Below are 115,343 nucleotides of genomic sequence, written 5' to 3'. Positions count from 1 at the left end.
ATGCGCCGCTGCAACGTGGATTAATTGATAAGAAACAACATGTTTTTTGTTTCAATTTTTGTGTTTATATCTTTTTAAGAGCCAAAATTGAAATATTGTTTTTCAGTTTTGGCTTTTTTTATTTTCTTTATTTTCTCTATTTTTTCACTTCAAAACTTACCATCTTTTTTACAGCTTTTCAGCGTGCGCATTTATGTTAAATAATTTTGTTTAATCTTAAATCCGCTTAAAAATGAAAGCAAAAGTAAATTTCTCGTATTTACAAAAGTTAAATACAATTTTAGATTGCCCATGTGGTTGCAGAATGACCATCAAGGATGAGTTATTCTCCATAGAAACATATTTATTGCCATCGCACTTAAAAATGCACTACGATTATATTGTTGGGAAATTCTTCTTTTACCAGTCTAAAGTTTCTAACAAATTATTCAATTTAGAGCAGGCAAATGAAAAATTCAATTCCATTTTTATTATCGCCAACAGCTCAAAAACTGAAGTTGCCAATCCCAAATATTACTTCAAGACGGCTCATACAAAATATGAGTTGAGTAAAATGATTTCTAATATAGAAGATGCAAAAGACTTACATAAACAGGCTTTGAAAATTAATCTAGAAGGATTAAAGAAATACAAAGGTAATCCTTCTTTATTATGGCTTTTATCAGAATTAAAAAAATAATACTCTAATGTACTCATAATTCCTTGAGTACATTTTTAAAACTAAAATAAATAATTATGAATACTGAAGTAAAACAAATTATCGAACACAACCAATCATTTGTAAATGAAATGGTAGAAACTTACAAAGAGTTAAAAAGAGTTTTAAAAACCAAAGAATTAACTCCAGGCAAAGATTTTACATTTTGGACATCGATTAATGATAATGTTCTTAAAGAGCAAGTCATCAAGTTGGGGTTTCATGTAAGTGGATTTATCAAGCATATAAAGAAAAGAAAAACAGTAGAAGTATTGGAAGTTCTAAACCTTGATGCTGGTTTTTGTATGGATGTATCAAAAGCACAGGAATTTTATGCTATGCAAAACGCTTTTAAAACAGAAAATGGTAAAAAGTTGAAAAATGATTTTAATGCACTACTGAAAAACTTTAATAACAATAAAATGGATGAAAAATCTTTTAAAAAATTGCATCTCATCATTGATAGTTTTGAGCAACTTTTTAAAATAGGAAGGCTAAAAATTTATGCTAGTTACTTATTAGGAATGAGCTATAACGAATTAACATTTATTAAAGATAAATGCTTTAAAGAAGCTTATGCTAAACACATCAAAGTTAATATAGAATTTAAGGAAATAGATCTCATTTCAAAACTGAAGGAATTAGAATAACTAAAAAAACAGTACGCTTATACATTCTTGGCGGAAGCAGGCGTACTGTTCATATTGACCCTTTAACGAACGCTATTATAGGCTCGTATGTATGGAAATGTAAAATATCCATAAGGAGATTTTACGTTTTATAAAAGTACAATTTTAATTATATATAAAATTAGTTTTTTATGAAAACACAAAAAAATTACACTTTCAAAAGTATTAGAAATTACTTACTTAATCATAATTATGTAAGAACCTATAGGAAGAGAAATTGTGATGCCTATCATAATTACAAAACCAATGAGTATGTACTAATTCCTTATGAAGATGGGAATTATTCGGGTCAAGAATTACTGGAATTATTTCAAAACAGTAAGGGCACAGAATTACCAGCTGAGTTAGAAATCTGTCGATTTCAATTATTTATTCATCAACAATAAAAAAAACTTTTATGAAAACAGAACTATTGAAAATCATCAACAGCTTTTTTCAGTCTAAAAGCGACTGGAAACTTCGCGCAAACTCAATGTATAACTTAAAAACAAAAAATTATGAAAGCAACCTTAGATAATAAACAGAAAAGTAACAACATAACTATCTTCAGATATAAAATTGAAGATTTAGAAAAGAAGCTAACAGAAGAGCATGAAGCGATTAAATCAACTATTGCGATTCCATTAGCTCAAGACTTAGGGGCTATGAAGCCATCTAAACCAGAAGCTACTTGTGAAAAAGATGTTTACAGTGGTGTTATAGAAGGAGCGTATTCAAAAATGATGATGACTGCTAAGAAGGAACTACAATCTGAAATAGAAAGTTTTCATATTATTTCAGAGAAGCAAGAAGCTGATATTAAACTCAACGAATTATCAACAGAGCTAGAGAAAATAGAAACAGAACATCGTCTAAAAAAGAGAGAATTGGCAGCATGTGATGATTCTTTATTAAAAAAAGCAGATAGGTATAAATGGACACGCTTAACGCTCGTTTTTTTAGTGTTGGTTGATACGCTCCTTTCGGGTACGGCTTTACAGGCTATGGGCTACCCGTTAATTGTTTCTTATGTAATAGGATTGGCAATTGGTTTAGGAATTTTCTTTTTAGCAGAAAATTTAGGCGAAATCATTGCGAAAGGTAAAACTCCTGCACAAAAGAGAATGATTACTATTGGAGCGTTTATTTTCCTTTTTATCATCTTCTATATTTTAGGGATTTTTAGGACTACAACTTTTAATAGTAGTAACAATTTTGGGACAGGTGTGCATCCTCTTTATTTTGCTTGTTTAAACTTATTCTTTTCAATTATTGCTTTCTTGGTGGTAGAGTTTAGAGGTTTAAATAGTAAAGAGAAAAAGCTTTTAGATCGCTACAATATTACCAAAGAAGCTGTTGAAGTATTAGTCAAAAAGATTCAAGAACTTAAGGACAAAATTATTTCTGTACGTCAAGTTCAAGCCGATGCAGAAGTTGCAAGAAGGCAAATACAAATCTATGCACAAGACATACAAGAATTGATTCAACGTTTTTTCGAAGACAGTCAAAAAACATTTTATTCAACAAACTGTATTCATCGTTCTGACGGAGAGGTTCCAAAATTCTTTGGAGATACCATTCCAACACTTCCGTCATTTCATAAAGCAATAAAATTATAAATGATGAAAAAGTATATCTACATAATGGTGATTGGGTTGATGATATCAGCCTGCACCGATTCAGAAAATTCCAATACCGTTATTGCGGTATTGGAAGACATAACGGAGACTGATTTTATTGCCACACCAGATGCTAAAAATATTATGATTCAGTTTGGTTTTGAATCAGATTTATGGCGTTCCGCTACCTTCAGGTACGGAAGAATGAATAGTTTGATACATAACAGTCGTGATTTGGTTTCATTAGCTCAAGAAAAAGCACTTTTAGGTAATGAGCTGGAAAGGAGAAGATTGGTTACTAACTTTAATAAAGGTGTTGAGGATATATTAAACAAACCTAAGGATAGTAGTATTTACAACCATTCTTCTATTTGGTTGCCAATTGTTGAGGAGTTAAGGGTTCTACAGAAAGATTCTATTAGTAAAAGTAGACTATATGTCTTTTCAGATTTACAAGAAAATACACGTTGGTTTTCAGTTTTTAGAGTTAAAGATATTCACTTATTAGAAGCCCAAACAGATGATTTGGTGGAAATATTTTTGAGTAAAGCTGAAGGGATTACACCTTCTAATTTAATAGAAGTCATCGTTGTGTACCAGCCAAAGACAATAGCTGAAGACGAACTGTTTCAGAAGCTAAAACAATTGTATATGCAATTGTTTTCAAGATTGGGAATCTCTATCAAATTTACCGCAAACTTAAATAGTAAGATCTGATGAAGGTTCTTGGAATATTACTCAAGTTTTTTTGGAAGATACTGCTGATTTGCGCCTACATGATCACCAAGGCAGGAGAATTATTATTAACCACATTCAATAACGCATTCAAACAACTTTTAGACAAATGAATATTCAAGATACACTTTCACATATTTCAGAAAAAGGTGAAGAGTTTTTAGATGGAATTCTTCAAAATCTATTAGGAGGTAAACATAATTTATCGGCAAAATTTGGTCAAGAGAGTAAACTAATTTCTGCACGATACGATGGACTTTCTATTACAGGAACAAAGTTTTTAACATCAAAAAAATCAAAGGAACATTTATTATGCTTTGCACCTAGTGGTGTTGGTAAATCGACTGTTTTTTTAATTCCAAGTGCACTCAATATTGCAACAGCTAAAAAGCCAGCCAGTATGATTATAAATAATCCGTCTGGGGAACTTTCAAAAATGACGAATTACTTCATCAATCAAGGATATGAAGTGTATAGTTTTGACCCTGATAATAAAGAGCAATCTATTTATTACAATCCTTTGCATCGTATAAAGAACCCTTCGGATGTAACAAAAGTAGCCACAATGTTGGTGCAGAAAAACGGAAAAAAGGTATCTGACTTTTGGGATTTAAAATCTATAGAACTTATCAGTTTACTCATTGAATTCTTATTAGAAAACACTTCAAAAATCTATCAGAACATCGCAAATATTTATTATCTGCTTGAGAACTTAGCAGGGAATGAAGTTGCTGTTAATGGACTTTTTGCAGACAAAGCTACAGAAAACCAATGGCGAGCATATAAAAGTGTTATTGCTAATAGTGAGAAGACAAAATCTAATATTATTAGTTCAGCAATTTCTCATTTATCTTTTATTGGAAAAGACCCATCACTTTGCGATGTAACGAGTTTAGATTCCTTCGATTTCTCTCGCATGAAAACGGAAAAAATTGTTTTGTTTTTAAACTGTAATATTTCTAATATGAATTATTATAGTCCAATTTTCGGTTTGTTTTTTGAGCAATTATTTACAGAAATCTTCCGCTCCATTCCTAAAGATTCGGATAATGATTTGTATTTACTCATTGATGAGTTGAGTTCTATTCCACTTCCAAGCCTTTCAAACGTAATAGCAAATGCGAGAAAATACATGTCTATACTGGGGGTATTGCAGGGGGAGAGCCAATTGTATGAGAATTATGGACAGTATAATGCTAAAAGCATCCTTAATAACGCCTGTAAGGTCTATATGACAGGTTTAAACGATGAATGTGACCGAATATCCAAAGCTTTAGGAGACTATCAGTATTACGAGGACAAGGAAAAGAAAATGCTACGCACCAGACCTCTTATGACAGGTTCAGAAATTAGAACGATGCCAGTAGATAAGGTTATTGTAATTCCTAATGGCGGTATGAAAGCTTTGTATTGTTCAGTGAAGCCATATTACAAAATCAGAAAATTTATAGAGGCAATGAAGATTGATTTACCTGAAGAATATGAGCAAAGGCAATCACTCAACTTCACAACACAATACTTGTCCTTGGATAAGTATCTTACTGAGGAAGAAAATGATGATAAAAATAAAGAAACGAATACAAACTCTAAAATTGAATAGCTATGAAATTGATGACAAAAGAATTAGAAAAAAGGTTTAAAGAAGTGGGCGACCAATCTGAAAAAGAAAACCCGTTGGTGATTGCCAAGTTCTTTTCACCAGTAGGAGGAGCTACTTGGTTTGCTTCAGAGTATGACCCACAAACCAACATCTGTTATGGATATGTTAAAGATTTAGTGCCTAGTCCTAATGGAATATATGACGAGTTTGGATATTTCTCGATAACAGAATTAGAATCTGTGACCCTGCCATTTGGTTTGAAAATCGAAAGAGATATTCACTTTGATGAAATTACTTTTGATGAATTAATAAAACCTAAAATTCATAAAAGGGAGTCAGAACTTAAGGATATAAAAGAGAATAAGGATCAAAAACAAGATTTAGAACGATAATGGAATCCTTTGAATATACATCTGTGCATCAGTATTTGGATTGTGTTTTACAAAACAATCCAAATGCTTCGCTTAATCAAATAAAGGAAGCTAAAAAAGCTTACAGGAAGTTGTACTATTCGTATTACCGCAAACAAAAAAGGAAAAATAGAAAAGAATTTACACTTGGTTTCTACAACCAACAGCTAGATGAAATTGATGAAAAAAGAGGAAAACTTAGTGTTTCCAAATTCTTATATCACGTAATTAATAAGGAGTTGGTTTCTGAAACTCAACCAATATATATGGTTGAGGAAATTGCAGAAATTCATTTAGAATTAATGCACCTCATTGCTATGGTTGAAGAATTTTTAGATGAGACGGAATCAGACGAAATCACTTCAATACTGGAGAGGTTAGAAAAATTTGAAATATCATTTTCACAAATCCTAAAATCTTAAATTATGATTATTAAAAGCAAATCAATAAAATCCAAAAAGGCACTTGAGAATACCATCAGATATATTCTAACGAAAGAGAACCAGAAAGAATTGGGTTTTATTATGAATAAATTTATCAAAGGAGATAGAAATTTTGATAAACAGATGCAAGAGGCAAAAACAGATTTAGTAAAACAAGAGCAAATTTTGGAAAAGAGAATTCAAAATATGGTTAAACAATTTGAATCTAATGAATTGAAAAGAAAGGTTCAGAGAAGTAATGCAAACCGTGCTTATCATGAAATAGTAAGTTTCCATAAATCTGATACTGATAAGTTGCCAAAAAAAGTACTTTTAAAGATTGCGAGGAAATACGCAAAAGAACGTTCCCCAAATTCTATGGTAATTTCAACAATGCATTCTGATAAAGACCACTTGCATATTCATAATGTGATTTCTGCCTTAGAATTCGCTACAGGAAAACCAGTTCGCCTTTCAAGAAAAGAATTTAAGGATGTAAAAATTCGTATGGAGCAATTCCAAGAAAAGGAATTAGGACTGGAGCATAGTAAAGTAAATCATTCTAAAAAAAAAAGAACAGATGTTACAGCTTGATATTGATAGAGAATTAAACTTGAGAGGGAAGAGAAGTGAACGTCAAGAAATTCAATCCAAATTAATACAAGTATTTTCAAAAGCTAGAACAGAAAAAGTCTACTTCAAAGAATTAGAGAAAGCGGGTATAGAATTATATTCAAGAGGTGGCAAAATTGTGGGAGTTCAAGGATTTAATAAACGATATAGATTAAAGACTTTAGGTTTTGACCCAACACGAATTTCATTAGAAAAAGTAAGGGAGAATAGTCGATTGAAAGATTTACAGAAACTAAAATTTAATAAGAATAAAGACCAAGAGTTAGAACGATAATTTAATAACACATTTCAAAAATACAAGACAGGACGAAGTAATTCTCCTGTCTTCTTTTTTTGGGTAAATTGGATTCCAAAGGTGTCCTTTGGCAAGACTGCTTTTGAAAAAGTTCCGCTGAACTGTTCAAAAGCAATCTTGCCTAGCGATGTCTCAAAAGAATTTTCGACTTGAGTTATCGCTAGTTATCTGTTCAAAAAGTTCGCAGACGACTTTGGACAGGTTGAAAAATATCCACAAAGAGATTTAACAAGTAAAAATAGATGTGAACATTTTTTATTAAGTGATTTTTATCCTGATTAATTATTACTTTTGGAATTTTAGGTTATACTTTACTAAGTATAAGAGTTATTCACTGTAGTATTTTAAAATTATGATTGATTTTAGTAATGTAGAAAATGGAAGCCAATTTGTCAGAGCCGACCTTCATATACACTCATTTAGTTTTGATAATGGTTCTTTCGATGTATCCGATGTAACAATGACACCACAGAATATAGTAGACACAGCTTTAGAGAAGGGTTTGAAGGTTATTAGTATTACTGACCATAATGAAATTGGAAATTCAAAAATAGCAATAGATTACGCTAAAGACAAAAATATTTTAGTAATACCAGGTATTGAAATAAGTACTACACAAGGTCATTTATTAGTTTATTTTGATACATATGATAATTTGAGTAGTTTTAAGGGGAAACTGCATATAGCTCCTAATAAGGAAACATGTAATGAGGGGATAATAAATTGTTTGGATTTAGCGCGAGAACATAATGGTATTGGAGTACTTGCCCATATTGAATTAAGTTCTGGTTTTGAAAGAACAATAGGTCGATTTGGACCACAAATGGAAAATATATTTAAACACCCAAACCTTTTAGGTTTAGAAATAACATCTAAAGATAGTGTTGATTTCTATACAGATAATGATACAGAATCTAACCGTAAGAACCTTATAAATATTCGTAGAAAGGAATTAGATTTACAAGGTGACTATGACCTTGCAAAACTAATGTCTTCTGATTCTCATAAATTAGGTAAGCTTGGTGTTAACGCTTGTGGTGATGGCAGACTTACAAGAATTAAAATGGACGATTTATCCTTTCATGCTTTCAAAGTAGCCTTAATGACTCCAATTGCACGAATTCGTCTTGAGGATTTTATCCCAGAAAAAACACCTCATTTTGTAGGAATACAATTTGATGGAGGTTTACTAAAAGAGCAAATTGTTCATTTTAGTAATAATCTAACTTGCATAATTGGAGGTCGTGGAACAGGAAAATCTACAATGTTAGAATCAATTTGTGAAACTTCAGGTAATAGTAGAAATGCTAGAGTTGTTGATAGTGATGTTTGGTCAGACAAAATTAGTCTTGTTTTTGAAGATGAAACTGGTAAAAAAACATTGCTTACTAGGGAGAAAAATGGAGAAGTTATTAATATGACTGATGGCAATGAAGATGCAATGACTAAAGTTCCTATCGAGATTTATGGACAGGGAGAAACAGCCGAAACGTTACAACATAGCGATAATAATCCAAATGTCCTGTTAGAATTTCTTGATTCTTTTATTGATATTGAATCTTTAAGAACAGAGGATGAGGATTTAAGAAATAAACTTATCGAAAATAAAAGTGATATAGATAAGTTACGTCTTGAAGTAAAAAATATACCAGAAACTTTAAAATTAAAGAAAGATAGAGAAGGTAAAATTAAACGACTTGAAAAAGAAAAAGTTGGAGATCTAGTCAGGCACCACTCAGCACTTTTACAAGAGCGTGCATTAAGAAGTGATTTAATTGAAGAACTTAAGGATTTAATTGAAAAATATAAGAACATTTTTAGTGATAAATCTGTCTTTGAAATGGTAAATGATTTGGATGGAAAAAATATAATAATTGGAAAGGATAATTTTGAAGAGGTTAAAAAAATTGTTGCTGAGTTTTCTGAAGTAGTTAATAAGACTTCAGATAAATTAGATACTGAACTTACATCAAAGATTTCAAGACTTAGGAGTCAACTTACAAGTTGGAAGTCTAAAGAAGCTGATATTCAAAAGGAAATGGATAAGAAAAAACAGGATCTAAAAAAGCAAGGAATTCCTTTTGATATTGGTCAGATAAATCAAATATCTAAAGATCTGGTATTCTATCAAAAGCGATTAAAAAAACTTCTGAATGATAAAAAAATACTCGATGAAAAGCTCAAAGAACGTAAGGAATTATTAAAACACCGCAAGGGAACTAAAGATAGAATTTTTTATTTAAGAAGTGCATTGGCTAAAGAGTTAAATAAAAATCTTAAAAATACTATTGAAGGTTTTTATATTACAATTAAATATTCTCAGGGAACATACTCTCAACAATTCGAAAACCATTTAAAAGGAGTACTTGATTACCGTACTAGTGGAGTAAAAAAAGCTCATCATATTTCAAGGAACACAAATCCTATAGACTTCTCTAAGAATTTATTTAGGAAAGATTTAGATTACCTAAAACTGATTATTGATGAAGGAGTACAAGTATTTAGTGATTCTGAGATTAATCGTATTATTTCAAAATATGATGATGTAGACCAGCGAGAAGATTTAGAGTCATTGGAATTTGAAGACTTGCCATCAATATTAGTAACTAAGAATTATAAAGATGAGGTTACAGGAAAGATTAAACACATTACAAAGCCATTAGCGAATCTTTCTCTGGGACAACAGCAATCTATATTATTGGCAATTTTACTTCACTCAAGAAGTAAAAATCCTTTATTAATAGATCAACCTGAAGATAATTTAGATAGTGAATTTGTATATAAAACCATTGTTTCTAACTTGAGAAAAATTAAGGAGCAACGACAAGTAATCATTGTAACTCATAATCCTAATATTGCTGTATTGGGAGACGCAGAATTAATAATTCCATTAAAAAGCACTAGTACTAGATCGGTAGTTTTTGATAGAGGTTCAGTTGATAATCAGAAATCAAGAAAAATTAGTTGCGCTATTTTAGAGGGGGGAGAAAGAGCTTTCAGGAGAAGAAAAGAAATATATGGTATAAACTAGCTACTCATTCGTTAAAAAATAAGTTTAAAGCATTAGTTTGTTTGACCTATGTTTGACCTATGTTTGACCTAATTAAAAAACCGAAGTGTAAAACTTCGGTTTTTGTTAGTGTACTCAAGGTGGGAATCGAACCCACACTCCCGAAAGAACTGGATTTTGAATCCAGCGCGTCTACCAATTCCGCCACTTGAGCAGTACAATTAATAAGAATGCAAAGCTACTAAATATTTTTAGTTTTTAAAGTCAAAAATTTAATTTCAAACTCAATAAATAATATCTACTTTTGTGTACTTACAACAACACAACAAAAAAACAACTAAATGCCTACAAATCAATTAGCACCAAAACTTTTTGCTTGCTCGCAAAGTACTGTTTTAGCAGAAAAAATAGCTAAAGAATACAACACTACATTAGGAAAAGTAATAACAACTCATTTTAGCGATGGTGAATTTCAGCCAGCTTTCGAAGAATCAGTCAGAGGAAGAAGAGTCTTTTTAATAGGATCAACCTTTCCTACAGCAGACAACTTAATGGAAATGTTACTAATGTTAGACGCCGCTAAAAGAGCATCAGCAAGACATATTACAGCAGTTATGCCTTATTTTGGTTGGGCAAGACAAGATAGAAAAGATAAGCCAAGAGTTGCTATAGGGGCAAAACTAGTAGCCAACTTATTGCAAACAGCAGGAGCAACAAGAATTATGACAATGGATTTGCACGCAGATCAAATTCAAGGTTTCTTTGAAAAACCAGTAGATCATTTATATGCTTCTACTATTTTTATGCCTTATATAAAAAGTTTAAAGTTAGATAATCTTACAATTGCGTCTCCAGATATGGGAGGTTCAAAACGAGCTTATGCATATTCTAAACATCTGCATTCGGATGTTGTAATTTGTTATAAACAAAGAAAAAAAGCCAATGTAATTGGTCATATGGAATTGATAGGTGATGTAGAAGGAAAAAATGTAATTCTGGTAGATGATATGATAGATACTGGAGGAACATTAGCACACGCTGCAGATTTAATGATGGAAAGAGGAGCTTTAAGTGTACGTGCAATTTGTACACATCCAATACTTTCTGGTGGAGCTTATGAAAAAATAGAAAACTCTGGTTTAACGGAGTTAATAGTTTCTGATACAATTCCATTAAAAAAGACTACATCTAAAATAAAAGTGGTATCTTGCGCGCCATTATTTGCGGATGTTATGCACAAAGTGCAAGACAATACTTCAATTAGTGGACAATTTTTAATGTAAATAAATTAATAAAAAAAAGTAATGAAATCAATTACAATTAAAGGATCAAAAAGAGAAAGCGTAGGTAAAGTAGCTACTAAAGCCTTACGTAATGCTGGTATGGTTCCTTGCGTTATATACGGAGGAGATAAGCCAGTGCATTTTTCAGCAGAAGAAAAAGCATTTAAAAAGTTGGTATACACTCCAAACGTTTATACTGCAAGTCTTGATGTTGATGGACAAAAAATATCTGCAATTTTGCAAGACATTCAATTTCACCCAGTATCAGATAAAATCTTACACGTAGATTTTTATCAGTTATTTGATGATAAAGAAGTTACAATGAACATTCCTGTAAAATTAACTGGAACTTCTCCAGGAGTTTTAAATGGTGGTTCTTTACGTTTTACAAACCGTAAATTAAAAATTAAAGCATTACCAGCAAATTTACCAGATTATGTAACTGCTGATATTTCTAAATTAAAAATTGGAAATAAATTAACTATAACATCATTATTTAATGACGATTATAGCTTTATGCACCCAGACAACACTGTTGTTGTTCAAGTTAGAACTTCTCGTAATGCAACTAATGTTGATGACGAAGATGAAGACGAAACTACAGAAGAAGCTACACCAGAAGCAGCAGCTGAATAGTTTAGTTCAAACAAATAAATTTTTAAAAGCGCTACATTTTTGTAGCGCTTTTTTCTTGTCCTAGATTTTATTAGGAGTCATAACTATATCAATCATTATTTATTTCTTCTTATTTTTGAAGAATGAATGTGATATCATTTTTTAAAAACATTTTCGGTTTAAAGCACGAAACTAAAGAAGAATTAATGAAGAAATTTTTAATTGTAGGTTTAGGAAACATTGGTGAAAAGTACACAAATACGCGCCATAATATTGGTTTTAAAATTGTAGATGAAGTTGCTGATGAACACAATGCAACTTTCGAAACAGAAAAGTTAGGAGATGTTGCTAATTTCCGTTTTAAAGGAAGAACCTTTGTTTTATTAAAGCCAAGTACATTTATGAATTTAAGTGGAAAAGCTGTAAAATATTGGATGCAACAAGAAAAAATTTCGACAGAAAATGTTTTAATAATTACAGATGATGTAAATATCGATTTTGGTACAATTCGCGTAAAAGCAAAAGGTTCTGCAGGAGGCCATAATGGACTTAAAGATATTCAAGAGAAATTAAATACCCAACAATATGCTCGTTTTCGCTTTGGAGTTGGGGGTAATTACAGTAAAGGTAGGCAAGTAAACTTTGTTTTAGGAGAATGGACTAAAGAAGAAACCAGCCAATTAATAGAGCGTTTACCAACTTCAGCAAAAGTAGTTACAACTTTTGGTACTGCTGGTTTGGCAAATACCATGAATACTTTTAACGGAAAATAATATTTCTAGTTTTCACTAGCATACCACTCTGCAAAACTAGTATCGGTTTCTTGTAATTTAATGGAATGTAATTTGATTTTTTCTGGCAATCTTTTCTTAATTTTTTCAGCAAAATCAATTACCATCATTTCACTTGTTGGTTGGTAATCTACCAACAAAACATCATGTCCTCTGTCCATTAATTCTTTGGCTAATTCTACGTGAGGTGTATTTTTATTAAAAACTGTGGCATGGTCAAAAACATCTACAATTTCTTCATTTACAATCTTTTTTAAGTCGCCAAAATCAATCACCATTCCAAACTTTACATTGGTGTTGTCTTTAATTGGTTTTCCAGAAACTGTTACAGAAAGTTTATAAGAATGTCCGTGAACATTTTTACATTTTCCATCATAACCATATAAAGCATGACCGGTTTCAAAATTGAATTGCTTTGTTATTCTAATTGTACTCATTAACGACGCTTGTTTCTATATTTGTTGTAAAAATACACAATAACTAAGGCTATTGCTAATACTAAAAATAAATAATCTCCCATTTTTTTAAATAATTATTCTTCCACTAAAAAATCTTGTAAAACATCTGCAATCTTTCTGTTATCAGACAATTGCGGAATTTTATTCTGTCCACCAAATTTACCAATAGATTTCATATATTCATGAAAACCACCTTTTTTAACTTTTCTGATGACAAGTTTACGTAATATTTTTCCCTCAATTAAATCGAAATAATAAATATTTTGCTCTTGCATAGAAGTATCTACTTTTTCTGCAAACTCCTCTAAATTTTCTGGTTCATTTTCAAACTCAATAAACCATTCGTGATAAGGCAAACCACTTGCAGGGTTTACTTGTGGTGCCACAGTAAACTCACTAATATTTATATTGGTTCCTTTTATGGAATCGTTTAATGCTTTTTCTACCTCTTTTCCAATTACATGTTCGCCAAAGGCGGAAATAAAGTGTTTTATTCTTCCTGTTACTTTAATTCTATAAGGTTTTGTTGAAGTAAATTCTACAGTATCGCCAATATTATAACCCCAAAGACCTGCAGTTGTATTTAGAATAATCACATAATTCACACCAATTTTTACATCTTTTATAGAAATTCTGGTCGGATTTTCATCAAAAAATTCAGTCGCAGGAATAAATTCATAAAAAATTCCTGAATCTAATTGCAACAACATTCCTTTTTCGGTTTGAGTATCTTGGTATGCAATAAAACCTTCGGAAGCAGGATATAATTCTATATAATCGATTTTTTTACCAATTAAACTTTCGAATTTGTTCTTATAAGGTTCAAAATTTACGCCTCCATAAATAAAGAAATTAAAATTTGGGAATAACTCAGAAACCTTTTTTCCTGTTTTTTCAATCAGTTTTTCGAAATACATTTGCACCCAAGAAGGAATTCCGCTAATAACAGTCATGTCTTCATTTACGGTTTCTTCAACAACTGCATTTACTTTAGTATCCCAATCTTCAATACAATTGGTTTCCCAGCTTGGTAAACGATTTTTTAGTAAATATTGAGGAACATAATGTGCCACAATTCCACTTAATCTTCCTAATTTAACACCATTTTTATTTTCCAAAACTGGGCTTCCTTGTAAGAAAATCATTTTTCCATCTACGAAACTAGCATCGTTTTTTTCAACAATATAAAATAACAAAGCATTTCTAGCCGCTTTTATATGTGTTGGCATAGATTCTTTGGTAATAGGAATGTATTTTGCACCAGAAGTTGTACCAGATGTTTTGGCATAATACAATGGTTTTCCTTTCCAGAGAACATCAGATTCACCAGCAACCATTCTATCTACATAAGGTCTTAAACCTTCGTAATCTGTAACTTTTACTTGTTTTTTAAAATCTTCGTAAGTTGCTATTTTATCAAAATTATGATCTTTTCCAAAAGCTGTTTTTCTTCCTTCAGAAATTAAATTTTTGAATACTTTTTCTTGTGTTTCAAATGGTTTTTTAGCCCATTTTTGGACTTTTTTAGTAGCAATTTTAGCAAACGGAATTGCAAAAAAGGATTTAATGCTCATTATTTAAAATCGATAAAATTAGTAGGATTTACAGCATAACCACCGCTCCAAAGCTCGAAATGTAAATGTGGTCCAGTAGTTAATTCTCCAGTTGAACCAACAGTGGCAATAACCTCGCCAGATTTTACAAAATCGCCTTGTTGTTTTAGTAGGTTTCCATTGTGTTTGTAAACCGAAATATAATCGTTTGCGTGTTTTAAAATTAAAACATAACCAGTTTCTGTGTTCCATGCAGAAAAAATAACGGTTCCATCTGCAACAGCTTTAATTGGCGTGCCTGTTTTAGCAACAATATCTACTGCAAAGTGTTTAGAATTTACATCAAAATTTTGCGAAATAGTTCCAGTGAGTGGTGCAAAAAAGACAATTTTTACATTACTACTTCCATTTTGTTGAATTGCAAATCTGTTTTCACTTTCAATTTTTTCTCTAAATAAAGAATCTTCTCTAGAAGCATTTAGTAAGCTTTCATCTATTTCTCGCTGTCTTGCTTCTACTTGTAAAGAATCTATACTTTCAGCTTCTATTTCTCCTGTTAATACAGGTTTTAAAGCTAATGTGTAGTTTTCTAAAACAGCTAATTTTGTTTTTAAAGAATCTGCTTTTAGTGTAGCTTTTAAAGCATCTGCTTTTAATTTGGACGAAGAATAGCCTGGTATGTATTCTTTTATTGGTGTAAAGGCAATTAATAAAATAGTGGATGCTATTAGTAAGATTGAGAAAAAACCACCTAAAACAAATACATTTAAACGAGATAATTTTAAAGAAAAACGCTCTTCAAACGTGTCTTCATTTAAAACAACCAGTCTATATTTGTCTGTTAGTTTTTGTTTAAACTTACCCTTTTTTTTAGCCACAAATTAAATTTTGAATTGTTATAAATATACAACGTAAAAATAGTAAATCTATTTTTTGTAGAAATTCATTTCATCAATATATTGCCAAACTTCTTTGGTTAACATTGGTACTATATTTTTTTCAGCCTTTATTCCGTTTCGAATCATTGTAGATGAAATTTGCACAATTGGCGCATTAACTTTATGAATTTTTGGATGATTATCGAATTGAGTTGCTACTTTTCCATCAGAAATTCTTGGATAAACATAAATATGATGATGTTCTAAAATAGTCTCAAAATTTTTCCATTTATGAAAACTTTTTAAGTTGTCTTCACCCATAATTAAGCAAAATTCTTTGTCTTTATAGGTGTCAGATATATGTGCTAATGTAAAAACAGTATAGTTTGGTTGTGGTAATTTAAACTCTATATCAGAAGGTTTTATCTTCGGATAATTTTCTGTTGCTCTGTAAACTAGCTCAAATCTATGATGATTTTCTAGTAAAGAACTTTTCTTTTTAAACGGATTATGGGGCGTAACAACCATCCAAATTTCATCTAAATCTGAATTTTCTACCATGTAATTGGCAATAATTAAATGCCCCACATGAATTGGATTGAAAGTGCCAAAATATAAACCGATTTTACTCATTTTTTAAAAGATATTAGAAAAATGAATAAAGAAAAGAGACTTCTTACTCATCTCTATTCTTGACTCTATTTTCTTGTTTCTCTACTCTTTATTTTCTTTTAATTCCAAAAAATCACTCACTAAATCTTCTGCTTCTTTTAGAGCAACATCTAAATCGTAATTTTTAATAATTTTATCGAATTGAGGTGCAGTTGCTAATTCTACAGAAGCTTTTGCAATTCGCATATTTATCTTTGCTTCGCTTTCTGTCTTACGTTTCTTCAAACGAATTTTTAACTCGTCTACACTTGGTGGCTTTACAAAAACAGACAGTGTTCTTTCAGGATATTTTTTCTTAATTCTTAAACCGCCAACAACATCTATATCAAAAATAACGTGTTTTTTTTGTGCCCAAATTCTTTCAATTTCACTTTTTAAAGTTCCGTAGAAATTATCTCTGTAAACTTCTTCCCATTCTAGAAATTCATCTGCTTTAATTTTATCTTTAAAATCTCTTAAAGAAATAAAATAATAATCTTCACCATCTTTTTCGAAACCTCTTGGTTCTCTTGATGTTGCAGAAATAGAAAATTCTAAATTGAATCTTTCTTGTTGTAATAAATGACGAACAATTGTTGTTTTACCAGAACCAGAAGGTGCTGAAAAGACGAATAATTTTCCTTTAAAATCTGACATAAATTCTTAATTTTTGTCTTGCTGAACTCTCTTCAACATCTTAATATTTAAAAACTGAAATTCATCAGCTTACTTACTTGTATTAAAGTACATTCAAAATCTGTTCCTTAATTTGCTCTAATTCATTTTTCATTTGAATAACCGCTTTTTGCATCGGTGCAAAATTTGCTTTAGAACCAGTTGTGTTTATTTCTCTTCCCATTTCTTGAACAATAAAACCTAATTTTTTACCATTAGAATCTTCAGAAGCCAAGGTTTGTAAGAAATAATCTAAATGATTTGCCAAACGAACTTTCTCTTCATTAATATCTAATTTCTCTAAATAATAAATCAGTTCTTGCTCGAAACGATTTTCATCAGTATCAACTTTTAAATCGTCAATTGCCTTTTTTAAACGTGTTTTTACATTTTCAACTCTATCTCCATCCAACGCTTTTACTTCTTCTAAATACGTTCTAATATTTGTAATTCTTTCTTTAAAATCTATCTCTAAAGAAGCAGCTTCATCAATTCTATATTGTACAATTTCTTTAATGGCAATATCAATATTTTGGTTGATGATATTCCACTCATTTTCATCTAATTCTTCACGATCTGTTTTTAATGCATCTGGCATTCTTACTGCCATTTTTAACAATTCTACATCATCTGAAGTTCCTGTTTGAACCACATTTCTTAATTGTTGCATGTATTGTTTTACAACTCCGTGATTTATACTTGCCGAAGTTTCATCTGCAGTCATTTCTACAAAAATTGAAAAATCTACTTTTCCACGAACTAAAGAACTCGCTAATTTTTTACGTACTGCTAATTCCTTTTCTTTATAATAAGATGGAATTCGAACATTTAGATCTAAATTTTTACTGTTTAAAGATTTAATTTCTATAGTTACTTTTTTGGTTGGCAATTGTAAAACTGCTTTTCCATAGCCAGTCATAGATTGAATCATAAAATAGTCATTTTAAATGAGTTGCAAATATAGTTTTATTTAGTAGAATTTTTAACTTGTTTGGTTACTAAATAAACGCCTAAAAAGATGAGTAAAGTAGCACTAATTTTTACCAAATTTAAAGAATCGCTACCAACAATTAATGCATAAATAGAAGCAATTACAGGTTGCAAATAAATAAACACACTTACTGTTGTTGGTTTTAATTTAGACAAACCATATAAATTGAAAAGATAAGTTACACAAGAAGTAAACACTACTACAAAGCCAATACTCCAATAAATATTACTTGGAATTTCTTGCCAAACGATCTCTGTAAACTCAGTGTAACCAATAGGAATTACAAAAATTAAACCAAATAGATACAGCCATTTTACAAAAACAATAGGATGATATTTTTCAATTAAATTTTTAGCCAAAACCAAATACAAACCATAAGAAGCAGCATTTACAAAAACCAAAAAGTTACCAAGGTTGTTGTTTGTAGAACTTCCATTTGAAGAATTGCCATAAGTAATCAATAAAATAGTACCAATTAAACCAATAAATACACCTAAAATTCTTTGTTTTCCAATAGACTTTTTAATGATAATGCTCGAAAAAATTAACACCAATATTGGAGAGGTTACCATCATTACAGAAGCACTTATTGGTGTAGTTAAACTTAAACCTTTAAAGAAAGCTAACATATTTAAAGAAATACCAAAAAATGATGCTACAAATATTTTTTTATAATCAGATTTCTCTATTTTTTGAGGTTTTACAAATAAACCTAACAACCAAAAAATAGCTGTTGCACCAATAACTCTAATTAAAATAAAAGCATAAGGTTTTACGTAAAAAGGCATTACATCTTTTGCAATGGTATAATTTACACCATAAATTAATGTTGCAATAGAAACTGCAATTAATGCGAGTATTCTTTTATTCATCATAAACGCTCTAAATATTAAGCAACAAAGTTGATGATATTTTTAAAAATGAACATAAAAAAAGAGCCTCAAAATTACTTTTGAAACTCTTTTACTTTGGTTGATTAACTTTTGGTTAGTCCACTAAAGGTGGAATTCTTAAAACCTGACCAGGATAAATTTTATCTGGATGAGATAACATTGGTTTGTTTGCTTCAAAAATAACAGGATATTTCATTGCATTTCCATAATATTCTTTTGCTATTTTACCTAAAGTATCCCCACTTTCTACAGTATGAAATTGTGCCATTGCAGCTTCTTCTATAACTTCTACTTCAGCAACAGTTATATTATCGTCTACAGAAGCAACACCATTTGTATTTCCTACAACTAAAACTACCTTTTCTTTGGTAGCTAAATCAGCAGCTTCTCCCCAAAGTTTTACAGCATCATCATCAACTGAAATCGATAAGTCTTTAACTTCTAATTCTAATTTAGCAATAGCATCTCTTAATTGATCTGCTTTTTCTGCATTTTCTTCTTCTGTAGTTTTTCCGATCCCAAAAACTTTAGCACCGGCATTTTTAATGAATGAAAAAAGTCCCATTTTCTAATTTTTTAATTAATAATTTAATTTTTTGTTTGGCACCAATATACAAATTTTATGTAATTGCATTACATTTGTTACTATATATTATTAAAATGAACATACATTATATAGGAGAAAATAACTCAATTTTAAACAAATTTGTATCTGAAATAAGAGATGTGAAAATTCAAAAAGATTCGCTTCGTTTTAGACGAAATATTGAAAGAATTGGTGAGATTTTGGGATATGAATTAAGTAAAAACCTTTCTTATTCTGGAGTTTATGTAGAAACACCTTTAGGTAAAAAGAAACTTCAATTATCTTATAATGATGTTGTTTTGTGTTCTATTTTACGTGCGGGTTTGCCTTTGCATCAAGGATTGTTAAATTATTTCGATGATGCAGAAAATGCATTTATTTCAGCCTATAGACACCATCCTAATAAAGATAAAGAATTTGAAATTATAGTAGAATACTTTGCAGCGCCTTCAATTGAAAATAAGACTTTGTTATTAGCAGACCCAATGTTAGCAACTGGACAAAGTTTAGCTGCTGTTTACCAAGCAATAAAAAAGCACGGTACGCCAAAAGAGATTCATATTGTGGCAGTAATCGGTTCTACAGAAGGAGTTGAGTTTGTTAAAAACAATTTTCCAGAAAACACACATTTGTGGATAGCTGCTATTGATGATGTTTTAAATGATAAAGGCTACATTGTTCCTGGTTTAGGAGACGCAGGAGATTTGGCTTTTGGTAGTAAATTATAACAAAAACTGATGTGTAATTACACCAATTAATATCAAAATAAAAATTACATTTTTAGCCAAACTGCTCTTAATTTCTTCTAATCCGTTTGCAATAATTACACTTGTTGGAAATAGTAGGTAAACAATTTCTGATGCGTTTTTATCTTCAATTATCAATACAAAAAGCAAGGATATTATTAAGTTTATAATTAGTAGAATCCAATTTTTCTTAAAGGAATTATTTACTGATAATGCTTTTGGAGATTTTATAAATAATGATAGTAATGTTGTTAAAAGTATAAAACCTACAAACCAAATACTATCGTTTTCAGAATAAATTAAAAAGGTTTTTACGTCATAAAAGTAAAAAAGTTGCTGAAACTCTTCAATATTATCAAACCAAAAACAATATGTAAAGTAAATAATTAGTGGTGTTATAAAACCAATAATTGGGCTTATAATTGTGTGAATTGTTATTTTTTGATGTAAATATATTCCGGCATATATAAGTACAAAAAACACTATGGATAAAGGTTCTATAAAAAAGCAAATTCCAAGCCAAAAACCAGCGTCAAATATTTTTTTTATTAGTTGTTTTATAGATTTTAAGCTATAGATTTTTCTTAAAAACAGAAGATGTAAAAGTATTAAAATCAGTATTTTATATTCTAATATGCTGGGTAGTGTAAAGGATAGGAAGAGGGTAAATGAGAAAAATGCATACGAGTTATCAAACGTTAGATTATTTTTAGAAATAATAAAATTATAAAAGAAAAATATTCCTAAAAAGAGAAGAAAAAAGATCCCGATTTTTAAGAGTTCATCTATATTAAAACTGTCAACAAAAAAGGTGTTAAAAACAGCTAATAAAAAGAAGCAGAAAAAGAAAGCTAATAAAACTATAAAATTGATTGGTTTAGATTTGCTTAAAAAATTGGCTAGCATTGTTTCTTTTGTTATTTTTGCAGTGTAAAGATAATTAAGTTATGATAGCAAGCAATATTTTTAGATGGATTGGTAGTTTATTTACAGATCTTTTATTCATCCCTTTTAATTGGTTACGCACAAGTGTAGCACATGCAGATTTAGGATGGTGGATTTCTAACGCTGTAAATTGGTTTTTTCTAGCAGTTTTATTAGTTCTATTTGCATATTGGATGAAAGAATCTAAACGATTTGTAAAAGAAGGAACAGAAGACAGAGCTTAATTTTACACTTTGGGAAGCAAAAACAAACTAAAACGTTTCAAAGAAAATGAAACGTTCAAAAATGTCATTCAGCCAACAAGAGAAGAAGTTGTAACTAACTTTTCTCATAAAGGTAAATGGCATTCTTTTTTTGGAAACGAGAACCCGATTATTGTTGAATTGGGTTGTGGTAAAGGCGAATATACTATTGCTTTAGCCAGAAAAAATCCGAATAAAAATTATATTGGAATTGATATAAAAGGCGCTCGTTTTTGGCGAGGTGCAAAAACTGCATTAGAAGAAAATTTACCAAATGTTGCATTTGTAAGAACTCAAATTGAGTTGGTAGATTTTATTTTTGCAGAAAACGAAGTTTCTGAAATTTGGATTACTTTCCCAGATCCGCAGATAAAATACCAACGTACAAAACATAGAATGACAAACTCTACTTTTCTAAAAAAATACAATGTTATTTTAAAAGAAAACGGAATTATGAATCTAAAAACCGACAGCGAATTTATGCATGGTTACACTTTAGGTTTATTGCATGGAGAAGGTCACGAAATTTTGAATGCAAACCACAATGTCTATAAAAACGAAGGTTCTCCAAAGGAAGTTACAGAAACTCAAACTTTTTACGAAAATCAATATTTAGCTGTAGACAAACCAATTACATACATTCAATTTAGATTGAAGTATTAGTTTTTTAGAGCAGATAAACTTCAAAAAGGATTAAAGCCTTTAAATGCTTAATAAATTTACTTAATAATTCCTATCTTTCAAGAGTGAAAGAACCCGATAATTTTTTTGATAAAGTTTACAAAGTTGTGCGTTTAATTCCTCACGGAAAAGTAACAAGTTATGGTGCAATTGCAACATATTTGGGTGCAGCAAAATCTGCAAGAATGGTAGGTTGGGCAATGAACAAAGCACATAATTTAGAAGACGTACCAGCTCATAGAGTTGTAAATAAGAAAGGATTATTAACTGGAAAACATCATTTCGATGGTACAAATCTAATGCAACAATTATTAGAAAGCGAAGGAATTGTAGTTATTGAAAATCAAATTCAAAATTTAGAAACCGTTTTCTGGAATCCAAAAGAGGAATTACCTAATTACTTTTTAAATAAGTAAATGACAATAAAATAAATTAAAAAACCATCAAATTTTTGATGGTTTTTTAATGCAATAATCTTTTAAGTTGTAATTTATTTTACTTTTTTAAAACTACCTTTTCTTTTTTTATTATTTAAAAGTGAAGAATAAAAATATTCATCTCCCTTAATTTTTACAATCTCAGCTGTAAGTATACTACCAACTTTTAATGGAGCTCCTCTTTTTTTAATAGCAACAATAGTAAGTTTATATTTAAATTTTGTTAACCAATCGATTCTAGCTTTAATGAATTCTTTTTTAGGATGGTATTCATAATAGAAGCCATCTTTAATTTCTATTAAAATCTTTTTTTCTTTAAAATCGTAAGTGTATTTCCCATCTTCTAAAGTAGCTGCTTCTAAAACTATATTATTAGACGCAGCATAAGATCTAGACGATAGTTTAGTAACGGTGTTAAGCGCTACAATGTCTTGAGAAAAAGTTGTTTGGTAATTAAAAGTAATTAACAATAGGAAAGTTACACACGTTAGGGCGTTTGTGTTTTTCATAATCTTTAGGAGTTAAATTATTTTATAAATATAATAAAAATTATTTTAAAATATCATAAAGTGTTGTTTTTAAACTTTTAAGCATTTTTTAATAGTAGTTATTACCCCTTTATTTCCTTAAAAGTATTTTTAAAAGTATCTTTGCTATTTAGAATTAATCCTAATTAAAATCTCGAAATGAGTTTTAACAAACAAAATATAAAACAAGCATTAGAAACCATTACTGCTCCTGGAGAAGGAAAGAGTTTGGTGGAAAATAACAACTTAAAAAACATCGTAATTTTTGGTAACGAAGTAATTGTAGAAATTACAATTAGCAATCCAACATTACAGGCAAAAAAGAAAGTTGAATCAGAAATTACAAAAGCAATTAAAAGCAATGTTTCTGAAGATATAGACGTAAAAGTGAATGTAACTGTAGAAAAACCAGTTGCAAAAGAAAATTCAAATCCGAATCAAATTCGTGGTAAGGAAATTCCGAATATTAAAAACATTATTGCAATTGCATCTGGAAAAGGTGGTGTTGGTAAATCTACAATTACAGCAAACACAGCTATTTCTTTAGCAAAAATGGGCTTTAATGTTGGTGTTTTAGATGCAGATGTTTATGGACCATCGCAACATATTATGTTCGATGTAGAAAAAGCAAAACCACTTTCTGTAAAAGTAGATGGACGATCTAAAATGAAACCAATCGAAAATTACGGAGTAAAATTATTGTCTTTAGGTTTCTTTACAGACCCAAATCAAGCAGTAATTTGGAGAGGACCAATGGCTTCTAAAGCGTTAAATCAACTTATTTTCGATGGAGCTTGGGGTGAGTTAGACTTTCTTTTAATCGATTTACCACCAGGAACAGGAGATGTACATTTATCAATCGTACAAGCTTTACCAATAAATGGAGCAGTTGTAGTAAGTACACCACAAAACATTGCGTTGGCAGATGCTAAAAAAGGAGTTGCCATGTTCCAACAAGAAAATATTAACGTTCCCGTTTTAGGAATCGTAGAAAATATGGCATATTTTACACCAGAAGAATTGCCAGATAATAAATATTATATCTTTGGAAAAGATGGTGCAAAAAACTTGGCAGAAGATATTAAAACCCAGTTTTTAGGCGAAATCCCTTTAGTACAAAGTATTCGTGAATCTGGCGATGTTGGGCATCCAGTAGCGTTACAAAACGGAACCGTTTTAGAAGAAGCCTTCAATAATATTACCAAAGAAATGGTTGCTCAATTATTAAAAAGAAACGAGAATTTACCACCAACAGAAGTGGTAAGAATTACAACAATGAGTGGTTGTAGTTCAGTAAAAAAATAAATTATGACAGCAGAAGAAACATTAAGTAATGTAGAAAAAGCGTTAGATGAAATTCGTCCGTTTTTAATGAGCGATGGTGGAAACATCAAATTACTTTCAATCGAAGATTCTATTGTAAAAGTACAATTAGAAGGCGCTTGCACAGGTTGTTCAGTAAATCAAATGACGCTAAAAAACGGAGTAGAAGCAACCATTAAAAAGTACGCTCCACAAATAGAAGAAGTTATAAACGTTGCCTAAACTGATAAAAATCAGTTTTTAGATAAGTTTAATATTTTAATTTTGGGCGTTCCCTAAAAAGGTCGGGCTTTCACTACTCGCTTTTTTTAAGAAAAATAAAAAAGAGCTCAAACAAGCCGTTCAATCCCTAACGCGCTCATCAACATAAAAAAACCTCATAAGAATAAAATCTTGTGAGGTTTTAAAAAATAAAAGAAATGATTACAACAGATATCTTAATTATTGGTGCAGGACCCACAGGATTATTTACCGTTTTTGAAGCAGGATTGTTAAAACTGCGTTGTCATTTAATAGATGCTTTACCACAAGCTGGTGGGCAATGTTCAGAGATTTATCCTAAAAAACCAATTTATGATATTCCTGCATATCCAGAAATTTTAGCAGGCGATTTAACCGATAAATTAATGGAACAAATTAAACAATTTGAACCAGGTTTTACATTGGGTGAACGTGCAGATACCATCGAAAAACAAGAAGATGGAACTTTTGTTGTAACCACAAATAAAGGAACAAAACACCAGGCAAAAGTTGTTGCAATTGCTGGTGGATTAGGTTCTTTCGAGCCAAGAAAACCACCAATTCCTAACATTGCAGATTTTGAGGATAAAGGAGTAGAATACATTATTCGTGATCCAGAATTTTACAGAGACAAAAAAGTAGTAATTTCTGGAGGTGGAGATTCAGCATTAGATTGGTCTATTTTTTTAACAGATGTTGCTTCTTCAGTTACATTAATTCACAGAAGAAACGAATTTAGAGGCGCTTTAGATTCTGTAGATAAAGTGCAAGAATTAAAAGATGCTGGTAAAATTAACATGATTACACCTGCAGAAGTAAAAGGAATTATAGGAACAGACAAAGTAGAAGGTGTTTCTGTGATACAAAATGGTGGAGAAGAATTTACAATTGAAACCGATCATTTTATTCCTCTTTTTGGTTTGTCGCCAAAATTAGGGCCAATAGCCAATTGGGGATTAGAAATTGAGAAAAACGCCATTAAAGTAAACAACGCTTTAGATTATCAAACAAATATTCCAGGAATCTACGCAATTGGAGATGTAAACACATATCCAGGAAAATTAAAATTGATTCTTTGTGGTTTTCATGAAGCAACATTAATGTGTCAGAGTGCGTTTCAAAGAATTTTTCCTGATAAAAAATACGTAATGAAATACACAACAGTTGGTGGTGTAGATGGTTTTGACGGAACACGTAAAGAAGCCCCAAAAGCAGTTGTTAAAAAGATTGAGTAAGCATTTTTGTCTTTTCGAACGAAGAATGAGGAGAAATCTCATCATCAAAATAAATTTTGTATTTTAGGTAAAAATTAGAATTATGTTTGCACACAATCTTATTCCATTTCCTTTTTTTAGGCAACTAAATGCATATGATTTACTAATGTTCGCTTTAGGTTCAATGGTAATAATCTCAATTCTAAATTTTTACTACAACAGAATTCCTAAAAGTAATACTTTAGAAAGTGAATTGAAAAACCCAATTTACGATTCGAAAGATGTTTTATTACAATCTAATAATTTAAATACAAACTTTATAATTGAAGAAAAATCAACATCAATATTTGTAAAAATGTTTGTTTATATTTTAATAGCTTTGGTTGTAATAACTCCTTTGTATCAACTTTTAGGAGTTGAACATTTTTTATAGTAGATTTTTCTCCTATCATTTTCGTATATTTGAGCAACAAACGAAATCGATTGAGATGTATTCAGATTTATTAACATACTTAAAATTCCTAATAAAGCGCAATCCTGAATGAGCGTTTAATGTATTCAGTTTTTCAATGTAAAAATGTAGCAATATTATGCTAACGCACAATTGTTACATTATTTTATTAACTCATTAATACATTAGCAAAATGCCTTTTTATCATAAATTAGGAGAAATTCCACCTAAAAGACACACACAATTCCGTAAAAAAGACGGTAGTTTATATTACGAACAATTGTTTGGTACTATTGGTTTCGACGGAATGTCTACCAACAGTTATCACGAACACAGGCCAACAATGGTCAAACATATTGGTAAACAATATTCAGTAAAACCAAAAATTGCCAAAGCAAATAATATTCAATCTTATCGATTTCGCGGATTTCAAGTCCCACCAGAAAACGATTATTTAGAAAGCAGAAAAATCGTTTTAACAAATTCCGATTGTAATATTATTTTATCAGCACCAAAAAAATCTACCACAGATTATTTCTACAAAAATACAGATGCAGATGAAGTAATTTTCATCCATAAAGGAACCGGAAAATTAAGAACGCATTTGGGAAATCTCGATTTTAAATATGGAGATTATTTGGTAATTCCACGTGGAATTATCTACAAATTAGATTTCGACGACGAAAATAATCGACTTTTTATCGTAGAATCTTACAGTCCAGTGTATACGCCAAAACGTTACAGAAACTGGTTTGGTCAGTTGTTAGAACATTCACCATTTTGTGAACGAGATTTAAGAAGACCTTACGAATTAGAAACAAATAATGAACTTGGCGATTTCTTAATCAAAGTAAAAAAACAAGGCGAAATTATAGAAATGACCTACGCTTCTCATCCTTTTGATGTAGTTGGTTACGATGGTTATAATTTCCCTTACGCATTTTCTATTCACGATTTTGAGCCAATTACTGGACGAATTCATCAACCACCACCAGTTCATCAAACTTTTGAGACTAACGCATTTGTAATTTGCAGTTTTGTGCCACGTTTGTACGATTATCATCCAAACTCAATTCCTGCGCCTTACAATCATAGTAATATCGATTCAGACGAGGTTTTGTATTATGTAGATGGCGATTTTATGAGTAGAAACGACATAGATCAAGGTCATATTTCCTTGCATCCAGCAGGAATTCCTCATGGTCCACATCCAGGAACAACAGAAAAAAGTATAGGTAAAACCAAAACCGAAGAATTGGCAGTTATGGTAGATACTTTTAAACCTTTACAGGTTACAGAAGAAGCCATGAAAATTGCGGATGAAGATTATTATAAATCTTGGTTGGAAAGCCCATCTTAATCTTCCCAAAGGGAAGGAGCTAGCAACATACTTGAAAAACTATGTTTTCTAAATTGCTATGTGGTAAAATAAAAGTTCATAAAAATAAATAGTATTAGAAGCTATTTCCAGCTTTCGCTACTCGCTTTTTTTATTCAAAAAAGAATAAAAAAGAGCTCAAACAGACCGCTCAATCTGGGCTAAACTTGTTTGGAAACGAATTGCTTTAATAAATGAAATGGCTACTTTATCGGTAACAAAGACCTCACAGATTTTAAAAACCTGTGAGATCTAAAAAAAAATATAAACAACAAAATAACACTCAATTCCCAGCAGAGTGTTTCTTCCCTTTGGGAAGATTAAGATGGGCTTATTTATGTCAAAAAAAATAGAATCAGTTAATTACGGGTTAGAAAAAATATTTGAAGGAGCACAAGATTTCCTTCCACTTTTAGGAACAGATTATGTAGAGTTTTACGTTGGTAACGCAAAACAATCTGCACATTTCTATAAAACAGCATTTGGGTTTCAATCTTACGCTTATCGTGGATTAGAAACTGGCGCAAAAGATTCTGTAAGTTATGTGTTAACGCAAGATAAAATCAAAATTATCTTAACAACACCTTTAAACAGTAAATCACCAATAAACGACCATATTGTAAAACATGGAGATGGCGTTAAAATAGTAGCGCTTTGGGTAGAAGATGCCAGAAAATCTTACGAAGAAACCACATCAAGAGGCGCAAAATCTTATATGGAACCAACTGTAGAAAAAGATGAGTTTGGTGAAGTTGTTAGAGCGGGAATTTACACTTATGGAGAAACTGTACACATGTTTGTAGAGCGTAAAAACTACAAAGGAGCATTTTTACCAGGTTTTCAAAAATGGGAATCAGATTACAATCCACCAACATCTGGGTTAAAATACATAGATCATATGGTAGGTAATGTTGGATGGAACCAAATGAATAAATGGGTAAAATTCTATGAAGATGTAATGGGGTTTGTCAACTTTTTATCTTTTGATGATAAGCAGATTCATACAGAATATTCAGCATTAATGAGTAAAGTAATGTCGAATGGAAATGGAAGAATCAAATTTCCAATAAACGAACCAGCAGAAGGAAAAAAACGTTCTCAAATTGAAGAATATTTAGATTTTTATGAAGGTGCAGGAGTGCAACATATTGCCATGGCAACAGACGATATTATTAAAACAGTTTCTCAATTAAAAGCAAACGGAATCGAGTTTTTATCAACTCCGCCAGAAGAATATTACAGAGCAGTTCCTGGAAGATTAGAAGAACATAGCCACGAATTAAGAGAAGATATCGAAAAACTAAAAGGTTTAGGAATCATGATTGATGCTGATGAAGAAGGCTATTTATTACAAATTTTTACAAAACCAGTAGAAGACAGACCAACGTTGTTTTTTGAAATCATTCAAAGAATGGGAGCCAGAGGTTTTGGAGCAGGAAACTTTAAAGCATTGTTCGAATCTATAGAAAGAGAACAAGCAAAAAGAGGAACGCTTTAGAAATTAAATAGATTAAAGAAAAGAGAAAATAGAACCAAGAGACAAGACTTAAACCTTTTGAATCTTGGTTTTTTATTTTTATTTTATTCAATAAATAAAATTTTCTTAATTCAGCAAATAAATTAGATTTTCAAAATAAAGTCTTGTTTCTTTGTTCTCATATCTTGATTTTTAAAAAAATGAACAGAGACGAAATTTTAAAAGCAATAGAAGAAAAGTACGATAAATTAGGTGTACCAGTAGATGCCATGTTAGAAGGTTTATTGCACAGCACACCAATTACGTATTGGGATTATATTCAGACAGACGCACTTTTAGGTTTGCAAACGCCAAGAACTACGCAGCCAGATGAAATGGTTTTTATAATGTATCATCAAGTAAACGAATTGTTGTTTAAAATGATACTTTGGGAAATAGACCAAGTTGCAAAAACGGTAGAAGTTAGAGCAGATAAATTTTCGATGCATTTGGGCAGAATTAGTAGATATTTTGATATGCTTTGTAGTTCATTTTCTGTAATGGCAGATGGAATGGAACGTGAACAATATCTAAAATTTAGAAATACATTAACGCCTGCAAGTGGTTTTCAATCAGCACAATATAGAAAAATTGAATTTGCATCTACTGAACTAATCAACTTAATTGATGCGCGTTTTAGAGATGATATTGATAGAAGTTCTTCATTTAAACACGCATATAACCATTTGTATTGGCAAGCTGCAGGTAAAAATTATACAACCGGACAAAAATCGACCTTATTAAACCTTTTTGAAAAAAAATATATTGGTGAGTTTATCGATTTTATGGAAGATTATAACGATATCAACTTATCTCTAAAATTTAAACAACTTCCAAAAGAAGTTCAAGAAAACGAAGACTTAATAAAAGCAATGCGTCATTACGATTATACAGTAAACGTAAAGTGGGTAATGGCTCATTACAACGCTGCTGGAAAATATATTGGTGGTAATGATTCAGAATTAAAAGCAACTGGAGGTAGTAATTGGAGAAAATACATGCATCCAAAATACCAAAGAAGAATATTTTTCCCTTATTTATGGAGTGAAGAAGAATTAAAAAATTGGGGAACTTTTTAAAATAAAACGTTAAAAAGTTGCATGCAAACCAATTATAAAGGACATTTTTCTTTTTGGAACGGTAATTGTCATTACTTTTTTATAAGTTTGAGAACTATGAAAAAACATATTATTTTATTTTTAGTAATCACAATAGCATTTTCTGTTACAAGTCAAGAGAAAAAAACTGCTTTTAAAAGTGGAGAATGGCTTCGTTATAAAATGAGTTATAGTGGTTTTTTAAGAGCTGGAACTGCTGTTTTAGAGGTTGATGAAACTGATTTTAATGGTAAGAAAGTTTTTCATACAAAAGGAAGTGGATGGACTTCTGGAATGATAAAATGGTTTTTTAAAGTTGATGATTTATATGAATCTTATTTTGATATGGATACTGTAAAACCTTATCTATTTAAAAGAAAAATAGACGAAGGTGGTTATAAAAAACATAGGCAAACGTCATTTAATTATAATTCTAATAAAGCTTATGTTCAAGATTTTACCAAACAAAAAGATACTTCTGTAGCATTTACAAATGTACAAGATATGTTATCTTCTTTTTACTATTTAAGAAACAGAGATGTTAAAAATATGAAAAAAGGAGATGAAATAGCTATAGATATGTTTATGGACTCTCAAATATATCCTTTTAAGCTACGTTTTTTAGGGAAAGAGGTTCTAAATACAAAATTTGGAAAGGTTAATACTTTAATATTTAGACCTTTAGTTCAGTCTGGAAGAGTATTTAAAGCTCAAGAAAGCGTAACTATTTGGATTACTGATGACGCCAATAAAATACCAATTAAAATGAAAGCAGATTTATCTGTAGGTTCTTTAAGAGCAGAATTAGAGCAATATAAAGGTTTGGCAAATGAATTTGGTAAAAAATAAATAATCAATTATTTTCTTTTAACTAGCAAACCTTTTTTCTTCCATTTTTTTACCTCTCTTTTAGACATTTCAACTTCAATTGTAGAATCATCATAAAAAGAAGTATACATTTCGTTTTTTTCTAATTTAATAATTTTATTAGAGTTTACATAGAAAAGAGGGTTTACATAAGAATAAATATGAATTTGATTAGAAATTGTTCGTTTTTTAGCATAAAAATCATACTCTTTAACTCTTTCGTTTAAATAATAAACAGATAGTCTTAATTGGCTATTTTCAGGCTTATCATATGAACCTGCAATTGCTATTGGTGCAGTTGGGTAAACAATATCCCCAACCTTTACCATTAAACTTTTATGTTTTAAAACACTATATCTAGCCAGAGTTCCATCTTCGTGTTCAATAATTATAGCATTAGATTTATTTTTGTAACCGTAAGTTTTACTATTATCGCTTTTAAATTCATCAATAACTTTTACTACAATTCCTTTTCTAATAGCAAAAACGGTATCATTTGGTGAAGTTAAAAACTGAAAGGACTTCCAGTTTTCTGGTTCCTTGTCTCCAAATTTTTTCCCTAAATAATTAAGGTTTCTAACTTTTATCGTTTTATTTTTTTTGAATGGTAAAATGTATTTAAAGTCATGATTAGGTTTTTTATCAAGATTTCCATAAAATGTTTTGTAAGAATATGAAAACCCAATTCCAGAATCATCATTAATTGGGTTTAGTGTTGTAATTACATCGCTGTAACCTTTCACGGTTTTTTTTACTTGATCTCCAAAAGTATTTGTTAATCTTTTAAATTTAAGAATAATAAAAACACTACTTGGCATTGTAGAATAATATGAAAAAGTAACAGATTTATCTTTATTCCGTTTATATTTTACACCACTATTTTTCTTTTGTGCCAAAAAAAGTTGTGAAAGAAACAAGAAGATTATAAGAAGTGATAATTTATTTTTTTTCATATTTATCTCATTTTCATAAATAAGCTCTTCAAAGATAACAGTTTTAGTATAATTTTAACGAAACCGTTTTAGGAACTTCCTTAATTAGATTTAGAATACATCAATTTTATTTGTACTTTTGAAAACCATACTTAATAGTGTAATTTTCTTGAAAAAAATAATCCTCCTTTTAGCTGTAATTCTCTGTTTTTCATCTTGTAAAAAAGAAGAAAAACCTCCAGCAACTGTAAAAAAAATTGTTCCAGTTCCAAAATTTAGATACGGTTATAACATAGACGATTTTGTTGTAATTCAAGACACCATAAAAAGCGGAGAGAGTTTTGGAGAAATTTTAGATAGACATCATGTTCTATATCCTAAAATAAATGAAATTGCAGGCAGTATTAAAGAAATTTTTGATGTTAGAAGAGTAAGAGCAGGTAAGCCTTATACAATTTTAGCAAGCAGAGATTCTTTGCAAGAAGCCCAAGTTTTTATTTATAAAAATGATAAAATAAGAGCAACTGTTGTAGATTTCAAAGACTCAATTATTAAGGCTCACACTTATTTACAACCCATTAAGACAGTTCAGAAAATAGTAGAAGGTAAAATTTACTCAAGTTTATCTAATTCTATGGACAGTTTGCATTTATCACCAAACTTAACAAATACCGTTGCAGATATTTATGCTTGGACGTTAGATTTTTATAAGCTTCAAAAAGGAGATTCTTTTAAAATAATTTTTGAAGAAAAGTATATAAAAGACGATCTTTTTGCTGGTTATGGAGAAGTAAAAGCAGCAGTTTTCAATCATAGAGGAGAAGATTTTTATGCTTATAGGTATTTGGCAGATTCTATTAAAGGAATCACAGAATATTACGATACGGATGGTAATATGTTACGAAGCCAGTTTTTAAAGTCACCAATTAAATTTCAATACAGAATTTCTTCAAGATATAATTTAAAGAGAAGAATTGCTTATTATGGTAATAGAATTAGACCTCACAGAGGTACAGATTTTGCTGCAAATATTGGAACTCCAATTTTAGCAACTGCAAGTGGTACTGTTGTAGAATCTACAAGAAGAGGTGGAAATGGAAAATTTGTTAAGATAAAACATAACAGCACTTACTCTACGCAATACTTACACATGAAAAACCGTAATGTTAAAAAAGGACAATACGTAAAACAAGGAGCAGTTATTGGTTGGGTAGGTATGACAGGTAATACTGGAGGCCCACATGTTTGTTATCGTTTCTGGAAAAACGGGAAAGAAGTAGATCCTTTCAAACAAAAATTACCAGCAGCAGAACCATTAAAGAAAAGTTTAAAACCTAAATACTTAGAGTTTATAAAACCTTTAAAATATCAACTAGACAATAACCAACTTTCTGTTCCAGAACCAGAGGTAATAGAAAGTGTAGCACAAAACTAAAAAAATGGCTTTAAAAAACATTAATCCAACCAAAACACAAGCTTGGGAAAAACTTACAAATCATTTTAATGAAAATAAAAATATTAACATTAAAGACTTATGTAAAGATTCTTCAAGAAAAGAGGATTTTTCTTTAGAATTAAATGATTTACTTGTAGATTTTTCGAAAAATAGAATAACAGAAGAAACTATTTCTTTGTTAGTAGATTTGGCTAAAGAGGTAGATTTAAAAGATGCTATTGAAAAACAGTTTTCGGGAGAAATTATTAATGTTACAGAAGGAAGAGAAGTATTACACACTGCTTTAAGAAGTAATTCTGATGAACCTGTTTTAGTTGATGGGAAAAATGTGAAGCCACAAATTCAGTCAGCTTTAAGAAAAATTAGAAGCTTTAGTAACAAAGTTATTTCTGGAAAATGGAAAGGTTACACAGGTAAATCTATTACAGATATTGTAAATATTGGTATTGGAGGTAGTGATTTAGGGCCAGACATGATAGTTGAGTCTTTACAATATTATAAAAATCAACTAACAACACATTTTGTTTCTAATGTAGACGGAGACCATGTTTCGGAAATAATGAAGAAATTAGATCCAGAAACAACTCTTTTTGTAATTGTATCTAAAACATTTACAACTCAAGAAACCATTACAAATGCAGAAACACTAAAAAATTGGTTTCTAAAATCGGCAACTATTTTTGACATTCCAAAACACTTTGTGGCAGTTTCTACAAATTTAGAAGCAGTAGATAATTTCGGAATTGACAAAGCAAACGTATTCCCTATGTGGAATTGGGTTGGAGGTCGTTTCTCGTTATGGTCAGCTGTTGGTTTATCTATTAGTTTATCTATTGGTTTCGATAATTACCGAGCTTTATTAGACGGAGCAGAAGAAATGGATTTACATTATAGAAACACAGATTTCGATAAAAATATTCCAGTAATTTTAGCTTTATTAAGTATTTGGTATAATAATTTTTATGGAGCAGAAACCGAAGCAGTTTTACCTTACACACAATATTTAAAGAAGTTACCAGACTATTTACAACAAGCTATAATGGAAAGTAATGGAAAAGGTGTAGATAGAAATGGAGATAAAATAGATTACCAAACAGGAACAATTGTTTGGGGAAGTACAGGAACAAATATGCAACATGCTTTTATGCAATTGGTGCACCAAGGAACCAAGTTAATTCCTGCAGATTTTATTGGTTATAAAGAATCTTTGTATGGTTTAACAGATCATCACAAGAAATTAATGGCTAATTATTATGGTCAAATGGAAGCTTTAGCTTTTGGTAAAAGTAAAGAAGAAGTTCATTTAGAGTTAAAATTTTCTGGAAACACAGATAAAATATCTCAACTTTTACCTTTTAAAGTTTTTGAAGGAAATAGACCAAGTAATGCTATTCTTTTTGATAAACTAACGCCTCACTCTTTAGGTAAATTAGTCGCTTTATATGAGCATAAGATTTACACCCAAGGTATTCTATGGAATATTTATAGTTATGATCAATTTGGTGTAGAATTAGGGAAAGAACTTGCTAAAAAGTTATTAAATGCATGATAAAAGAATGTTTTAAAAGTTAAAAGTTAAAAAAATTAACTTATAAATGCATTCTTGTTAACAAAGTTGTTAATATGTAAGTTACTCATTTATAAAGAATAAGGTTTAAATTTGTTAAATTTCGTTGTCTTAATTTTCTGTTAAAACTTAACATTAAATTAACATTAAAACTCTGTAAAAGCAAGAGTTTTGCAAAATATTTAATAACATAAATTTAAACAATGAAAAATTTTAAAAACTTATTATTTGTAGCATTACTTTTTGTGTCTGCTACTGTTTTAGGACAAACTAAAATTACTGGTACGGTTGTAGACGAAACAAACCAACCTTTACCAGGAGCAAGTATTGTTGTAAGAGGTACAACTAATGGTACTTCTACAGATTTTGATGGTAAATTTACTTTAAACGCAACATCTAATGCGGGTACTGTTGTAATTTCATTTATTGGTTACAATACAAAAAGAGTTACTTTTTCTTCTTCAAAAGCAAATTTAGGATCTATTCAACTTACAGAAGATGCAGATTCTTTAGATGAAGTTGTAATTGTAGGTAAAGGTGTAATTGATTTAGCAGGTGGAAGACAAACTCCTGTTGCAGTTTCTACAATTAAAGCTGCAGAAATTCAGAAGAAAATTGGTACACAAGATGTAACAATGGCTTTAGTTAACACTCCATCTATTTATGTTGCCGGACAATCTGGTGGTTTTGGAGATTCTAGAATTTCAGTTCGTGGTTTTGATCAAACAAACACAGCGTTTTTATTAAACGGACAACCAATTAATGGTATGGAAGATGGTAAAATGTACTGGTCTAACTGGTCTGGTGTTAATGATATTGCAAGTGCAGTTCAAATTCAAAGAGGTTTAGGAGCTTCTAAATTAGCAATTTCTTCTGTTGGTGGTACAATGAACTTTGTTACAAAAACTACAGATAAGACTGAAGGTGGTTATGTTTCTGCTGGTACTGCAAATGATAGTTACTTAAAAACTACTGTATCTTATAATACAGGTATAAACGAAAATGGTTTTGGAGCAAGTGTTATGTTATCTCACTGGCAAGGTGATGGGTACAATGATGGTACTAAAGGACAAGGTCAAACTTACTTTATTTCTTTTGGTTATAAGCCAAATGACAATCATAACTTTAACTTCTTAATTACTGGTGCTCCACAATGGCACGACCAAAACTTTTCTAAAAGTATAGCTACTTATTTAGACAAAGGATTAAAATATAATAATAACTGGGGTACTTACAATGGTGAGTATATGACAGAAAGAAGAAACTTCTATCATAAACCAGTATTAAACTTAAACTGGGATTATACTATCTCTGATGCTTCTAGCTTATCTACTGTAGTTTACGCTTCATTTGGAGCAGGTGGTGGAACAGGAAACAGAGGTCGTAGAGTAAGAACTGCTGATGGTCTTATAGATTATGATGCAATTTATGCAAACAACGCAGCAGCTGTAGACGGTAACTTCGGAAACAGTGCTTATATAACAAGATCTTCTATGAATAATCACAGATGGTTTGGTGTTGTATCTAATTTTGAACACAAAATTAATGACAACCTTACTTGGAATGTTGGTGCAGATTTAAGAACTTATTATGGAACTCACTTTAGACAAGTAGAGAACTTTCACGGATTATCTTCTTGGACAGAAGATAGAACTTTAAAAGATGATACTCATAACAGAGTTGGACCAACTGTAGATGTTGTTGCAACTAATAGTTTCGATGCAAATCCTTGGGCAACAATGTTCAATTCTGCAAGTGAAGACCAAAGAATTGATTATGATAGTAGTGAAAGAATATCTTATGCAGGTTTGTTTACACAATTAGAGTATTCTAACGATGGTTTATCTGGGTTTTTCCAAGGTTCTTTATCTTCTCAAAATCACCAAAGATTTGATAGATATGATTATTTACCAGAATTTCAAGATTCTGAAAAAGTAAATAACATTGGTTATAATGTAAAGATTGGTGGAGCTTATAGATTTGATGACAATAACTCTGTTTATATGAATACAGGTTATTATTCTCGTCAACCTTACCATGATAATATCTTTAATAGTTTTGATAACTCAATTAACCCTTCTTCTCAAAATGAAAAAATATTTGGATTAGAATTTGGTTATAGCTATTCTTCAGAAAATTTAAAAGCAAATGTTAACTTATACAGCACAAGCTGGAAAGATAGAGTAGATGGTAGTTCAAGAGTGTCTAATAACATTGTTACAATTACAGAAACTACAGGTCAAAGTCAATACCATAAAGGAGTTGAGGTAGATTTTATCGCAAATATTACTTCAGATATTAAATTAAAAGGTTTCTTATCTGCAGGTGAGTGGGAGTATGTTGGTACTGTAACTTCTAGAACATTAGATGAAGACAGAAATGTAACTGCTCCACCATCTTTAGTTGATGTAGATGGAGGTAAAGTAGGAGATGCTGCACAATTCTCTACAGGATTAGGTATCGATTATAATATTTTTAAAGGATTAAGTATTGATTCTGACTATAGATTCTATGACAATTTATATGCAAATGTAGGTGCCGTTAAAGAAAATTTAAAATTACCTTCTTATGGTTTATTAGATTTTGGAGTATCTTACAAATTTGATTTAGGATCAGATAATGACAAATCTATAAGCTTAAGAGCAAACGTTAATAACGTTTTAGATACTGAATATTTGTCTGAATTAAGAACTAATATTTATAATGATAGTGATGCTAATGGAGTATTTTACAAAGGTGTAGATACTGCAAACGAAGGTTATTTTGGTTACGGAAGAACTTGGAACGTAAGTGTTAGATATAATTTCTAATTCTAAACAGTACATATTTTATAAAAACCACCTCATTTGAGGTGGTTTTTTTATTTTTAAAATTAGTAACTTTACCCATATTAAAAACAATTATTAATTATGAAAGAAATACACTCATACTGGGCATATTTAGTAGTGCTAATTTTAATTTTTACAGTAGTAAATGCAATTATAGGATTAACACAAAAGAAAGAATTTAAAGACAAAGATTTACGTCTAGGATTGTTTACACTAATAGTATCCCATATTCAACTATTAATAGGTTTAGGTTGGTATTTTATGTCACCTTGGTATAAAGCTTTAAAAGCCGACTCTGCAGCTGTTATGGGAGAGAAAGCAACAAGATTATTAGCTGTAGAACACCCAATAATGATGATTTTAGCAATCGTATTAATTACAATTGGTTGGTCTAAACATAAAAAGAAAACAACAGATCCTGCAAGATTTAAAACATTTGTAATTTTTTACGGAATAGCCTTATTATTAATACTTTCAAGAATTCCTTGGAATAATTGGTTATAGAATGAAAATAATAAGCTACATATTATCACCAATTTTTATACTGGTGTTTTATTTACTCTTAATTATATTTCATCCATTACAATGGTTGAGTTTTAATTTATTTGGGCTGAAAGCACACGCCAAAATGGTTTCAATACTCAACTTTTTTTTAGTAAAATCTATGTTGATAATTGGAGTCCCAATAAGATTAATCAACAAACATAAAGTACCAGAAGATACTTCTGTAATATTTGTTTCAAATCATCAATCTACGTTTGATATTCCACCAATAGGATGGTTTTTTAGAAAACAATACCCAAAATTTGTGGCAAAAATTGAACTCGGAAAAGGTATACCAAGTGTTTCTTTCAATTTAAGAAATGGAGGCGCAGCACTAATTAATAGAAAAGATCCAAAACAAGCAATTAGCGAATTGGTACGTTTTTCTAAAAAGATTAACGAAGAAAAATGGGGCGCAATTATTTTCCCAGAAGGAACAAGAAGTAGAAATGGAGAGCCAAAAAAATTCGCAACAAACGGATTAAAAGTAATCACAAAATATAATAAAGACGGTTATATAGTACCTTTAACTATAAATAATTCATGGAAAGTTTTTAAATATGGAAAATTTCCATTAGGTTTAGGTAGCCCAATAACAATTACCTCACACGAACCTATAAAAATCAGCTCTTTACCTTTCGAAGAATTATTAGAAAAAACAGAAAAAGTAATTAAAGAACACATAAAATAAAAAAATGTCTACAATTAAAAATATTAGAAAAGAAGTAATGTTGCAGCTTGAAAAAAGCATGGATGTTTTCATGGAAAGATATTTAATTCCCGCTGAAAAAATCTGGCAACCAACAGACTTTTTACCAAACTCACAAAAAGATTCATTTATTTCTGAAGTAGAAGAAATTAGAGAATTGTCTAAAGAATTACATGACGATTTTTGGGTAGTTCTTGTTGGAGATACCATTACAGAAGAAGCTCTACCAACCTACGAATCTTGGTTGTTAGATTTAGATGGAGTTAGCCAAGACCCAGATAATAGTTGGGCAAAGTGGGTAAGAACTTGGACGGCTGAAGAAAACAGACATGGAGACACTTTAAACAAATATTTATATTTATCTGGTCGTGTAAACATGCGTGAAGTAGAAATTTCTACACAACATTTAATTGCAGATGGTTTCGATATTGGTACATCTACAGACCCATATAAAAACTTTGTGTACACTACATTTCAGGAGTTAGCGACTTACGTTTCTCATAATAATGTAGCAAAAATTGCACGTAAAAAAGGGCATAAAGCATTAGCTAAAATGTCTAAAATTATTGCAGGAGATGAGATGCGTCATCACCAAGCATATGCACATTTTGTTAAGGAAATTTTCAAAATTGACCCAAGTGAAATGATGTTGGCTTTTCAACACATGATGAAGTACAAAATCGTTATGCCAGCAATGCATTTAAGAGAATCTTTTGGTGCAAAAGGTAGTTTGTTCGACGATTTCTCTGCAGTAGCACAAAGAGTTGGTGTTTACACAGGTTTCGATTATGTGGATATTCTAAAGAAATTAAATACAATGTGGGAGATTGATAAGATTACAAATCTTACTCCAGAAGCAGAAAAAGCAAGAGATTATTTAATGAAATTACCAGACAGAATGTACAGAATTACAGAGAGAATTGTAATTCCAGATACTAAGTTTAATTTCAAATGGATGGTTCCAGCTTAAAGAAATACTGTTTAATCGTGTAATTGTTTATTTGTGAAAACAATTACACGATTAAACTATATTAAAAGAATCTTTATCATTCAAAAACCCTAATTTTTCTCTTACCTTTTCTTGTTTGTCTTTAAGAATAGTTGCAGGTACAATCCCAACTTCATTTTCAGCTAAAGAACAAATCTCTTCACCCAAATAATCAATAATTAAAGAATTTCCAGAATATTCGTAATTATTGGCATCTTTTCCAGTTCTATTTACTCCAATTACATAACACATATTTTCAATTGCACGCGCTTTTAAAAGTGTATCCCAAGCTTTTATTCTTGTAACAGGCCAATTAGCCATAAATAAAAGTAAATCGTAATTTTCGGTGTTTCTTACCCAAACAGGAAAACGCAAATCGTAACAAATAAGTGGACAAATTTTCCATCCATTGTATTCGATAATTAGTTTTTCAGAACCAGAAGTATAGACTTTATCTTCACCAGCTAAAGTAAAAGAGTGTCTTTTATTATAAGTTTCAATTTCACCAGAAGGACAAACAAAAACAAAACGATTGTAGAATTTATTATCCTCTATAATTACCAAACTTCCACAAATAGCAATTTGTTTTTCTGAAGCTGTTTTTTGCATCCAAGAAACAGAAAAACCATCTATTTTTTCTGCAACATTTTCAGGATTCATAGTAAAGCCAGAAGTAAACATTTCGGGTAAAACAACTAAATCTATATCAGAATTTAAGGCATTTATTTTTTCAGTAAAAAAAGCAATGTTTTTAGCGGGATTTTCCCAAACCAAATCTGCTTGAATTCCAACAATTTTTAATTCGTTTTTCATCAAAATTAAAATTAAAGATTTAATAGCTATAAAAGTAAGATTTTGTAATTTAGAAAAACCAATTGAACTCAAAAAATTCTATGCAATCCTTTATTTCAGATACTTTAGATTCTATTTTAAAAACCACAAAATCCTTTGAAGATGTGGTTTTTATATTGCCATCACAAAGAGCAAAAGTGTTTTTAAAACAAACTCTAAAAGATAAAATATCTGTCGGGTTTTTACCAGAAACATTAAATATAGAGCAATTTGTGCAACAAGTTTCTGGAATTCAAAAAGCAGATAGTATTCAATTGTTGTTTCACTTTTATACCATTTATAAAAGTTTAGAAAAAGACCCAGATTCTTTTGATACTTTTTCTTCTTGGGCATTTACAGTTTTACAAGATTTTAATGAAATTGATCAACATTTAGTTGACACAAAAGAGATTTTTGTCTATTTAAGAGATATTCAAAGGTTAAAAAAATGGTCTGTTTCTGGTACTTTTAAAGAAACGGAATTAATGAAAGACCATTATTCTTTTTTAGAAAAACTGAATAATTTTTATCCTCCTTTATACCAATTTTTGTTAGAAAGAAAAATAGGATATCAAGGTTTAATGTATAGAGAAGCATGCAATAATATTGATGTTTATCTTCAGGAAAAAAGCAACAAAAAGTTTTTTTTTATAGGTTTTAACGCCTTAAATAAAGCAGAAGAGTTCTTATTCCAAAAAGTATTGGAAACTGAAAATTCTGATATTTATTGGGATTTAGATGAAACGTTTTTTAATTCAAATCATCAAGCAGGAACTTTTATCAGAAAGTATAAAAAAGAGTGGAAATATTACGAAAAGAACTCTTTAAAAACATTAAGTTCTTCTTTTTCTTCACAAAAAAATATACAAGTAATTGGAGCTTCTAAAAATACAACGCAAATAAAATATGCTGGTGAAATTTTAGAGAAATTTTCAGATTTTAAAAATACGGCGCTCATTTTAGCAGACGAAACATTGTTGCCAATTACATTAAATTCTTTACCTAAAAACATCAACGCAATTAACATTACTATGGGATATCCTTTAAAAGATATTCCAACTACAAGTTTATTGTTTTCAATTTTTCAATTATTTGTTTCGCAAGAAAAATTACAAAAAACGGTTGTAAATGAATTTTATCATAAAGATGTTGTTCGATTTTTAAAACATCAATCTATTTATAAATTATTGTCTAACAATGAGAATTCATTAGTAGATAATTTTACCGAAGAAATTGGGAAAGAAAATCACATTTTTATAACACAACAACAATTAGAATCTTTATTAAAAAATTCTGACGAAGAAATAAAAAAAGTTGTTGCTGCAATATTTAGTTCTTATACTACAATTAATGAGTTCTTAGATAGAATTTTAAACTTAATAAACATATTAAAAGTAGATGTAGCAGATTTAGAAAAAGAATATTTATTCCGTTTTTATACTGCTTTTACACAGTTAAAAACATTGCAAACAGAATACGAATATTTTACAGATTTAAAAACATTAGGATTATTTTTTAAACAATTAATTGCTTCAGAAACCCTGTCTTTTCAAGGAGAACCATTAAAAGGATTACAATTAATGGGAATGTTAGAAACGCGAGTTTTAGATTTTGAAAACATTATTCTAACATCTACAAATGAAGGTGTTTTGCCAGCAAGTTCGCAACAAAATTCTTTTATTCCTTTTGATGTAAAATTGGCTTTTGGTTTGCCAACATACAGAGAAAAAGATGCTATTTTTTCTTATCATTTTTTTAGATTATTACAAAGAGCTAAAAACGTATTTATTTTATACAACACAGAACATGATGTTTTTGGAAGTGGAGAAAAAAGCCGATTTGTAACTCAATTAGAAATGATGAGAACAGATATTGTTCAGAAAATAGTTACACCAAATGTAATTTCTGACAAGTCTGAATTAAAAGAAATTGCGAAAACAGAGAGTACTTTAGAACGATTAAAAGAAATAGCAGGAAAAGGAATTTCACCTTCTGCTCTAACTAATTATTTACACAATCCTGTTTCGTTTTACAAACAGAAAATTCTTAAAATTAAAGAATTTGATGATGTTGAAGAGACTGTTGCGTTTAATACATTAGGAACCGTTGTTCATGAAACTTTAGACGAATTATATAGACCTTTTGTAAATGAATTTTTATCAGTAGAAATTATTACTAAAATGGAAGTTGACTCTAAAGATTTGGTCATAAAACATTTTAGACTTCATTTTAAAAACGGAAACCTAAACACTGGAAAAAACAGATTAATTTTTGAAGTTGCAAAAAGATTTGTGTCCAACTTTTTAGCTAAAGAAAAAGAGTTGCTTAAAAATTGTAAAAACAAACTAAAAATTATTGCAACAGAAGAAAATTTATCTGCAGAAATAAATATCGAAGGAATCGATTTTCCAATAAAATTACACGGACAAGTAGATAGGGTAGATGAATTGAACGGCGTTTTAAGAATTATCGATTATAAAACAGGTATGGTTACTGGCGCAAATTTAAGAGTGCCAGAATTTGAAAATTTGCGAGATGAAAAACACTTGAAAGCAATTCAGGTTTTATTGTATGCTTATTTATTTACAAAAAGTAAAAATTACAACTTTAAGCAGCCTTTAGAAGCAGGTATTTATTCATTTAAAAATCTGAATAGTGGGTTTTTAGCTATTGATTTTGCTTTGCCAAGAAAAAAAGCAGAAAATTCAATTACACAAGAAAAATTAGAAGATTTTATAACTGAAATTAAGTTGTACATTAAAGAAATATACAACTTAAAAGAAGGTTTTATTGAGCCTGCAGATTTAAGGTATTAATTATTTCCCTTTCAAAATTAACAAAGGAACTGTTGTAGAAAATTCTTCTTTTAAGATGGTACTTTTTTCCCATAGTTTCTTAAAAAAACCTCTCTTACGTCTAAATACACACAATAAATCTGGGTTGTGTGTTTTACTGTGTTCTAAAACAGCTTGAAAAGTAGTAGCGTTTTCAGTAACAGTTAATGTAGATTGTAAGTTTTTTAAACCTTCATTTAAAACTAAATCTTCTTCAGTATAATTAGGTGTTTTTACCAACAATAAATTCACAGAAGAAGTAAATTTATTTGCAATAAATTGTAGTGGTTTTAGTGCATTTTTTCTTTTAATAATTCCAGATTTAAAAGCAACTAAAATATTTGTTACAGGTTTAAAAGTATAAGCTTCAGGAATCACTAAAACAGATAAATCTGACATTTTAGCTAATTTTCCAGCAGTATTTCCTAAAAATAACTCTTCTTTAATAGAATTGCTTTTAGTACCTACTATAATTAAATCTACACCAATTTCATTATGTACAGCTTCTACACTATCAATTAAACTTCCTTGAGAAGCAATTAATTTAATGTCTACATTTTTCACGTTTACAGAAGAAACTAACGTACGTAAATACAAGTTGGTTTCACGACCAATAATAGAATTTACATTAACCATTGTTCCTGCTTTTGTTTTTGCATTGTATGCTCTAAAAACAAATACTTTTGCGTCAATTTCAGAGGCAAAATCAATAGCATATTGTAATGTATTTTGTGCGCTTACTGTAGATCCAATTGGGACTAAAATGTGTTTCATAATGATAAATTTTAACGTTGCAAAGTTAGTTAATTTTCAGAGAATCTCTTCTTTTTACATTTTTTAGATATGTACATTTGCAAAAAGCCTTTTTTTGAAGACAAATATCAGTTTTAAGAATATTAATAAATTGGCAATTCCTGCTTTAATTGCTGGTATTGCAGAACCTCTTTTATCAATTACAGATACTGCAATTATTGGTAATATAGATACAAATGCAACCGAAAGTTTAGCTGCTGTTGGTATTGTTGGCGCTTTTATTTCTATGTTAGTTTGGGTTTTCGGACAAATAAGAAGTGCAATTTCATCTATAGTTTCTCAATATGTAGGTGCAAACAAAATAGAAGAAGTTAAAAGTTTACCAGCACAAGCAATTGCAATTATTGTTTTAGGAAGTTTATTGATTTTAGGAATTTCGTATCCGTTTTCAAGAGAAATTTTTGCGTTTTATAATGCTTCAGGAGAAATTTTAGAATATTGTATTACCTATTTTAATATTAGAATTTTTGGTTTTCCTTTTTCCCTTTTTGTATTTGCAGTTTTCGGCATATTTAGAGGATTACAAAATACTTTTTACCCGATGATAATTGCCTTAATTGGAGCAGGTTTAAATATCGTTTTAGATATTGTTTTAGTATATGGAATTGAAGGTTATATTCCTGCAATGAACATAGAAGGAGCAGCTTATGCAAGTGTAATTGCACAAATTTCTATGGCAGTTATTTCTTTGTTTTTGTTGATGAAAAAAACAACCATTTCTTTAAAATTAAGTTTGCCATTTCATGTTGAAATTCCTCGTTTGTTAGGAATGATTGGCAATCTTTTTATAAGAACTATTGCCTTAAATACAGCTTTGTATTTTGCAACATCTTACGCAACATCTTATGGAAAAGAATACATTGCAGCCTATACAATTGGGCTAAATTTATGGCTTTTAGGTGCTTTTAGTATCGATGGTTATTCGAGTGCAGGAAATATTTTATCAGGTAAATTATTAGGTGCAAAAGATTATAAAACGTTATTGAAGTTAAGTAATAAATTAATTATTTACGGTTTTGGAACTGGTGTTGTTATGGCTTTTTTCGGATTTCTTTTTTATGAACCAATTGGTCACATTTTTACCAAAGACCCATTAGTTTTAGATCAGTTTTATATGACTTTCTGGCTAATTTTAGCCATGCAACCAATTTGCGGAATTACTTATATTTTAGACGGAATGTTTAAAGGAATGGGAGAAATGAAGTTTTTAAGAAACCTACTAATAGTTTCTACAGGGCTTGTTTTTATTCCTTCTTTACTGTTTTTTGATTCTTTAGATTTAAAATTATATGCCATTTGGATTACTTTCGTTTTATGGATGGTTATTAGAGGACTTCCTATATTTCTTAAATTTAGAAGTAAGTTTATTCCATTGGCAAATGGTTCAGAAAGTTAGAATACCAATTCATTTAAAAAGGCACTTTTAGAATTGAAAATTCTCTAATTAAGCCCTATTTTTACTAAAATTAGAAATTATGACTACAGATAGAAAAAACGGAAGTTTGTACACAAATATTCAGAATAAAATAGCAACCATAGAATTTGGGCATCCTGCAAGCAATTCTTTTCCAGGTGAATTGTTAGATCGATTAACCAAAGAGTTAATTTCTGTTGGAAATAATGGAGATGTTTCTGTAATTATTTTAAAATCTGAAGGAGAAAAAGCCTTTTGTGCAGGTGCTTCTTTTGATGAATTAGTGGCAATTTCTAATTTAGAAGATGGAAAACAATTTTTCTCTGGTTTTGCAAATGTGATAAACGCCATGAGAACTTGTGGCAAATTAATTATCGGAAGAATTCAAGGAAAAACAGTTGGTGGTGGCGTTGGTTTGGCTTCAGCTTGCGATTATGTGTTGGCAACAGAAAATGCAGCAATTAAATTATCTGAATTTACCATAGGAATTGGACCTTTTGTAATAGAACCAGCAGTTACAAGAAAAATTGGAGTTTCTGGAACTGCAGAATTGACTTTAGACGCAAGTAATTGGAAAAATGCCTATTGGGCAAAAGAAAAAGGTTTGTACGCAAAAGTTTTTGAGAGTATTAAAGAATTAGATGAAGAAGTCGAAATTTTATCAGAAAAATTAGCTTCATACAATCCTACAGCTTTAGCTGAAATGAAAAAAACATTGTGGAAAGGAACAGAAAATTGGAACAATTTATTAGAAGAAAGAGCTGCAGTTTCTGGTGAATTGGTGTTATCTGATTTTACAAAGAAAGCGTTAGAAAAATTTAAAAAGTAGTCTTTTGAAAATAGTTTCAACAAATATTGGTGAACGCAGAGAAATTGAATGGAAAGGAGAATCTGTAACAACAGGAATTTTTAAATTCTCTGTTATAAAACCAATCTTTTTAGATACAGAAGATGTTAAAGGTGATGAGATTTCCGATAGAGAAAATCATGGAGGTATTTTACAAGCTATTTATGGATATTCTCTAAAACATTATGATTTTTTTAAACCACTTCATCCAAATTTAGATTGGCAATTAGGAATGTTTGGAGAAAACTTAACTATTGACGATTTAGAGGAAACCAAAATTCATCAAGGTGATACTTTTAAAGTTGGTGAAGCTATTTTAGAAGCAACTGTGCAAAGAAATCCTTGTTATAAATTAGGTATTCGTTTTAATGACATGAAAATTCTAAAACAGTTCTGGAATACAACAATGTGTGGCGTTTATTTTAAAGTGATACAAACTGGTTTTGTAAAAGTTGGAGATGAATTTCAACAAATAAAAAGTTGCCCAGAAAACCCAACAATTGCAGATTTGTATGTTGCTCAAAGAGCTGAAAAAGGAGTATAGTTTTATTTGTTATTAATGTAAAAACAGGAATCTATACTTCGTATTTTACAACTATAAGTTTTTTGAAAAGTAAGTTTTTTTCCTCTCCAAAAATTCCTTTTCCAAATTGTTAGACACTTTTTTTAAAGCAATATCAATAAATTTTAAAGCTTCTTTTTTATTGTTTGTTTTAGCAAAATAATCTGCTTATGCGCCATAAAATAAATACGAACGTTGTGCTAAATCATCAGGGTTTATTTGTTCGAAATAATAATTGGCTTTTACATAGTTTTCACTTTGCAAACAGACAACAGCCATTGTTAATAGGTAGGAAGTGGAAGGTTGTAGTTTGTGTAAACACTTGTAATAATTCAAAATTTTATTCCAATCTGTTTGTTCGAAATTAGGCGCTTTTATATGTTCTACAACAATTGCAGCTTCATAATGGTATCTTGAGAATTGTGATGTTTCAACAGCTTTATTCATCATCATATTTCCTAATTGAATCATAGGAAAAGACCATTTATTTCTATCTTGATTTTTTAAATCTAACAACTCATTTTCAGTATTAATTTTTGCATCTAATCTTGCAGAATGAAAACACATGAGCGCAAACAAAGCATAACTTTCAGGAATTTGAGTGTGTTTATTTTTTAGTAACATTTTACACAAACGAATGGCTTCTCCACACAATTCTTTTTGTACTAAAATCTCTTTTTTATTGGAGTGAAAACCTTCATTAAAAATAAGATAAATAACATTTAAAACGCTATCAATCCTTTCAGGAAGTTCTTTTCCTTGTGGAATCTTGAAGGCTAAATTTGTAGTTTTAATCGTTTTTTTGGCTCTTAATAAACGCTTTTTAATGGTTTCCTCTTTAGTTAATAAAGCAGATGCAATTTCTTTGGTACTAAAACCAGCAATGGTTTTTAGGGCAAATACAATTTGGTCTTTAGCGTCTAATTTTGGGTGACAAGCAGTAAAAATCATTCGAAGTTGAGCGTCTTCTATTTCTGCATCTAAAAAAAGTTCCTCTGTTGCAATAGAATCAAAACCTGCTTTAATTTCTGGAATGAGTTTTTGTTCCGATTTTAGTTTTCTAAAAATATCTAAAACTCTATTTTTTGCAGCTTTTGTTAGCCAAGCTTCAGGATTTTCTGGCTGTTCTTTTCGCCAAGAAATACTTGCTTTTAGAAAAGTATCTTGCACAGCATCTTCGATAATTTCCAGATTTGAGAGTCCAAAAATTCGAGTTAAAACAGAAACCATCTTTCCACTATGATATCGAAAAAGATGGTCTATGAGTTTCGTTTCCATTAATGATCAAATACCATAACTTCTCTAATTTCTACATAAGAGCCTAAATCGTAATCTGGAAAATCTTTGGCAATTTCTTCAACTGCATCAAAATCTTTGGCAGAAACTGTGTAATAACCACCAACAATTTCTTTCAATTCTGTAGATGCAATGTCTTTAGCTGTTCTTTCAACACCAGAAATACGTCTTATTTTGGAAGTTAAGGCTTCACCTTCATGTTTAATTCCTGCAGCATCCATTTTCTGGCTCCAAGCAAACCATTTTCCCATTCTGTTTTGCATTTCTTCTGGAGAAAGCCCTAAATCAGCATAATCTTCGCCGATAAAAATCATCATAAATTGTTTCATAATCTAAAGTTTTTAAGTTTATACTATTAAGACGTTTGTCAAAATTAAAAAGGGGACACTTTTTAAAATTAATTTTATAAGATAGTTAAACTGTTTCTTCTTTTTTATGAAGAAACCTCGTTAATTTCATTGATAAATCTAACAAAATAATTTTTGCATTTCCATTTCTTTCAATGTGATACATGGCATCATTTAGTTCTTTTTCTATCTCCAAAATATTTCCAGCATGTACAAAAGGTGCAAATTTAGACAAATCGAAACCTGTTTTTGTTTCCATAAAAACCAACTGATCAGACTTGTAGTTTAATAATAAAGCTTGTCTAAAAAATTGTAAACAATATTCTAAAAAACGTTTTTGAGTTTCACGTCCGGTTTTTGCAATCGTGTCCGACCAAGAAATTAATTGTTGTACCACAGAAGCATTTCCTTTGGCTCTAAAAGCAGTTCTAATCCAAGCAATAAACCATTCTTCGAAAACCAAATCAGAAGAATCGTTGTGTAATAAATGGATGGCTTTGTTGTAATTTCCTTCAGCTTGATGCGCAATTGTAGCAGCTTCACTTTCCGAGCAATTTTCTCTTTCTACCAAAGCTTTTGCAATATCTTGTTCTGCTAAAACAGGGAAATGTAACGCTTGACAACGTGATTTTATGGTATTTATAATCTGCTCTTCATTTTCTGTTATTAAAATGAAAACAGTTTTGTTTGGCGGTTCTTCAATCAGTTTTAATAATTTGTTGGCAGCAGCAATGTTCATTTTTTCTGCCATCCAAATAATCATCACTTTAAAACCACCTTCGTAAGATTTTAGTTTTAGCTTTTTTACAACATCTTCAGCTTCATCAACTCCAATATTTCCTTGTTTATTTTCTACGCCAATATGTTGCAACCAATTAAATAAACTAGCATAAGGTTGTACGCTTAAGAAATCTCTCCATTCTTCTAAATACAAATTACTTATAGGATGTTTTTTTACGCTATCGCTTGTGGTTACAGGAAACGCAAAATGCAAATCTGGATGTTGCAATTTATTACACTTGATGTTACAAGCTTCAGCATTATCAGAAAAATTACATAATAAAAACTGTGCATAGGCAATTGCCATTGGCAAAGTTCCACTTCCTTCTTTTCCTACAAACAATTGCGCATGCGGAATTCTACCATTTTCCGCAGAAACTTGCAAGTGGTTTTTAATATGTTCTTGACCTATAATTTGGTTGAAAAGCATTTACAAATATAAAATTTGTTATGCAGAATTTCATCAATTTTAGAGAGCAATCTTTTAAATTATGAATTCATGGTAGAAATAAATCAATACTACGCAAACGTTAACTTAACTTTTTATATTTCAACTTTCTAAAAACTAAAGAAAAAGGTATTTTTGTGAAAATACTAAAGACTAAAAATGAAAACACTAAAAGATTTTAATTTCGAAAATAAAAAAGCGATTATTCGTGTAGATTTTAACGTGCCTTTAAATGATAAATTTGAAGTAACAGATACTACTAGAATTCAAGCTGCAAAATCTACTATTATAGATATTTTAGAACAAGGAGGAAGCTGTGTATTAATGTCTCATTTAGGTCGTCCAAAAGGTTTTCAAGAAGAATTTTCTTTAAAGCACATTGTAAAATCGGTCGTAGATATTATTGGTTGCAACGTAAAATTTGTGGAAGATTGTGTTGGAGATAAAGTTGAAGAAGCAGTTGCTAATTTAGAAGCTGGAGAGATTTTATTATTAGAAAACTTACGTTATTATCCTGAAGAAACAAAAGGTGATGTTGCGTTTGCAGAGAAATTATCGAAATTCGGAGATATTTATGTAAATGATGCTTTTGGAACCGCTCACAGAGCACATGCATCTACAACAATTATTGCACAATTTTTTGAAGGTAATAAATGTTTCGGAAACTTATTAGCAAGAGAAATAGAAAGTATCGATAAGGTTTTAAACAATTCAGAAAAACCAGTATTGGCAATTTTAGGAGGAGCAAAAGTATCGTCTAAAATTACAGTAATCGAAAACATATTAGACAAAGTAGATCATTTAATTATTGGAGGTGGAATGAGTTTCACTTTTATAAAAGCACAAGGTGGAAAAATAGGAAATTCTATTTGTGAAGATGATAAACAAGAGTTGGCTTTAGATATTTTAAAGCAAGCAAAAGCAAAAGGAGTAGAAGTTCATATTCCTGTAGACGTTGTTGCTGCAGACGATTTTTCTAACGATGCAAATACACAGATTTTAGACATTAATCAGATTCCTGATGGTTGGGAAGGAGTTGATGCTGGACCAAAATCAAGAGAGATTTTTGATGATGTTGTAAACAAGTGTAAAACGATTTTATGGAATGGACCTTTAGGTGTTTTTGAAATGGAATCTTTTGCTGCAGGTACAATTGCTTTAGGACATTCAATAGACAAAGCGACTAAAAATGGTGCATTTTCTTTAGTTGGTGGTGGAGATTCTGTTGCAGCAGTTAAACAATTTGGTTTTGCAGATAAAGTAAGCTACGTTTCTACTGGTGGAGGAGCTATGTTAGAAATGTTAGAGGGAAAAAGTTTACCTGGAATTGAGGCAATTTTAAAATAAAGAAAAGTTTTAATCTTCCAAAAAGGAAGAAACACTCAAGTGAAATAGTATATTTTTCTTGAATATAATTTATTCTTATAAGCGTATAATTTTTAAAATTATACGCTTATTGTTTTTAATAGACATAAGTTTTAATTTAGCAATCAGTTTAAAAAACAGTTACACAATTAAACAAATAAACGATTACACAACAAAATGAAATACACAAAACTCCCAAATACAGATATAAAAGTTAGTAAAATATGTTTAGGAACCATGACTTGGGGAAACCAAAATACCCAAGAAGAAGGTTTCGAACAAATGGATTTTGCTTTAGAACAAGGTGTTAATTTCTTTGATACTGCAGAATTATATTCTGTTCCTGCTTCTCCAGAAACGTATGGAGCAACAGAAAAAATTATCGGAAATTGGTTTAAAAAATCCGGAAATAGAGATAAAGTAGTTTTGGCAAGTAAAATTGCTGGTGTTGGAGATTACACAAAACACATTAGAGAAGGTGGTTTGAATAAGAAAAACATTAAAGAAGCAATTGAAGGAAGTCTAAAGCGTTTACAGACTGATTATATAGACTTATACCAATTGCATTGGCCAAATAGAGGTGTAAATGTTTTCGGTACAAGAGATTTTCCAACTGATGCTGCAAAAGATGAAACTGAAAATTATTTAGAAATTATTCAAACTTTAAATGATTTGATCCAAGAAGGAAAAATTAGACAATATGGTTTGTCTAACGAAACTCCTTGGGGAACTCTAAAATACCTACAAACTGCAGAAGTAAATAAATTGGCAAGACCAGTAACTGTCCAAAATTCATATTCTATGATTCATAGAGGTTATGAAGTTGGAATGAGTGAAGTTTCTTTAAGAGAGGATATTGGTTTATTAGCTTATTCTCCTTTGGCACAAGGTGTTTTGTCTGGAAAATATTTAGATGGTAACAAACCAGAAGGCGCAAGAGGAACTTTATTTCCACGTTTTGTTGCACGTTATATGGGTGATGGTTCTTTAGAAGCTGTAAAAAGATACGAAGCAATTGCAAAAAAAGCTGGAATTACATTATCGGAAATGTCTTTGGCGTTTGTAAATCAATTACCATTTTTAACAAGTAACATTATTGGAGCTACAAAAATTAGTCAATTAAAAGAAAATATTGGTAGCATTAACATCGATTTATTTGAAGAAACTTTAAAAGAAATTGAAGAAGTTCATAAAGATATTCCTAATCCTGCGCCATAAAATACAAGTATGAAATTCTTTAAAAAACTATTTTCTAATAAAGTAGATGAAAAACCAATTGAATCTTATCAAGATTTTTGGGATTGGTTTTTACAATATGAAGAAGAATTTTATAGTGTTATTAAAAAAGGAGGAAGTAATCGAATAGCAACTGATTTTTTTGATAAAATTGCTCCAAAATTAGATCAGTTAAAAGAAGGAATTTGGTACTTAACAGGTATGTTAGATGATAATACTGCAGATTTGATTCTAACTGCTGATGGAGAAATTAAGAATTTTTACATTATTGAAGAACTTATTGAAGTTGCTCCAGAAATTAAAGGATGGAAATTTAGAGCCTTAAAACCAAAACATAAGATAGAAAATGTTGGAATTGAAATGGCAGGTTTTTCGTTTTCAAGTGATAATCTATCTTTTTATTCAAATGATTTAAAGGACTATCCAGATGAAATAGATCTTACAATTATTCATGATAATTATTCTGAAGAAAATAAACAAGATATTATAAATGGAACGTATATTTTTATTGATAATTACTTAGGAGAATTAGATTCAATTTCTATTATTGACAATATTGTTTTTAAGAAGAAAGAAGATGCTGAAAAAGAATTAATTCCGATTGAAAAATTAGAAAGTTTTATCAATTGGCGTCAAAAAGAATTTGTAGAAAAATACGAGGGAGTTAGAAGAAATACAGGTGATGATTCTTATGCAAGTTTAGAAGGAACATTAGCAAACGGATATAAATTAGTAGCAACTGTAAATACAGATCTTTTAAATTGGGATACTAAAGCTTCTCATCCTTGGATTTTAAGATTAGAACTAAAATATAATGGAGAAGAAAATAATGGTTTCCCTAATGAAGAAATGTATCAGCTTTTAGATAAAATTGAAGAAGAAATAAATCTCGAATTAAAAGATGCTGATGGTTATTTGAATATTGGTAGAGAAACAGGAAACAACTTAAGAGAGGTTTATTTTGCTTGTAGAGAATTTAGAAAACCTTGTAAAAAAGTTGATAAAATTATCAAGAAATATGCTGATAAAATTGAAGCAGATTACGAAATTTATAAAGACAAATATTGGCGTTCTTTTGAGCGATTTCAAAATTAAATTTAAATATAACACTCTAAAAAGCACTAATTTCTAAATTGATTTTAGTGTTTTTTTGTATGTTAGAAAAATGATTAAAATATATTATTTGTTGATTAAATTCAGCTTCTAATAACCAATAAGAACCTTTAAAATAAGAGTTTGTTATTGTTGCAAAATTTTCTGATTTCTCTACTATTTTAATTTGATGTGGATACAATAAAACAGTTTTTTCATTGATTGTTATTTCATTTACATCATCAAATAAAGCTGCTATGTATTTCTTTTTTGGATTGTTGTAAATTTCCTTTGGAGAATCGTTTGCTATTATTTTTTGATGCTGAATAACAATTAATTTATCAGCAAAGGAAAGAGCGTCGTTTTTATCATGCGTTGCAACAATACAAGCTATTTTTTTCTCTTTTAAATAAGAAAATAAACGTCTTCTTAAAGAGTTTTTTTTGAAGTTATCTATTTGTCCAAAAGGTTCATCTAAAAGTAATAATTCGGGTTCTTTTGCTAAAGCTCTAGCAATTGCAACACGTTGTTTTTGTCCGCCACTTAAATTTTTAACTTTCGTGTTTTCGAAAGCTTTCATTTCAATTACTTCCAATAATTCTTGAGTTCGTTTTTCGCTTTCTTCCGGATAAAAACGAGATAAATGTTTTTTGATATTTTCTGAAACAGAAATATATGGCATTAAATCGAAATCTTGTGCTACATATTTAAAGAAATCCATTCCTGGAACTAAATATTCTTTTGGACCTAAAACCTGATTTTCGCTCCAAAAAATTGTGCCTTTTTGTACATCTAACAAACCGTAAATTACTTTTAAAAGTGTCGATTTTCCACAGCCACTTTCGCCCATAATACACAAATGTTCTCCTTCTTTTAGATTGAAGTTGAAGTTTTCTAAAACGATTTTGTTTTTAGAATAACCGAATGAGATATTTTGGATTTTTAGCATGTTGCAAAAATAAGACTTCTATTTGATTTGATGTGGTAAAAAATGGCAAGTATGCTTGCGTTAGCGATTGAAACGGCATCCTTTTTGTTTTTACAAAAAGATACAGTGGAAAGCGCGACCCTTTTGGGGAACGCCCAAAGAAAAAACCGATACTTTCGCATCGGTTTTTAATTTTTATGAATATAATTCTTATAAAAAATTATTCCAAAAGATATTGCCTGTTTACCAGATTCTTACTCTTTCTTCTGGTTTTAAGTACATTTTATCTCCTTCTTTTACATTGAAAGCATCATAAAATGCATCTACATTTTTAAGAGGCATGTATGCTCTGTACATTCCAGGAGAATGTGTGTTTGTCATGATTAAGTTTTTAAGAGCTTCATCACGCATTTTGGTTCTCCAAATTGTTCCCCAAGAAAGGAAAAAACGTTGTTCAGCAGTATAACCATCTATTTTCTCTGGTCTTCCATTTTTATTTAAAAAGATTTGTAAACCTTCGTAAGCAGCTTGAACACCGCCTAAATCTCCAATATTTTCTCCTAAAGTATATTCGCCATTTAAGTGCATAGAATCAATAGCAATAATGTCGCTGTATTGTTTTACTAATTGCTTACCAATTTTAGCAAATTTTTCTGAATCTTCTTCTGTCCACCAGTTTTTAAGGTTTCCATCACCATCGAAACGAGCTCCAGAATCATCGAAACTATGAGAAATTTCATGACCAATAACAGCACCAATTCCACCATAATTTACAGCTTCATCTGCTTTGTAATTATAGAAAGGTGGTTGTAAAATTGCTGCTGGAAATACGATTTCATTATTTACAGGATTAAAGTAAGCGTTTACTGTTTGTGGAGACATTCCCCATTCAGTTCTATCTACTTCTTTACCTAATTTTGCCATGTTTTTGTTGTAGTTCCATTTGGTAACATTAATAGCGTTTTCGAAGTAAGAACCTCCATTTTCTAGACCTTTAACTTGTAATTCAGAATAGTCTTTCCACTTATCTGGGTATGCAATTTTAACGGTTAATTTATGTAATTTCTCTAAAGCTTTTTCTTTAGTAACTTCACTCATCCAAGGTAATTGTGCAATTCTAGCTTCGAAACCTAACATTACATTGTCAATCATTTCTTTTGCTTTTTCTTTTGCTTCTGGTGGAAACATTTTTGCTACATATAATTTACCTAAAGCTTCACCAATTGCACCATTTAAGTTTCCTAAAGCACGCTCATCTCTTGCACGTTGCTTTTTTGCACCACGCATTTCTTTTGCATAGAATTCCCAATTTGCAGTTTCTAAATCTGTAGAAAGTAAACCTAAAGAAGTATTAATAGTGTTCCAACGTAATAATAGTTTAATATCATCTACAGAACGATTTGTAAAAACATCGCTCATAGCTTTAAAATATCCAGGATCTGTAACAATAACAGTTTCTATATCTTTTACACCAATTCCTTCTAAATGTGCTTTCCAATCTATTGCAGGTGCTAATTTTTGCAATTCTGCAACTGTCATAGGATTGTAAATTTTTCTAATGTCTCTACCTTCTTCTTTAGACATCATTGGTTCTGCTAAACTAGTTTCGAAAGCAATAATTGTAGCTGCATTTTTTTTAGCAGTGGCTTCATCATCTCCAAATTCTTGCAACATTTTTGCTACAAATTCTTCATATTTATCTAGTTTGTCTTTTACTTTAGCATCTACATAATAATCTCTAGATAAACCAAGTGAACCACCACTCATGTAACCTGCATATTGGCTACTGTTTTTTAAGTCGTTAAAAACACCAAAACCATAAAAACCACCACCACCATAAGGTGCCATGTTTGTTAAATATGTTTCAACATCTTTTTTTGTTTTAATCTCGTCAACTTTTGCTAAATAAGGCATAACTGGAGCTTTACCTTGTGTGTTTCTAGCAACAGTATCCATAATAGTTTCGTAGTAATTTACTGCCTTTTCTTGATCAGAATCTATTTCATTTCCTTGAGCGTCTTTTACTTTTGGAAAATCTCTTTCTTCAATTGCTTGGTTTAAAATAACCAAAACGTCTGCATCTGTTTTTTTACGAAGTTGATTAAAACCACCCCAAGAAGTTTGATCGTCTGGAATTTCAGTTTTATCTATCCAAGTTCCATTAACATGTCTAAAAAAATCGTCTGTAGGTTTTACAGTTTTATCCATATTTTCTAAAGCAATACCAGGAACTTTTTCCTCTGGTTTTTCTTGCTTACAAGCAACAAGTCCTAAAGAGGCAATTGCTGATACAAAAAGTACTTTTTTTATTGTTTTCATTAGTATTTGTGTTAAATGATTTGATTGATTAGTATCTATATTTAATTAATGTTACAGTTTATCATAAATAATTTATGATTTTATTTTTTCTTTTGGAGGATTTGGTAATTGGTCAAAGCCCATATTAAATAATGTAAATCCAAAAATATCTGAATACTGTTCTATAGTTTTTGCAACAGGAGTTCCTGCTCCATGACCAGCATTGGTTTCAATTCTAATTAAGACTGGGTTTTCTCCTGCTTGTTTTTCTTGTAATTCTGCCGCAAATTTAAAACTATGTGCTGGCACAACTCTATCATCATGATCTCCAGTAGTTACCATTGTAGCTGGATATTTTGTTCCTTTTTTAACATTGTGTACTGGCGAATATCCTTTTAAATAATCGAACATTTCTTTACTATCATCTGCAGTTCCATAATCATACGCCCAACCTGCACCAGCAGTAAACGTATGATAACGCAACATATCTAAAACACCAACTGCTGGTAAAGCAACCTTCATTAAATCTGGTCTTTGCGTCATTGTTGCACCAACTAATAAACCTCCGTTAGAACCACCTCTTATTGCTAAATAATTTGAAGAAGTATATTTTTCTGCGATTAAATATTCTGCTGCAGCAATAAAATCATCAAAAACATTTTGCTTTTTTAGTTGAGTTCCTGCATCGTGCCATTTTTTTCCATATTCTCCACCACCACGTAAATTTGGCACTGCGTAAATACCACCTTGTTCCATCCAAACTGCGTTTGCAATACTAAAACTTGGTGTTAAGCTAATGTTGAAACCTCCATAGCCATATAAAATAGTTGGGTTTTTACCATTTAATTCAACTCCTTTTTTATGTGTAATAATCATTGGAATTTTTGTTCCGTCTTTAGAAGTGTAAAAAACTTGCTTGCTTGTGTAATCATCAGAATTAAAAGCAATAGAAGGTTTCCAATAAGATTCATACGTTCCATCTTTAGGGTTAAACTTGTAAGATGAACCAGGAGTGCTATAATTTGTAAAAGAGAAATACAATTCTTTAGCATCTGTTTTTCCACCAAAACCACTAGAAGAACCAACACCAGGTAATTTTACTTCTCTAATTAATTTTCCGTCGAAATCGTACTGTAAAACTTTAGAAACAGCATCTACCATATATTCTGCAAAGAAATAACCAGCACCAGAATTTAAACTCAACACATTTTCTGTCTCTGGAATAAAATCTTTCCAATTTTCTTTTGTAGGACTTTTAGCATCTACAGTAACCACTTTTTTATTAGGAGCATTTAAATTGGTAACTAAATACAATTTACTTCCACGGTTTTCTGTAACATAAGTATCACTTTCTACAGTGTCTATAATTGTAACTAATTTACTATTAGGTTGTGTTAAATCTTTTAAAAACAACTTGTTTCCTGATGTAGAAACAGAAGCAGAAATTATTAAATAATTGTTGTCTTCCGTTAAATAACCACCAACATATCTGTGTTTTTCCGAAGCTTTTTCACCAAAAATAACTGGATCGTTTTTTTGTGAAGTTCCTAATTTGTGATAATATAATTTGTGTTGGTCTGTTTTCGCAGACAACTCGCTACCTTTTGGTTTATCATAAGAAGAGTAATAAAAACCTTCGTTTTTGTACCAAGAAATTCCAGAGAATTTTACATCTACCAATGTGTCTTCTTTAATTTCTTTAGATTCTGCGTCCATTATAATTATTTTTCTCCAATCAGATCCACCTTCAGAAATTGCGTATGCTACAGTTTTTCCGTCTTTAGAAAAACTTAAAGAACCTAAAGAAGTAGTTGCATCGTCTGAAAAAGTATTAGGGTCTAGAAAAACTTCAGGTTCTGCATCTCCTTTTTTACGATACACAACATATTGGTTCTGCAATCCATTATTCTTGTAAAAATAAGTATAATCTCCTTCTATAAAAGGTGTTCCTACTTTTTCGTAATTCCATAATTCAGACAAACGTTTTTTTAGTTGTTCTCTATAAGGTATTTTACTTAAGTAATCGAAAGTAACAGCATTTTCTGCTTTTACCCAATCTTCAGTTTCTTTACTTCTATCATCTTCTAACCACCTATAATTGTCTACAACTGCTGTATTAAAAATGGTATCTGTAACTGGTTTTTTAGTTGTTTCTGGGTAATTCACTTCAATGTTTCTTTGTTTGATTTCTTCTTTACAGGAAGCAAAAATTGCAATAGCAAATAAGAAAGGAATGATTAATCTTTTACTCATGACGTTAATGGTTTGATGTTGAGTTTCAAAGTTACTATAAAAAAGGACTGTTAGTTAACTTATATATAATGTTTTAACAGTTTTTAACGTTTGAATTACATTTTAAATTGTGGGGTGTAATTTTTGAATAAAAAAAACGACTAATTTTGCACAAATAAAGATAGTATTATGACAGAAAATTTAACAAAAGAAACATTTTTAAAGAAAGTTTTTAATTTTGAAGAAAACAAAGAGTGGAAATTTGAAGGGAAAAGACCAGCATTAATAGATTTTTATGCAGATTGGTGTGGGCCATGTAAAATGATTGCACCAATTTTAGAGCAATTATCAGAAGAATATGAAGGCAAAATAGATATTTATAAAATTGATACAGAAGCTGAGCAAGAATTATCTGCTGCATTTGGTATTAGAAGTATTCCATCGATGTTGTTTTGTCCTGCAGAAGGAGAACCACAAATGGCAAATGGCGCTCTACCAAAAGCAGATTTAGAGAGAATTATTGCAGAAGTTTTAAAAGTAGAGAAGTAATAGCCCATCCTAACCTTCCCAAAGGGAAGGAACTCATATTCTTTATCATTATGTTTAAATTGTTGGGTTGAAGTAAAAAATATCCTGAAAAATTATTTTCAGGAAATTTTTTTATCAAAATTTAATACATAAGAATTTGATGCATTAGAAAATTATGTATATTTGTAGTTAAGAATTCGTCATTGCAAGGTACGAACCAATCTGTTAATTTAAAGTTACGATTGCTTTGGCAAAAAAGCCTAGCTTTAACTATTACACATCAAAAAATGGGAAATCAGAAATTATACAAAGGTTCTTTACAAACCATTATTTTAAAGTTACTAGAAACTAACAATAAAATGTATGGTTATGAAATTACACAACACGTAAAAGAATTAACCAAAGGGGAATTAAATATTACTGAAGGCGCATTATACCCTGCATTACACAAATTAGAAGCAGATGGTTTGTTAGATGTAGAGGTTGCTAAAGTTGGTAATAGATTACGTAAATATTACAAACTTACAGAAAGTGGAACAAAAGAAACTGCTAACAAATTAGAAGAAATGCAAGAGTTTTTAAAAACGATGCAACATTTGGTAAACCCTAAATTTAATTTGGAATAAAATGGAATTATCAGAAGCACAAATACAGCGTATAGAACATTACTTGAATGTTAAAAATATTACATACATAGATGTTCGTTTAGAGGTTTTAGATCATATAATTTCTGATGTGGAAAAAAATATCAAAGAAAAAGAAGTTGATTTTGAAGCCGCTTTTTATATAGTTACAGATAAATGGAATAGTATTTTAAAAGAAACTTCTAGTTTCTATTTTGGTATTGTACACTCTGCACCAAAAATTGTAATGGAGAAAGCGAAAAATCATTTTAAAGTCCACTTTTGGATTATGATAATTTTATCACTTTCTATATCTTTTGGAGATAAATTAGTCAAGTATAGTTTTTCTAATAACATGCAATCTTATTTTAATTATGGATTTAAATTTTTAGGTTTAATTTGTCTTATTTATTCTTCGATACTTCTTTACAGAAAGAAAAAAGATAAACTAAAAACATCATATAGTTTTATTCTAAAAACGCAAAGTTTAGGAATACTTTTTGCCTTTTTTCATTTACCTTTATCTACTTATTTTACTGAAACAGGTACTTTAAACACACTTTCTTTTATTTTTTTAATAGGGCAATTACAAATAATGTATGTGTTTTTTATTTTCTATAAGAAACATAAAGAAGCTGTTAAGAGATATAAAATTTCATAAATAATGGAATTGACAACAAGTCAACTTATACAAATAGACAATTATGTTTCTTCTTGTGGCATAAAATATTATGATGTACGAACCGAAATTGTAGATCATTTTGCTAATATTTTAGAAGAAAAATTAGTTAAAAATCCAGATTTGGATTTTAAAAAAGAAATAATTACAATTCACAGAAATTTTAGCGATAAAGGTTTTAGCAGTCTTCTAGAAGAAAAAAGAAAATCTGTAGAAAAAAAGTTTTATAAATTATCATTAAAACATTTATTGTCCTTTTTTAAATTACCTAGAATTATTATTTCTGGTGCTTTGTTTTATATTTTATTACAAGTAATGAGTTTGTTTAAAAATAAAGAAAACTTCTTCTTTCTAGTTTATTTTTTTGCTATTTTATTAGTTGTAAGAATTTTCTATCAAAATTGGAGGTACAAAAGAAAAAATAGAACCTCTTTTTTAGTATTAAATAAAACGGAGAATTTTTTACAAATTATAAATTTTGTATTCATTTTATTTAACTCTATGACCAATTTTAGAAGTGAGCAAAGTTTTGTAAACACTACACACAATTATATTCAGTTAGGTTTTTTTGTGATTTTACTATTGTTTTATTGGTCAGGAGAATATGTTTTTTATCAGAATAAAATGGAAATTCAAAAACAATACCCTAATGTAATTTTGTAAGTAATGAAATTAACAGACATCCACATAAAAGAACTCTACAAATTCACAAGAAAACATTACGTAGAACATTATGATGTTCAAACAGAATTGGTAGATCATTTAGCAAATGATATTGAAGAAATTTGCAATGAAAAACCAAGTTTATCATTTAAAGAAGCTAGAGATTTGTCTTTTAAGAAGTTTGGTGTTTTTGGTTTTATGGAAGTTGTAGAACAAAAACAAAAAGCCATGAATAAGAGATATTGGAAAATCTTATGGAGATTTTTTAAAGAATGGTTTACAGTGCCTAAATTATTAATTACTGCAACTATTTATATGATTTTTTGCGTACTTCTTCAAATAAAATATTCAGAATATATACTTCTTGGTTGTGTTTTTATTTTAGCAATTGTCGATTTAATTCTAATTTCAATCAATCATAAAAAGAGGAAAGAAAAAGAAAGAAAAAAAGAGAATATTTTCCTTTTAGAATCTATGATTGGAACCACAAGACATAGTTATGCTAGTTTAATTCTAGTTAATCTTTTTAATCTAATAAACCTCTCTGATATTAATTTTAGTTCATTAGCAATTCATTGGATTTTTGTGTCAGCTTTTATAGCAACATTACTTTGTATACTGTTTTACGTTGTTAATTATGTAATTCCCCAAAAAGCAGAAGAATTACTTCAAGAAACGTATCCTGAATATAAAATTGTTAAAAATTTGTAACATTTTTTAATTCTAAACTACTTATTAGCAATCAAACTAATTACTACAATATGATTTCACACTTTTTAAAACTAGAATGGAAACAATATTTTAGATCTTCTCATTGGCAAAAAGGTATTGCGCTAAAAATAATAATGGGCTTTTTTGTCCTTTATTTTTTAGTTACTTTTTTAGCAATTGGTATTGGAGGTTATTTTATTTTAAAGAAAGAATTCCCAGACCAAGACCCACTACAAATTGTGAATTCTTATTTGCTTTTTGCAATTTTAGCCGATTTAATTTTTAGGTATTTAATGCAGAAACTACCTATTATGAATATAAAACCTATGCTTATTCTACCAATTAAAAAAGGTAAATTGGTGCATTACGTGTTGGGTAAATCTGCTTTTTCGGCATTTAATATTTTAGGATTGTTTTTTTATATTCCTTTTTCAATCGTTTTAATTAAGGAAGGTTACAATACAGCAGGTGTTTTAGGATGGTTGTTTACAATGATTTTAATTATTCAATCTTCTAATTTTCTTAATTTTTTAATCAACAAAAATAACAAAGCACTAATAGCAATTGTAGCAATTTTATTAGCATTAATTGGTTTGCAAAATTTTGGATATTTAGATGTTGTTGGTTTTGGAGGTGAAATATTCAACTTTATTTATGATAACCCAATATATTCTTTAGTAGGAGTTATTGTTTTAGCTTTTTTATATAAATTGAACTTTTCTCAATTAAAAACACATGTTTATTTAGATGAAGCTGTAAAAACCAAAGTAGAAGAAGCAAAATCTGCAGATTTATCATGGGCTAACAAACTAGGTGATGTAGCACCTTTTATAAAAAATGATATCCGTTTAATTTGGAGAAACAAGAGAACAAAAACAGTTTTCTTAATGTCTTTTTTGTTTTTATTCTATGGATTAATTTTCTTCACAAGTGATAAATACAGCGAAATGCCAGCAATGTTAATGTTTGCATCCTTATTTATTACAGGAGGTTTTACATTAAATTACGGACAATTTATTCCTGCTTGGGATAGCGCACATTATAAATTGTTAATGAGTCAGAGTTTTAGATACCGTAAATTTTTAGAATCTAAATGGCTTTTAATGGTAATAATGACAGCTGTTTTATATGTTTTAAGTTTTCCTTATTTGTATTTCGGAATCGATATTTTTCTAATGATAACTGCAGGAGCAATTTTTAATATTGGTTTTAATTCACTCTTTTTATTATTTGCAGGATCTTTCAACAGAAAAAGAATAGATCTAACAAAAGGCGGTTTTGGAAACACACAAGGTACAAGTGCAACACAGTTTCTAATTATTATTCCATTAATGGTTTTACCAATGTTATTATTTTGGGTTTTCAACAAGTTTGTTGGGCATAATTCAGGATTTATTGTGGTTGCAGCAATAGGAATTATTAGTTTATTATTAAGAAATTATGCGATGGATTTTATCGAAAAAAGATATATCAAAGAAAAGTATATAATGATAAATGCATTTGGAAAAGAAGCATAAACCAATCAACTTTAAAGAAAAAATTACAATGATACAAACTACTCAATTATCAAAAAAATACGGAAAAGCAGAAGTATTAAACATAGATTCATTAGAAATACCTACAGGACAAAGTTTTGGTTTAGTTGGTAATAATGGCGCAGGTAAAACAACTTATTTTAATATACTTTTAGACTTAATTAGACCAACAACTGGTGCAATTACAAACCACAATATAGAGGTGAATAAAAGTGAAGAATGGAAAAATTTTACAGGTTCTTTTATAGATGAATCTTTTTTAATTGGTTACTTAACACCAGAAGAATATTTCGAGTTTATTGGAGATTTAAGAGGAATGAATAAGGCAGATGTTACAACTTTCATTAGCCAGTTTGATGAGTTTTTTAACGGAGAAATTATTGGGAAGAAAAAATATTTAAGAGATTTAAGTAAAGGGAATCAGAAAAAAGCAGGAATTGTTGCAGCAATGATGGGAAACCCACAAGTTGTAATTTTAGATGAACCTTTTGCTAATTTAGATCCAACAACCCAGATTAGACTAAAGAAAATCATTAAAACGTTAACAGAAAACAGAGAAATTACAGTGTTGGTTTCTAGTCATGATTTAACACACGTAACAGAAGTTTGCGAGCGAATTGTTGTTTTAGACAAAGGAATTGTGGTAAAAGATATCGTAACATCATCAGAAACTTTAAAAGAATTAGAAAGCTATTTTGCTGTATAAGTAGTCTATTCTTAATTTATTACTATTTTTACACTCTTATTTATACTATTTCCTAAAGAAATCAGTTTTAAATAAGAGTTTTTTAATTTTATGAAATATATCAAAAAAATAATCTTAATAATTGCTGTTTTTACAGTCTTATATGCTTGTAGCACAAAAAAAGACACTGTAATTAATAGAAATTTTCATGCACTTACTACAAAGTTTAATGTGCTTTTTAATGGTAAAGAAGCTTTTAAAGCTGGGTTAGAAGGAATAAATAATGGTTATGTAGACGATTATTTTAGGCAATTGCCAATAGAACCAATAGAATTTGAAGAAGATAAAATAATAATTCCTACTTATTCTAGAAGTGAAATGGGAGCTGGTTTTGGTGATGAGAGCCAAGAAGAAGAAAAAAAGGCAGCAACACCTTTTGAAAAAGCCGAAGAAAAAGCAGTAAAAGCCATACAAAGGCATGGTATGAATATTAACGGAATAGAACGCAATAGCCAAATAGATGATGCTTATTTGTTGTTAGGAAAGGCACGTTATTATTCGCAACGTTTTATTCCTGCAATAGAAGCGTTTAATTATGTAATTGCTAATTACCCAAATGCCAATTTAATTGCAGAAACTAAAATCTGGAGAGCAAAAACAAATATTAGATTAGATAACGAAGAATTTGCTATAGAATCTATGAAGTTGCTTTTACAAGTAAAAGATACACTAGAAGCAGACTTGCCAGATGAAATTAAAGAACAAGGTCATACAGCATTGGCAATGGCTTATGTAAAAGCAGATAGTGTTCAAAAAGTTAAAAAACACTTGCATTTAGCAACTAAAACCTTGTTAAATAAAGAGCAAGGAGCTAGAAATTTATTTATTTTAGGTCAGATTTATGCTTCAGAAAATAAAAAGGATTCTGCAATAATGGTTTTTAAAAGATTAGAAAACTTTAAAAAAGCACCCTACAAGTTTAAAATTCATGCCAATATAGAAATTGCAAAAAATTCAACCAAAGATTCTTCTACTGTAGCTTTAATTGAAAAAATGCAAAAACTAATTAAGAATAGAGATAATAGACCTTATTTAGACGAATTGTACTTTCAAGTTGGTTTCTTACATGAAAAAAATGATAGTATAAAAATAGCTATAGAAAACTACAATAATTCTTTACAAGCTAAAAACGGAAGTAATAAACAAAAAACATTTACCTATGAAAGACTGGGTAATTTGTATTTTAAAAATGATGATTATCAACTAGCTAGTGCTTATTACGATAGTGTTATAAATGTCGCTTCAGATAGTTTAAACTTGCGTATTAGACGTGTAAAAAGAAAGCATAAAAATTTAGCGTCTTTAATTAAATTTGAAAACGTTGTTGCAGAAAATGATAGCATTCTTAAAATAGCATCTTTATCTAAAGAAGAACAAGAATTATTTTTTCAAAAACACATAGATAAATTAAAAAAAGAAGATGAAGAAGCTGCGCAATTAAAATTGAATCAAATTGCTTTTGGGTCTACTTTTGGAGGAAATCCATTACAATCTGGTAAACAAGGAAAATGGTATTTTTACAATAACCAATCTTTAGGTTTTGGTAAAACAGAGTTTCTAAAAGTTTGGGGAAATAGAAAGCTAGAAGACGATTGGCGTTGGTCATCAAAAATTGATTTTAACAATGCAGATGAAGATTCTATACAAGTAAATACTAAAGATTTGCGTTATGATCTAGCTAGTTATTTAGAAACAATTCCTACAAATGAGAAAGTTATAGATACTCTTAAAATGGATAGAAACCAGGCTTTATACGAGCTTGGTATTATTTATAAAGAACAATTTAAAAACCCTGCTTTTGCAATTAATAGGTTAGAAAGAGTAAAAAATTTAAACCCAAAAGAAGAATTAATTTTACCAATTAATTGGCATTTATACCAAGTTTATAAAGAGATTGAAGAAGAATCTAAATCTGATTTTTATAAAAACGTTATTCTTACAAAATACTCAAATACGGTGTTTGCAAAAATAATTAAAAATCCGAATGAGATAATTACAGAAGAAGTTGCAGTAAATGAGGTAGAAGATAAATACAAGGAATTTTATTATTTATACAAAGAGCATAAATATCAAGAAACTGTTAAAGTAATTGTAGATTATTTACCAACAATACAGAATTCTAAATTAATTCCTAAATTTGAACTATTAAGAGCTTATGCAATAGGGAAATACACAGACGAAAAAGCATACAAATTTGCATTAGAATCTGTGGCAATAAAATATGCAAATACAGAAGAAGGGAAAAAAGCAAGAGAAATTGTAAAACAATTAAACAAGTAAAAGAATGTTTAGTAGTAAAGATAAAAACCCAAAAAAACCAAGAGCTATGGAAAGAAATGTTGTTGCAAAAAACACAACTATTGTAGGTGATATAAATTCTGATGGAGATTTTAGAATAGATGGAACTTTAGAGGGAACTTTAAAAACAAACGGACGTGTAATTATTGGTGTAGATGGTTTAATAAAAGGAAATGTAGAAGCAACTAATGCAGATATAGAAGGTAAGTTTTCTGGACAATTACAGGTTTCTAACACATTAACTATAAAAGCAACAGCTAATATCTCTGGAGATGTTGTTATTGGTAAATTGTCAATAGAACCAGGAGCAAGTTTTAATGCTACTTGTGCAATGAAAGGAGCTTTAAAAGAATTGAACCAAAACAATGGACAACAAAAAAACAAAGAAAAAACCGCTTAACAAAGCCATTGCTCTTTCTGGTGCAGGTTTGCAAATGGGTTTAACAATCTATTTAGGTTTTTTGCTTGGTAAATGGTTAGATAAAAAATTTGAACTTGAATTTTTAACAGAAACAATTACCTTACTTGCCATTTTTTTAGCAATGTATTCATTAATAAAACAGGCTAATAAAATTAATGAATAAAGATATTTTTAATTACATAGTGGTATTTACTGCATTATTCTTAATCGGTTTTTACTCACACAATTTTATTATAATTTCAAATAAAATTACATTATCCTTTTCTTTAGAAAAAACATATCACTTTCACGCGTTCTTTTCTGCACTTGTTTGTGTTAACTTAAGATTTTTTTCTAAAAATGAAAAAGTAAAACCACAATTAGGTTTTATCTATTTAGGGAGCTTAATTTTAAAACTTGTATTGTTTAGTGTTGTCTTTTACAACCCTTTGTTTACGATAGATAGTTTTAAAAATTCAGAAAAAATTTCTTTACTAATTCCGGTTTTAATCTTTTTGTTTTTTGAAGTTATTTTTACTGTAAAAATCTTAAATAGAAAATAATAAGAAATAATTCATAAAAAAGACTTTGTATTTTTGAATTATTGCGTACTTTTGCGCCGAATTTAGAAAGCGTATTTTAACAATGAAGATTGCACAAAAAACAATCAAGTTTCTTACAATAGTAGCAATAACCCTTTTTACAACGGTTAGTTTTGCTTCAGGATCTGATAAAAAACAAGACAACCAAAATGATGGTGGTCGTGTTAATACCAAGACAGAGGTAGAGGAGTATATACTTCATCACATTAAAGATTCTCACGATTTTTCGTTGTTTTCTTATACTTCAGATACTGGAGAGAGAAAACATGTAGGTTTTCCATTACCAATAATTTTATGGACAAGTGAAGGTTTGGTTACTTTTATGTCATCAGAATTTCACCATAATGACGATGGTCATGTAATTGTTGAAAAGAAAGGATTAAAATTTGCTAAAGTTCATAGTAAAATTTTAGAATTAGATAAAGGAGCTTCAACTGTTTCTTTTGATGAAACACACCATGCTACAAACGCACATAAAGTATTAGATTTTTCTATTACCAAAAGTGCAGTAGGAATTCTATTAATTGGTTTCTTATTGTTATTCTGGTTTTCTAGATTGGCAAAACAATATAAAACGAAACAAGTGCCAACAGGTTTTGCTAGAGTTTTAGAACCTTTAGTTTTATATGTTAGAGATGAAATTGCAAGACCAAATATTGGTGATAAGCATTACAGGAGATTTACAGGGTATTTATTAACTGTATTCTTCTTTATTTGGGTTTTAAATTTAGCAGGTTTAACACCATTAGGTTTTAACGTTACAGGGCAATTAGCAGTAACAGCATGTTTAGCAATTTTTACATTAGTAATTTATACAGTTAGTGGAAACAAAGACTATTGGATGCACATGTTGTGGATGCCAGGAGTTCCTGTTTTAATTAGACCAGTTTTAGCAATTATAGAATTAGCTGGAGCTTTAATAATTAAGCCGTTTTCATTATTAGTACGTTTGTTCGCAAACATATCAGCAGGTCATATTGTGGTAATGAGTCTAATTGCAATTATGTTCACCTTAAAAGAATCTCTAGGGGTTGTAGGTGCAACAGGATTGTCATTTGTGTTATCATTTTTTATATTATTAATTGAGGTTTTAGTAGCTTTTTTACAAGCGTATATCTTTACAATGCTTTCAGCATTATTTATTGGTATGGCAGTAGCAGAGCCTGAGCATCATTAGTGAAAGTTTGTTTAATTTAATAAAAATACATTTATTATGTACAATTTAATTGGAGCAGGATTAATCGTAATCGGAGCAGGAATTGGTTTAGGTCAAATTGGTGGAAAAGCAATGGAAGGTATTGCTAGACAACCAGAAGCAACTGGAAAAATTCAAACAGCAATGATTATTATCGCTGCATTATTAGAAGGTTTAGCATTTGGTGCATTATTCTTAGGAAAATAATCCAAACAAAAACAAAAAATAGCGTTCTGTAACGGTTGGTTACAGAACCTATTTTTAATTAAACAAAAAGAATAAAAAAATAAATTAGTTAATAGAATGGAAACTTTATTAAACGATTTTTCACCAGGGTTATTTGCAGTATCAACAATTTTATTATTAGCTTTAATTGCTTTAATGGTAAAGTTTGCTTGGAAACCAATCTTAACATCTTTAGAGGAAAGAGAATCAGGTATTGAAAATGCTTTAGCAGCTGCAGAAAATGCACGTAAAGAAATGCAAAACTTACAAGCAGACAATGCAAAACTTATAAAAGAAGCAAGAGCAGAAAGAGATGCAATGATGAAAGATGCAAGAGATATTAGTAATAATATTATTGCAGAAGCTAAAGAAGATGCTAAAGAAGTAACAGCTTCTTTAATAGAAAAAGCACAAGCTTCTATTCAGCAAGAAAAGCAAGCAGCTTTAGCAGAAATTAAAAAAAATGTTGCAGAATTATCTATAGGTATAGCAGAATCTGTAATTAAAAAAGAATTATCTAATAAGAAAGATCAACTAGATTTAGTTGAAGGAATCTTAAAAGATGTTACTTTAAATTAAGTAGAGCATGAAAGACTCAAGAGCAGCACTACGTTACGCAAAAGCAATTTTAAATCTTGCTAAAGATTCTAAATCAGAAACTGTAGTAAATGACGATATGTTATTTATAGCAAATACAATTGCTGAAAATGATGAATTTGAAGTAATGTTAAGAAGCCCTATTGTAAAGTCTTCAGATAAAATGAAAGTTTTAACTGCTTTATTTGATGGGAAAGTAGATAATATTACACTTGGTTTATTTCAATTATTACAAGATAATAAAAGAATTTCTATGTTAGATTCTATTGCAAAAAAATATGCAATAATCTACGATTTTGATAAGCACATGCAAGTAGCTAAAGTTACTACAGCTGTTCCATTATCAACAGAAATAGAAAAACAAGTTTTAGATAAAATTGTAGCTTTAACCGGCGAAAAAGCAAATTTAGAGAACGTAATTAATCCAGCTATTTTAGGAGGATTTATTTTACGTGTTGGAGATGTGCAATATGATGCAAGTATTTCTAACTATTTAAACGAATTGAAAAAGGAATTTGACAACAGTCATTTTATTCCAAAAATTTAATTATACATCAAATTATAAAAGATGGCAAGTATTAAACCAGCTGAAGTATCAGCAATTTTAAAGCAACAGTTAACAAATTTTGAAGCAAAAGCAACTTTAAATGAAGTAGGAACTGTTTTACAAGTAGGAGATGGTATTGCACGTGTGTATGGTCTTTCTAATGTACAATATGGTGAATTGGTAGAATTCGAAAACGGATTGGAAGGTATCGTATTAAACTTAGAAGAAGATAATGCAGGTGTTGTATTATTAGGAGCTTCAACTTCAATTAGAGAAGGTTCTACGGTAAAACGTACAGAACGTATTGCTTCTTTAAGAGCAGGTGAAGGAATTGTTGGAAGAGTTGTAGATACTTTAGGTAGCCCAATAGATGGGAAAGGACCTATACAAGGTACCACTTACGAAATGCCTTTAGAGCGTAGAGCTCCTGGAGTTATTTATCGTGAGCCAGTAACAGAACCGTTACAAACTGGTATTAAATCTATTGATGCAATGATTCCTGTAGGTAGAGGTCAACGTGAGTTGATTATTGGAGACCGTCAAACAGGTAAATCTACAGTAGCTTTAGATACTATTTTAAATCAAAAAGAATTTTACGATGCTGGTGAGCCAGTATATTGTATATATGTTGCTATCGGTCAGAAAGCTTCTACAGTTGCAGCAATTGCAAATATGTTAGAAGAAAAAGGAGCGTTAGCTTATACTACAATCGTAGCAGCAAATGCATCAGATCCTGCAGCAATGCAAGTATATGCACCATTTGCAGGAGCTGCAATTGGAGAATATTTTAGAGATTCTGGAAGACCAGCTTTAATTATTTTTGATGATTTATCAAAACAAGCTGTTGCATACCGTGAAATTTCTTTATTATTAAGAAGACCACCAGGACGTGAGGCATATCCAGGAGATGTATTTTACTTACACTCTAGATTATTAGAAAGAGCTGCAAAAGTTATTAATGATGATAAAATTGCAAGTGAAATGAACGATTTACCAGATTCTATCAAAGGAATTGTAAAAGGTGGAGGTTCTTTAACTGCATTACCAATTATTGAGACTCAAGCAGGAGATGTATCAGCATATATTCCAACAAACGTAATTTCGATTACAGATGGACAAATTTTCTTAGATGGAGATTTATTTAACTCAGGTGTAAGACCAGCAATTAACGTAGGTATTTCTGTATCTCGTGTTGGAGGTAATGCACAGATTAAATCTATGAAAAAAGTATCTGGTACTTTAAAATTAGATCAAGCAGCATACCGTGAATTAGAAGCGTTTGCAAAGTTTGGTTCAGATTTAGATGCAGCTACAATGAGTGTAATTTCTAAAGGACAACGTAATGTTGAAATTTTAAAACAAGCTCAAAATGATCCTTATCCAGTAGAAGACCAAATTGCAATTATTTATGCAGGTTCTAAAAACTTACTAAAAGATGTACCTGTAGAAAAAGTAAAAAAGTTCGAAAGAGATTATATCGATTATTTAAATGCAAAGCATAGAGATACTTTAGATACTTTAAAATCTGGTAAATTAACAGATGAAGTAATTGCTACTTTAACAGCAGCAGCTAAAGAAGTTTCATCTCATTTTGCAAAATAATCTAAATTATAGATTAAAAACTATAATTACCAAATACTAAAGTAGATGGCAAACTTAAAAGAAATACGTAATAGAATTACCTCAATTGGGTCTACAATGCAGATTACATCTGCCATGAAAATGGTATCTGCTGCAAAGTTAAAAAAAGCCCAAGATGCAATTACTGCAATGAGACCTTATTCATCTAAACTAACTGAATTGTTGCAAAATTTAAGTGCAACTTTAGATAGTGATGCTGGAGGAACGTATTCTACACAAAGAGAAGTTTCTAAAGTTTTAATTGTTGTTATTAGCTCTAATAGAGGTTTGTGTGGTGGTTTTAACTCTTCTATTACTAAAGAAGTTGTAAAAACAATTGCAGCAAAATATGCCGATAAACAAGTAGAGATATTTGGAATTGGTAAAAAAGCAGCAGATGTTTTATCTAAACAATACAAAGTTATTGATAATAGAAATGACATATTCGACAATTTAACTTTTAATAACGTTGCTGAAATTGCAGAAAAGTTAATGGACTTATATGTAGATGGTAGCTATGATAAAATTGAAATTGTTTACAATCAATTTAAAAACGCAGCAACTCAAATTCCACAAGTAGAGCAGTTTTTACCAATAAAACCAATTGAAGGAGGAGATGCAAATGCAGTTAATTCTGATTATATTTTTGAGCCATCTAAAGAAGAAATAGTATTAGCATTAATACCAAAATCTTTAAAAACTCAATTATACAAATCAATCAGAGACAGTTTTGCATCTGAGCATGGTGCACGTATGACTGCAATGCATAAGGCAACTGATAATGCTACTGATTTAAGAGACGATTTATTGTTAACTTATAACAAAGCAAGACAAGCAGCAATTACTAACGAAATTTTAGAAATTGTTGGTGGTGCAGAAGCGTTAAATAACTAATTAATATCTTTTATTTTTCTTCTAAACTTTAGAAGATTAAATTCTATAATAGAGAGCTTATCAATTAATGATAAGCTCTTTTTTTATATCTTGGCATAGCATTTGAAACTTATTTAAGAAACAGTATAAAAATGAAAACAATGAAAATTTTATCGATAGTAGCCATTTTATTTGGGTTTTCTCAATGTGGATCTACAAAGATTGTAAAGACTCCGCCTTTTAAAATTGAATCTGCAGTATACAATCACTGGACAGGAGGTTTGCCTGGAGTTAGTGGAACTAGAGTTGAAATTCGATTATCAGAAAAATCATCAATTGCTTTCGATTCTTTATTTTTTCTAAATAAAGCAACAAAAGTAGAAATTAGAGAAGAAAAAGGAAATACTTTTTTAACTGCTCATTTTAGTACATCAAAAAAAAGAAATCAAAATAGAGATGTAATTTTACATTCAGATTCTAAAATGGAAATCAATAACAAAGTTCCTGTAAACGATAAATTCCCTTTCGAATTGAAAGAAAATGAAGCAATTATTAGTTATAAAATTGACGAAAAAACAAAATACTACAAAATTGAAAACGTAGAACAAACCAAACCAGATTTTTATCCAAGTGTTAAAAAACAGTAATAAAGTACTGATAATCAATATAAACCCATTCAAATTTGAATGGGTTTTATTTTTGGCACGTATTTTGAAATTACATAAGCATAACCATAAATTACAAGCTTATGAAATCATTAAAATTACTTTTCGCAATTATACTTACAGGAGCATTATTTAGCTCATGTACTACAGTTTTTCAAGACTCTTTCGAAGATGATTTTCAAAATCAGATTTCATTAGAACGAGTAGTTTCCGACTACGATTTATGGTATGTAGATTATCATAGAACCACTGGAACTGGAGACATACCTTATGTGTCTAAAGCATTTACATTATCGTTTTTAAACGGAATATTATATGCAAACAATAATATTGTAGACATTGGTAGAACAGGAAATGGTTTAGGAATTGACGTGGGAACTTACGATACTTTTTCTGGGGTTTTAGAAACAAATCACGATTTAGATGGGGCAAACGATTTTGATGTAACCATTATTTCTAATAATGAAATTAGATTATACAACTACAGACAAAATGTAAGTTATTACCTAATTGGGTACCAAACAAACACATTCGATTATGATAAATTGTTTTATGAAAACATAGAATATTTCTTACAAGAATATGTTGCTTGGGAAAAAACAACTACAAATGGAGGTGTACAAAATGCTTTTGATGATGAAAATTATTTAGCATTTACTCCAGAAAATATAACAACTTTTTATAGTTCTCAAGATAACTTTGGCACACATGTTGATTCTATAGATTGGAGTTACGTTGGAGGATATGAAGTGTATGATGTAACGGGTTATCAAGACCTAAAAATATTAACACTTAATTATGATGGTGGAGATATAGAAGAGTTCGAATTGAGCGTTATAAATGATGGAAAGATTCGTCTTTATAATTTAGATTCAGAGACAACGTACGATTTTTCAGGAAGAGGATTTGTACAATATTTAAAAGGTGAAAAAACTAAAAAAGAAGCGAAAGATATTGTAAGGAATAACAATAGAAAACGTACTAAAGTAGAAAGAAAGACAAAGAATAGAAGAAATTTAAAATAAAGTTTGGTTAGTTGATTTTTGGTTGGCTATTTCAATAGTCAATTGAAAGGAAAACCGCTCTGAAGAGAGCGGTTTTTTCTTTGTTTATAATTTGATGAAAATTTGAGAGTAAAAAAATCGTTTCCCAAAATCCATTTATTTACTTTTAAACATAATTAATTTACAAAGTTAAAATGAAACCAACAGCCTTTATAACAGGTGCAACTTCTGGAATAGGTAAAGCTACTGCAGAAATTTTTGCAAAAAATAACATCCGTTTAATTCTTTGCGGCAGAAGAGTAGAACGTTTACAAGAACTTAAAACAGCATTAAGCAAATTTACAGAAGTTACCACTTTGCAATTCGATGTTTCAAAAAGAAATGAAGTTGAAAAAGCTGTAAAATCGCTTCCAAAAGATTTTCAACAAATAGATATTTTAATAAATAATGCAGGAAACGCACATGGTTTATCTACCATACAAGATGGAGATATTGATGATTGGGATGCAATGTTAGATATTAATGTAAAAGGATTGTTATACGTTTCAAAAGCTATCATTCCTCAAATGACAGAGAGAAACAATGGTTATATAGTAAATATTGGTTCTATTGCAGCAAAAGAAGTATACCCGAATGGAAATGTATACTGTGCTTCTAAACATGCTGTAGATGCCTTAAATAAGGGAATGAGAATAGATTTAAATAAACACAACATACGTGTTTCTGCAATTCATCCTGGAGCAGTAGAAACAGAATTTTCTGAAGTTCGTTTTAAAGGCGATACTGAAAAAGCAAAATCGGTTTATGCAGGTTATAAAGCTTTACAAGCAGAAGATATTGCAGATATTATTCACTTTGTAGTAACAAGACCTTATCATGTTAATATCGAAGATTTAGTTGTGTATCCAACAGCACAAGCAAGTGCAACAATTATGAATAAAAAGTAGCATGAAACCAACTTCACAAATAATAATAGGTTGTATGTCTTGGGGAATTTGGGGTAAAAAATTCTCTACTAAAGAACAAGTTGAAATGATTCGTTTTTGTACAGAAAACAGAAACTCAATTTTCGACCATGCAGATATTTATGGCAATTACACAACAGAAGCCGAATTTGGAAAAGCTTTTGCAGCAAGTGGACTTCAAAGAGAAGATATTCAGTTAATTTCTAAATGTGGAATTCAGCTAGAAAATGAACAGAGAAAAACTCATATTAAACATTATAATTATTCTAAAGAATACATTGTTTGGTCTGCAGAACAATCTCTTAAAAATTTAAAAACAGATTATTTAGACACTTTTTTATTGCACAGACCAAGTCCATTAATGCAACCAAATGAAATTGCAGAAGCCGTTTTAGAATTGCAAGAAAGCGGAAAAATAATCAATTTTGGCGTGTCTAATTTTACACCTTCTCAAGTGGATTTAATAGCAGATAAAATTCCTGTTTCTGTAAATCAGGTTGAGTTTTCGCTTACACAAAATAGTGCCATGCAAAATGGTGTTTTAGACCAAATGTTACAAAAGGAAATGCAGGCTATGAGTTGGAGTCCTTTAGGAAGTGTTTTTAGACAAGAAAATGCGCAAACAAAACGAATAAAAAAGGTTTTAAAAGTATTATCAGAAAAATACAATTCTACTATAGACGTACTTTTATTAGCGTGGATCTTAAAACACCCAGCAAAAGTTTCGCCAGTAATTGGCACAACAAATAAACAACGTATTTTAGATGCAAATAAAGCATTAGAAATTGATTTAGAACTACAAGATTGGTTCCAGTTGTTAGTTGCTAGTAAAGGTGAAGAAATGGACTAATATATGAACATACAAGAGTTAAATAAAAATTGGTTAGAATTAGGTAAAAGAAATTGCAAAGATTTGTCTTTATTAAATACTGTTGGAAAAAAAATAAAGAAACGTTATTCAGAAAGAAATAGGCATTATCATAATTTAGATCATATTGAAGCTATGCTAAATCTAGCTAAAGAAAATGAAGCTTTTATAAACGATTTAGACGAAGTGCTTTTTGCAATTTGGTTTCATGATATTATTTACAAATCTAGATCTAAAAGAAACGAAAAAAGAAGTGCAAAATATGCTTTAAAAAAGTTGAAGAAATTTAATTTTAAAGAATTGAAAAAAGACAAGATTTCTAACCTAATTTTATCTACCCAAAAGCATAAAATTATTGTTGATGAAGATTTAGACAATGCTTTTTTATTAGATTTCGATTTGGCTATTTTAGGTCAAAATTGGGATCTTTATGAAGATTACACTCAAAAGATAAGAAAGGAATATAGAATGTTTCCTAATTTTTTATACATACCAGCAAGGAAAAAGGTTCTACAAGGATTTTTAAATCGCGAGAAATTATTTTTTACAGAAAAATATCAAGATTTATTTGAACAACAAGCCAGAGAAAACCTTCTAAAAGAATTAAATAGTTATAATTAAAATGATTAACAAAAGACTTTTAATCAAAAATTTACTTTCTCATAATGATGAGAATAGTTTTTATGATAAAAAGCAAAAATTATCTTTAAGTTCTAAAGACGGAAAAGCAAAATTCTTAAAACACATCTGCGCACTTTCTAATTCCAACCCAGAAAACAATTCTTATGTTGTAATTGGTATTGAAGATGAAGAAAATAAAATTATTGGAGTCGATTTTTTCGATGATTCTAAAATTCAGAATTTGGTTAATGCGTATTTAAAAAATCCACCAAAAATTGAATATGAAAATGTTCCTTTTCCTACTTTACCACGTCATAAAGTAATAGGTTTGGTTACTATTTACCCAAATAATAAAATTACATCACTTTTAAAAAATGCTTGGAAATATAGAAAAGACACCATTTTTTATAGAAGAGGCAGCAATTCTATGCCTTTTTTAGGACATAATTTTGAGTTAAGAAACACAAACAAAGAAATTGTTGATGCAATTGAAATAAATGCAAGCAATAATTTAGAACAAACGTTAAATGGCGTTTTCGACTTTATAAATAAACACAAGCCAGAACATAAACCACAATATAAAGTTTTTAATGAGCAATTTGTGTTGTGTTGGGCAGGAGAAAGAAAGATTATTAATGCAGAAGAATATTTTTCTAGAGTAGATATTGAGTTGATAAATGAGCAAGTTCAAATCTTTTTTTCTGCATTAGATGATGTACAAATTAGTTATAATAAAAATACATTCATTGTTACAGAATTTATTTTTTTAGGTCTAGAAAAACAAGAAAAATACTATCCTTTAGAAAAAACAATTATCAATTTTAAAGAAAATGGCAAACACGCAATTGTAAAAGAATTTTTGTTTGAACCACCTGTTTTTAATGATGAAATTATGATTCATATTTTTAATAATTGCAATTTAATTATCAATAAAATTCAAGGAAATAAATCACTTTCTACAATAGAAAAAGAAGATGTTTTAAGATTACCAACAAACTATTTAATTTGTTATTTGCACGGTTTTTTAGAAGTGGAAGAACAATTGAAGAAAGCTAAAAATTATATTAAAAATTTAGATGATAAAACTGCTTACATAAAGTATAAGGAAACTTTACGCATTATTAGAAAAGTGAAGTATAATTAGTAATGAATTTGTTTTATAAGATTTGTAGTAGAATAATTAAAAAGCAATAGCGGTTTAGGTGTTATCCAAAACCGCTATTGCTTTTATAAATTTTTAGAAGTACTTTCTAATAATTATTCTTTAGAATGTAGACCAATAATATTTCCATCAATATCCATCAATATAGATACAAAGCCAAACTCTCCAATAGACATTTTAGGTTTAATAATTTTACCTCCAGCTTTTTCTACTCTATTAGATTCTGTTGTACAGTCTTTAGATTCAAAGTAAATAATGGTATTGTTACTACTTGCAACAAAATTTTCTTTTTCTACTAATGCGCCAGTAATATTTATTCCTTTTGGATCAAAAGGGAAACCAGATTGTTTGCCAAATTGAATAGGAAAATCTACAAGTTTAATGTTAAAAACAGTTTCATAGAATTCTTTTGCATTTTTTAAGTTAGATACATTGATATCGAACCAGTTTACAGGATTTACATTTTTCATTTTACGTTCTTTTATATTTTGTTGCTTTATTGCAATGCAAATATGCTAAGAGATTAAAATATAAAATTGTAAAAATGGGACAAGACTACTTTTTACTGTCAAAAATTAAAGACATCTTTAATTGTTCACCGTAAAATTCTTTTGGTGTTAACCCTGTAAATTCTTTAAAATCTTTTATAAAATGCGCTTGATCAAAATATTCATTTTCATAAGCTAATTCGGTAAGGCTTGTAACCTCTTTTGTTAATAATGTTTTTAACGTATTTTGAATTCTAACAGTTTTAGAAAGCTGTTTTGGGCTTAAACCAATTGTTGAAGAAAATTTACGAGTTAATTGTCTACGATTAATATTGTTCTGTTTAGAAAGTTCATTTACAGAAAGTTGTTCGTTGGCATTTAAAATTGTATCTACTGTAGACTTAACAATATTGTCTATAGTATTTTTGTCAGTCAATTTTTTTAACAAAAATGTTTCAATTAATTTTATTCTTTCGGAAGTAGAGTTGGCGTTTAAAATTTGGTTTCCTATTTCTTCTCCATCTTTTCCAAAGACTTTATCTATTGGTACAGCTGTGTTTTGGATTTCTTTAATACTTATGTTGGCAAAAGGTAGAAATCCGTTTGGCTGAAATCTAACAACAAAAGAACCAGTAACACCAAGAGGTTCTACAATGTAAGGGCGTGTTAGTTGGCCTATTAAAAAACATTTTGGCAGAATTATACTTTCTTTTTCGTTTGGATAATGTTTATAAGTATCTCCATAATGAAAAATAAGTTTCATTGTTCCATCTGGAATAATGGTATTCTTTAGTGGCGTATTTTCAAAAGCACTTTCTAATGTCCAATAACATTTTACCCATTCTGCTAAATTATTTTGTGGTTCAAATATTTTATGATTCATTAGTTAATTTACTTTTGTAATAATGTGTTTTAATAAATAGTATTTAGATGTAATAGTTTGATTTTAAGTGTATTATGATAGATGTAAAACGAAGTTAACGTTTTTTAAAAAAGTTTAATTTATAATTTTAATAAACTTCCACAGAAAAAGAAGAATGAAATTCCTTTTTAGGCTTTAAAATCTGTATTCCTTCTTTTAGTGTAAATTCTTTATTATGATGAATATTATCTGCAACTCCATACCAAGGCTCAATGGCAATAAATGGTGTTTTTGGATCTTTTTGAGACCAAATTCCTACATAAGGGAAATCTTTAAAATGAATGGTAAAAAACTCTTCTTTTGTAGGTTTATGAACTAAAGTTGCTTTCGAAAACGGATTTGGATTAAAAACCAAAGCACCTTCAATAAAAGTACTGTCTTTAATTTGTAAAATCCCTGGTTTTTCGAAGAATTGTGTGTAGGTATCTACAAATAATCCACTTTCTTTATCTCTTGAAGTTGGTGTAGAATCATTATCAAAAACAAGCTGATATTCATCTCTTTGTTGTCCATTTTTTAAAGGAATATTAAAAGCTGGGTGTCCACCAATTGAAAAATATAAATCTTCATTTTCAGCAGGGTTTTCAACAAAATAATTCACATCTAAAATATTGCCATTAATAACATATTCTATTTGTAATTTGAATTCAAAAGGATATTGTTTTCTAGAATTTTCTGAAGGAAGTAACTCAAAAGTTAGACTTTTTTGCGTTTTTTTAATCAAATTGAATTCACTTTTCCACGCAAAACCATGAAAATTCATTTTATAGTTCTTGTTTTTAAAATTATAATCATGATCTACCAATCTACCAACAATAGGAAATAAAATAGGCGATTGATGTTTCCAAAATTCAGGATTTCCTTGCCAAAGATATTCTTTTGAGGCTTTTTTTATACTTGTTAATTCTGCACCAAAAGACTTTACAGAAACTGTAATTGAATCGTTAGAAATAGTGTAGATTTCTTTTTTTTCAATTTTAGAAACAATAATTTCTTTGGTTTTCTCTGAATTTTTACAACTCGAAAAAACAATAAAGCATAAGAATACTAGTGCGTACTTTTTCATAAACATCAAATAATAAGAATGCTAAAGTAGCAAAATTTGATGTTATGAACTTTAAACGTTCTTGTATTAAACTAAATCTAATTTAGAAAATTGTTTATTTAAAATGGCTGTATCATCTACTTGTAACCACTTATCTAAAATAGTAGCATAAATCTCTCTAAAATCAATTTCATGTTTTAAATTTCCATTGGCATCTAAATCACTTAAATTAGGTAAGTTGTTATACATACCTTGTTTCTTTAAATTTTTACCAATTACAAAAACATTGTTTGCAGTACCATGGTCAGTTCCTTGAGATTCGTTTTGTTTTACACGTCTTCCAAATTCAGAAAAAGTAAGAATTAAAACATCGTCAAAATTGTTGTTTTTTTGCAAATCTTCCACAAAAACCTCCATACTTTCTGCATAAGTTTTTAATAATCTTTCTTGCGAATTTTGTTGGTTTGCATGCGTATCAAAACCACTTAAACCTGCATAAAAAACTTGAGTATCTAAGCCAGAATTTATAAATTGAGAAATGGTTTTTAACTGTTTTCCAAATACGTTTTTAGGGTAGTCGTTAGAAGCAGATTTTACTTTTGTTTTCTCGAAAATATATTTTGCAGACGATTTTGCATCAATCATTGTATTGTACAAATAACCTAAATTGTGCTCACTTAAATGTGCATTGCTTTGCGACTCAATTACGTTTTTATAAAAAGGTTCTCTTAAAGAGTTGTAGAGTGTTTTAGAATCTGTAACAGCCAAGCCATTTTGCGTTTTTCCCTTCAATAATAAAGATAAAGATTCGTCTACTTCAATAGCTTTTGTTGGGTTTGCTTTGGTGTAATCTAAATAACGACCAACCCAACCATTTTGTAAATATTCGTTACTATCACTTGCTGTTTGCCAAATATCTGTAGATCTAAAATGCGATAAATTAGGGTTTGGATACCCAACATTATTTATAATACTTACAAAACCTTTGTCGTATAAATTCTGTAAAGATTTTAGACTTTTATGAAACCCAAATTCATCGGAAACTTTTAGAAGTTCGTTTTCTTTTAAAGCAATATTTTTTCTTTGTTGATAATAAATATCGTTTCTAAAAGGTACAATAGTGTTTAAACCATCATTACCACCTTTTAACTGAATAATTACCACTTTTTTATTGCCAAAAGTTTTAGTTGGTATTTGCTCGAAAGCTTTTAAAAACTGCGGAACAAAAAACATTCCTGAAGCAAAAGTTGTCTGTTTTAAAAAATCTCTACGTTTCATAATGTTTATTGGTTAACAAAGTTGATATTCAGGAGTTGACATTAATTGAATACAGAAGTCTTTCTTTGGAATGTCTATGTTTTCTAATAATATTTTTTCTGTTCCAGGATTTATTTTCGATTGTAAAACATGTGTAATCAGACTTTTATTGTCAATTTTTTTATAATTTTCTTCAAAAGAATTCCAATCTACTTTTGTTTTAATAATAGCTTTACGTTTTAATCTTTTAGACTTTAAATCTGTTATCATGGTTTCCTCATCTCCAGTATCTGAATAAGTAATTTCAGCATTATTTAAAAGAATAGAAGGTAATCTTAAACGTCTTACCAAAGTGTTGCTATCTATCCAATTTCTACCAGTTTGCCAGCCAGCAACATTTGGGGGTTTCATTAAAACTTGGCCTAGTAAGCGTTGCACTAATAATACTTGTTTTTCTTTTTCGAAATTATACGGAATAATAGTATTTATTCCTGCAAGAAATTCCATTGGAGATTTAATTTTAGTGCCAATATTTTCTGAATTATAAAACCAATCAGATAATAAAACGAAACGCATTAGTTTTTCAATATTATAATCTTTGTAGAATAGATTTGTCATTTCTTCTACATGATTTTTATTGATGTTTTCATTTACAAAATAAGAGTATATTTTTTCTGAAATATACCTAGCGCATTGTTTTTCTTCTAGAATTATATCTATAATATCATCGCCATTAAAGTTGCCAGTTTTACCAAAAAATGTTTTATTATTTTCATCATGATGCTTTTTTTTCATCACAAACTCTGCATAATAATTATGATTGTAACCTGTAAAAGCTCTTGCAGATTCTTTAATATCTGTTTCTGTATAATTTCCTTGACCTAATGTAAAAAGCTCCATTAATTCGCGAGCAAAATTTTCATTAGGGCTTTTCTTTTTATTCTGTTTGTTGTTTAAATAACCCAGCATTGCTGCCTCTTTAGAAACTGTTTTTGTAAAATTTCTAAAATTACCTAATGCATTTTCGCGTAATTTATTGTTATAGTTCTGTATAAAAAGGATATTTTTATTTTGGCACACAAAATGATTTGCCCAAAAAAGCGTCATTTTTTCACGTAAAATTTCTTTAGGATTAAAAATTCTGTCCATCCAAGCAATCGAAAAATCGTTTACCTTTTTCCTACCTATCTTTTGAATTTCTTGCCTTTTTTCTCGATCTTTTAAATCACCAGGTTTTAAATCTTTTAAAAATGAAAGATCTACTTCTACTGGAGTTGTGTTTTTAGAATTGCTAAAAATTTCATCAACAATTTCATGCTTGCTTTTTTTAGATAAGCGTTTCAATTCTTTTGGAGTTATTCCAAAACCAATTCTATTAAACAAATGTTGTATGTGTGTTGATTTCATGATGTTTAGACTTCGAAAAAGAAAGATAGTTTAATTTTATAAATAAAAAAAACCAACTCAATTAAGTTGGCTTTGTTAATTTTAATAAAATTTGTGATCTATAAATCGAACTTAATTCCTTGCGCTAAAGGCAATTCATCAGAATAATTTACGGTATTTGTTTGTCTTCTCATGTATACTTTCCACGCATCAGAACCAGATTCTCTTCCACCACCAGTTTCTTTTTCACCACCAAAAGCGCCACCAATTTCAGCACCAGAAGTTCCGATATTTACGTTTGCAATTCCACAATCAGAACCTGCATAAGACAAGAATTTCTCTGCCTCTTTCATTTCATTCGTCATAATTGCAGACGATAAACCTTGTGCAACTCCATTTTGTTTTTCGATGGCATTTTCTACTTCACCAGAATACTTCATTAAATATAAAATAGGTGCAAAAGTTTCATGTTGCACAATTTCATAATGATTTTCAGCTTCAATTATTGCTGGTTTTACGTAACAACCAGATTCATATCCTTTTCCTTCTAAAACTCCACCTTCAACCAATACGTTTCCACCTTCAGCTTTTGCTTTTTCGATAGCAGATAAATAGGTGTTTACTGCATCTTTATCAATTAATGGACCAACATGATTGTTTTCATCTAGAGGATTCCCTATTTTAATTTGTTTGTAAGCACCAACTATAGCATCTCTTACTTTATCATAAACAGATTCGTGAATAATTAATCTTCTAGTAGATGTACAACGTTGGCCACAAGTTCCAACAGCGCCAAAAACAGCACCAGGAACAACAACTTTTAAGTCTGCAGTTGGTGTGATAATAATGGCATTATTTCCACCTAATTCTAATAAAGATTTTCCAAAACGTTGGGCAACAGTTGCACCAACAATTCTTCCCATTCTTGTAGATCCAGTTGCAGAAACTAAAGGAATTCTAACATCGTTTGTCATCATTTCTCCCACTTTATAATCTCCATTGATGATACAAGAAATTCCTTCTGGTAAATTATTGTCTTTTAAAATTTCGGCAATTATATTCTGACAAGCAATGGTACACAAAGGCGCTTTTTCTGAGCCTTTCCACACACAAACGTCTCCACAAATCCACGCTAAAGCTGTATTCCAAGCCCAAACAGCCACAGGAAAATTAAATGCAGAAATAATACCAACAACACCAATTGGATGCCATTGTTCTCTCATTACATGCCCTGGCCTTTCAGACGGAATGGTTTGTCCATTTAATTGACGCGATAAACCAACTGCAAAATCGCAGATATCTATCATTTCTTGTACTTCTCCTAAACCTTCTTGGTAAGATTTTCCCATTTCATAAGAAACCAATTTACCAAGTGCTTCTTTTCTATCTCTTAATTTATTACCAAACTGACGCACAATTTCGCCTCTTTGTGGCGCAGGAATATCTCTAAAAGATTTGAAAGCTTTTGTTGCAGCTTCCATCACTTTTTCATAATCTTCTTTTGTAGTTGTTTTTACTTTTCCTATTAATTTTCCATCAACAGGAGAATAAGATTCTATAATTTCTCCATTTGAAAAATTATTTGAACCAGTAGAAGTTCCGTTATTTATATCTTTTACACCTAATTCTTGCAAGGCTTCTTTAATTCCGAAATCTGTCATTTTACAGTTTGTTTTTGTTTCTTAAATTGAAGTTCGAATTTACGAATAATTTTACAAATATATAATTTAAACAAAAACATTATATTTTGTTTAAATTTAAACAAAGTATAATGTTTAAAAAAATACCAAACCTTAAATTTAAGATTTGGTTTTTAGATTTATAAAGGTGTTTTAACTTAATTCTTGATAATTTTTTTAGTGAAGTATTGCTTACCCTCAACAAATGCTTTTAACAGATAAACACCATTTGGTAAGTTTTTTATATCAATTTGTTCTACATCTCCAATTGTTTTTTTAACCAATTTTCCATTGATGTCAAATAAGTAAGCCTTCGTAACCACTAAAGGACCAGAAATTTTTATATAATCTTCAGTCGGATTTGGGTATACAGAAATTGCAGCTAATTCTTCTTCAATTTCTATACTTAATGTTGTTCCAGTAACTTCGCTAGACCAATCATCTAAAAATATCTCTCCATTATCCTTACCTAATTGCAACCTTACCTCTATAGATTCTGTAGGTTTGGTAGTAATTTGTGCAGTAGCAAAAGTGTGAGAATACTCTGTGTAAGAACTGCTTGTTGTAAAAGGATCTGCCAGAAAAGTATTATTAGTTCCATCTGCATAATTTACTTTTAATTGATAACGAATATTGTTGTTGTTATTAGATTTAGCAAACACATTTAGTGTAATGTCTCCTCCTACTAAATCGTCATAAAAAGGAGTGTTTGTAATTCTAACTTTACCATAACCACCACCAGAAACTACATTAATTTTTAGTGCTACATCTCCTGTTCTAACATCTGCAGCATCTGCTCGTTCAAGACTAGCATCAGAGTTTGAATTTACATTTATTGGCCAATCTAAATCGTACCAACACTCAAACCCTTCATTATAAATAATACTCGTTGCAGAGCTTGGTTCTGCACAACCAAAACTTGCTTGAATATTAGAGCCTGTTTTGGAATTCATATTTTCATATAAATAAATGTTTTCAGCAATTTGACCAGAATTTGATACTCTATGATTTATGCCGGCTTTACTTCTGTAATTAAATAAAGCAGTTTTTAATTGCTTTACAATTTCTGGATTAGAAGCACTTAAATCTGTAGATTCAGTTGGGTCGTTTACAACATCATAAAGCTCAAAAACATTGTTGTATTTGTATTCTAATAATTTATAATTTCCTTGTCTTGCAGCAGCCATACTAACATTTGCTGTTCCTTTACTTGCAAAATTAAAATCCCAAATAATAGTGTTTGTTCTCGAATAATTAGCATTTCCACCATTTGCAGAAGTTAATAGTAAATCTTCGAAACTTTCTCCATCTAAATGTTGATTAGGTAATAATGGTGCATTTGCCATTTTTAACATTGTTGGGAAAAAATCTGTTCCAACAACTGGTTCGTCTTCTACTACTCCATTTCTATATTTTGGTCCAAAAACTATTAATGGTAATCTTACACCACCTTCAAATAACCAAGTTTTACCACCTCTAAAAGGTCTGTTAGAAGTAGATAATTCTCTGTTTCCACCAACCTCTGTTGTAGATAAACCTCCATTGTCTGATGTTACTATAATTATGGTATTATCTGCAATTCCTTTTTCAGTTAATTTAGCACGAATTTCACCTAAACTTTCGTCTATACTTCTAATCATTGCAGCATATGTTGCATTGTCTTGACGTAATTTGGTTTTAGCCGTTAAATCATTTTCAAATTCTGGTATATTGTATGTTTTAGCATCAATTTTATTTTGAAAATAAGTAATATCGTCATGAACACCATCAGAATCGCCTGCAGGAGCTGGTCTTGCTTCAAGAGGTGTATGAACTCCATAATGCGAAACCATTGCTAAAAATGGTTGTGTGGGAGAATTTGTTACTTGTGTATCAATAAAGTTGTTAGTTAATTCTGTAATTCTATCTGTTAAATAATCACCAGTATTTCCTCCATTACTAATTCCTGGCATTTCATTAGCATAAGGGTGGTAATACGTTTCTGGAGCACCAATTTCTCCACCACCTAAATTAATATCAAAACCAAAACTATCTGGATAATGGTTGGTATCATGACCTAAATGCCACTTACCAATAAAAAATGTTTTATAACCTCTATCTTTTAATGCTTGGGCAAATGTTATTTCTGCATATCCATCTGCATTATTGTCTGAAGCTAAATACATACCTGAAGAAACTGATGGTCTAGATTCAAATTTCCCTGTCATTATAGATGTTCTAGATGCAGCACATCTTGGTGCAGCTTCATAACCATGTGTAAATAAAACTCCATCTGCTGCTAATGCATCAATATTTGGGGTTTCATAAATATCTTGACTATCTGCAAGTAAGTCGTTGTAAACGGACAAATCATAGTACCCTAAATCGTCCACAACAAAGAATACAATATTGGGCTCATTTGTAGTTGTTGCTTGTGAGAAAGTTGTAAAAGCCTTTAGTAACAAGCTAACTGTTAAGATGTTTTTAAATAATTTCATTTGTAAACTATTATTAATGAGTAAGCAATTTAAAGCAAAATAGTTGAAAACTAAAGTCAAGTAAGTAATTAAGACGTAAAGTGATATAATTTTGACTAATTTTGGAATAGTACAATCTATTAGTTGCAATAAAGTTTAAAATTTGTAATTTTAATTCCACCTTAAAAAACATAAAATGAAATTCCTTATAAACCTTTTCTTCGTCTTTTTACTAATTTCTTTTGGATGTAAAAAAGATTCTAAAGTTACTTCAAAAGAAAAAAATACTAATACAAAGCAAAGTGATTTTGCAATTATAATTCATGGTGGAGCAGGTACTATTTTGAAAAAAAATATGTCTGATGAAAAAGAAGCGGAATACAAAGCAAAATTAGAAGAAGCCATAAAAGTTGGGCATTCCATATTAAAAAATGGAGGAACAAGCCAAGAAGCTGTAATGAAAACGATTCAAGTTATGGAAGAATCTCCATTGTTTAATGCAGGAAAAGGTGCTGTTTTTACACATGAAGAAACCAATGAATTAGACGCTTCTTTTATGGATGGTAAAACCCTAAATGCTGGTGCAGTTGCTGGAGTTAAAAACGTAAAAAGCCCAATTGAATTGGCAATTAAAATAATGACAGATTCAGATCATGTTATGTTATCTGGCGAAGGAGCATCTATATTTGCAAAAGAAAAAGGGTTGGAAATAGTAGACCCAAGTTATTTTTATACTGAAAAACGTTTTAAATCATTGCAAAGAATTAAAAACAGAGCAAAAACGGAATTAGATCATGATGATAAAAAAGCAGCTTTTTATGATGCTGATATTAAAAATGCAAAGTTTGGAACTGTTGGTTGTGTAGCTTTAGATAAAAATGGAAATATTGCTGCAGGAACTTCTACAGGTGGAATGACAAATAAACGCTGGGGAAGAATTGGAGATGCACCAATTATTGGTTCTGGAACGTATGCAAATAATAAAACCTGCGGAGTTTCATCTACAGGTTGGGGCGAATATTTTATAAGAAGTCAAGTTGCGTATGATATTTCTGCACAAATGGAATATCAACAGAAAACACTTAAAGAAGCAACCAAAGATGTAATTCAAAATAAATTAACAAAACTTGGCGGAACAGGTGGTGTTGTGGCTTTAGATAAAAAAGGAAATATGTCTTTTGAGTTTAATACTGCAGGAATGTACAGAGCTTCTATGAACGATAAAGACGAATTAATTGTAAAGATTTACAAAGAATAAGACAACCATTTTTCTGGAATTGTTTCTAATTCTAAATGTCTTACTTCAGATTTAAGTTTCATACTTAAGCCTAAACGAGAAATTTTTGGTACAGATAAATTGATGTTATTCTTTTTGTTTATAAGCTCTAAAACTTCACTCATAGATCTTTTTGTGCATAAAACTAAACTATTCATCATTGCATTAGCTTCTTTTTCTAAATCGTAAAAATCTACAAAAAATTTAGGTTCGTTATCTTGATAAACAATCCATTGAGTTTCTTTCTTTTTAGGGATTTCTAAAATTTCTTTAGTTCCGCTAAATGTTCTATATGTAGTTGCTATAAATGTCATTTTTTTATTTTTTTCCATAATTTTTGAACTTCAAACTTATTCCAATTTCTAACTTCAATATCAAAAACAAGACCAAATTACTATTTTTGATTATTTTTTAATTTTGTTTTTCGATTAAACAACGCAGAGAGTCGTTAAAACGTATATTTAATTCCTGTATAAACACCAATATTAAAAGGTGAAAAACCATTAGAATTATTACTAAATGTATTTAATTGTGCTTTAAACATAGGATTTACATTTAAAGACCAATTTTCATTGAAGAGATAATTAACATCGAAACCTAAATTTCCACTAAAATTAATGCTGTTTAAATTGTTTGCTTTACCTGTTTTAGAAAAGGAATTCGTATTTAAATTGATGTTGTTCTTATTTAAAAACAAAGAACTAAACCCCGCTACCAATTGTGTTTCTAATTTTTTGTTATTAGAAAAATTATATTTTATTTCTACAGGAATTTCTATATATCCATAATTTTGAGTTAAGCTACCATTAGAACTAACTGTATTAGTTAATGAACTTGTGGCAAAATCAAAACTTTCTGCAGTATTTCCTTTAAAAGAAAATGATTCTCCGTTATTAAAAGCTGCAGAAGATGTACTACTTGGATTTGAGCTAACTACTGCAATTTTATTGTTTGCATAACTCATTTCTTGTAAATGAACTCCAGATTGTATTGTCCATTTGTTATTAATTTTATAAGCAACTTGTACGCCATAAGAATAGGTGTTTTTTCCTTCAGTTGAGTTTGCTAAATTTTCATCAATAGGAGATGTATTTGAAAAAGAATTAGAATTAAGAACTGCAAAAACCGGCGCAACAGTCCATTGTTTTTTAATTAATTGTTTAATATTTATGCTATCTTTTTTGTTGATAAACTCATTAAAATCTGTTTTGTCTGTTTCATTTTTTTCTGTTAAAAATTCATCGCTTTTTTGAATGAAATTTAATTCCTCTTTAGACTCTTTATTAAGAGTTTCAGATTTATTTTCTTTAGAATTAATGGTTTCATTTGTAGAATTATCAGCTAAAAAAATCTTTTTCATAGCGTTTTTTGTGCTAACTAATTCCTTCTTGTCTTCAGTTTTATTTGTGTTATTTTTTACAACTTTTAAACTGTCATCAGATTTAATTTTTATTTTCTTCTTGGGTTTTATATCTACGTTTTCTTCTGCAACTAATACGTCTTTTTTATTTAAAAGAAGTGTATCAATAGTATTTGTAATGCTTTTGTCAATTTCTGTTTTATTCTTTGGTGTTTCTGTAATTATTATGTTGTTATTTTCAATTGAATTGTCTTTATTAGAAAAAGGAAAAAGAAATAAACCAAGAATTAAAAGTGCAGCAACTCCGCTAGAAAACCACCAAAAAGGTATTACTCTGCGTTTTTTCTTTGCGAGTTTAGACTCGATATTATTCCACACTTTTTTATCTGGAGTGGCCTCCAAATTTTTAAGTTGTTCCTGGAACAATCTATCTATGTTTTTGTTTTCCATCAGTTATGCTTTTTGTTCTTTTTGTTGATGAATTTCTAATTGATTTTTCAAAATTTTTCTAGCTCTAGATAAGTTAGATTTAGAGGTTCCTTCAGAAATTTCTAAAAGATTTGCAATCTCTTTATGAGAATAATTGTCTAATACATGTAAATTAAAAACCAACCTATATCTGTCTGGCAATTTTTGAATGAAACCTAGTAAAACATCAACATTAAAAACGGTGTTTTCTGTATTAAACTCTTCAACTTCATCAACATCAGAAACATCTTTTACTATTTGTAAAGGAGATTTTTGTCTATATTTTTGTAAGGCAGTATTTATGGTAATTCGCTTTAACCAACCTTCAAAAGAACCTGTGTTTTTATATTGTTTAATTTTATCGAAAATGACTAAAAAACTGTCTTGTAAAGTATCTTCTGCATCTTGTTTATTTCTAGAATATTTTAAACAAAGTGCAAAGAGTTTATCAGAAAAAAGCTGATAAACCTCTGTTTGTGCTGCCAATTTTTGTTGGCAGCACTGTTTTATGAGTTTTTCTAAATTGATTATTTTTAGTTTACAGGAATTACAACTTCTTCAAAAATACTTTTCCCATCATTATCTCTTCCTTTATAAAATTTAAAAAGATAATCTTCTCTTTGGTTGGCAGTTATTGGAAGCTTGTATTCTTCTTGTCTAATATCTTCTGTGCAATTTCCATCTAAATTTACAAAAGCAATAACGGCAACTGTTCTAGTTGTATCTTGGTAATCGTAATATATTCTATCAAAAGAATAACAACTACTTGGTAATGAGTATTTTAATGTAATTGTGTCTTTTTCTCCAAAAGTAAAACTTGTTGGTGTTTCTGCTTCGTCTATAGCTATATATTCGAAAGTGTAATTAGACGTGTTATCATTATTTAAACAAGATGATAAGATAACTACTGCAAGTAATAAAAGTGATATTTTTTTCATGATTAAAGGTTATTTATTTAATATTTAAGGGATGGATATCCGTTTTTACATTCAATAGATTTAGGTTCATTTGGTGACGAGCAATCTGAAACTATGCCCCATTTTACGTTATAATCTTTTTCTGCTTGTGTGTATGTTGCTATTTTTTGAAGAAAAGATGGTACATCAATTTCATTTGAATATGCAATATAACCTTGTGGACCACCACATGCTTTTGCACCATAAGCTGTAAAATTCCAATTGTTAGAATTTGTACAAGAAATACTGTAGGATAGGGTAGAAATTTCATCAAATAAGACCATTAATTTTCTATGTTCTTTTTCCTGTTCCGTCAATTCTCTTTTAACAACCAATTCTGTTTCTGTTAGAGAAACAATTCTCCAAGCATAGTTGCTAGGGTAATTATTTGTATAAATTTTAATAAGTGTATCTTCTAACTCAAAATTTCCGTCGATATTAAAATACGTTAAAGGTGGTGTACCACACCAACCAGAAGTTCTTTCTGTAAAATTCCCACTTATTTTAAACGAAATTCCATAAGCTTCACTTGGTAAAGAATTACCTCTTTTAAAAGTTGTTTCTTCTCCATTGTATATGGGTTCTATCCAGTTTCCAAGCAATAAATTATCTGAATCAATAGCAATTTCTTGGTTTGTTTCACAAGAAAAAAAAGTGAATACACTTAACAAGAAAACACTAAATATTTTAAAACTAAACTTCATAAATGTTGTTCTTTTCTTACAAGATGAAAAAAGATGTTAAAGGTTGCGTCTATAAATCTTATTTTTGCAAAAATATATGGAAAACAAGATTTTTAACATACAAAACACCAAAGAATTTAAAGAAGTTACTTTAGCCGTTTTTAAGCATCAGTTTAAGAACAATAAAGTGTACAGGTCTTTTTGTGATTTGTTATATGTGCATCCTTCAAGTGTTTCTAAAGTTGAAGAAATTCCGTTTTTACCAATACAGTTTTTTAAAAGTAGAAAAGTAATTGCTTCTTTAGATGAAGTTGAAGAGGTTTTTACAAGTTCTGGAACAACAGGAAGCATTACAAGTAAACATTTTGTAACAGATATTAAAGTTTATAAAGAAAGTTACTTAAAAGGTTTTGCTCATTTTTATGGAAACATAGAAGATTATGCAGTTTTAGCTTTGTTGCCAAATTATCTAGAAAGAAAAGGTTCTTCTTTGGTTTTTATGGTAGATGATTTAATTAGAAAATCTAAAAACGAAGAAAGTGGTTTTTATCTCAATAATATTGATGAATTAGCTGAAAAATTATCGGAATTAGATAAAAAAGGACAAAAAACGTTACTTATTGGTGTTTCTTTTGCTTTGTTAGATTTAATAGAAAAACAACAATTCAACCTAAAAAACACCATAATTATGGAAACAGGTGGAATGAAAGGTAGAAGAAAAGAGTTGATTAGAGAAGAATTACATAGTATTTTAAAAAACGGATTTGGAGTTGAAGAAATTCATTCAGAATATGGAATGACAGAATTATTAAGTCAAGGTTATTCTAAAGGAAATGGAGTTTTTGAAACGCCACCTTGGATGAAAATTCTTACAAGAGATACAGAAGATGCACTTACAATAAATTCTGCAGGAAAAAATGGTGGAATTAACGTAATAGATTTGGCCAATTACAATTCATGCTCATTTATTGCTACCCAAGATTTAGGAAAAGTTCATGAAAATGGAACTTTTGAAATTATTGGACGTTTTGATAATTCTGATATTCGTGGTTGTAATTTAATGGTTTTATAGTTTCAGAAAAGAGCAAAAAGATTAAAGAGAAAAAAATTAAGAGAATAGAATAAAGAAAAAAAGATGATGAAATTTAAGTTATTTAAAGAGTTTAAAGAATTTGCAGTAAAAGGAAATATGATAGACATCGCTATTGGTGTTATCATTGGTACAGCATTTAATAAAGTGGTAAATGTATTGGTAAAAGAGGTTTTAATGCCACCTTTATCTTTTATGACAGATGGTGCAAATTGGGAAAACAGAAAAATAGTTTTGCGAGAAGCTATTATGGTTGATGGAAAAGCAAATCCAGAGGAAATTGCCATTGGTTACGGAAAATTATTGGAAGCTGGAGTAGATTTTTTAGTAATTGCTTTTACCGTTTTTATAGTTGTTAAAGTGATGAATTCTTTGAAAAAAGAAGCAGACGACCCAAAAAACACCAAAGTTGTTACGCCTAAAAATATCGAGTTAATGAATAAAACCAATGAACTTTTAGAAAAACAAAATGCTTATTTAATGAAGGTTTTGGGAGAGAAAAAATAAATTTTTTTTGGCATTTATTTTTGGTGCTACAAAGTGAATATTTTTATTTAAATTAAAAAAAAATCAATTTAATGAGTGCTAATAAAATAATAAATGGATAATTTAATAACGTTTTCAATAACTGTTTTTACTGCTTTTTTTGCAATAACCAACCCAATTTCTAACATGACAGTTTTTGTGTCTTTAACTCAAGGTGCAGATAAGAAAACAAAAAATGACATTAATAAAAGAGCTAATTTAATAGCATTTATTATTGTTACTGTTTTTATTCTTTTAGGTAAATATATTTTCGAATTATTTAATATCAGTATTCCAGCCTTTAAAATTACAGGTGGAATTTTAATATTTTTTATAGGTTTTGAAATGCTACAATCTAAACAGTCTAATGTAAAAAGCCTTAAAAATGTAAATATCGATGAAAATATTGCTGTTTCTCCATTAGCAATTCCAATTTTAGCAGGTCCAGGAACCATTGTTACTGCAATGAACTTTGTTTCTAATGCAGCGCCTTTACAACTATTTTTAGTAATTGCAATTTTTGGGTCAATGAGTTTATTAACTTACTTTACTTTTAAGTTAAGTGATCTTATTGTTAAGTTAGTTGGTAATAATGTAATTTCTGTTATTGGTAAAATAATGGGATTAATTATTGCAATAATTGGTACAGGTATGATAATAGAAGGAATTAAAATTTCTTTTAATTTTATAGCTAAATAATTATATAAACATAGGAATTAAATACAACTAATTTATCTGTAATTAATTAAAGTTTTCATCGACCAAATTAAAAACAAACACGATGAAAAATATTTTTGCATTTTTATTATTAATTACTTCAACTACTTTTTTTGGTCAAGATTACAACTTAAAGAAAGGCTATGTTGCAGAAGGTTATGATGTTGTTTCTTATTTTGATAACAAACCAAAAGAAGGTAATAAAGATTTTATTTCAGAATACGATGGTGTAAAATTCAAGTTCTCATCAAAAGAAAATTTAGAGAAATTTAAAAAATCCCCAAAAAAATATATCCCTCAATATGGTGGATATTGTGCTTATGCAATAGGTAAAAATGGTGAAAAAGTTGATGTTAATCCCAAAACATTTGAAATTAGAGACGGAAAACTATATCTTTTTTATGATGCTTGGTTTAATAATACTCTAAAAAATTGGAAAGAAGAAGGTGCAGAAAAATTAAAGAAACAAGCAGATATTAATTGGACGAAAATTCAGAAAAAAGAAATGTAAACTTTCTTTTTTTTGATAATAATTAAGAAAGCCTTGAATTTATTTAGGGCTTTTTTCTTCCAATTCAGTTTTCATCAATCGGTCCCAAAACGTAAAATATAACCCATAATTAAAGTTGAATTTTGTGTGATGAGAATCGTGATGTGTAGCTCCAATAATCCATTTTCTAAACCAATTCCCTAGTTTTCCTGAAGGATATACTTCAATTCCTGCATGGTTTATGGTTGCAGAAAGCGTCATAATTAACAAAACAGCAAACAAAGCATATAAGTGTAAGGGTAAGAAAATTACAATTACAGGCAAGAAAATCGCTTGCAAAATAGTTTCATAAGGATGAAAAGAAAACGCTGTAAAAACAGTGGTATTCACACTTTTATGATGAATTTTATGAAAGAATTTATAGATTTTAGGTATGTGCATCCATCTATGAATCCAGTAATAATAGGTGTCTTGAATAAACAAAAAAGCGAAAATACTTAAAGGGATGTACCACAAAGCATAGGTATCGAAATCCAAGTAAATTGCAGTGTAATTAATGGACCACAAATAGTAAATGAAAACTGCAATTGCGCCAAAAATAAAACCACTAACTAAAGACCAGTAGATTTCTTTACGAACCTGTTTCTTTTTTAGTGGTTTTTTATTTAAAATTCTATGTTTTAGTTTTTCTCTAAATTTATTCAAGAATACCCAATGATAAACACCAGAAAATGCTAAATATCTAACGAATATAATTGCCGAAAAAACTAAAATTAAAGGTATAATTACAAAAATATTACTAAAATCGATTTCTGTAATTTTATCATTCATAAACTAATAATTATGCTACAACTAATAAATAATAGGTTTTTTTACCACGTTGTAAAAGCACATATTTATTCGCAATTAAATCTTCTTTTGTAATTGTAAAATCTTCTTTTACTTTTTCTTTATTTACAGAAATAGCGTTTTCTTTTAACGCTCTTCTTGCTTCGCCATTAGAACCTAAAAAGTTAGTTTTGGCAGATAAAGCACCAATCATATCTAAACCTTCTTCAATATCTGTTGTAGAAACTGTTGCTTGAGGAACGCCATCAAAAACATCTAAAAACGTTTGTTCATCTAAAGATTTTAAATCGGACGCTGTAGATTTTCCAAATAAAATATTAGATGCTTTTAACGCATTTTCATACGCTTCTTTTCCATGCGTCATTGTTGTTACTTCCTCTCCTAATTTTTTTTGAAGTGAACGTAAATGCGGGTTCTCTTTATGTTCTGCGATTAAATTCTCAATTGTTTCTTTGTCTAAAAATGTAAATTTCTTAATAAAGTTTTCTGCATCTTCATCCGAAGAATTTAGCCAATATTGGTAAAATTTATAAGGCGAAGTTCTGTCTGCATTCAACCAAACGTTTCCACCTTCGGTTTTTCCGAATTTTGTTCCATCTGCCTTTGTAACCAATGGAACTGTAATTGCATATGCTTTTCCTTGTGCTTTTCTACGAATTAATTCAGTTCCAGTAGTAATATTTCCCCATTGATCTGAACCACCCATTTGCAACATGCAATTTTTCTCTTTGTATAAATGGTAGAAATCGTATCCTTGAAATAATTGGTAGGTAAATTCCGTAAAACTCATTCCCACAGAAGATTCCGAACTTAAACGTTTTTTTACAGAATCTTTTGCCATCATGTAATTTACAGTGATGTGTTTTCCAGTATCTCTTACAAAATCGATTAATGAAATATCTTTCATCCAATCGTAATTGTTTACCAATTCAGCTTTGTTATCAGCAGAAGCATCAAAATCTAAAAAGCGCTCTAAATTTTCACGAACACCAGCAATATTTTTCGCTAAAGTTGCTTCATCTAACAAATTTCTTTCAGCAGATTTTCCAGAAGGATCTCCAACCATACCAGTTGCACCACCAATTAAAGCAATTGGGTTGTGTCCAGCATTTTGGAAATGTTTCAAAATAAAAATCTGAACCAAACTACCAATATGAAGTGAGTCTGCAGTTGGATCGAAACCAATATAACCAGCAGTTTTATTTTTTAATAAATACTCTTCTGTATCTGGCATTATATCGTGCAATAAACCTCTCCAGCGTAATTCTTCTACAAAATTTGTCATTTTAATCGTCTCTTTTTATGGTTGCAAAGATAAACTTATCAATCAAAAAACCATAAATTAGCAGTATGATTTTAGTAACTGGAGGAACAGGTTTAGTAGGCGCACATTTATTGTATCATTTGGTAAAAAGTGATGAAAAAATTCGTGCTATTTATCGTTCTGAAGAAAAAATAGAAGCCGTAAAAAAAGTGTTTTCTTATTATTCTGAAGATGAAACCCTAATTTCTAAAATTGAGTGGTATAAAGCAGATATTACTGATGTTCCTGCGATGATTCCTGCTTTTGTTGGTATTAAAAAAGTGTATCATTGTGCCGCTTTTATTTCTTTTAATCCGAAAGATTATAGAGAAATGCGAAAAGTAAATATACATGGAACAGCAATTATTGTAAATCTTTCTATTGATGCAAAAATTGATAAACTTTGTTTTGTAGGCTCAATTGCTTCTGTTGGCGATTCTTTAAAAGGGAATTTAATTACAGAAGAAAATGAATGGAATAAAGAAGCAGACAATAGTGGTTATTCAATTACTAAATTTGGTGCAGAAATGGAAGTTTGGCGAGCAAGCCAAGAAGGAATAGAAGTTGCAATTGTAAACCCTGGAGTAATTTTAGGAAGTGGATTTTGGAATGCTGGTTCTGGAAAATTATTTAGTCAAGTTTATAATGATTTTAAATATTATACAGAAGGAATTACTGGTTTTGTTGGAGTAAAAGATGTTGTAAAAGCCATGATTCTATTAATGAATTCTGATGTTAAAAACGAACGTTTCATTTTAGTTTCAGAAAATAAATCTTTTAAAGAAATCTTATTTTTAATTGCAGATGCTTTCAATAAAAAGCGACCGTTTAAAAAAATTAGTAAGTGGCAAACTGCAATATTTTGGAGAATTTCCTCGCTCATTTCAAAAATTACAGGTAAAGAACCTTTATTAAGTAAATATTCTGCAAGATCGGCTCATAATATTTCTAAATACTCTTCAGAAAAAATAGAAAAAACTTTAAATTTTGATTTTGAAAAAATTGAAACCGTTATAAACAGAGCTTGTAAAAGATATTCTAACAATTAATTAGATAAAGAATCTACTTCTTTGTCTAATTTTTTTAAAGGTGATTTCGCTTTTTTAATTGAATCTCTCCTAAGTGAATCTTGAGTTCCCTTTAATTTAGTAACCTGTTCTTTTCTTTTTTCAAGATTATTCTTAGCGTCTGTTAAAATATCCTCATAAGCATCTACTTTAGAGATATAATAAGTGTTACTTGCATCAAATCTTAAACTATCTATTTTAAAATTATCATAGACAAAAGGCATGTAATTAACATTCTTTTCTAGACTTTTATTTTTAATAAATTTTGCAGAAGAAGCAATCATTAATTCTTGAATAATAAGACTCATAGTGTCTTTTGGAATTAAATCTTTAGGTTTTTCAAAAATGGTATTACTTGTGCAAGAAAGCAAAAATATAAAAACAAATATGTAATGTAAATTCTTCATACTACCTATTAAAAGTTAGTCTTTTTCCTTTTGTAACATCATCAAAAACGCCGTTATTATAAACTAAATTACCGTTTACAAATGTATGTGTAATGGTGGATGAAAAAGTTGTTCCTTCGAACGGAGACCAACCACATTTATATAAAATATTATCTTTGGAAACAGTTTGAGGTTCGTTAGAATTTATCAATACTAAATCTGCATAAAAACCTTCTTTTATAAACCCTCTTTTTTCTATTTGAAACAATTTTGCTGGATTATGGCTCATTTTCTCCACTGCTTTTTCAATAGAAATTACACCTTCTTTTACTTTTTCTAAAATAGCCATAACTGCATGTTGTACTAATGGGCCTCCACTTGGGGCTTTGGTGTAGATATTGTCTTTTTCCTCTAAAGTATGTGGTGCATGGTCTGTTGCCAAAACATCAATTCTGTCATCTAATAAAGCTTTCCATAAACCTTGTCTGTCCTTTTCCGTTTTTACGGCAGGGTTCCATTTAATATGCGTTCCTTTTTCCCCATAATCTTTATCAGAAAACCATAAATGATGAATACAAACTTCGGCTGTAATTTGCTTTTCTTCAATAGGAATATCATTTCTAAATAAATGGGTTTCTTTTTCTGTAGACAAGTGGAAAATATGCAATCTTGCACCTGTTTTTTTAGCTAGTTCAATTGCTTTGGATGAAGATAAATAACAAGCTTCTTCACTTCTAATTATTGGGTGATATTTAACAGGAATATCTTCTCCATATTTTTCAATAAACTCTTCTGTGTTTTTTCTGATTGTCGCTTCATCTTCACAATGCACAGAGATAATCATTTTTGTTGATGAGAATATTTTCTCTAAAACCGCTTCATTATCAACCAACATATTTCCTGTAGAGGAACCTAAAAACAATTTAATTCCAGCTACTTTTTTTGGGTCAGTTTTAAGTAATTCTTCTAAATTATCATTTGTACCACCAAACATGAAAGAATAATTTGCGTAGGAATCTTTAGCAGCAATTTTAAATTTATCTTCCAATAAATCTTGTGTAGTTGCTTGTGGTACTGTGTTTGGCATTTCAATAAAAGTGGTAATTCCACCAGCAACTGCAGCTCTACTTTCTGTAGCAATATTTGCTTTATGTGTTAAACCAGGTTCTCTAAAGTGCACTTGATCGTCTATAAAACCAGGAATTAAATAGCTACCTTTTGCATCAATAATTTCTGTGTTTTTGGGTGCAGTAATTTCCGAAGAAATTTCTTTTATAATTTCGTTTTCAATGAGAACATCACCTTTAAAAGAGTTGTTTTCATTTACTATAATTGCGTTTTTTATTAAAGTTGATTTTGTCATTTTCTAAATTAAATTTCCATTCTCATGTTAATCATACTTTTATTAAAACCAAAACGTTCATAAGATTTTATGGCAGAAGGATTGTTGTGATAGACATCTAACCTTAATTCGTTTAAATCTTTGCTTTTTGCCCAAGATTTTAATGATTCTAATATTGTAATACTTATTCTTTTTCCTCTAAATACTGGTTTTACATATATAAAACCCACATAACCGTTTTTTTGGTTTTTATGATATTGTTTAGAATTTTCAACTCTAACATAGCCAGAACCAACAACTTCATCATTAAACATGGCTACAATTAAATGGGTATTATCGGCAGCTATTAATTCTTTAATGTTATAGTAAAAAATTTGTGATTTTTTTAAAAAAGGATCTAGTGGTTTTTCTGCTTCTATAACCCCTTGTTCAAATTCTAACAAGATTTCTAGATCATCAATTTTTGCTGGTCTTGTAGAAACTGTTTCCATAAATTATTTTGGTAATCCATTTATTTTCATCTTTATCACACCAAATAAAGCTTCAGATACAATATTGCCACTCATTTTAGATTCCCCTAAAGTTCTGTCTGTAAAAACAACAGAAACTTCTTTTATATTAAAGTTGTGTTTCCATGCTTTAAACTTCATTTCAATTTGAAAGGCATAACCAATAAATTTAATTTTATCTAAATTAATGGTTTCTAGAACTTCTCGTTTCCAGCAAACAAAACCAGCAGTGGTATCAAAAACCGGAATTCTAGTAATAAAACGTACATATTTTGAAGCAAAATAAGATAAAAGGACTCTTTTCATTGGCCAATTAACAACATTAACACCTTGCGAATATCTAGAACCAATAGATACATCTGCTCCTTTTTTAGAACAAGCATTGTATAGGCGAACTAAATCTTTTGGATTGTGAGAAAAATCTGCATCCATTTCTGTAATATAGTCGTATTTTCTAGCTAATGCCCATTTAAAACCATGAATATAAGCTGTGCCTAATCCGTTTTTTCCCAATCTTTTTTCTAAAAAAAGTTGATTAGGAAACTCATTCATAAGGTCAGTTACAATTTCTGAAGTTCCATCTGGAGAGTTATCATCAACAATTAAAATATGAAATGCTTTTTTCTGGCTAAAAGTAGCTCTAATAATAGCTTCTATATTTTCTTTTTCGTTATAAGTTGGGATGATAACTAAGGCGTCTGACATAAATAAATTTTCATGTAGTAAGAAAGCAAATATACATTATTTAATTACTAATTTTGTGTTAATCTTACCAAAACATAAAAAGTGCAGGCATTAGAGAAAATATTTATAAATACAGATTGGATTACCATTTTATTGGTATTGCTATTAGGTACTATTTTTTTTCTAAAAGGATTAGATGCTGTAAAATTAAAAGGATATGTTTTTGCTCTGTTTAATAAAGGTTTTGTTGAAAATGAAGTTGAAGAAAACAGTACTTTTCCTAAAGCATTTCAAATATTAATGTTTTTATTCTCAATTACAGTTTTATCATTAGTTTGTTATTATTGTTTAATCTATTTTTCTGAAACAAAAATAGATGGGTTTTATCTTTTTGGGATTACTTTTTTAACAGTTTTTTTCTATTTCCTAATAAAAAGGAGTTTAGAATACTTATTGTCTTTACTTTTTTTAATAAGAAAAGAGGTTCGTTTTTTTCTAGTTTCTAAATCTAGTTATCTTTATAATATCTCCTTTTACTTGTTTGTTTCCTTGGTTTTACTGCAATACACAAAACTAAATATCACTTTTTTAACAACCTTTACAACACTGTTGTTTTTAATGCGATTTATTTTTCACATTATAAATAACAAAAACCTGATTTTTAATAAGTTGTTTTATTTTATTTTGTACATTTGCGCCTTCGAAATAGCACCGCTATTTATACTGTTTAAATTGATGTTTTAAATACAAAACGAAAGCTTATGAAAGTGAAAACGATTTTAGTATCTCAACCAGCACCAAAGACAGAAACTTCTCCTTATTTCGATTTATCTGATAAACAAAAAGTAAAGATCGATTTTAGATCATTTATTCATGTAGAAGGTATCTCTGTAAAAGAAGTTAGAGCTGAAAAAATTGACTTAAAAAATTTTACTGCTATTATTTTAACAAGTAGAAATGCTGTAGATCATTTTTTTAGAATTGCTGAAGAAATGCGCTTTAAAGTGCCAGATGCGATGAAATATTTTTGTCAGTCAGAAGCAGTAGCTTACTACTTGCAAAAATATGTTGTTTACAGAAAAAGAAAAATTTATGTAGGTAACAGAACTTTTCCAGAATTAACAAAACTAATTAAGAAACATAAAACTGAAAAATTTTTATTACCATCTTCAGATAAATTAAAACCTTTAATCCCAGAAGAATTAGATAAATTAGGGGTAACTTGGACAAGAGTAGATTTATATAGAACTGTAATAAGTGATTTATCTGATTTAGAGAATGTCTTTTATGATGTTTTAGTGTTTTTTAGCCCATCAGGAATTGAATCGTTATTCAAAAATTTTCCAAACTTTAAGCAAAACGATACAAGAATTGCGGCTTTTGGAAACTCAACTGTTAATGCAGTTACAGAAGCAGGTTTAAAGTGCGATATACAAGCACCAAGCCCAGAGACACCTTCTATGACAATGGCTTTAGACAAGTACATTAAACAAGCAAATAAAAAATAAGAGTTTTTTCAATATAGATTGAAACAATTTTAAAATAAAAAAAGTGGTAATTAAAAATTACCACTTTTTTTATGCTCAATATTTTATATAAAATTCTTGATTTTTGTTAAAAATAAAAAAGTCTTACCAAATGGTAAGACTTTTTTGCTCCTCTTCAAGGACTCGAACCTTGGACCCTCTGATTAACAGTCAGATGCTCTAACCAACTGAGCTAAAGAGGAGTTTGCATCACATTTGTGATTAGCGAGTGCAAATATAATTCTTTTTAATACATCTCCAAATATATTTCAAAAAAAAATTATTTTTTTTTCACTTTATTATAACTGAAATTAATTCCTCTTTTATTTCAAATATTGTATTTTTGTTTTAAGAATTAGCTTATATACAAAGCACAAACTATTATATGGACAAATTTTCGTTCTTAAACGCAGCACATACAGGCTTTATAGCCGATTTATACGATCAATATTTAGTCAACCCAGATTCTGTTGAACCAAGTTGGAGAAGCTTTTTTCAAGGATATGATTTGGCAAATGAAGATTATTCCTTTAAAGATGAAGTTACTTCATTAGAAATTCCACAAGAAGTAAAGAAGGAATTTTTGGTGGTAGACTTGATTAACGGTTATCGAACACGTGGACATTTGTTCACAAAAACAAATCCGGTTAGAGATAGGAGGCAATATCAACCAACTTTAGAAATCGAAAATTTCGGTTTAACCGAAAACGATTTAGATAAAGAATTTTCTGCAGGAGATGTTTTAGGTTTAGGAAGAGTAAAACTTTCTGAAATAATTAGTCACTTAAAAACTATTTATTGCGATTCTATTGGAGTGGAGTACATGTATATGCGCAACCCAATAAAATTAAAATGGTGGCAGGATCGATTAAATACCAACGATAACCATCCTAATTATTCTATTGAATCTAAAAAATATATTTTAGGAAAATTAAACCAAGCAGTTACTTTTGAAAGCTTTTTGCAAACAAAATATGTAGGGCAAAAGCGTTTTTCTTTAGAAGGAGGTGAATCTTTAATTCCAGGAATGGCAGTTGTTTTAAGAGAAGCAGCAGAAACTTTTGGAGTGAAAGAATGTGTTTTAGGAATGGCACACAGAGGTCGTTTAAATACTTTAGTAAATATCTTTAAAAAGCCAGTTAGAGATTTATTTAGCGAGTTCGAAGGAAAAGATTTCGAAGATGAAGATATTGATGGGGATGTAAAATACCATTTAGGTTTAACGTTAAGTAAAACTTATAGAGATGGTAATGAAATAAAAATGAATTTGGTTCCAAATCCATCTCACTTGGAAACTGTTGCAGCAGTTGCTGAAGGAATTACAAGAGCAAAAATCGATAGAAAATACGATGGAGATTCAAGTAAGATTCTTCCAATAATTATTCATGGAGATGCTGCAATTGCAGGTCAAGGAATTGCCTATGAAGTTGTTCAAATGGCAAAATTGAATGGTTATAAAACAGGAGGAACTATACATATTGTTGTAAATAACCAAATCGGTTTTACCACAAACTATTTAGATGCACGTTCAAGTACCTATTGTACAGATGTTGCAAAAGTAACTTTATCGCCAGTTTTACACGTAAATGCAGATGATACAGAAGCAGTTTGTCACGCAATGCAAATGGCTTTAGAGTTTAGAATGAAATTTAAAACCGATATTTTTATAGATCTTTTAGGTTACAGAAAATACGGACATAATGAAGGTGATGAACCTCGTTTTACACAGCCAAAATTATACAAAGCAATCTCTAAACATGAAAATGTAAAAGAGATTTATGCTGAAAAATTATTACAAGAAGGAAGTATAGATAAAAATTATTTAGCTGAAATTACTACAGAATTCAAGAGTATGTTGGAGACTGAATTCGATGAATCTAAAAAAGTAGAAACATCGAAAGTAAAAGAATTCATGCAATCTACTTGGGAAGGCTTCGATCGTGAGGAATTACCTGCGATGTTGCAACCTGTTGATACAAAATATACAGCTGATGGTTTAAGAAATATTGCAAAAGTAGTTTCCACAGTTCCTGAAGGTGTGAAATTTGTTAGAAAAGCAGAACGTATTTTACAAGGAAGGGCAAAAATGGCTTTCGAAACCAATCAATTAGATTGGGGAATGGCAGAAAATTTAGCTTATGGTTCTTTAATGGAAGAAGGTTTTAATGTACGTATTTCTGGGCAAGATGTAGAAAGAGGAACTTTTTCTCATAGGCACGCTATATTACGTGACGAACTTTCAGAAGAGAGAATTAACTTATTAAATAGAAATCCAAAGAGTAAAGGACAAATGACGATTTACAACTCGTTATTATCTGAATATGGAGTTCTTGGGTTCGATTATGGGTATGCAATGGGTAACCCAAACACATTAACAATTTGGGAAGCACAGTTTGGAGATTTCTCTAACGGAGCACAAATAATGTTCGATCAATACATTTCTGCAGCAGAAGATAAGTGGAAATTACAAAACGGAATCGTGGTTCTATTACCTCATGGTTATGAAGGGCAAGGTTCTGAACATTCATCTGCAAGAATAGAACGTTATTTACAATTGTGTGCAACTGATAATATGACACTTGCAAATTGTACAACACCTGCGAATTTCTATCATTTATTGCGTCGTCAAATGAAACGTGATTATAGAAAACCGTTAATTGTATTTACTCCGAAAAGTCTATTAAGACATACAAAAGTAATTTCTTCAATTGAAGATTTAGCAACCGGTGAATTTCAAGAAGTAATTGATGATACAATAAATCCAGAAAAAGTAACAAAGTTAGTTTTCTGTATGGGTAAATTCTATTATGATTTATTAGAAGAAAGAGAAAATTTAGAAAGAGAAGATGTAGCTTTGGTTAGAATTGAACAATTATTTCCTCTGCATTTAGAGAAATTACAAAAGGTAATAGATAGATATCCGAATGTGAAAGATTACGTTTGGGCACAAGAAGAACCAAGAAATATGGGAGCTTGGAGTTTTATGTTAGAACGTTTCGATTTAGTAAAATTAAATGTTCGTTCTCGTAAATACTATGCAGTTCCTGCAGCAGGTTCAAGCACAAGATTCAAAAAACGTCATAAAGGTGTTATTGATAGTGTTTTTAGTAATGAGTAAGCGCGTTAAGGATTGAAACGGCATCCTTTTTTTGATTTTTCTTCAAAAAAAGATATAGTGGAAAGCCTGTTAAAACGCCCAAAAAATAAAAGTTAAAATAATTAAATGCTGAAATAATTTCGGCGCAAGTAAAATAAGAAACCATGAGTGTTTTAGAAATGAAAGTTCCTTCTCCAGGAGAATCGATTACAGAAGTAGAAATTGCAACTTGGTTAGTTGAAGATGGAGATTATGTTGAAAAAGATCAACCAATTGCAGAAGTAGATTCTGATAAAGCAACTTTAGAATTGCCAGCGGAAGAAAGTGGAATTATCACTTTAAAAGCGGAAGAAGGAGATGCTGTAGAGGTTGGAGCAGTTGTGTGTTTAATAGACACAAGTGCAGCAAAACCTGAAGGAGATGCTTCAGAAAAGCAATCAACAAAAGAAGCGCCAACAAAAGAAGAAAAAGTTGCGCCAAGTGTTGAGAAAAAAGAAACATACGCTTCTGGAGTTGCATCACCAGCTGCTAAAAAAGTTTTAGCAGAAAAAGGGATGGATGGTTCTTCTATAAAAGGAACAGGAAAAGATGGTAGAATTACCAAAGACGATGCTGTAAAAGCAGTACCTTCTATGGGAACACAACCAGCTAACGGATCTCGTGGAACAGAGCGTAAGAAAATGTCTATGTTGCGTAGAAAAGTTGCAGAACGTTTGGTAGCTGTAAAAAGCGAAACAGCAATGTTAACAACGTTTAACGAGGTGAATATGCAGCCAATTTTCGATTTACGTAAAGAATATAAAGAAGATTTTAAAGCAAAACACGGAGTTGGTTTAGGGTTTATGTCTTTCTTTACTTTGGCAGTTGTTAGAGCATTAAAAATGTACCCAGATGTAAACTCTATGATTGATGGAGATTTTCAAATAAAACACGATTTTCAAGATATTTCTATTGCAGTTTCTGGGCCAAAAGGTTTAATGGTTCCTGTAATTAGAAATGCAGAAAACTTATCTTTTAGAGGTGTAGAAAGCGAAGTAAAACGTTTGGCTTTACGCGCAAGAGATGGGCAAATAACTATTGATGAAATGACTGGTGGAACGTTTACAATTACCAATGGTGGTGTATTTGGTTCTATGTTGTCTACACCAATTATAAACCCTCCACAAAGTGGAATTTTAGGAATGCACAATATTGTAAACAGACCAATGGCAGTAAATGGCGGTGTTGTAATTCAGCCAATTATGTATGTTGCATTGTCTTATGATCACAGAATTGTAGATGGTAGAGAATCTGTAGGTTTTTTAGTGGCAGTAAAAGAAGCGTTAGAAAATCCTGTTGAGTTATTGATGGATAACAATCCTACAAAAGCATTAGAAATGTAGTCAAAATTTTTGACTTATAGATATTAAAACCTTTTTGAGAAATCAAGAAGGTTTTTTTATTTGAAGCTATTTCCTGCTTTCCATTATATCTTTTTTTGAAGAAAAATCAAAAAAAGGATGCCATTTCAATCAGGGCTAAATATGTTTGCTAGCTCTTTTCATACATTAAAGTTATCTAATTTTTACTTGAATTTTAGCTATATTTACTTGTTAATAAAATTGAGCTTTTATTAAAATATGATATTTTTTTCGCATCTATAAATCAAAATAAGCCAAAACAACAGTTTATTACTAAATGAAAAACATAACAATAATTGGTGGAGGTCCAGCTGCATTAATGCTCGCAGCAGAAATTGATATCAAAAAATATAAAGTTACCATTTGTGAAAAGAAAAAAACAGTTGGACGTAAATTTTTAGTTGCTGGAGAAGGTGGTTTAAATTTAACTTTCAATTCAACTTTAGAAGCGCTTATCAATCAATATTCGCCAAGTGAATTTATGGATGCTGCTATTCGCAAGTTTACAAATGAAGATTTAGTAAATTGGTTGAACAAACATAAAATACCAACATTTACAGGTTCAAGCAATCGTGTTTTTCCTGAACAAGGCTTAAAACCAAGTGAAGTTTTAAAAAGAATTGTAACGTTAATAAAAGAAAAAGGCGTGGAATTCCAATTCAACAAAAAATGGATTGGTTGGAATGAAAAAGGAAATTTATGTTTCGAAAACTCCAAAGAAATTAAATCTGATATTACGGTTTTTGCTTTGGGTGGCGCTAGTTGGAAAGTAACAGGTTCAGATGGAGAATGGAGTGAAAAATTTCAGGATAAAAACATTGAAGTAAAACCATTTAGAGCAGCAAATTGTGCTTTTTCTGTAGATTGGGATAAAAACTTTATAAAAACTCAAGAAGGAAAACCTTTAAAAAATATTGCACTTACTTACAAGAACCATTCTGCAAAAGGCGAATTGGTGATTTCTAAATTTGGTTTGGAAGGAAATGCATTATATGCTATAAGTGAAAAAATTCAAAATACATTATTAACAGAAGAAAATACTACTATTCATCTCGATTTAAAACCAACATTAACTGTTGAACAATTAAAAACAAAGTACAAAAAAACGAAGCTTTCTAAAGTAACAGAAATTTTAAAAAAGGATTTAAATTTAGATAGAACTTCAATAAGTATTTTAAAACATTTTACAGACAAAGAAACTTTTTCTAATGAAGATTTACTTGTAAAAGCTATAAAATCGCTTCCTATTGTTTTAAAATCTGCAGAAGAAATAGACAAAGCAATTTCTACTTTAGGCGGAATTTCTTTAGACGAGGTTGATGAGAATTTTCAACTAAAAAAAATACCGAATTCTTACACAATTGGAGAAATGTTAGAGTGGTATGCTCCAACAGGTGGTTATTTATTACAAGGAAGTTTTAGTATGGGTTTTTATTTAGCAAAACATTTAAATACTCTGTAAATTATGGGACAAATTTTAAAACATTTTATAAAATAATTTTTAATTATCTACCTTGCATAAAATTAAAAATGAATCTTTTAAACAGATAATTCTAGGTTAAAATATTATTTATGTATTATAAAAAAATAAGCAAAAAATTAAATTAGAGAATGTTATTTAACTCAATTGACTTTGCAGTATTTTTACCAGTAGTTTTTATATTGTATTGGTTTTTAGTAAATAAGAGTTTAAAGGCTCAAAATTTATTAATAGTTTTTGCAAGTTATCTTTTTTATGGTTGGTGGGATTGGAGGTTTTTAATTCTTATTATTTTTAGTACTCTTGTAGATTATTCAATTGGTCGAAAGTTAAAATTGACAGAAAGTAAAGCACAAAGAAAATTACTTTTATGGACAAGTATTATTGTTAATCTTGGTTTTTTAGGCTTTTTTAAATATTACAATTTTTTTCTCGACAATTTTGTTACTGCTTTTTCCTTTTTTGGTACATCTATAAATAGTAGTTCGTTAAATATTATTCTTCCAGTTGGTATTAGTTTCTATACTTTTCAAACATTAAGTTATACAATAGATGTTTATAGAAATAAACTAGAACCAACAAAAGATATTATAGCATTTTCTGCTTTTGTATGTTTTTTTCCTCAATTAGTTGCTGGGCCAATTGAAAGGGCTACAAATTTATTACCGCAATTTAAAAGGGAAAGATTTTTTGATAATAAAAAAGCAATAGATGGTTTGCATTTAATTCTTTGGGGTCTTTTTAAGAAAATTGTTATTGCAGATTCTTGTGCAAATTATGCAAATGAAATATTTTCTAATTACGAGAATATGAACTCATTAAGTTTAGCTTTGGGAGCTATTTATTTCGCCTTTCAAATTTATGGAGATTTTAGTGGATATTCAGATATAGCAATAGGAACATCTAAATTATTTGGTATAAATCTTATGAGAAACTTTAATTTTCCTTATTTTTCTAGAGACATTGCAGAGTTTTGGAGAAACTGGCACATATCTTTGTCAACCTGGTTTAGAGATTATCTTTACATTCCATTAGGAGGCAGTAGAGGAGGTTTAAAAATGAAGATAAGAAACACTTTTATTATCTTTTTAGTAAGTGGTTTTTGGCATGGAGCAAATTGGACATTTATTGTCTGGGGTACATTAAATGCACTTTACTTTTTACCTTTATTAATAACTAATAACAATCGTAATAATTTAGATACAGTTGCAAAAAATAGAATTTTTCCAACTTTAAAAGAGTTTGTATTTATGATTACTACTTTTAGTTTAACAGTTGTTGCTTGGGTTTTTTTTAGAGCAGATTCAGTTTTAATAGCAGTTAAATATTTACAAAAATTATTTTCATTTAATTTTAAGAATGGTTTTCAATATTTATCAATTGAAAGGTACGCACCCGAACTAATAATTTTAATTCTATTTTTTGTTTTAGTAGAATGGAATTCTAGAGAAAATGAACACCCTTTTTTTGGTAAATGGGTGCATTTAAAAATAGTTTTTACCTTATTAGGCTTAATTACATTAGGTGTATATTCAGATGTTACTGATTTTATTTATTTTCAATTTTAATTTTTAATGAAACAGTTTATTAAATATTTATTATCAATTTTATCTCTAACCATAGGTCTGCTTTATTTGTGTGATTTTATTTACACAAAAGCATATCTTAATGCTAATCCTAGAAATAAGCTCCAATATATTTTAAAGACAGAAGGTAAAAAATTTGATATCGTTTTTTTAGGGTCTTCTAGAGTTGCAAATCATATAGATACCAAGTTGTTTAATAGTCTATCACAAAAGAAAACTATTAATTTAGGAGTAGAAGGAGCAGGTTTAAATGACAATTTATTGCAACTAAAGCTATTATTAGATAAGAACACTGTTTCTAATATTTTTTTACAAATCGATTTTAACTTCGAAGGTGTCTCTCCATCCAATATTTCAATTTCGGAAGCAATGCCTTTTTTAAGAAATAATATCATCAAAAACCATTTAAAAGACAATTTTAAAAACTTTAATAAACTTCAGTATTTACCTTTTTACAGATATGCTGTTAATGATCCTAAAATAGGATTTAGAGAGTTTATCTTCTCTTTAGCAAATAAAAAACCTAGGGTAAATTCAAGTACAGGTTTCACGCCAATGTATGGAAAAAAATTACCTTTTAAAGGAGAGAGTTTACCAGAAAATATTCGCAAGAGCAATAAGGTATTAGAAGAAATTATTGAAATATGTAGCAAATATAATATTTCACTTACTCTTTATATTTCACCTTTTTGCAGTAAGACTAACAATTTAGATTATATAACTAAATTAAAAAAGAAAGTACCAGGATTAATAGATTTATCTTCTGGATATAATGATTCTTTATTTTATAATTGTGGTCATTTGAATAGGAAAGGAGCAGAAATTTTTACTGTTGATTTATTTAATGCTACTAAAAACTAAAGAATTTATAATAATTATCATTAAAAAGTAAAGTAATTTTATTTGATTATTTACCTTGCATCAAAAAGCTAAAATGTCAACAAATCCTGAATTAGAACTAGCCTTAAATTTCATTGAAAAAACGGATAGAAATCTGTTTATTACTGGAAAAGCAGGTACAGGAAAAACTACTTTTTTACATCAAATTAAAAACGAATCATTAAAAAGATTGGTAATTGTTGCGCCAACAGGAGTTGCTGCAATTAATGCAAAAGGAGTTACCATTCATTCTTTTTTTCAAATGCCTTTTGGTCCTATTTTACCAAATCAGCCGCCAAATAACCAACAAAGACGTTTTTCGAAAACAAAAATTGATATTATAAAATCGTTAGATTTAGTAATTATAGATGAGATTTCTATGGTTCGTGCAGATTTGCTAGATGGAATAGATCAAGTAATGCGTCGTTATAAAAACAGAAATAAAGTTTTTGGTGGCGCACAAATTTTAATGATTGGCGATTTGCAACAATTAGCGCCAGTTGTAAGACCAAATGAATGGAGTTTGTTACAACAGCATTACAATACTGTTTATTTTTTTAGTTCAAAAGCTTTTCAAGAAGCAAATGTAGTTTCAATTGAATTGAAGCATATTTATCGTCAGAAAAACGAAGATTTTATTACTATTTTAAATGAAATTAGAAACGATAATTTATCAGAAAAGTCTGCTAAAATTTTAAATGAACGTTACAATCCAACTTTTTCTCCAAGTAAAGAAGAAGGTTATATTACACTAACAACTCATAATAACAGAGCGAATTTAATAAACGATTCTGAACTCAATAAAATCACCAATAAAAGTCGCTTTTTTGATGCTGAAATCTCTGGTAAGTTTAACGAAAATTCGTACCCAAATGCCGCAAAATTAGAATTAAAAGTTGGTGCACAAGTAATGTTTATCAAAAATGATTCTTCTCAAGAAAAAAGATATTTTAATGGGAAAATAGGAATTATTACAGACATTTCTAAAACATCTGTAACTGTACAATGTGGAAATGAAGCTGATGAAATTGTAACAGAAAAAGAAACTTGGTCTAATATTAATTATTCGATTAATGAAGAAACCAAAGAAATAAAAGAAGATTTAGTTGGTGCTTTTTCGCAGATTCCATTACGTTTGGCTTGGGCAATTACTATCCATAAAAGTCAAGGTTTAACGTTCGAAAAAGCAATAATCGATGCAGAAGCTTCATTTGCACATGGGCAAACTTATGTTGCGTTAAGTAGGTGTACTTCTTTGGAAGGATTGGTTTTAAAAACACCAATTACAAGCAACGCAATTATTAATGATAAAACTGTAAGTGTTTTCAATTTAAGTGTAGAAGAAAATCACCCAGATGAAAGTATTTTGAACCAATCTGAAATTGAATTTCAATTGAATTTAATTTCAGAATTGTTCGATTATCAACCTTTTTTATATCCAATTACAAGGTTAATTGATATTTTCTACAAAAACCAAACAAGTATAAAAGGTGATGTAATAGATCATTTACAAACCATAAAAGACGATGGAATTGTTGCTCTAATGAAAGTTTCCAACGGATTTAAGAATCAGTTAAAAGTACTTTCAGAAGACAATGTTTTGCCAGAGAATAGTTCTACAATTCATGAGCGATTTACAAAAGCAGTTGCTTATTTTTTAAATCACACACAAAATAATATTCAGAAGCCTTTAGATGCAATTAATTTTTCAACAGATAATAAAGCTGTAAAAGCAGATTTTTCTAAACAGTTCGATTCACTTCAGGAAAAATTAGAAGAAAAGTTATTTGCGTTGCAAAAAATGACGACTGGTTTTAAAGTTCAGTCGTATTTAGAAGTAAGAGCAAAAGCAGTTTTGCAAAAAATGGAGCCAAAAAAGAAGAAAAAAGTAGCTTCCAAACGCGACCCAATTTTAGCTTTAAAATTAAGAGAATTAAGAGACGAAATTAGAGTTGCAGAAAACATTCCAGCGTTTCAAATATTTACCCAAGAATCTTTATATGCAATGTGCGATTCATTGCCAAGAACCGAAAAAGATCTACTTAATATTGTTGGAATGGGTAAAACTCGCGTTGCAAAATATGGAGATGAAGTTTTAGATGTAATTAATAGATACTGTTCAGAAAACGGAATAAATAAATTAAACGAGCAGAAAAAAGAAGATAAAAAAAATACAAAACAGATTTCATTAGAACTTTTTAGATCTGGAATGTCAGTTTTAGAAATTGCTAAAGAGCGTAAGCTAACAACAGGAACTGTAACAAGTCATTTATCTAGCTATATTCCTTCTGGAGATGTAGATATTTTGGAATTAATTCCAATAGAAAAGTACAAAAAAATTGTAAAATCGATAGATAATGTTGAGTTTAAAAGCTTAACTGAATTAAAGGAAAAGCTTGATAAAGATTTTACTTATTCTGAAATACGTATGGTTCTAAAATCTTTAGAAAGTTAATTTTTTTGGCAAGGTACTGTTAAGGAGTCTATAAAAATTTTGTGTAGACTTCTGCCAATACTAGAATTACATTTGTTAGAAAATTTCATCATTTCAAATCCTTCAACAACAATTGCACAGTTTTATAACCATTCCATTCATTTTCATCCAAAGCATAGACAATGTCAAATTCGTCTTGTACAAATTCTATTTTATTTCCTAAATTAAAACCAATGGCATTGTAGGTTTTTTTATTATCACCTTGAAAAACATTTAATTTTAAATGGGTTTTATCTGCGCCAACTTGTTTTCCATAACCATTATCTCTTACACAAGTAGATTTAAAAGTTGGTTTCATATTCATTGGACCAAAAGGCGCCATTTGCTGAATGATTCGAAAAAATTTATCTGTAATTTCTGATAAATCTATTTCTGCATCAATCGCAATTTCTGGCGTTAGTAATTCTTTATCAATTGTTTTTTGGACAATTTCTTCGAATTTGTTTTTAAAATTCTCGTAGTTTTCTGGTAGTAAAGTCAAACCAGCAGCATATTTATGTCCACCAAATTGTTCTATAAATTCGCTACATGCCTCCAATGCATTGTACACATCAAAACCTTTTACAGAACGTGCAGAAGCGGCTAATTTATCGCCACTTTTTGTAAAAACTAACGTTGGTCTATAATATTTTTCGATCAATCTAGAAGCTACAATTCCAATTACACCTTTGTGCCAATCTTCTTGAAAAACGACAGAGGTAAAACGCTCTTCTTCGTCATTATCAATAATCTGAATTAAAGCTTCGTTGGTTATTTTCTTATCTAATTCTTTTCTATCAGCATTATTAATTTCAATAGCAGCAGCAAATTCAATGGCAGAATTTAAATCCATTTCAGTTAATAATTCCACAGCATAATTACCATGTTTCATTCTTCCTGCAGCATTAATTCTTGGCGCAATTATAAAAACGACATCAGTAATTGTAAGTTCTGTTTTTTTAACTTGAAGAATAATGGCCTTAATTCCGTTTCTTGGTTGCGAATTAATTACTTGTAAACCAAAATAAGCTAAAGTTCTGTTTTCGCCATTCATTGGTACAATATCTGCAGCAATTGCAGTAGCCACCAAATCTAAATAAGGCACAAAATGTTCAATTGTTTGGTTTCTGGAAACTCCCAAAGCTTGTATCAATTTAAAACCAACTCCACAACCACAAAGTTCATCAAAAGGATACGTACAATCTTCTTGTTTTGCGTTTAAAACAGCAACCGCTTTTGGAATTTCTTTTCCAGGTTTGTGATGATCGCAAATAATAAAATCGATGTTTTTCTCTTTTGCATACTCAACTTTTTCAATGGCTTTTATACCACAATCTAGTGCAATAATTAAAGAAAAATCATTGT

The 115,343-nt window shown here is 29.7% G+C and carries 113 protein-coding genes and 2 tRNA genes (1 of these 115 cut by a window edge); 75 read left to right on the top strand and 40 right to left on the bottom strand.

Annotation, left to right across the window (positions count from 1 at the left end; genetic code table 11):
• The first annotated feature begins 232 nt into the window (after window positions 1-232).
• The 10 genes from H9W90_RS11935 to H9W90_RS11890 all read left to right on the top strand — a co-directional run bounded on the left by H9W90_RS11935 (window position 233) and on the right by H9W90_RS11890 (window position 10,110).
• Window positions 233-679, top strand: a complete 447-nt coding sequence (locus tag H9W90_RS11935) for a hypothetical protein (RefSeq protein ID WP_187481816.1) — start codon at window positions 233-235, stop codon at window positions 677-679.
• A gap of 56 nt (window positions 680-735) precedes the next feature.
• Window positions 736-1,347 carry a hypothetical protein gene (locus H9W90_RS11930; protein ID WP_187481815.1) on the top strand — a complete coding sequence of 204 codons (612 nt, stop codon included), beginning with the start codon at window positions 736-738 and terminating at the stop codon, window positions 1,345-1,347.
• 536 nt (window positions 1,348-1,883) lie between these two features.
• Window positions 1,884-2,984, top strand: coding sequence for a hypothetical protein (locus tag H9W90_RS11925; protein WP_187481814.1), 1,101 nt, complete (start codon window positions 1,884-1,886; stop codon window positions 2,982-2,984).
• Window positions 2,985-3,701, top strand: coding sequence for a hypothetical protein (locus H9W90_RS11920; protein WP_187481813.1), 717 nt, complete (start codon window positions 2,985-2,987; stop codon window positions 3,699-3,701).
• Between the two features lie 127 nt (window positions 3,702-3,828).
• Entirely contained in the window at window positions 3,829-5,319 is a 1,491-nt protein-coding gene (locus tag H9W90_RS11915; protein WP_187481812.1) for a type IV secretory system conjugative DNA transfer family protein, read from the top strand.
• 11 nt (window positions 5,320-5,330) lie between these two features.
• A complete protein-coding gene (locus H9W90_RS11910; RefSeq protein WP_187481811.1) occupies window positions 5,331-5,711 on the top strand; it encodes a DUF2958 domain-containing protein in 381 nt (126 codons plus the stop codon).
• Window positions 5,711-6,151, top strand: a complete 441-nt coding sequence (locus tag H9W90_RS11905) for a hypothetical protein (protein ID WP_187481810.1) — start codon at window positions 5,711-5,713, stop codon at window positions 6,149-6,151. Before H9W90_RS11910 ends, H9W90_RS11905 begins: the two co-directional genes overlap by 1 nt.
• 3 nt (window positions 6,152-6,154) lie before the next feature.
• Window positions 6,155-6,745 carry a relaxase/mobilization nuclease domain-containing protein gene (locus H9W90_RS11900; RefSeq protein WP_187481809.1) on the top strand — a complete coding sequence of 197 codons (591 nt, stop codon included), beginning with the start codon at window positions 6,155-6,157 and terminating at the stop codon, window positions 6,743-6,745.
• Entirely contained in the window at window positions 6,732-7,058 is a 327-nt protein-coding gene (locus H9W90_RS11895; RefSeq protein WP_187481808.1) for a hypothetical protein, read from the top strand. The genes H9W90_RS11900 and H9W90_RS11895 overlap by 14 nt, the downstream gene beginning before the upstream one ends.
• Window positions 7,059-7,431: 373 nt before the next feature.
• On the top strand, window positions 7,432-10,110 hold the full coding sequence (locus H9W90_RS11890) for a TrlF family AAA-like ATPase (protein WP_187481807.1): 2,679 nt from the start codon (window positions 7,432-7,434) through the stop codon (window positions 10,108-10,110).
• 111 nt (window positions 10,111-10,221) lie between these two features.
• On the opposite strand, the gene H9W90_RS11885 is transcribed toward H9W90_RS11890, so the two are convergent.
• A tRNA-Leu gene (locus H9W90_RS11885) sits at window positions 10,222-10,303 on the bottom strand.
• 127 nt (window positions 10,304-10,430) lie between these two features.
• Here H9W90_RS11885 and H9W90_RS11880 point away from each other — a divergent pair.
• The 3 genes from H9W90_RS11880 (at window position 10,431) to pth (ending at window position 12,760) form a co-directional block, all read left to right on the top strand.
• Window positions 10,431-11,372 (top strand): ribose-phosphate pyrophosphokinase, encoded by a 942-nt coding sequence (locus tag H9W90_RS11880; RefSeq protein ID WP_187481806.1) that lies wholly within the window; start codon window positions 10,431-10,433, stop codon window positions 11,370-11,372.
• A 21-nt stretch (window positions 11,373-11,393) separates the two neighbouring features.
• A complete protein-coding gene (locus H9W90_RS11875) occupies window positions 11,394-12,008 on the top strand; it encodes a 50S ribosomal protein L25/general stress protein Ctc (RefSeq protein ID WP_187481805.1) in 615 nt (204 codons plus the stop codon).
• A gap of 185 nt (window positions 12,009-12,193) precedes the next feature.
• Window positions 12,194-12,760: an aminoacyl-tRNA hydrolase gene (gene pth / locus H9W90_RS11870; protein WP_254712485.1), complete on the top strand. Its 567-nt coding sequence runs from the start codon at window positions 12,194-12,196 to the stop codon at window positions 12,758-12,760.
• Between the two features lie 5 nt (window positions 12,761-12,765).
• On the opposite strand, the gene H9W90_RS11865 is transcribed toward pth, so the two are convergent.
• The 8 genes from H9W90_RS11865 to lysM form a co-directional block, all read right to left on the bottom strand.
• The gene (locus H9W90_RS11865) at window positions 12,766-13,215 is read right to left on the bottom strand and encodes a 6-pyruvoyl trahydropterin synthase family protein (protein ID WP_187481803.1); all 450 of its coding nucleotides are present in this window, start codon (window positions 13,213-13,215) and stop codon (window positions 12,766-12,768) included.
• A 95-nt stretch (window positions 13,216-13,310) separates the two neighbouring features.
• On the bottom strand, window positions 13,311-14,810 hold the full coding sequence (locus H9W90_RS11860; RefSeq protein WP_187481802.1) for a GH3 auxin-responsive promoter family protein: 1,500 nt from the start codon (window positions 14,808-14,810) through the stop codon (window positions 13,311-13,313).
• A complete protein-coding gene (locus tag H9W90_RS11855; RefSeq protein ID WP_187481801.1) occupies window positions 14,810-15,667 on the bottom strand; it encodes a M23 family metallopeptidase in 858 nt (285 codons plus the stop codon). Before H9W90_RS11855 ends, H9W90_RS11860 begins: the two co-directional genes overlap by 1 nt.
• Before the next feature lie 48 nt (window positions 15,668-15,715).
• Window positions 15,716-16,300 (bottom strand): nicotinate (nicotinamide) nucleotide adenylyltransferase, encoded by a 585-nt coding sequence (nadD, locus tag H9W90_RS11850; protein WP_187481800.1) that lies wholly within the window; start codon window positions 16,298-16,300, stop codon window positions 15,716-15,718.
• Window positions 16,301-16,381: 81 nt separating this feature from the next.
• Window positions 16,382-16,975, bottom strand: a complete 594-nt coding sequence (gene gmk, locus H9W90_RS11845) for a guanylate kinase (protein ID WP_187481799.1) — start codon at window positions 16,973-16,975, stop codon at window positions 16,382-16,384.
• A gap of 82 nt (window positions 16,976-17,057) precedes the next feature.
• Window positions 17,058-17,912 (bottom strand): YicC family protein, encoded by an 855-nt coding sequence (locus tag H9W90_RS11840; RefSeq protein WP_187483982.1) that lies wholly within the window; start codon window positions 17,910-17,912, stop codon window positions 17,058-17,060.
• A 47-nt stretch (window positions 17,913-17,959) separates the two neighbouring features.
• The gene (locus H9W90_RS11835; protein WP_187483981.1) at window positions 17,960-18,856 is read right to left on the bottom strand and encodes a DMT family transporter; all 897 of its coding nucleotides are present in this window, start codon (window positions 18,854-18,856) and stop codon (window positions 17,960-17,962) included.
• 115 nt (window positions 18,857-18,971) lie between these two features.
• A complete protein-coding gene (gene lysM, locus H9W90_RS11830) occupies window positions 18,972-19,442 on the bottom strand; it encodes a peptidoglycan-binding protein LysM (protein ID WP_187481798.1) in 471 nt (156 codons plus the stop codon).
• 95 nt (window positions 19,443-19,537) lie between these two features.
• Between lysM and upp the strand changes: the two genes are divergently transcribed.
• On the top strand, window positions 19,538-20,191 hold the full coding sequence (gene upp, locus H9W90_RS11825; protein ID WP_187481797.1) for a uracil phosphoribosyltransferase: 654 nt from the start codon (window positions 19,538-19,540) through the stop codon (window positions 20,189-20,191).
• On the opposite strand, the gene H9W90_RS15380 is transcribed toward upp, so the two are convergent.
• Window positions 20,186-21,115, bottom strand: coding sequence for a DUF6427 family protein (locus tag H9W90_RS15380; RefSeq protein WP_222934230.1), 930 nt, complete (start codon window positions 21,113-21,115; stop codon window positions 20,186-20,188). The two genes, upp and H9W90_RS15380, sit on opposite strands and share 6 nt — an antisense overlap.
• 41 nt (window positions 21,116-21,156) lie before the next feature.
• On the opposite strand from H9W90_RS15380, the gene H9W90_RS11815 reads away from it, so the two are divergent.
• The 3 genes from H9W90_RS11815 (at window position 21,157) to H9W90_RS11805 (ending at window position 22,493) form a co-directional block, all read left to right on the top strand.
• Complete coding sequence (locus tag H9W90_RS11815; protein ID WP_187481795.1) at window positions 21,157-21,378, top strand: DUF6341 family protein; 222 nt, start codon at window positions 21,157-21,159, stop codon at window positions 21,376-21,378.
• A 9-nt stretch (window positions 21,379-21,387) separates the two neighbouring features.
• Entirely contained in the window at window positions 21,388-22,059 is a 672-nt protein-coding gene (trmB, locus tag H9W90_RS11810; RefSeq protein ID WP_187481794.1) for a tRNA (guanosine(46)-N7)-methyltransferase TrmB, read from the top strand.
• 83 nt (window positions 22,060-22,142) lie between these two features.
• Window positions 22,143-22,493 carry an MGMT family protein gene (locus tag H9W90_RS11805; RefSeq protein ID WP_187481793.1) on the top strand — a complete coding sequence of 117 codons (351 nt, stop codon included), beginning with the start codon at window positions 22,143-22,145 and terminating at the stop codon, window positions 22,491-22,493.
• A 74-nt stretch (window positions 22,494-22,567) separates the two neighbouring features.
• Here the strand turns inward: H9W90_RS11805 and H9W90_RS11800 are convergent, their stop codons facing one another.
• A complete protein-coding gene (locus tag H9W90_RS11800) occupies window positions 22,568-23,023 on the bottom strand; it encodes a hypothetical protein (RefSeq protein ID WP_187481792.1) in 456 nt (151 codons plus the stop codon).
• A 177-nt stretch (window positions 23,024-23,200) separates the two neighbouring features.
• Between H9W90_RS11800 and H9W90_RS11795 the strand changes: the two genes are divergently transcribed.
• From H9W90_RS11795 to H9W90_RS11760, 8 genes are all read left to right on the top strand, one after another.
• Window positions 23,201-24,346: an Mrp/NBP35 family ATP-binding protein gene (locus H9W90_RS11795; RefSeq protein WP_187481791.1), complete on the top strand. Its 1,146-nt coding sequence runs from the start codon at window positions 23,201-23,203 to the stop codon at window positions 24,344-24,346.
• 3 nt (window positions 24,347-24,349) lie between these two features.
• On the top strand, window positions 24,350-24,586 hold the full coding sequence (locus H9W90_RS11790) for a NifU family protein (RefSeq protein WP_088352772.1): 237 nt from the start codon (window positions 24,350-24,352) through the stop codon (window positions 24,584-24,586).
• A gap of 197 nt (window positions 24,587-24,783) precedes the next feature.
• Complete coding sequence (locus H9W90_RS11785; RefSeq protein WP_187481790.1) at window positions 24,784-25,839, top strand: NAD(P)/FAD-dependent oxidoreductase; 1,056 nt, start codon at window positions 24,784-24,786, stop codon at window positions 25,837-25,839.
• An 82-nt stretch (window positions 25,840-25,921) separates the two neighbouring features.
• On the top strand, window positions 25,922-26,251 hold the full coding sequence (locus tag H9W90_RS11780; protein WP_187481789.1) for a hypothetical protein: 330 nt from the start codon (window positions 25,922-25,924) through the stop codon (window positions 26,249-26,251).
• Window positions 26,252-26,462: 211 nt separating this feature from the next.
• Complete coding sequence (locus H9W90_RS11775) at window positions 26,463-27,629, top strand: homogentisate 1,2-dioxygenase (protein ID WP_187481788.1); 1,167 nt, start codon at window positions 26,463-26,465, stop codon at window positions 27,627-27,629.
• 355 nt (window positions 27,630-27,984) lie between these two features.
• Entirely contained in the window at window positions 27,985-29,145 is a 1,161-nt protein-coding gene (gene hppD / locus H9W90_RS11770) for a 4-hydroxyphenylpyruvate dioxygenase (protein ID WP_187481787.1), read from the top strand.
• Window positions 29,146-29,324: 179 nt separating this feature from the next.
• Window positions 29,325-30,242: a tryptophan 2,3-dioxygenase family protein gene (locus tag H9W90_RS11765; RefSeq protein ID WP_187481786.1), complete on the top strand. Its 918-nt coding sequence runs from the start codon at window positions 29,325-29,327 to the stop codon at window positions 30,240-30,242.
• A 96-nt stretch (window positions 30,243-30,338) separates the two neighbouring features.
• Window positions 30,339-31,109 carry a DUF3108 domain-containing protein gene (locus H9W90_RS11760; RefSeq protein WP_187481785.1) on the top strand — a complete coding sequence of 257 codons (771 nt, stop codon included), beginning with the start codon at window positions 30,339-30,341 and terminating at the stop codon, window positions 31,107-31,109.
• Window positions 31,110-31,117: 8 nt separating this feature from the next.
• On the opposite strand, the gene H9W90_RS11755 is transcribed toward H9W90_RS11760, so the two are convergent.
• On the bottom strand, window positions 31,118-32,080 hold the full coding sequence (locus H9W90_RS11755; RefSeq protein WP_187481784.1) for a M23 family metallopeptidase: 963 nt from the start codon (window positions 32,078-32,080) through the stop codon (window positions 31,118-31,120).
• Window positions 32,081-32,228: 148 nt separating this feature from the next.
• On the opposite strand from H9W90_RS11755, the gene H9W90_RS11750 reads away from it, so the two are divergent.
• From H9W90_RS11750 to H9W90_RS11725, 6 genes are all read left to right on the top strand, one after another.
• Entirely contained in the window at window positions 32,229-33,494 is a 1,266-nt protein-coding gene (locus H9W90_RS11750; protein ID WP_187481783.1) for a peptidoglycan DD-metalloendopeptidase family protein, read from the top strand.
• Between the two features lie 4 nt (window positions 33,495-33,498).
• Window positions 33,499-35,064 (top strand): glucose-6-phosphate isomerase, encoded by a 1,566-nt coding sequence (gene pgi, locus H9W90_RS11745; RefSeq protein ID WP_187481782.1) that lies wholly within the window; start codon window positions 33,499-33,501, stop codon window positions 35,062-35,064.
• 221 nt (window positions 35,065-35,285) lie between these two features.
• Window positions 35,286-37,892: a TonB-dependent receptor gene (locus tag H9W90_RS11740; protein WP_187481781.1), complete on the top strand. Its 2,607-nt coding sequence runs from the start codon at window positions 35,286-35,288 to the stop codon at window positions 37,890-37,892.
• A 99-nt stretch (window positions 37,893-37,991) separates the two neighbouring features.
• A complete protein-coding gene (locus tag H9W90_RS11735) occupies window positions 37,992-38,414 on the top strand; it encodes a hypothetical protein (RefSeq protein WP_187481780.1) in 423 nt (140 codons plus the stop codon).
• Window position 38,415: 1 nt separating this feature from the next.
• Window positions 38,416-39,144: a lysophospholipid acyltransferase family protein gene (locus tag H9W90_RS11730; protein WP_187481779.1), complete on the top strand. Its 729-nt coding sequence runs from the start codon at window positions 38,416-38,418 to the stop codon at window positions 39,142-39,144.
• A gap of 4 nt (window positions 39,145-39,148) precedes the next feature.
• Window positions 39,149-40,132 carry an acyl-ACP desaturase gene (locus H9W90_RS11725; RefSeq protein WP_187481778.1) on the top strand — a complete coding sequence of 328 codons (984 nt, stop codon included), beginning with the start codon at window positions 39,149-39,151 and terminating at the stop codon, window positions 40,130-40,132.
• Window positions 40,133-40,183: 51 nt separating this feature from the next.
• Here H9W90_RS11725 and H9W90_RS11720 read toward each other — a convergent pair whose 3' ends face one another.
• Window positions 40,184-40,963: an amidohydrolase gene (locus H9W90_RS11720; protein ID WP_187481777.1), complete on the bottom strand. Its 780-nt coding sequence runs from the start codon at window positions 40,961-40,963 to the stop codon at window positions 40,184-40,186.
• 80 nt (window positions 40,964-41,043) lie between these two features.
• Between H9W90_RS11720 and H9W90_RS11715 the strand changes: the two genes are divergently transcribed.
• Window positions 41,044-43,797, top strand: a complete 2,754-nt coding sequence (locus tag H9W90_RS11715) for a PD-(D/E)XK nuclease family protein (RefSeq protein ID WP_187481776.1) — start codon at window positions 41,044-41,046, stop codon at window positions 43,795-43,797.
• Here H9W90_RS11715 and H9W90_RS11710 read toward each other — a convergent pair whose 3' ends face one another.
• The gene (locus tag H9W90_RS11710) at window positions 43,798-44,589 is read right to left on the bottom strand and encodes a universal stress protein (RefSeq protein ID WP_187481775.1); all 792 of its coding nucleotides are present in this window, start codon (window positions 44,587-44,589) and stop codon (window positions 43,798-43,800) included.
• 94 nt (window positions 44,590-44,683) lie between these two features.
• On the opposite strand from H9W90_RS11710, the gene H9W90_RS11705 reads away from it, so the two are divergent.
• The 3 genes from H9W90_RS11705 (at window position 44,684) to H9W90_RS11695 (ending at window position 47,433) form a co-directional block, all read left to right on the top strand.
• Complete coding sequence (locus H9W90_RS11705; protein WP_187481774.1) at window positions 44,684-46,024, top strand: MATE family efflux transporter; 1,341 nt, start codon at window positions 44,684-44,686, stop codon at window positions 46,022-46,024.
• Window positions 46,025-46,103: 79 nt separating this feature from the next.
• The gene (locus H9W90_RS11700; RefSeq protein WP_187481773.1) at window positions 46,104-46,871 is read left to right on the top strand and encodes an enoyl-CoA hydratase/isomerase family protein; all 768 of its coding nucleotides are present in this window, start codon (window positions 46,104-46,106) and stop codon (window positions 46,869-46,871) included.
• Window positions 46,872-46,875: 4 nt separating this feature from the next.
• Window positions 46,876-47,433, top strand: a complete 558-nt coding sequence (locus H9W90_RS11695) for an MOSC domain-containing protein (protein WP_187481772.1) — start codon at window positions 46,876-46,878, stop codon at window positions 47,431-47,433.
• A gap of 186 nt (window positions 47,434-47,619) precedes the next feature.
• Here the strand turns inward: H9W90_RS11695 and H9W90_RS11690 are convergent, their stop codons facing one another.
• The 3 genes from H9W90_RS11690 to H9W90_RS11680 all read right to left on the bottom strand — a co-directional run bounded on the left by H9W90_RS11690 (window position 47,620) and on the right by H9W90_RS11680 (window position 50,304).
• On the bottom strand, window positions 47,620-48,729 hold the full coding sequence (locus H9W90_RS11690) for an RNA polymerase sigma factor (RefSeq protein WP_254712484.1): 1,110 nt from the start codon (window positions 48,727-48,729) through the stop codon (window positions 47,620-47,622).
• Entirely contained in the window at window positions 48,729-49,076 is a 348-nt protein-coding gene (locus H9W90_RS11685) for a YciI family protein (RefSeq protein WP_187481771.1), read from the bottom strand. The genes H9W90_RS11690 and H9W90_RS11685 overlap by 1 nt, the downstream gene beginning before the upstream one ends.
• 85 nt (window positions 49,077-49,161) lie before the next feature.
• The gene (locus tag H9W90_RS11680; protein WP_187481770.1) at window positions 49,162-50,304 is read right to left on the bottom strand and encodes a DNA polymerase III subunit; all 1,143 of its coding nucleotides are present in this window, start codon (window positions 50,302-50,304) and stop codon (window positions 49,162-49,164) included.
• Window positions 50,305-50,481: 177 nt separating this feature from the next.
• Here H9W90_RS11680 and H9W90_RS11675 point away from each other — a divergent pair, with 177 nt between their 5' ends.
• From H9W90_RS11675 to H9W90_RS11665, 3 genes are all read left to right on the top strand, one after another.
• The gene (locus H9W90_RS11675; RefSeq protein ID WP_187481769.1) at window positions 50,482-51,669 is read left to right on the top strand and encodes a phosphoglycerate kinase; all 1,188 of its coding nucleotides are present in this window, start codon (window positions 50,482-50,484) and stop codon (window positions 51,667-51,669) included.
• Window positions 51,670-51,864: 195 nt separating this feature from the next.
• The gene (locus tag H9W90_RS11670; protein WP_187481768.1) at window positions 51,865-52,905 is read left to right on the top strand and encodes an aldo/keto reductase; all 1,041 of its coding nucleotides are present in this window, start codon (window positions 51,865-51,867) and stop codon (window positions 52,903-52,905) included.
• Window positions 52,906-52,914: 9 nt separating this feature from the next.
• Entirely contained in the window at window positions 52,915-54,018 is a 1,104-nt protein-coding gene (locus H9W90_RS11665; RefSeq protein ID WP_187481767.1) for a DUF695 domain-containing protein, read from the top strand.
• 16 nt (window positions 54,019-54,034) lie between these two features.
• Here the strand turns inward: H9W90_RS11665 and H9W90_RS11660 are convergent, their stop codons facing one another.
• The 3 genes from H9W90_RS11660 to H9W90_RS11650 all read right to left on the bottom strand — a co-directional run bounded on the left by H9W90_RS11660 (window position 54,035) and on the right by H9W90_RS11650 (window position 59,494).
• Entirely contained in the window at window positions 54,035-54,964 is a 930-nt protein-coding gene (locus H9W90_RS11660) for an ABC transporter ATP-binding protein (RefSeq protein ID WP_187481766.1), read from the bottom strand.
• A gap of 222 nt (window positions 54,965-55,186) precedes the next feature.
• The gene (locus H9W90_RS11655; protein WP_187481765.1) at window positions 55,187-57,262 is read right to left on the bottom strand and encodes a M13 family metallopeptidase; all 2,076 of its coding nucleotides are present in this window, start codon (window positions 57,260-57,262) and stop codon (window positions 55,187-55,189) included.
• A gap of 72 nt (window positions 57,263-57,334) precedes the next feature.
• Entirely contained in the window at window positions 57,335-59,494 is a 2,160-nt protein-coding gene (locus H9W90_RS11650; protein WP_187481764.1) for a prolyl oligopeptidase family serine peptidase, read from the bottom strand.
• A 168-nt stretch (window positions 59,495-59,662) separates the two neighbouring features.
• Here H9W90_RS11650 and trxA point away from each other — a divergent pair, with 168 nt between their 5' ends.
• The 23 genes from trxA to H9W90_RS11540 all read left to right on the top strand — a co-directional run bounded on the left by trxA (window position 59,663) and on the right by H9W90_RS11540 (window position 78,581).
• Window positions 59,663-60,022, top strand: a complete 360-nt coding sequence (gene trxA / locus H9W90_RS11645; RefSeq protein ID WP_187481763.1) for a thioredoxin — start codon at window positions 59,663-59,665, stop codon at window positions 60,020-60,022.
• A 266-nt stretch (window positions 60,023-60,288) separates the two neighbouring features.
• Entirely contained in the window at window positions 60,289-60,627 is a 339-nt protein-coding gene (locus H9W90_RS11640; RefSeq protein WP_187481762.1) for a PadR family transcriptional regulator, read from the top strand.
• 1 nt (window position 60,628) lies between these two features.
• Entirely contained in the window at window positions 60,629-61,285 is a 657-nt protein-coding gene (locus tag H9W90_RS11635) for a hypothetical protein (RefSeq protein WP_187481761.1), read from the top strand.
• 3 nt (window positions 61,286-61,288) lie between these two features.
• On the top strand, window positions 61,289-61,966 hold the full coding sequence (locus H9W90_RS11630) for a hypothetical protein (protein ID WP_187481760.1): 678 nt from the start codon (window positions 61,289-61,291) through the stop codon (window positions 61,964-61,966).
• A 3-nt stretch (window positions 61,967-61,969) separates the two neighbouring features.
• Window positions 61,970-62,677 carry a hypothetical protein gene (locus tag H9W90_RS11625; RefSeq protein WP_187481759.1) on the top strand — a complete coding sequence of 236 codons (708 nt, stop codon included), beginning with the start codon at window positions 61,970-61,972 and terminating at the stop codon, window positions 62,675-62,677.
• 50 nt (window positions 62,678-62,727) lie between these two features.
• Complete coding sequence (locus H9W90_RS11620) at window positions 62,728-64,194, top strand: DUF5687 family protein (protein ID WP_187481758.1); 1,467 nt, start codon at window positions 62,728-62,730, stop codon at window positions 64,192-64,194.
• Between the two features lie 28 nt (window positions 64,195-64,222).
• Window positions 64,223-64,918 (top strand): ABC transporter ATP-binding protein, encoded by a 696-nt coding sequence (locus H9W90_RS11615; RefSeq protein ID WP_187481757.1) that lies wholly within the window; start codon window positions 64,223-64,225, stop codon window positions 64,916-64,918.
• Window positions 64,919-65,008: 90 nt separating this feature from the next.
• A complete protein-coding gene (gene porW / locus H9W90_RS11610) occupies window positions 65,009-67,237 on the top strand; it encodes a type IX secretion system periplasmic lipoprotein PorW/SprE (RefSeq protein WP_187481756.1) in 2,229 nt (742 codons plus the stop codon).
• Between the two features lie 4 nt (window positions 67,238-67,241).
• The gene (locus H9W90_RS11605) at window positions 67,242-67,655 is read left to right on the top strand and encodes a bactofilin family protein (RefSeq protein ID WP_187481755.1); all 414 of its coding nucleotides are present in this window, start codon (window positions 67,242-67,244) and stop codon (window positions 67,653-67,655) included.
• On the top strand, window positions 67,621-67,839 hold the full coding sequence (locus tag H9W90_RS11600) for an AtpZ/AtpI family protein (RefSeq protein ID WP_187481754.1): 219 nt from the start codon (window positions 67,621-67,623) through the stop codon (window positions 67,837-67,839). The genes H9W90_RS11605 and H9W90_RS11600 overlap by 35 nt, the downstream gene beginning before the upstream one ends.
• Window positions 67,832-68,218 (top strand): DUF6168 family protein, encoded by a 387-nt coding sequence (locus H9W90_RS15530; RefSeq protein ID WP_222934229.1) that lies wholly within the window; start codon window positions 67,832-67,834, stop codon window positions 68,216-68,218. The genes H9W90_RS11600 and H9W90_RS15530 overlap by 8 nt, the downstream gene beginning before the upstream one ends.
• Window positions 68,219-68,300: 82 nt before the next feature.
• On the top strand, window positions 68,301-69,434 hold the full coding sequence (gene atpB / locus H9W90_RS11595) for a F0F1 ATP synthase subunit A (RefSeq protein WP_187481753.1): 1,134 nt from the start codon (window positions 68,301-68,303) through the stop codon (window positions 69,432-69,434).
• 36 nt (window positions 69,435-69,470) lie between these two features.
• The gene (gene atpE / locus H9W90_RS11590) at window positions 69,471-69,659 is read left to right on the top strand and encodes an ATP synthase F0 subunit C (protein ID WP_013993139.1); all 189 of its coding nucleotides are present in this window, start codon (window positions 69,471-69,473) and stop codon (window positions 69,657-69,659) included.
• A 96-nt stretch (window positions 69,660-69,755) separates the two neighbouring features.
• On the top strand, window positions 69,756-70,256 hold the full coding sequence (locus H9W90_RS11585; protein WP_187481752.1) for a F0F1 ATP synthase subunit B: 501 nt from the start codon (window positions 69,756-69,758) through the stop codon (window positions 70,254-70,256).
• Window positions 70,257-70,263: 7 nt separating this feature from the next.
• The gene (gene atpH / locus H9W90_RS11580) at window positions 70,264-70,821 is read left to right on the top strand and encodes an ATP synthase F1 subunit delta (RefSeq protein WP_187481751.1); all 558 of its coding nucleotides are present in this window, start codon (window positions 70,264-70,266) and stop codon (window positions 70,819-70,821) included.
• A 21-nt stretch (window positions 70,822-70,842) separates the two neighbouring features.
• Entirely contained in the window at window positions 70,843-72,423 is a 1,581-nt protein-coding gene (gene atpA / locus H9W90_RS11575; RefSeq protein ID WP_187481750.1) for a F0F1 ATP synthase subunit alpha, read from the top strand.
• Window positions 72,424-72,468: 45 nt separating this feature from the next.
• Window positions 72,469-73,335 (top strand): ATP synthase F1 subunit gamma, encoded by an 867-nt coding sequence (atpG, locus tag H9W90_RS11570; RefSeq protein ID WP_187481749.1) that lies wholly within the window; start codon window positions 72,469-72,471, stop codon window positions 73,333-73,335.
• A gap of 140 nt (window positions 73,336-73,475) precedes the next feature.
• Window positions 73,476-73,961, top strand: coding sequence for a hypothetical protein (locus H9W90_RS11565; protein WP_187481748.1), 486 nt, complete (start codon window positions 73,476-73,478; stop codon window positions 73,959-73,961).
• Between the two features lie 101 nt (window positions 73,962-74,062).
• Entirely contained in the window at window positions 74,063-75,004 is a 942-nt protein-coding gene (locus H9W90_RS11560) for a hypothetical protein (RefSeq protein ID WP_187481747.1), read from the top strand.
• Between the two features lie 173 nt (window positions 75,005-75,177).
• Complete coding sequence (locus H9W90_RS11555) at window positions 75,178-75,930, top strand: SDR family NAD(P)-dependent oxidoreductase (RefSeq protein WP_187481746.1); 753 nt, start codon at window positions 75,178-75,180, stop codon at window positions 75,928-75,930.
• A 1-nt stretch (window position 75,931) separates the two neighbouring features.
• Window positions 75,932-76,798, top strand: a complete 867-nt coding sequence (locus tag H9W90_RS11550; protein WP_187481745.1) for an aldo/keto reductase — start codon at window positions 75,932-75,934, stop codon at window positions 76,796-76,798.
• 3 nt (window positions 76,799-76,801) lie between these two features.
• The gene (locus tag H9W90_RS11545; protein WP_254712483.1) at window positions 76,802-77,437 is read left to right on the top strand and encodes an HD domain-containing protein; all 636 of its coding nucleotides are present in this window, start codon (window positions 76,802-76,804) and stop codon (window positions 77,435-77,437) included.
• A gap of 1 nt (window position 77,438) precedes the next feature.
• Complete coding sequence (locus H9W90_RS11540; RefSeq protein WP_187481744.1) at window positions 77,439-78,581, top strand: ATP-binding protein; 1,143 nt, start codon at window positions 77,439-77,441, stop codon at window positions 78,579-78,581.
• A gap of 113 nt (window positions 78,582-78,694) precedes the next feature.
• Here H9W90_RS11540 and H9W90_RS11535 read toward each other — a convergent pair whose 3' ends face one another.
• The 7 genes from H9W90_RS11535 to H9W90_RS11505 all read right to left on the bottom strand — a co-directional run bounded on the left by H9W90_RS11535 (window position 78,695) and on the right by H9W90_RS11505 (window position 87,853).
• Window positions 78,695-79,069: a VOC family protein gene (locus H9W90_RS11535; RefSeq protein ID WP_187481743.1), complete on the bottom strand. Its 375-nt coding sequence runs from the start codon at window positions 79,067-79,069 to the stop codon at window positions 78,695-78,697.
• 85 nt (window positions 79,070-79,154) lie between these two features.
• Window positions 79,155-79,970: a helix-turn-helix transcriptional regulator gene (locus H9W90_RS11530; RefSeq protein WP_187481742.1), complete on the bottom strand. Its 816-nt coding sequence runs from the start codon at window positions 79,968-79,970 to the stop codon at window positions 79,155-79,157.
• 127 nt (window positions 79,971-80,097) lie between these two features.
• On the bottom strand, window positions 80,098-81,075 hold the full coding sequence (locus H9W90_RS11525; protein WP_187481741.1) for an aldose 1-epimerase family protein: 978 nt from the start codon (window positions 81,073-81,075) through the stop codon (window positions 80,098-80,100).
• 66 nt (window positions 81,076-81,141) lie between these two features.
• Window positions 81,142-82,332 (bottom strand): DUF1501 domain-containing protein, encoded by a 1,191-nt coding sequence (locus H9W90_RS11520; RefSeq protein ID WP_187481740.1) that lies wholly within the window; start codon window positions 82,330-82,332, stop codon window positions 81,142-81,144.
• A gap of 12 nt (window positions 82,333-82,344) precedes the next feature.
• A complete protein-coding gene (locus H9W90_RS11515; protein WP_187481739.1) occupies window positions 82,345-83,718 on the bottom strand; it encodes a DUF1800 domain-containing protein in 1,374 nt (457 codons plus the stop codon).
• 98 nt (window positions 83,719-83,816) lie between these two features.
• Window positions 83,817-85,358 carry an L-piperidine-6-carboxylate dehydrogenase gene (gene amaB / locus H9W90_RS11510; RefSeq protein WP_187481738.1) on the bottom strand — a complete coding sequence of 514 codons (1,542 nt, stop codon included), beginning with the start codon at window positions 85,356-85,358 and terminating at the stop codon, window positions 83,817-83,819.
• Window positions 85,359-85,534: 176 nt separating this feature from the next.
• Window positions 85,535-87,853, bottom strand: coding sequence for a sulfatase-like hydrolase/transferase (locus H9W90_RS11505; protein WP_187481737.1), 2,319 nt, complete (start codon window positions 87,851-87,853; stop codon window positions 85,535-85,537).
• A 175-nt stretch (window positions 87,854-88,028) separates the two neighbouring features.
• On the opposite strand from H9W90_RS11505, the gene H9W90_RS11500 reads away from it, so the two are divergent.
• Entirely contained in the window at window positions 88,029-89,090 is a 1,062-nt protein-coding gene (locus H9W90_RS11500) for an isoaspartyl peptidase/L-asparaginase family protein (protein WP_187481736.1), read from the top strand.
• Here the strand turns inward: H9W90_RS11500 and H9W90_RS11495 are convergent.
• The 5 genes from H9W90_RS11495 to H9W90_RS11475 all read right to left on the bottom strand — a co-directional run bounded on the left by H9W90_RS11495 (window position 89,078) and on the right by H9W90_RS11475 (window position 92,596).
• A complete protein-coding gene (locus H9W90_RS11495) occupies window positions 89,078-89,440 on the bottom strand; it encodes a hypothetical protein (RefSeq protein ID WP_254712482.1) in 363 nt (120 codons plus the stop codon). The two genes, H9W90_RS11500 and H9W90_RS11495, sit on opposite strands and share 13 nt — an antisense overlap.
• A 116-nt stretch (window positions 89,441-89,556) precedes the next feature.
• A complete protein-coding gene (locus H9W90_RS11490; RefSeq protein WP_187481735.1) occupies window positions 89,557-90,918 on the bottom strand; it encodes a hypothetical protein in 1,362 nt (453 codons plus the stop codon).
• 3 nt (window positions 90,919-90,921) lie between these two features.
• A complete protein-coding gene (locus H9W90_RS11485) occupies window positions 90,922-91,464 on the bottom strand; it encodes an RNA polymerase sigma factor (protein WP_187483978.1) in 543 nt (180 codons plus the stop codon).
• Window positions 91,465-91,469: 5 nt separating this feature from the next.
• Window positions 91,470-91,874 (bottom strand): hypothetical protein, encoded by a 405-nt coding sequence (locus H9W90_RS11480; protein WP_187481734.1) that lies wholly within the window; start codon window positions 91,872-91,874, stop codon window positions 91,470-91,472.
• A 17-nt stretch (window positions 91,875-91,891) separates the two neighbouring features.
• Window positions 91,892-92,596 (bottom strand): hypothetical protein, encoded by a 705-nt coding sequence (locus tag H9W90_RS11475; protein ID WP_187481733.1) that lies wholly within the window; start codon window positions 92,594-92,596, stop codon window positions 91,892-91,894.
• Window positions 92,597-92,672: 76 nt separating this feature from the next.
• On the opposite strand from H9W90_RS11475, the gene H9W90_RS11470 reads away from it, so the two are divergent.
• The 4 genes from H9W90_RS11470 (at window position 92,673) to H9W90_RS11455 (ending at window position 95,418) form a co-directional block, all read left to right on the top strand.
• Window positions 92,673-93,647, top strand: coding sequence for a LuxE/PaaK family acyltransferase (locus H9W90_RS11470; RefSeq protein WP_187481732.1), 975 nt, complete (start codon window positions 92,673-92,675; stop codon window positions 93,645-93,647).
• Window positions 93,648-93,713: 66 nt separating this feature from the next.
• Window positions 93,714-94,172, top strand: a complete 459-nt coding sequence (gene mscL / locus H9W90_RS11465; RefSeq protein WP_187483977.1) for a large conductance mechanosensitive channel protein MscL — start codon at window positions 93,714-93,716, stop codon at window positions 94,170-94,172.
• Between the two features lie 93 nt (window positions 94,173-94,265).
• Window positions 94,266-94,889, top strand: coding sequence for a MarC family protein (locus tag H9W90_RS11460; RefSeq protein WP_187481731.1), 624 nt, complete (start codon window positions 94,266-94,268; stop codon window positions 94,887-94,889).
• A gap of 82 nt (window positions 94,890-94,971) precedes the next feature.
• Window positions 94,972-95,418, top strand: a complete 447-nt coding sequence (locus H9W90_RS11455) for a YHS domain-containing (seleno)protein (RefSeq protein ID WP_187481730.1) — start codon at window positions 94,972-94,974, stop codon at window positions 95,416-95,418.
• 39 nt (window positions 95,419-95,457) lie between these two features.
• On the opposite strand, the gene H9W90_RS11450 is transcribed toward H9W90_RS11455, so the two are convergent.
• Both H9W90_RS11450 and tyrS read right to left on the bottom strand, forming a co-directional pair.
• Window positions 95,458-96,228 carry a sterol desaturase family protein gene (locus H9W90_RS11450; protein WP_187481729.1) on the bottom strand — a complete coding sequence of 257 codons (771 nt, stop codon included), beginning with the start codon at window positions 96,226-96,228 and terminating at the stop codon, window positions 95,458-95,460.
• A 10-nt stretch (window positions 96,229-96,238) separates the two neighbouring features.
• Entirely contained in the window at window positions 96,239-97,531 is a 1,293-nt protein-coding gene (gene tyrS / locus H9W90_RS11445) for a tyrosine--tRNA ligase (protein ID WP_187481728.1), read from the bottom strand.
• A 65-nt stretch (window positions 97,532-97,596) separates the two neighbouring features.
• Here tyrS and H9W90_RS11440 point away from each other — a divergent pair, with 65 nt between their 5' ends.
• Window positions 97,597-98,598 (top strand): NAD-dependent epimerase/dehydratase family protein, encoded by a 1,002-nt coding sequence (locus tag H9W90_RS11440; protein ID WP_187481727.1) that lies wholly within the window; start codon window positions 97,597-97,599, stop codon window positions 98,596-98,598.
• Here the strand turns inward: H9W90_RS11440 and H9W90_RS11435 are convergent.
• Genes H9W90_RS11435 through H9W90_RS11420 form a run of 4 tightly spaced genes read right to left on the bottom strand, consistent with a single transcriptional unit; the run spans window position 98,595 to window position 101,558 of the window.
• Window positions 98,595-99,023: a DUF4296 domain-containing protein gene (locus tag H9W90_RS11435; RefSeq protein WP_187481726.1), complete on the bottom strand. Its 429-nt coding sequence runs from the start codon at window positions 99,021-99,023 to the stop codon at window positions 98,595-98,597. The two genes, H9W90_RS11440 and H9W90_RS11435, sit on opposite strands and share 4 nt — an antisense overlap.
• A gap of 1 nt (window position 99,024) precedes the next feature.
• A complete protein-coding gene (locus H9W90_RS11430) occupies window positions 99,025-100,365 on the bottom strand; it encodes a dihydroorotase (protein WP_187481725.1) in 1,341 nt (446 codons plus the stop codon).
• Window positions 100,366-100,373: 8 nt separating this feature from the next.
• Complete coding sequence (locus H9W90_RS11425; protein ID WP_187481724.1) at window positions 100,374-100,835, bottom strand: GNAT family N-acetyltransferase; 462 nt, start codon at window positions 100,833-100,835, stop codon at window positions 100,374-100,376.
• A gap of 3 nt (window positions 100,836-100,838) precedes the next feature.
• Entirely contained in the window at window positions 100,839-101,558 is a 720-nt protein-coding gene (locus H9W90_RS11420) for a polyprenol monophosphomannose synthase (RefSeq protein WP_187481723.1), read from the bottom strand.
• A gap of 81 nt (window positions 101,559-101,639) precedes the next feature.
• Between H9W90_RS11420 and H9W90_RS11415 the strand changes: the two genes are divergently transcribed.
• Entirely contained in the window at window positions 101,640-102,281 is a 642-nt protein-coding gene (locus H9W90_RS11415; RefSeq protein ID WP_187481722.1) for a DUF4271 domain-containing protein, read from the top strand.
• A 17-nt stretch (window positions 102,282-102,298) separates the two neighbouring features.
• Window positions 102,299-103,045 (top strand): uroporphyrinogen-III synthase, encoded by a 747-nt coding sequence (locus H9W90_RS11410; protein WP_187481721.1) that lies wholly within the window; start codon window positions 102,299-102,301, stop codon window positions 103,043-103,045.
• 147 nt (window positions 103,046-103,192) lie between these two features.
• Here H9W90_RS11410 and H9W90_RS11405 read toward each other — a convergent pair.
• Window positions 103,193-103,266, bottom strand: a tRNA-Asn gene (locus H9W90_RS11405).
• 182 nt (window positions 103,267-103,448) lie between these two features.
• Here H9W90_RS11405 and H9W90_RS11400 point away from each other — a divergent pair.
• The 6 genes from H9W90_RS11400 to H9W90_RS11375 all read left to right on the top strand — a co-directional run bounded on the left by H9W90_RS11400 (window position 103,449) and on the right by H9W90_RS11375 (window position 113,960).
• Window positions 103,449-106,181 (top strand): 2-oxoglutarate dehydrogenase E1 component, encoded by a 2,733-nt coding sequence (locus H9W90_RS11400; RefSeq protein ID WP_187481720.1) that lies wholly within the window; start codon window positions 103,449-103,451, stop codon window positions 106,179-106,181.
• 143 nt (window positions 106,182-106,324) lie between these two features.
• The gene (odhB, locus tag H9W90_RS11395) at window positions 106,325-107,542 is read left to right on the top strand and encodes a 2-oxoglutarate dehydrogenase complex dihydrolipoyllysine-residue succinyltransferase (protein ID WP_187481719.1); all 1,218 of its coding nucleotides are present in this window, start codon (window positions 106,325-106,327) and stop codon (window positions 107,540-107,542) included.
• Between the two features lie 295 nt (window positions 107,543-107,837).
• The gene (locus H9W90_RS11390) at window positions 107,838-109,022 is read left to right on the top strand and encodes a BaiN/RdsA family NAD(P)/FAD-dependent oxidoreductase (RefSeq protein WP_187481718.1); all 1,185 of its coding nucleotides are present in this window, start codon (window positions 107,838-107,840) and stop codon (window positions 109,020-109,022) included.
• Between the two features lie 149 nt (window positions 109,023-109,171).
• Entirely contained in the window at window positions 109,172-110,608 is a 1,437-nt protein-coding gene (locus H9W90_RS11385; RefSeq protein ID WP_187481717.1) for an MBOAT family O-acyltransferase, read from the top strand.
• A gap of 6 nt (window positions 110,609-110,614) precedes the next feature.
• A complete protein-coding gene (locus tag H9W90_RS11380) occupies window positions 110,615-111,487 on the top strand; it encodes a hypothetical protein (RefSeq protein ID WP_187481716.1) in 873 nt (290 codons plus the stop codon).
• A 73-nt stretch (window positions 111,488-111,560) separates the two neighbouring features.
• Entirely contained in the window at window positions 111,561-113,960 is a 2,400-nt protein-coding gene (locus H9W90_RS11375) for a helix-turn-helix domain-containing protein (RefSeq protein ID WP_187481715.1), read from the top strand.
• An 88-nt stretch (window positions 113,961-114,048) separates the two neighbouring features.
• Here H9W90_RS11375 and recJ read toward each other — a convergent pair whose 3' ends face one another.
• On the bottom strand, window positions 114,049-115,343 hold the 3' portion of the coding sequence (gene recJ / locus H9W90_RS11370) for a single-stranded-DNA-specific exonuclease RecJ (protein WP_187481714.1). The gene runs 391 nt beyond the window's last position; only the last 1,295 of its 1,686 coding nucleotides appear in the window; its start codon lies off the right edge, out of view; its stop codon occupies window positions 114,049-114,051.

The sequence above is a fragment of the Polaribacter pectinis genome, assembly GCF_014352875.1.
Lineage (GTDB): Bacteria > Bacteroidota > Bacteroidia > Flavobacteriales > Flavobacteriaceae > Polaribacter > Polaribacter pectinis.
The sequence above is the reverse complement of the archived record's forward strand: the minus strand, read 5'-3'. Positions and strand labels throughout refer to the sequence as shown.

Excerpts from the sequence above, each read along its gene's own strand:
- H9W90_RS11935 (WP_187481816.1), top strand. The coding sequence starts at position 233 with ATGAAAGCAAAAGTAAATTTCTCGTATTTACAAAAGTTAAATACAATT.
- H9W90_RS11930 (WP_187481815.1), top strand. The coding sequence starts at position 736 with ATGAATACTGAAGTAAAACAAATTATCGAACACAACCAATCATTTGTA.
- H9W90_RS11925 (WP_187481814.1), top strand. The coding sequence starts at position 1,884 with ATGAAAGCAACCTTAGATAATAAACAGAAAAGTAACAACATAACTATC.
- H9W90_RS11920 (WP_187481813.1), top strand. The coding sequence starts at position 2,985 with ATGATGAAAAAGTATATCTACATAATGGTGATTGGGTTGATGATATCA.
- H9W90_RS11915 (WP_187481812.1), top strand. The coding sequence starts at position 3,829 with ATGAATATTCAAGATACACTTTCACATATTTCAGAAAAAGGTGAAGAG.
- H9W90_RS11910 (WP_187481811.1), top strand. The coding sequence starts at position 5,331 with ATGACAAAAGAATTAGAAAAAAGGTTTAAAGAAGTGGGCGACCAATCT.
- H9W90_RS11905 (WP_187481810.1), top strand. The coding sequence starts at position 5,711 with ATGGAATCCTTTGAATATACATCTGTGCATCAGTATTTGGATTGTGTT.
- H9W90_RS11900 (WP_187481809.1), top strand. The coding sequence starts at position 6,155 with ATGATTATTAAAAGCAAATCAATAAAATCCAAAAAGGCACTTGAGAAT.
- H9W90_RS11895 (WP_187481808.1), top strand. The coding sequence starts at position 6,732 with ATGTTACAGCTTGATATTGATAGAGAATTAAACTTGAGAGGGAAGAGA.
- H9W90_RS11890 (WP_187481807.1), top strand. The coding sequence starts at position 7,432 with ATGATTGATTTTAGTAATGTAGAAAATGGAAGCCAATTTGTCAGAGCC.
- H9W90_RS11880 (WP_187481806.1), top strand. The coding sequence starts at position 10,431 with ATGCCTACAAATCAATTAGCACCAAAACTTTTTGCTTGCTCGCAAAGT.
- H9W90_RS11875 (WP_187481805.1), top strand. The coding sequence starts at position 11,394 with ATGAAATCAATTACAATTAAAGGATCAAAAAGAGAAAGCGTAGGTAAA.
- pth (WP_254712485.1), top strand. The coding sequence starts at position 12,194 with ATGAAGAAATTTTTAATTGTAGGTTTAGGAAACATTGGTGAAAAGTAC.
- H9W90_RS11865 (WP_187481803.1), bottom strand. The coding sequence starts at position 13,215 with ATGAGTACAATTAGAATAACAAAGCAATTCAATTTTGAAACCGGTCAT.
- H9W90_RS11860 (WP_187481802.1), bottom strand. The coding sequence starts at position 14,810 with ATGAGCATTAAATCCTTTTTTGCAATTCCGTTTGCTAAAATTGCTACT.
- nadD (WP_187481800.1), bottom strand. The coding sequence starts at position 16,300 with ATGAGTAAAATCGGTTTATATTTTGGCACTTTCAATCCAATTCATGTG.
- gmk (WP_187481799.1), bottom strand. The coding sequence starts at position 16,975 with ATGTCAGATTTTAAAGGAAAATTATTCGTCTTTTCAGCACCTTCTGGT.
- H9W90_RS11840 (WP_187483982.1), bottom strand. The coding sequence starts at position 17,912 with ATGACTGGCTATGGAAAAGCAGTTTTACAATTGCCAACCAAAAAAGTA.
- H9W90_RS11835 (WP_187483981.1), bottom strand. The coding sequence starts at position 18,856 with ATGAATAAAAGAATACTCGCATTAATTGCAGTTTCTATTGCAACATTA.
- lysM (WP_187481798.1), bottom strand. The coding sequence starts at position 19,442 with ATGGGACTTTTTTCATTCATTAAAAATGCCGGTGCTAAAGTTTTTGGG.
- upp (WP_187481797.1), top strand. The coding sequence starts at position 19,538 with ATGAACATACATTATATAGGAGAAAATAACTCAATTTTAAACAAATTT.
- H9W90_RS15380 (WP_222934230.1), bottom strand. The coding sequence starts at position 21,115 with ATGCTAGCCAATTTTTTAAGCAAATCTAAACCAATCAATTTTATAGTT.
- H9W90_RS11815 (WP_187481795.1), top strand. The coding sequence starts at position 21,157 with ATGATAGCAAGCAATATTTTTAGATGGATTGGTAGTTTATTTACAGAT.
- H9W90_RS11800 (WP_187481792.1), bottom strand. The coding sequence starts at position 23,023 with ATGAAAAACACAAACGCCCTAACGTGTGTAACTTTCCTATTGTTAATT.
- H9W90_RS11795 (WP_187481791.1), top strand. The coding sequence starts at position 23,201 with ATGAGTTTTAACAAACAAAATATAAAACAAGCATTAGAAACCATTACT.
- H9W90_RS11790 (WP_088352772.1), top strand. The coding sequence starts at position 24,350 with ATGACAGCAGAAGAAACATTAAGTAATGTAGAAAAAGCGTTAGATGAA.
- H9W90_RS11785 (WP_187481790.1), top strand. The coding sequence starts at position 24,784 with ATGATTACAACAGATATCTTAATTATTGGTGCAGGACCCACAGGATTA.
- H9W90_RS11780 (WP_187481789.1), top strand. The coding sequence starts at position 25,922 with ATGTTTGCACACAATCTTATTCCATTTCCTTTTTTTAGGCAACTAAAT.
- H9W90_RS11775 (WP_187481788.1), top strand. The coding sequence starts at position 26,463 with ATGCCTTTTTATCATAAATTAGGAGAAATTCCACCTAAAAGACACACA.
- hppD (WP_187481787.1), top strand. The coding sequence starts at position 27,985 with ATGTCAAAAAAAATAGAATCAGTTAATTACGGGTTAGAAAAAATATTT.
- H9W90_RS11765 (WP_187481786.1), top strand. The coding sequence starts at position 29,325 with ATGAACAGAGACGAAATTTTAAAAGCAATAGAAGAAAAGTACGATAAA.
- H9W90_RS11760 (WP_187481785.1), top strand. The coding sequence starts at position 30,339 with ATGAAAAAACATATTATTTTATTTTTAGTAATCACAATAGCATTTTCT.
- H9W90_RS11755 (WP_187481784.1), bottom strand. The coding sequence starts at position 32,080 with ATGAAAAAAAATAAATTATCACTTCTTATAATCTTCTTGTTTCTTTCA.
- pgi (WP_187481782.1), top strand. The coding sequence starts at position 33,499 with ATGGCTTTAAAAAACATTAATCCAACCAAAACACAAGCTTGGGAAAAA.
- H9W90_RS11740 (WP_187481781.1), top strand. The coding sequence starts at position 35,286 with ATGAAAAATTTTAAAAACTTATTATTTGTAGCATTACTTTTTGTGTCT.
- H9W90_RS11735 (WP_187481780.1), top strand. The coding sequence starts at position 37,992 with ATGAAAGAAATACACTCATACTGGGCATATTTAGTAGTGCTAATTTTA.
- H9W90_RS11730 (WP_187481779.1), top strand. The coding sequence starts at position 38,416 with ATGAAAATAATAAGCTACATATTATCACCAATTTTTATACTGGTGTTT.
- H9W90_RS11725 (WP_187481778.1), top strand. The coding sequence starts at position 39,149 with ATGTCTACAATTAAAAATATTAGAAAAGAAGTAATGTTGCAGCTTGAA.
- H9W90_RS11720 (WP_187481777.1), bottom strand. The coding sequence starts at position 40,963 with ATGAAAAACGAATTAAAAATTGTTGGAATTCAAGCAGATTTGGTTTGG.
- H9W90_RS11715 (WP_187481776.1), top strand. The coding sequence starts at position 41,044 with ATGCAATCCTTTATTTCAGATACTTTAGATTCTATTTTAAAAACCACA.
- H9W90_RS11710 (WP_187481775.1), bottom strand. The coding sequence starts at position 44,589 with ATGAAACACATTTTAGTCCCAATTGGATCTACAGTAAGCGCACAAAAT.
- H9W90_RS11700 (WP_187481773.1), top strand. The coding sequence starts at position 46,104 with ATGACTACAGATAGAAAAAACGGAAGTTTGTACACAAATATTCAGAAT.
- H9W90_RS11690 (WP_254712484.1), bottom strand. The coding sequence starts at position 48,729 with ATGGAAACGAAACTCATAGACCATCTTTTTCGATATCATAGTGGAAAG.
- H9W90_RS11685 (WP_187481771.1), bottom strand. The coding sequence starts at position 49,076 with ATGAAACAATTTATGATGATTTTTATCGGCGAAGATTATGCTGATTTA.
- H9W90_RS11680 (WP_187481770.1), bottom strand. The coding sequence starts at position 50,304 with ATGCTTTTCAACCAAATTATAGGTCAAGAACATATTAAAAACCACTTG.
- H9W90_RS11675 (WP_187481769.1), top strand. The coding sequence starts at position 50,482 with ATGAAAACACTAAAAGATTTTAATTTCGAAAATAAAAAAGCGATTATT.
- H9W90_RS11670 (WP_187481768.1), top strand. The coding sequence starts at position 51,865 with ATGAAATACACAAAACTCCCAAATACAGATATAAAAGTTAGTAAAATA.
- H9W90_RS11665 (WP_187481767.1), top strand. The coding sequence starts at position 52,915 with ATGAAATTCTTTAAAAAACTATTTTCTAATAAAGTAGATGAAAAACCA.
- H9W90_RS11660 (WP_187481766.1), bottom strand. The coding sequence starts at position 54,964 with ATGCTAAAAATCCAAAATATCTCATTCGGTTATTCTAAAAACAAAATC.
- H9W90_RS11655 (WP_187481765.1), bottom strand. The coding sequence starts at position 57,262 with ATGAAAACAATAAAAAAAGTACTTTTTGTATCAGCAATTGCCTCTTTA.
- H9W90_RS11650 (WP_187481764.1), bottom strand. The coding sequence starts at position 59,494 with ATGAGTAAAAGATTAATCATTCCTTTCTTATTTGCTATTGCAATTTTT.
- trxA (WP_187481763.1), top strand. The coding sequence starts at position 59,663 with ATGACAGAAAATTTAACAAAAGAAACATTTTTAAAGAAAGTTTTTAAT.
- H9W90_RS11640 (WP_187481762.1), top strand. The coding sequence starts at position 60,289 with ATGGGAAATCAGAAATTATACAAAGGTTCTTTACAAACCATTATTTTA.
- H9W90_RS11635 (WP_187481761.1), top strand. The coding sequence starts at position 60,629 with ATGGAATTATCAGAAGCACAAATACAGCGTATAGAACATTACTTGAAT.
- H9W90_RS11630 (WP_187481760.1), top strand. The coding sequence starts at position 61,289 with ATGGAATTGACAACAAGTCAACTTATACAAATAGACAATTATGTTTCT.
- H9W90_RS11625 (WP_187481759.1), top strand. The coding sequence starts at position 61,970 with ATGAAATTAACAGACATCCACATAAAAGAACTCTACAAATTCACAAGA.
- H9W90_RS11620 (WP_187481758.1), top strand. The coding sequence starts at position 62,728 with ATGATTTCACACTTTTTAAAACTAGAATGGAAACAATATTTTAGATCT.
- H9W90_RS11615 (WP_187481757.1), top strand. The coding sequence starts at position 64,223 with ATGATACAAACTACTCAATTATCAAAAAAATACGGAAAAGCAGAAGTA.
- porW (WP_187481756.1), top strand. The coding sequence starts at position 65,009 with ATGAAATATATCAAAAAAATAATCTTAATAATTGCTGTTTTTACAGTC.
- H9W90_RS11605 (WP_187481755.1), top strand. The coding sequence starts at position 67,242 with ATGTTTAGTAGTAAAGATAAAAACCCAAAAAAACCAAGAGCTATGGAA.
- H9W90_RS11600 (WP_187481754.1), top strand. The coding sequence starts at position 67,621 with ATGGACAACAAAAAAACAAAGAAAAAACCGCTTAACAAAGCCATTGCT.
- H9W90_RS15530 (WP_222934229.1), top strand. The coding sequence starts at position 67,832 with ATGAATAAAGATATTTTTAATTACATAGTGGTATTTACTGCATTATTC.
- atpB (WP_187481753.1), top strand. The coding sequence starts at position 68,301 with ATGAAGATTGCACAAAAAACAATCAAGTTTCTTACAATAGTAGCAATA.
- atpE (WP_013993139.1), top strand. The coding sequence starts at position 69,471 with ATGTACAATTTAATTGGAGCAGGATTAATCGTAATCGGAGCAGGAATT.
- H9W90_RS11585 (WP_187481752.1), top strand. The coding sequence starts at position 69,756 with ATGGAAACTTTATTAAACGATTTTTCACCAGGGTTATTTGCAGTATCA.
- atpH (WP_187481751.1), top strand. The coding sequence starts at position 70,264 with ATGAAAGACTCAAGAGCAGCACTACGTTACGCAAAAGCAATTTTAAAT.
- atpA (WP_187481750.1), top strand. The coding sequence starts at position 70,843 with ATGGCAAGTATTAAACCAGCTGAAGTATCAGCAATTTTAAAGCAACAG.
- atpG (WP_187481749.1), top strand. The coding sequence starts at position 72,469 with ATGGCAAACTTAAAAGAAATACGTAATAGAATTACCTCAATTGGGTCT.
- H9W90_RS11565 (WP_187481748.1), top strand. The coding sequence starts at position 73,476 with ATGAAAATTTTATCGATAGTAGCCATTTTATTTGGGTTTTCTCAATGT.
- H9W90_RS11560 (WP_187481747.1), top strand. The coding sequence starts at position 74,063 with ATGAAATCATTAAAATTACTTTTCGCAATTATACTTACAGGAGCATTA.
- H9W90_RS11555 (WP_187481746.1), top strand. The coding sequence starts at position 75,178 with ATGAAACCAACAGCCTTTATAACAGGTGCAACTTCTGGAATAGGTAAA.
- H9W90_RS11550 (WP_187481745.1), top strand. The coding sequence starts at position 75,932 with ATGAAACCAACTTCACAAATAATAATAGGTTGTATGTCTTGGGGAATT.
- H9W90_RS11545 (WP_254712483.1), top strand. The coding sequence starts at position 76,802 with ATGAACATACAAGAGTTAAATAAAAATTGGTTAGAATTAGGTAAAAGA.
- H9W90_RS11540 (WP_187481744.1), top strand. The coding sequence starts at position 77,439 with ATGATTAACAAAAGACTTTTAATCAAAAATTTACTTTCTCATAATGAT.
- H9W90_RS11535 (WP_187481743.1), bottom strand. The coding sequence starts at position 79,069 with ATGAAAAATGTAAATCCTGTAAACTGGTTCGATATCAATGTATCTAAC.
- H9W90_RS11530 (WP_187481742.1), bottom strand. The coding sequence starts at position 79,970 with ATGAATCATAAAATATTTGAACCACAAAATAATTTAGCAGAATGGGTA.
- H9W90_RS11525 (WP_187481741.1), bottom strand. The coding sequence starts at position 81,075 with ATGAAAAAGTACGCACTAGTATTCTTATGCTTTATTGTTTTTTCGAGT.
- H9W90_RS11520 (WP_187481740.1), bottom strand. The coding sequence starts at position 82,332 with ATGAAACGTAGAGATTTTTTAAAACAGACAACTTTTGCTTCAGGAATG.
- H9W90_RS11515 (WP_187481739.1), bottom strand. The coding sequence starts at position 83,718 with ATGAAATCAACACACATACAACATTTGTTTAATAGAATTGGTTTTGGA.
- amaB (WP_187481738.1), bottom strand. The coding sequence starts at position 85,358 with ATGACAGATTTCGGAATTAAAGAAGCCTTGCAAGAATTAGGTGTAAAA.
- H9W90_RS11505 (WP_187481737.1), bottom strand. The coding sequence starts at position 87,853 with ATGAAATTATTTAAAAACATCTTAACAGTTAGCTTGTTACTAAAGGCT.
- H9W90_RS11500 (WP_187481736.1), top strand. The coding sequence starts at position 88,029 with ATGAAATTCCTTATAAACCTTTTCTTCGTCTTTTTACTAATTTCTTTT.
- H9W90_RS11495 (WP_254712482.1), bottom strand. The coding sequence starts at position 89,440 with ATGGAAAAAAATAAAAAAATGACATTTATAGCAACTACATATAGAACA.
- H9W90_RS11490 (WP_187481735.1), bottom strand. The coding sequence starts at position 90,918 with ATGGAAAACAAAAACATAGATAGATTGTTCCAGGAACAACTTAAAAAT.
- H9W90_RS11480 (WP_187481734.1), bottom strand. The coding sequence starts at position 91,874 with ATGAAAAAAATATCACTTTTATTACTTGCAGTAGTTATCTTATCATCT.
- H9W90_RS11475 (WP_187481733.1), bottom strand. The coding sequence starts at position 92,596 with ATGAAGTTTAGTTTTAAAATATTTAGTGTTTTCTTGTTAAGTGTATTC.
- H9W90_RS11470 (WP_187481732.1), top strand. The coding sequence starts at position 92,673 with ATGGAAAACAAGATTTTTAACATACAAAACACCAAAGAATTTAAAGAA.
- mscL (WP_187483977.1), top strand. The coding sequence starts at position 93,714 with ATGAAATTTAAGTTATTTAAAGAGTTTAAAGAATTTGCAGTAAAAGGA.
- H9W90_RS11460 (WP_187481731.1), top strand. The coding sequence starts at position 94,266 with ATGGATAATTTAATAACGTTTTCAATAACTGTTTTTACTGCTTTTTTT.
- H9W90_RS11455 (WP_187481730.1), top strand. The coding sequence starts at position 94,972 with ATGAAAAATATTTTTGCATTTTTATTATTAATTACTTCAACTACTTTT.
- H9W90_RS11450 (WP_187481729.1), bottom strand. The coding sequence starts at position 96,228 with ATGAATGATAAAATTACAGAAATCGATTTTAGTAATATTTTTGTAATT.
- tyrS (WP_187481728.1), bottom strand. The coding sequence starts at position 97,531 with ATGACAAATTTTGTAGAAGAATTACGCTGGAGAGGTTTATTGCACGAT.
- H9W90_RS11440 (WP_187481727.1), top strand. The coding sequence starts at position 97,597 with ATGATTTTAGTAACTGGAGGAACAGGTTTAGTAGGCGCACATTTATTG.
- H9W90_RS11435 (WP_187481726.1), bottom strand. The coding sequence starts at position 99,023 with ATGAAGAATTTACATTACATATTTGTTTTTATATTTTTGCTTTCTTGC.
- H9W90_RS11430 (WP_187481725.1), bottom strand. The coding sequence starts at position 100,365 with ATGACAAAATCAACTTTAATAAAAAACGCAATTATAGTAAATGAAAAC.
- H9W90_RS11425 (WP_187481724.1), bottom strand. The coding sequence starts at position 100,835 with ATGGAAACAGTTTCTACAAGACCAGCAAAAATTGATGATCTAGAAATC.
- H9W90_RS11420 (WP_187481723.1), bottom strand. The coding sequence starts at position 101,558 with ATGTCAGACGCCTTAGTTATCATCCCAACTTATAACGAAAAAGAAAAT.
- H9W90_RS11410 (WP_187481721.1), top strand. The coding sequence starts at position 102,299 with ATGAAAGTGAAAACGATTTTAGTATCTCAACCAGCACCAAAGACAGAA.
- H9W90_RS11400 (WP_187481720.1), top strand. The coding sequence starts at position 103,449 with ATGGACAAATTTTCGTTCTTAAACGCAGCACATACAGGCTTTATAGCC.
- odhB (WP_187481719.1), top strand. The coding sequence starts at position 106,325 with ATGAGTGTTTTAGAAATGAAAGTTCCTTCTCCAGGAGAATCGATTACA.
- H9W90_RS11390 (WP_187481718.1), top strand. The coding sequence starts at position 107,838 with ATGAAAAACATAACAATAATTGGTGGAGGTCCAGCTGCATTAATGCTC.
- H9W90_RS11385 (WP_187481717.1), top strand. The coding sequence starts at position 109,172 with ATGTTATTTAACTCAATTGACTTTGCAGTATTTTTACCAGTAGTTTTT.
- H9W90_RS11380 (WP_187481716.1), top strand. The coding sequence starts at position 110,615 with ATGAAACAGTTTATTAAATATTTATTATCAATTTTATCTCTAACCATA.
- H9W90_RS11375 (WP_187481715.1), top strand. The coding sequence starts at position 111,561 with ATGTCAACAAATCCTGAATTAGAACTAGCCTTAAATTTCATTGAAAAA.